The sequence below is a fragment of the Roseovarius sp. MMSF_3350 genome (genome assembly GCF_030733425.1).
Lineage (GTDB): Bacteria > Pseudomonadota > Alphaproteobacteria > Rhodobacterales > Rhodobacteraceae > Roseovarius.
The window spans coordinates 1-95666 of the sequence record NZ_JASHIZ010000018.1 but is presented as its reverse complement, the minus strand read 5'-3'; the positions used below and the strand labels follow the sequence as shown (position 1 = coordinate 95666).

Annotated in this window: 89 protein-coding genes and 3 tRNA genes; 42 read left to right on the top strand and 50 right to left on the bottom strand. The window is 65.2% G+C overall.

Annotated elements, in window-relative coordinates; translation table 11 throughout:
• Positions 1-20: 20 nt before the first annotated feature.
• The gene (locus RBB31_RS16210) at positions 21-158 is read left to right on the top strand and encodes an ATP-binding protein (RefSeq protein WP_306130346.1); all 138 of its coding nucleotides are present in this window, start codon (positions 21-23) and stop codon (positions 156-158) included.
• Positions 159-198: 40 nt separating this feature from the next.
• Here RBB31_RS16210 and RBB31_RS16205 read toward each other — a convergent pair.
• Positions 199-284: transfer RNA gene (locus tag RBB31_RS16205), tRNA-Leu, on the bottom strand.
• A gap of 128 nt (positions 285-412) precedes the next feature.
• Here RBB31_RS16205 and RBB31_RS16200 point away from each other — a divergent pair.
• The gene (locus RBB31_RS16200) at positions 413-1027 is read left to right on the top strand and encodes an exopolysaccharide biosynthesis protein (RefSeq protein ID WP_306130341.1); all 615 of its coding nucleotides are present in this window, start codon (positions 413-415) and stop codon (positions 1025-1027) included.
• A gap of 76 nt (positions 1028-1103) precedes the next feature.
• Positions 1104-1580 (top strand): disulfide bond formation protein B, encoded by a 477-nt coding sequence (locus RBB31_RS16195; protein WP_306130340.1) that lies wholly within the window; start codon positions 1104-1106, stop codon positions 1578-1580.
• Here the strand turns inward: RBB31_RS16195 and RBB31_RS16190 are convergent.
• Positions 1577-2005, bottom strand: coding sequence for an Lrp/AsnC family transcriptional regulator (locus tag RBB31_RS16190; RefSeq protein WP_306130339.1), 429 nt, complete (start codon positions 2003-2005; stop codon positions 1577-1579). The genes RBB31_RS16195 and RBB31_RS16190 overlap by 4 nt on opposite strands.
• Positions 2006-2121: 116 nt before the next feature.
• On the opposite strand from RBB31_RS16190, the gene rocF reads away from it, so the two are divergent.
• The 3 genes from rocF to RBB31_RS16175 all read left to right on the top strand — a co-directional run bounded on the left by rocF (position 2122) and on the right by RBB31_RS16175 (position 4859).
• Positions 2122-3051 carry an arginase gene (gene rocF, locus RBB31_RS16185; RefSeq protein ID WP_306130338.1) on the top strand — a complete coding sequence of 310 codons (930 nt, stop codon included), beginning with the start codon at positions 2122-2124 and terminating at the stop codon, positions 3049-3051.
• A gap of 17 nt (positions 3052-3068) precedes the next feature.
• Positions 3069-4121, top strand: coding sequence for an ornithine cyclodeaminase (locus tag RBB31_RS16180; RefSeq protein WP_371931339.1), 1053 nt, complete (start codon positions 3069-3071; stop codon positions 4119-4121).
• Positions 4122-4202: 81 nt separating this feature from the next.
• Positions 4203-4859 carry an FkbM family methyltransferase gene (locus tag RBB31_RS16175; protein ID WP_306130337.1) on the top strand — a complete coding sequence of 219 codons (657 nt, stop codon included), beginning with the start codon at positions 4203-4205 and terminating at the stop codon, positions 4857-4859.
• A 245-nt stretch (positions 4860-5104) separates the two neighbouring features.
• On the opposite strand, the gene RBB31_RS16170 is transcribed toward RBB31_RS16175, so the two are convergent.
• From RBB31_RS16170 to pdxH, 6 genes are all read right to left on the bottom strand, one after another.
• Positions 5105-5395 (bottom strand): hypothetical protein, encoded by a 291-nt coding sequence (locus RBB31_RS16170; RefSeq protein ID WP_306130336.1) that lies wholly within the window; start codon positions 5393-5395, stop codon positions 5105-5107.
• Between the two features lie 163 nt (positions 5396-5558).
• On the bottom strand, positions 5559-9224 hold the full coding sequence (locus tag RBB31_RS16165; protein ID WP_306130335.1) for a vitamin B12-dependent ribonucleotide reductase: 3666 nt from the start codon (positions 9222-9224) through the stop codon (positions 5559-5561).
• 571 nt (positions 9225-9795) lie between these two features.
• Positions 9796-9872 (bottom strand) — tRNA-Pro (locus tag RBB31_RS16160).
• 148 nt (positions 9873-10020) lie between these two features.
• Positions 10021-10515 carry a DUF192 domain-containing protein gene (locus tag RBB31_RS16155; protein ID WP_306130334.1) on the bottom strand — a complete coding sequence of 165 codons (495 nt, stop codon included), beginning with the start codon at positions 10513-10515 and terminating at the stop codon, positions 10021-10023.
• On the bottom strand, positions 10479-11024 hold the full coding sequence (locus tag RBB31_RS16150) for a cold-shock protein (RefSeq protein ID WP_371931338.1): 546 nt from the start codon (positions 11022-11024) through the stop codon (positions 10479-10481). Before RBB31_RS16150 ends, RBB31_RS16155 begins: the two co-directional genes overlap by 37 nt.
• Positions 11025-11136: 112 nt before the next feature.
• Positions 11137-11742 (bottom strand): pyridoxamine 5'-phosphate oxidase, encoded by a 606-nt coding sequence (pdxH, locus tag RBB31_RS16145; protein WP_306130333.1) that lies wholly within the window; start codon positions 11740-11742, stop codon positions 11137-11139.
• Between the two features lie 179 nt (positions 11743-11921).
• Here pdxH and fabI point away from each other — a divergent pair, with 179 nt between their 5' ends.
• The 6 genes from fabI to RBB31_RS16115 are packed head-to-tail and all read left to right on the top strand — an operon-like array spanning position 11922 to position 18440.
• Entirely contained in the window at positions 11922-12728 is an 807-nt protein-coding gene (gene fabI, locus RBB31_RS16140; protein ID WP_306130332.1) for an enoyl-ACP reductase FabI, read from the top strand.
• A 5-nt stretch (positions 12729-12733) separates the two neighbouring features.
• The gene (gene gpt, locus RBB31_RS16135; protein ID WP_306130331.1) at positions 12734-13234 is read left to right on the top strand and encodes a xanthine phosphoribosyltransferase; all 501 of its coding nucleotides are present in this window, start codon (positions 12734-12736) and stop codon (positions 13232-13234) included.
• 9 nt (positions 13235-13243) lie between these two features.
• Positions 13244-14431 carry an aminotransferase gene (locus RBB31_RS16130; protein WP_306130330.1) on the top strand — a complete coding sequence of 396 codons (1188 nt, stop codon included), beginning with the start codon at positions 13244-13246 and terminating at the stop codon, positions 14429-14431.
• A 50-nt stretch (positions 14432-14481) separates the two neighbouring features.
• On the top strand, positions 14482-16323 hold the full coding sequence (locus RBB31_RS16125) for a peptidyl-prolyl cis-trans isomerase (RefSeq protein WP_306130329.1): 1842 nt from the start codon (positions 14482-14484) through the stop codon (positions 16321-16323).
• Between the two features lie 11 nt (positions 16324-16334).
• Positions 16335-17846, top strand: coding sequence for an anthranilate synthase component I (trpE, locus tag RBB31_RS16120; RefSeq protein WP_306130328.1), 1512 nt, complete (start codon positions 16335-16337; stop codon positions 17844-17846).
• Between the two features lie 54 nt (positions 17847-17900).
• Positions 17901-18440, top strand: coding sequence for a pseudouridine synthase (locus tag RBB31_RS16115; RefSeq protein WP_306130327.1), 540 nt, complete (start codon positions 17901-17903; stop codon positions 18438-18440).
• A 51-nt stretch (positions 18441-18491) separates the two neighbouring features.
• Here the strand turns inward: RBB31_RS16115 and RBB31_RS16110 are convergent, their stop codons facing one another.
• The 3 genes from RBB31_RS16110 to RBB31_RS16100 all read right to left on the bottom strand — a co-directional run bounded on the left by RBB31_RS16110 (position 18492) and on the right by RBB31_RS16100 (position 21794).
• Complete coding sequence (locus RBB31_RS16110; protein WP_306130326.1) at positions 18492-19586, bottom strand: histidine kinase dimerization/phosphoacceptor domain -containing protein; 1095 nt, start codon at positions 19584-19586, stop codon at positions 18492-18494.
• A gap of 290 nt (positions 19587-19876) precedes the next feature.
• On the bottom strand, positions 19877-20053 hold the full coding sequence (locus RBB31_RS16105) for a nicotinate phosphoribosyltransferase (protein WP_306130325.1): 177 nt from the start codon (positions 20051-20053) through the stop codon (positions 19877-19879).
• Between the two features lie 148 nt (positions 20054-20201).
• The gene (locus tag RBB31_RS16100; protein ID WP_306130324.1) at positions 20202-21794 is read right to left on the bottom strand and encodes a divergent polysaccharide deacetylase family protein; all 1593 of its coding nucleotides are present in this window, start codon (positions 21792-21794) and stop codon (positions 20202-20204) included.
• 137 nt (positions 21795-21931) lie between these two features.
• Between RBB31_RS16100 and RBB31_RS16095 the strand changes: the two genes are divergently transcribed.
• The 6 genes from RBB31_RS16095 to lexA all read left to right on the top strand — a co-directional run bounded on the left by RBB31_RS16095 (position 21932) and on the right by lexA (position 26789).
• Complete coding sequence (locus RBB31_RS16095) at positions 21932-22513, top strand: aminodeoxychorismate/anthranilate synthase component II (RefSeq protein ID WP_306130323.1); 582 nt, start codon at positions 21932-21934, stop codon at positions 22511-22513.
• Positions 22510-23532, top strand: coding sequence for an anthranilate phosphoribosyltransferase (gene trpD, locus RBB31_RS16090; protein ID WP_306130322.1), 1023 nt, complete (start codon positions 22510-22512; stop codon positions 23530-23532). Before RBB31_RS16095 ends, trpD begins: the two co-directional genes overlap by 4 nt.
• Positions 23529-24344: an indole-3-glycerol phosphate synthase TrpC gene (gene trpC / locus RBB31_RS16085; protein WP_306130321.1), complete on the top strand. Its 816-nt coding sequence runs from the start codon at positions 23529-23531 to the stop codon at positions 24342-24344. Before trpD ends, trpC begins: the two co-directional genes overlap by 4 nt.
• Positions 24344-24820 carry a cyclic pyranopterin monophosphate synthase MoaC gene (moaC, locus tag RBB31_RS16080; RefSeq protein WP_306130320.1) on the top strand — a complete coding sequence of 159 codons (477 nt, stop codon included), beginning with the start codon at positions 24344-24346 and terminating at the stop codon, positions 24818-24820. Before trpC ends, moaC begins: the two co-directional genes overlap by 1 nt.
• Positions 24817-25989 (top strand): gephyrin-like molybdotransferase Glp, encoded by a 1173-nt coding sequence (gene glp / locus RBB31_RS16075; protein ID WP_306130319.1) that lies wholly within the window; start codon positions 24817-24819, stop codon positions 25987-25989. The genes moaC and glp overlap by 4 nt, the downstream gene beginning before the upstream one ends.
• A gap of 83 nt (positions 25990-26072) precedes the next feature.
• Positions 26073-26789 (top strand): transcriptional repressor LexA, encoded by a 717-nt coding sequence (gene lexA, locus RBB31_RS16070; RefSeq protein WP_306130318.1) that lies wholly within the window; start codon positions 26073-26075, stop codon positions 26787-26789.
• Here the strand turns inward: lexA and RBB31_RS16065 are convergent.
• Positions 26783-28816 (bottom strand): ComEC/Rec2 family competence protein, encoded by a 2034-nt coding sequence (locus RBB31_RS16065; protein WP_371931340.1) that lies wholly within the window; start codon positions 28814-28816, stop codon positions 26783-26785. The two genes, lexA and RBB31_RS16065, sit on opposite strands and share 7 nt — an antisense overlap.
• A gap of 86 nt (positions 28817-28902) precedes the next feature.
• Between RBB31_RS16065 and gltX the strand changes: the two genes are divergently transcribed.
• The 3 genes from gltX to RBB31_RS16050 all read left to right on the top strand — a co-directional run bounded on the left by gltX (position 28903) and on the right by RBB31_RS16050 (position 32634).
• Positions 28903-30312 (top strand): glutamate--tRNA ligase, encoded by a 1410-nt coding sequence (gene gltX / locus RBB31_RS16060; protein WP_306130317.1) that lies wholly within the window; start codon positions 28903-28905, stop codon positions 30310-30312.
• Positions 30313-30384: 72 nt separating this feature from the next.
• Entirely contained in the window at positions 30385-31680 is a 1296-nt protein-coding gene (gene gltA / locus RBB31_RS16055) for a citrate synthase (RefSeq protein WP_306130316.1), read from the top strand.
• Between the two features lie 189 nt (positions 31681-31869).
• The gene (locus RBB31_RS16050) at positions 31870-32634 is read left to right on the top strand and encodes a hypothetical protein (protein ID WP_306130315.1); all 765 of its coding nucleotides are present in this window, start codon (positions 31870-31872) and stop codon (positions 32632-32634) included.
• Positions 32635-32811: 177 nt separating this feature from the next.
• Here RBB31_RS16050 and RBB31_RS16045 read toward each other — a convergent pair whose 3' ends face one another.
• From RBB31_RS16045 to RBB31_RS16000, 10 genes are all read right to left on the bottom strand, one after another.
• On the bottom strand, positions 32812-33591 hold the full coding sequence (locus tag RBB31_RS16045) for an enoyl-CoA hydratase-related protein (protein WP_306130314.1): 780 nt from the start codon (positions 33589-33591) through the stop codon (positions 32812-32814).
• A gap of 73 nt (positions 33592-33664) precedes the next feature.
• On the bottom strand, positions 33665-34117 hold the full coding sequence (locus RBB31_RS16040) for a cytochrome c-type biogenesis protein (protein WP_306130313.1): 453 nt from the start codon (positions 34115-34117) through the stop codon (positions 33665-33667).
• The gene (locus tag RBB31_RS16035) at positions 34114-36081 is read right to left on the bottom strand and encodes a heme lyase CcmF/NrfE family subunit (RefSeq protein ID WP_306130312.1); all 1968 of its coding nucleotides are present in this window, start codon (positions 36079-36081) and stop codon (positions 34114-34116) included. The genes RBB31_RS16040 and RBB31_RS16035 overlap by 4 nt, the downstream gene beginning before the upstream one ends.
• A gap of 402 nt (positions 36082-36483) precedes the next feature.
• Positions 36484-37071, bottom strand: a complete 588-nt coding sequence (locus RBB31_RS16030) for a holin family protein (RefSeq protein ID WP_306130311.1) — start codon at positions 37069-37071, stop codon at positions 36484-36486.
• Positions 37062-37673 (bottom strand): holin-associated N-acetylmuramidase, encoded by a 612-nt coding sequence (locus tag RBB31_RS16025; protein ID WP_306130310.1) that lies wholly within the window; start codon positions 37671-37673, stop codon positions 37062-37064. Before RBB31_RS16025 ends, RBB31_RS16030 begins: the two co-directional genes overlap by 10 nt.
• Before the next feature lie 67 nt (positions 37674-37740).
• On the bottom strand, positions 37741-38187 hold the full coding sequence (gene ccmE, locus RBB31_RS16020) for a cytochrome c maturation protein CcmE (protein WP_306130309.1): 447 nt from the start codon (positions 38185-38187) through the stop codon (positions 37741-37743).
• Between the two features lie 27 nt (positions 38188-38214).
• Entirely contained in the window at positions 38215-39243 is a 1029-nt protein-coding gene (argC, locus tag RBB31_RS16015) for an N-acetyl-gamma-glutamyl-phosphate reductase (protein WP_306130308.1), read from the bottom strand.
• 71 nt (positions 39244-39314) lie between these two features.
• Positions 39315-40130 carry a glutamate racemase gene (locus tag RBB31_RS16010; protein WP_306130307.1) on the bottom strand — a complete coding sequence of 272 codons (816 nt, stop codon included), beginning with the start codon at positions 40128-40130 and terminating at the stop codon, positions 39315-39317.
• Positions 40131-40152: 22 nt separating this feature from the next.
• Complete coding sequence (locus tag RBB31_RS16005) at positions 40153-41016, bottom strand: lysophospholipid acyltransferase family protein (protein WP_306130306.1); 864 nt, start codon at positions 41014-41016, stop codon at positions 40153-40155.
• A gap of 91 nt (positions 41017-41107) precedes the next feature.
• A complete protein-coding gene (locus tag RBB31_RS16000) occupies positions 41108-44527 on the bottom strand; it encodes an indolepyruvate ferredoxin oxidoreductase family protein (protein ID WP_306130305.1) in 3420 nt (1139 codons plus the stop codon).
• Between the two features lie 179 nt (positions 44528-44706).
• Here RBB31_RS16000 and RBB31_RS15995 point away from each other — a divergent pair, with 179 nt between their 5' ends.
• Positions 44707-45600 (top strand): LysR family transcriptional regulator, encoded by an 894-nt coding sequence (locus RBB31_RS15995; protein WP_306130304.1) that lies wholly within the window; start codon positions 44707-44709, stop codon positions 45598-45600.
• Between the two features lie 197 nt (positions 45601-45797).
• Here the strand turns inward: RBB31_RS15995 and RBB31_RS15990 are convergent, their stop codons facing one another.
• Complete coding sequence (locus RBB31_RS15990) at positions 45798-46928, bottom strand: Xaa-Pro peptidase family protein (RefSeq protein ID WP_306130303.1); 1131 nt, start codon at positions 46926-46928, stop codon at positions 45798-45800.
• On the bottom strand, positions 46925-47956 hold the full coding sequence (locus RBB31_RS15985; protein ID WP_306130302.1) for a pyridoxal-phosphate dependent enzyme: 1032 nt from the start codon (positions 47954-47956) through the stop codon (positions 46925-46927). Before RBB31_RS15985 ends, RBB31_RS15990 begins: the two co-directional genes overlap by 4 nt.
• A gap of 146 nt (positions 47957-48102) precedes the next feature.
• Between RBB31_RS15985 and purL the strand changes: the two genes are divergently transcribed.
• From purL to grxD, 4 genes are all read left to right on the top strand, one after another.
• Positions 48103-50268, top strand: coding sequence for a phosphoribosylformylglycinamidine synthase subunit PurL (gene purL / locus RBB31_RS15980; RefSeq protein ID WP_306130301.1), 2166 nt, complete (start codon positions 48103-48105; stop codon positions 50266-50268).
• Positions 50269-50545: 277 nt separating this feature from the next.
• On the top strand, positions 50546-50788 hold the full coding sequence (locus RBB31_RS15975) for a BolA/IbaG family iron-sulfur metabolism protein (protein WP_057793905.1): 243 nt from the start codon (positions 50546-50548) through the stop codon (positions 50786-50788).
• A 4-nt stretch (positions 50789-50792) separates the two neighbouring features.
• The gene (locus RBB31_RS15970) at positions 50793-51029 is read left to right on the top strand and encodes a hypothetical protein (protein WP_306130300.1); all 237 of its coding nucleotides are present in this window, start codon (positions 50793-50795) and stop codon (positions 51027-51029) included.
• Positions 51026-51388, top strand: coding sequence for a Grx4 family monothiol glutaredoxin (gene grxD, locus RBB31_RS15965; protein WP_306130299.1), 363 nt, complete (start codon positions 51026-51028; stop codon positions 51386-51388). The genes RBB31_RS15970 and grxD overlap by 4 nt, the downstream gene beginning before the upstream one ends.
• A 178-nt stretch (positions 51389-51566) precedes the next feature.
• Here the strand turns inward: grxD and RBB31_RS15960 are convergent, their stop codons facing one another.
• From RBB31_RS15960 to RBB31_RS15930, 7 genes are all read right to left on the bottom strand, one after another.
• Positions 51567-53360 (bottom strand): TRAP transporter fused permease subunit, encoded by a 1794-nt coding sequence (locus tag RBB31_RS15960; protein ID WP_306130298.1) that lies wholly within the window; start codon positions 53358-53360, stop codon positions 51567-51569.
• Positions 53361-53364: 4 nt separating this feature from the next.
• A complete protein-coding gene (locus tag RBB31_RS15955) occupies positions 53365-54318 on the bottom strand; it encodes a TAXI family TRAP transporter solute-binding subunit (protein WP_306130297.1) in 954 nt (317 codons plus the stop codon).
• Positions 54319-54376: 58 nt separating this feature from the next.
• The gene (gene glnT, locus RBB31_RS15950) at positions 54377-55711 is read right to left on the bottom strand and encodes a type III glutamate--ammonia ligase (protein WP_306130296.1); all 1335 of its coding nucleotides are present in this window, start codon (positions 55709-55711) and stop codon (positions 54377-54379) included.
• 41 nt (positions 55712-55752) lie between these two features.
• Entirely contained in the window at positions 55753-57090 is a 1338-nt protein-coding gene (locus RBB31_RS15945) for an FMN-binding glutamate synthase family protein (RefSeq protein ID WP_306130295.1), read from the bottom strand.
• A gap of 12 nt (positions 57091-57102) precedes the next feature.
• Positions 57103-57774: a GXGXG domain-containing protein gene (locus tag RBB31_RS15940; protein ID WP_306130294.1), complete on the bottom strand. Its 672-nt coding sequence runs from the start codon at positions 57772-57774 to the stop codon at positions 57103-57105.
• A gap of 1 nt (position 57775) precedes the next feature.
• Positions 57776-58669 (bottom strand): glutamine amidotransferase family protein, encoded by an 894-nt coding sequence (locus RBB31_RS15935; protein ID WP_306130293.1) that lies wholly within the window; start codon positions 58667-58669, stop codon positions 57776-57778.
• An 87-nt stretch (positions 58670-58756) separates the two neighbouring features.
• Positions 58757-59389 (bottom strand): XRE family transcriptional regulator, encoded by a 633-nt coding sequence (locus RBB31_RS15930; protein WP_306130292.1) that lies wholly within the window; start codon positions 59387-59389, stop codon positions 58757-58759.
• A 198-nt stretch (positions 59390-59587) separates the two neighbouring features.
• Between RBB31_RS15930 and RBB31_RS15925 the strand changes: the two genes are divergently transcribed.
• Entirely contained in the window at positions 59588-59713 is a 126-nt protein-coding gene (locus RBB31_RS15925) for a hypothetical protein (protein ID WP_306130291.1), read from the top strand.
• 70 nt (positions 59714-59783) lie between these two features.
• On the opposite strand, the gene ndk is transcribed toward RBB31_RS15925, so the two are convergent.
• On the bottom strand, positions 59784-60206 hold the full coding sequence (ndk, locus tag RBB31_RS15920) for a nucleoside-diphosphate kinase (RefSeq protein ID WP_057793921.1): 423 nt from the start codon (positions 60204-60206) through the stop codon (positions 59784-59786).
• A gap of 133 nt (positions 60207-60339) precedes the next feature.
• Here ndk and RBB31_RS15915 point away from each other — a divergent pair, with 133 nt between their 5' ends.
• From RBB31_RS15915 to RBB31_RS15905, 3 genes are read left to right on the top strand one after another with little or no spacing between them, the layout of a single operon-like run.
• The gene (locus RBB31_RS15915; RefSeq protein ID WP_306130290.1) at positions 60340-62196 is read left to right on the top strand and encodes an ABC-F family ATP-binding cassette domain-containing protein; all 1857 of its coding nucleotides are present in this window, start codon (positions 60340-60342) and stop codon (positions 62194-62196) included.
• A gap of 46 nt (positions 62197-62242) precedes the next feature.
• Complete coding sequence (locus tag RBB31_RS15910; RefSeq protein ID WP_306130289.1) at positions 62243-62863, top strand: MarC family protein; 621 nt, start codon at positions 62243-62245, stop codon at positions 62861-62863.
• 25 nt (positions 62864-62888) lie between these two features.
• Entirely contained in the window at positions 62889-63470 is a 582-nt protein-coding gene (locus tag RBB31_RS15905; RefSeq protein ID WP_306130288.1) for a TIGR02281 family clan AA aspartic protease, read from the top strand.
• A gap of 14 nt (positions 63471-63484) precedes the next feature.
• Here RBB31_RS15905 and RBB31_RS15900 read toward each other — a convergent pair whose 3' ends face one another.
• A complete protein-coding gene (locus RBB31_RS15900; RefSeq protein WP_306130287.1) occupies positions 63485-63940 on the bottom strand; it encodes a DNA polymerase III subunit chi in 456 nt (151 codons plus the stop codon).
• The gene (locus RBB31_RS15895; RefSeq protein WP_306130286.1) at positions 63940-65412 is read right to left on the bottom strand and encodes a leucyl aminopeptidase; all 1473 of its coding nucleotides are present in this window, start codon (positions 65410-65412) and stop codon (positions 63940-63942) included. The genes RBB31_RS15900 and RBB31_RS15895 overlap by 1 nt, the downstream gene beginning before the upstream one ends.
• Positions 65413-65605: 193 nt before the next feature.
• On the opposite strand from RBB31_RS15895, the gene lptF reads away from it, so the two are divergent.
• From lptF to rsmA, 6 genes are read left to right on the top strand one after another with little or no spacing between them, the layout of a single operon-like run.
• The gene (lptF, locus tag RBB31_RS15890) at positions 65606-66745 is read left to right on the top strand and encodes an LPS export ABC transporter permease LptF (protein WP_306130342.1); all 1140 of its coding nucleotides are present in this window, start codon (positions 65606-65608) and stop codon (positions 66743-66745) included.
• On the top strand, positions 66742-67833 hold the full coding sequence (gene lptG, locus RBB31_RS15885) for an LPS export ABC transporter permease LptG (RefSeq protein ID WP_306130285.1): 1092 nt from the start codon (positions 66742-66744) through the stop codon (positions 67831-67833). Before lptF ends, lptG begins: the two co-directional genes overlap by 4 nt.
• Positions 67830-70055, top strand: a complete 2226-nt coding sequence (locus RBB31_RS15880; protein ID WP_306130284.1) for an LPS-assembly protein LptD — start codon at positions 67830-67832, stop codon at positions 70053-70055. Before lptG ends, RBB31_RS15880 begins: the two co-directional genes overlap by 4 nt.
• Complete coding sequence (locus RBB31_RS15875) at positions 70055-71299, top strand: peptidylprolyl isomerase (RefSeq protein ID WP_306130283.1); 1245 nt, start codon at positions 70055-70057, stop codon at positions 71297-71299. Before RBB31_RS15880 ends, RBB31_RS15875 begins: the two co-directional genes overlap by 1 nt.
• Positions 71296-72276, top strand: coding sequence for a 4-hydroxythreonine-4-phosphate dehydrogenase PdxA (gene pdxA, locus RBB31_RS15870; protein WP_306130282.1), 981 nt, complete (start codon positions 71296-71298; stop codon positions 72274-72276). The genes RBB31_RS15875 and pdxA overlap by 4 nt, the downstream gene beginning before the upstream one ends.
• Positions 72273-73109 carry a 16S rRNA (adenine(1518)-N(6)/adenine(1519)-N(6))-dimethyltransferase RsmA gene (gene rsmA, locus RBB31_RS15865; RefSeq protein ID WP_306130281.1) on the top strand — a complete coding sequence of 279 codons (837 nt, stop codon included), beginning with the start codon at positions 72273-72275 and terminating at the stop codon, positions 73107-73109. The genes pdxA and rsmA overlap by 4 nt, the downstream gene beginning before the upstream one ends.
• A 36-nt stretch (positions 73110-73145) precedes the next feature.
• On the opposite strand, the gene RBB31_RS15860 is transcribed toward rsmA, so the two are convergent.
• From RBB31_RS15860 to prfA, 3 genes are all read right to left on the bottom strand, one after another.
• On the bottom strand, positions 73146-73724 hold the full coding sequence (locus RBB31_RS15860; protein ID WP_306130280.1) for a DUF4167 domain-containing protein: 579 nt from the start codon (positions 73722-73724) through the stop codon (positions 73146-73148).
• Positions 73725-73944: 220 nt separating this feature from the next.
• Positions 73945-74784, bottom strand: a complete 840-nt coding sequence (gene prmC, locus RBB31_RS15855; RefSeq protein ID WP_306130279.1) for a peptide chain release factor N(5)-glutamine methyltransferase — start codon at positions 74782-74784, stop codon at positions 73945-73947.
• Positions 74781-75830 (bottom strand): peptide chain release factor 1, encoded by a 1050-nt coding sequence (gene prfA, locus RBB31_RS15850; RefSeq protein WP_306130278.1) that lies wholly within the window; start codon positions 75828-75830, stop codon positions 74781-74783. Before prfA ends, prmC begins: the two co-directional genes overlap by 4 nt.
• A gap of 62 nt (positions 75831-75892) precedes the next feature.
• On the opposite strand from prfA, the gene RBB31_RS15845 reads away from it, so the two are divergent.
• Positions 75893-76114 carry a hypothetical protein gene (locus RBB31_RS15845; protein ID WP_306130277.1) on the top strand — a complete coding sequence of 74 codons (222 nt, stop codon included), beginning with the start codon at positions 75893-75895 and terminating at the stop codon, positions 76112-76114.
• Here RBB31_RS15845 and RBB31_RS15840 read toward each other — a convergent pair.
• From RBB31_RS15840 to RBB31_RS15830, 3 genes are read right to left on the bottom strand one after another with little or no spacing between them, the layout of a single operon-like run.
• Positions 76109-76516, bottom strand: coding sequence for a DUF1499 domain-containing protein (locus RBB31_RS15840; RefSeq protein WP_306130276.1), 408 nt, complete (start codon positions 76514-76516; stop codon positions 76109-76111). The two genes, RBB31_RS15845 and RBB31_RS15840, sit on opposite strands and share 6 nt — an antisense overlap.
• A gap of 14 nt (positions 76517-76530) precedes the next feature.
• Positions 76531-77493, bottom strand: coding sequence for an agmatinase (gene speB / locus RBB31_RS15835; protein ID WP_306130275.1), 963 nt, complete (start codon positions 77491-77493; stop codon positions 76531-76533).
• A gap of 17 nt (positions 77494-77510) precedes the next feature.
• Positions 77511-78680 carry a M20 aminoacylase family protein gene (locus RBB31_RS15830; RefSeq protein ID WP_306130274.1) on the bottom strand — a complete coding sequence of 390 codons (1170 nt, stop codon included), beginning with the start codon at positions 78678-78680 and terminating at the stop codon, positions 77511-77513.
• A 64-nt stretch (positions 78681-78744) separates the two neighbouring features.
• On the opposite strand from RBB31_RS15830, the gene mazG reads away from it, so the two are divergent.
• Entirely contained in the window at positions 78745-79557 is an 813-nt protein-coding gene (gene mazG, locus RBB31_RS15825; protein WP_306130273.1) for a nucleoside triphosphate pyrophosphohydrolase, read from the top strand.
• A gap of 2 nt (positions 79558-79559) precedes the next feature.
• Here the strand turns inward: mazG and RBB31_RS15820 are convergent, their stop codons facing one another.
• From RBB31_RS15820 to RBB31_RS15810, 3 genes are all read right to left on the bottom strand, one after another.
• Positions 79560-80399 (bottom strand): DUF2189 domain-containing protein, encoded by an 840-nt coding sequence (locus tag RBB31_RS15820; protein ID WP_306130272.1) that lies wholly within the window; start codon positions 80397-80399, stop codon positions 79560-79562.
• A gap of 71 nt (positions 80400-80470) precedes the next feature.
• On the bottom strand, positions 80471-81883 hold the full coding sequence (locus RBB31_RS15815) for an amidase (RefSeq protein ID WP_306130271.1): 1413 nt from the start codon (positions 81881-81883) through the stop codon (positions 80471-80473).
• The gene (locus tag RBB31_RS15810) at positions 81873-82727 is read right to left on the bottom strand and encodes a hypothetical protein (RefSeq protein ID WP_306130270.1); all 855 of its coding nucleotides are present in this window, start codon (positions 82725-82727) and stop codon (positions 81873-81875) included. Before RBB31_RS15810 ends, RBB31_RS15815 begins: the two co-directional genes overlap by 11 nt.
• 75 nt (positions 82728-82802) lie before the next feature.
• Here RBB31_RS15810 and RBB31_RS15805 point away from each other — a divergent pair, with 75 nt between their 5' ends.
• Entirely contained in the window at positions 82803-83138 is a 336-nt protein-coding gene (locus RBB31_RS15805; protein WP_306130269.1) for a DUF3140 domain-containing protein, read from the top strand.
• A gap of 23 nt (positions 83139-83161) precedes the next feature.
• Here the strand turns inward: RBB31_RS15805 and prfB are convergent, their stop codons facing one another.
• The 3 genes from prfB to RBB31_RS15790 form a co-directional block, all read right to left on the bottom strand.
• Complete coding sequence (gene prfB / locus RBB31_RS15800) at positions 83162-84286, bottom strand: peptide chain release factor 2 (protein WP_306130268.1); 1125 nt, start codon at positions 84284-84286, stop codon at positions 83162-83164.
• Positions 84287-84373: 87 nt separating this feature from the next.
• Positions 84374-86896 carry a penicillin-binding protein 1A gene (locus RBB31_RS15795; protein WP_306130267.1) on the bottom strand — a complete coding sequence of 841 codons (2523 nt, stop codon included), beginning with the start codon at positions 86894-86896 and terminating at the stop codon, positions 84374-84376.
• Between the two features lie 88 nt (positions 86897-86984).
• Positions 86985-88196, bottom strand: a complete 1212-nt coding sequence (locus tag RBB31_RS15790) for an N-acetylmuramoyl-L-alanine amidase (protein WP_306130266.1) — start codon at positions 88194-88196, stop codon at positions 86985-86987.
• Between the two features lie 214 nt (positions 88197-88410).
• Between RBB31_RS15790 and RBB31_RS15785 the strand changes: the two genes are divergently transcribed.
• The gene (locus RBB31_RS15785; protein WP_306130265.1) at positions 88411-89163 is read left to right on the top strand and encodes a DsbA family protein; all 753 of its coding nucleotides are present in this window, start codon (positions 88411-88413) and stop codon (positions 89161-89163) included.
• 38 nt (positions 89164-89201) lie between these two features.
• Here RBB31_RS15785 and ispG read toward each other — a convergent pair whose 3' ends face one another.
• The 3 genes from ispG to hemA form a co-directional block, all read right to left on the bottom strand.
• Complete coding sequence (gene ispG / locus RBB31_RS15780; RefSeq protein WP_306130264.1) at positions 89202-90335, bottom strand: flavodoxin-dependent (E)-4-hydroxy-3-methylbut-2-enyl-diphosphate synthase; 1134 nt, start codon at positions 90333-90335, stop codon at positions 89202-89204.
• Positions 90336-90432: 97 nt separating this feature from the next.
• Positions 90433-91710: a helix-turn-helix domain-containing protein gene (locus RBB31_RS15775; protein WP_306130263.1), complete on the bottom strand. Its 1278-nt coding sequence runs from the start codon at positions 91708-91710 to the stop codon at positions 90433-90435.
• A gap of 138 nt (positions 91711-91848) precedes the next feature.
• Positions 91849-93072: a 5-aminolevulinate synthase gene (gene hemA / locus RBB31_RS15770; RefSeq protein ID WP_306130262.1), complete on the bottom strand. Its 1224-nt coding sequence runs from the start codon at positions 93070-93072 to the stop codon at positions 91849-91851.
• Between the two features lie 245 nt (positions 93073-93317).
• On the opposite strand from hemA, the gene RBB31_RS15765 reads away from it, so the two are divergent.
• Both RBB31_RS15765 and RBB31_RS15760 read left to right on the top strand, forming a co-directional pair.
• Positions 93318-94706, top strand: a complete 1389-nt coding sequence (locus RBB31_RS15765) for a dipeptidase (protein WP_306130261.1) — start codon at positions 93318-93320, stop codon at positions 94704-94706.
• A 3-nt stretch (positions 94707-94709) separates the two neighbouring features.
• Positions 94710-95576: an alpha/beta fold hydrolase gene (locus tag RBB31_RS15760; RefSeq protein WP_306130260.1), complete on the top strand. Its 867-nt coding sequence runs from the start codon at positions 94710-94712 to the stop codon at positions 95574-95576.
• A gap of 13 nt (positions 95577-95589) precedes the next feature.
• On the opposite strand, the gene RBB31_RS15755 is transcribed toward RBB31_RS15760, so the two are convergent.
• Positions 95590-95666, bottom strand: a tRNA-Asp gene (locus RBB31_RS15755).

Genomic DNA, 95666 nt, shown 5'->3' with positions numbered 1-95666 from the left:
GAAGCGTCGAGGGAACCGGGCTGGGCCTGGCGGTTGTGAAGGAACTCACCGAACTCGAAGGCGGAACCATCGAAGTGCGCAGCGAGGTCGGTGTCGGAAGTACCTTCACCCTATCCTTGCCGAAAGAGACGTCTGCAAGGTTGGAAATGGCGGTTTGATGTCAAATGCCATGACCTATCCTGACTTCGGCTAAGTCGTTGGTACCCAAGGCCGGACTCGAACCGGCACGGTATCACTACCGGGGGATTTTGAATCCCCTGCGTCTACCATTCCGCCACTTGGGCACGGACCCAACCTCTACCCAACTCAGAGGCCAAGGACAATAGGTGAACTGAAGCTGGTGTCGGTCGTTTCGATTTGCTACCGGAGATCCGTCGGACCTTTCGCGACACATTTACCAGGGACCCAGAGCATGACCAAGACCGCCCCGGAAGATCTTGCGATTTCGGACCGGCTGGACCAGTTGGCGGTCCGCGCCGAAGGCAGCGGTGTCACGCTGGGCTGGATCCTGGAACAGCTGCACGAACGCGCCTTCGGGCTGTTCCTGCTGATCCTCGCCCTGCCCTGCTGCATCCCGTTCCTTTACGGCGTGCCACAGATCGTGGCCTTGCCGCTGATGTTCGTCTCGGTCCAGATCATGATCGGACGGCGGGTGCCGTGGCTACCGGGCAAGCTGGCCGCGCGCCAGGTCACGACCGCGAGCCTGCGCCGGCTTGCCGAGCGCGCGGGCCCCTGGCTGCGGCGGATCGAGGCAGTGAGCAAGCCGCGCCTGGCGTTTCTGACCCGCAAGCCTCTGGATCAGATCGTCGGCGTGGCGCTGGTCGTGTTCAGCGCCTCGATCCTGGTGCCCCTGCCCGCCACCAACACCGTGCCGGGCTTTGCCGTGGTGGTGGTGGCGATGGGCCTGTTGCAGCGCGACGGCATTCTGGTGCTGATCGGCGCGGTGCTGGGGACCGCGTGGATCGCGACGCTGATTTTCGCCGGCGCCACGCTGGTCAGCCTGATCCGTGGATGGCTGGGCCTTTGACGCGGCACTATGATCCCTTGCAACCACCGGAGCGGACCGATCCATTCTTTCCCACACCTGACTGTCAGAGGCAGACATGACCCGTAATTCCCTCGTGATCCTAGCCGCCGGCGGCTCGCTGGCCCTGCTGCTGGGGGCCTGGGCCTTTCAGCATCTGGGCGGGCTGGCCCCCTGCAAGATGTGCATCTGGCAACGCTGGCCACATGGCGTGGCGATCGTGGTCGGGGCGCTGGTGTTGCTGATGCCGCTGGGTATCGGGACACTGCGGCTGCTGCTGGGGGCGGGCCTCTTGGCCGCGCTGACCACTGCCGCGATCGGCGGCTACCATACCGGCGTCGAGCGCGGCTGGTGGGACGGCCCCTCGTCCTGTTCCGCGGGCAGCACCGCGGGGATGAGCACCGACGAGTTGATGGACCAGATCATGTCGGCGCCGCTGGTGCGTTGTGACGAGGTGGCGTGGCAGATGCTGGGCCTTTCCATGGCCAGCTGGAACATGCTGGCCTCGCTGCTGCTGGCGGTGTTCTGGCTGCTGGCACTGCGCCGAACAGCTTAACCCGCCTGTTTCTTGGTGCTCAACAGCAGGCTCGTCTCGGACGTCGCCACGCCCTCGAACCGCCGGATCTCGGCCAGCACGGCATCCAGATCTTCCAGCGTCTCGGCCCCGATCTCGACGATGAGGTCCCAGCGGCCATTGGTGCTGTGCAGCGCGCGCACGGACGACAATCCGCGCAGCCTCCGTTCCACCCGCTCGGTCCCGCGCCCTTCGATGCCCAGCATCATCAGGCCCCGCACCGGATCGCGGATCGTGTCCTCCTTCAGCACGACGGTGAAGCCCACGATCTGGCCCGACGCCTTCAGCCGGTCGATCCGGGACCGCACCGTGGTGCGCGACACGCCAAGCGTCATCGCCAGTTCCGACAGCGACGCGCGGGCGTCGTGACGCAGAGCCGACAGCAGCTTCTGATCCACCGCATCCATTTCGAAGCTTTCTGCCTCCGCTTTGCCGATTTTGGTTTCGTTCCGGTCAAAATACCTGCTTCATTCCGATCAATTTCGCAACAACATTCTGGCCAACAGGACAAGGAGCCCCCGACATGACCCAGACCAACTGCATCCTGATCGGCGCCCCCGTGGACAGCGGCAAGGCCCGGCGCGGCTGCCTGATGGGCGCGGACGCGCTGCGCGTGGCCGGGATCGGGGCCTCGCTCACCTCGCTGGGCCACACTGTCGAGGATTGGGGCAACCTGGCCCCTGCCCCGGCCACCGCACCGGCCTCCCTGCCCGACCACCTTGTGCAGCCGGCCGAGACGATCGGCTGGACCGAGACTATCGCCGCCGCCGCCGAGAAGGCGATGAACACCGGCCTGCCGATCTTTCTCGGCGGCGACCATGCTCTGTCACTGGGCAGCGTGATCGGCGTGGCGAACCATGCCGCCCGCGTGGACCGCCCGCAATTCGTGCTGTGGCTGGACGCGCATACAGATTTCCACACGCCGCAAACCACCGAATCCGGCAACCTGCACGGCACGCCGCTCGGCTATGCCACCGGCCGCGACGGGTTCCACGGCTTCCCCGAGGTCGCCAACCCGGTCCCGTATGAGAACATCTGCTTTCTCGGCCTGCGCTCGGTCGACCCGGATGAGCGGGAATTTCTGCAATCTACCCCCGCCCATCGCCACGATATGCGCAGCATCGACGAGCAGGGCATCGCGCGCCCCCTCGCCGCCTTCCTCGACACGGTCGCCGCGGCGAACGGCCTTCTGCACGTCTCCTTCGACGTCGATTTCCTGGACCCCGGCATCGCGCCCGCCGTCGGCACCACCGTGCCGGGCGGCGCAACCATCCGCGAGGCGCATCTGGTAATGGAGATGATCTGCGACAGCGGCCTCATGACCTCGCTCGACCTGGTCGAACTCAACCCTTTCCTCGACGAGCGCGGCCGCACGGCGCAGGTGATGGTGGAGCTGACCGCCTCGGCGCTTGGCCGCCGCATCTTCGATCGCCCGACCCGCGCCTTCGCCTGATTTCAAAGGAGACCCCCATGCCCATCCTCGCCCCCTCCGACAAGGCGCTCGTGCCCTTCGTCTCCGTCGAGAACATGATGCGCCTCGTGCACCGCATCGGCATCGAAAAGATGCTGACCGGGCTGGCCGAGTATATCGCCGCCGACTTCGCCCGGTGGGAACTTTTCGACAAGACGCCGCGCGTGGCCAGCCACTCGGATGTGGGCGTGATCGAACTGATGCCCACCTCGGACGGCGAGGCCTATGGCTTCAAATACGTGAACGGCCACCCCAAGAACACCAAGGACGGGTTACAGACCGTGACCGCCTTCGGCCTTCTGGCGGATGTGGATACGGGTTATCCCGTGCTGCTGACCGAGATGACGGTGCTGACAGCCCTGCGCACCGCCGCCACCTCGGCGCTGGTGGCCAAGCATCTGGCCCCCAAGGGCGCGGACACCATGGCGATGATCGGCAACGGCGCGCAATCGGAATTCCAGAGCCTTGCGATGAAGGCGATCCTGGGCCTGAAAACGGTGCGCCTGTGGGACACCGACAAGGCCGCGACGCGGAAGGCCGCGCGCAACCTCAAGGGGCTGGGCCTGAACGTGGTGGAATGCGACAGCGCCGAGCAGAGCATGGAAGGCGCGCAGATCATCACCACCTGCACGGCGGACAAGCAATATGCCACGATCCTGACCGACAACATGATCGGCGAAGGTGTGCATATCAATGCCATCGGCGGCGACTGCCCCGGCAAGACGGAACTGGCCCCGGCGATCCTGACGCGCTCGGATATCTTCGTGGAATACCCCGAGCAGACACGGATCGAGGGCGAGATCCAGCAGATGGACCCCGACCACCCCGTCACCGAGTTCTGGCAGGTCCTGACCGGCGCCGCGCCAGGGCGCACCAGCGACCGGCAGATCACGCTTTTCGACAGCGTCGGCTTCGCCATCGAGGATTTCAGCGCCCTGCGCTACATCCGCGACCATATCCCTGGCACGGATTGTTTCCTGGATCTCGACCTTCTGGCCGACCCGGACGACCCGCGCGACCTCTTCGGCATGGTGCAGCGCGCGACGCCCTGAGCGCCGCTGTCGATACGCTCTCGCCTTGGGCCGCGATCTTGGCTAAGACGCCGCCCTGAACCCAAGTGAAAGAGCGTGACAATGGCTTCACTGAAACGATGGCTCGACCGGCGGCGCAACCCGTGGAAAGGCGTGTTCTACGACGCTTTCCGGACGTGGCGGCGCCAGAACGGCCAGGCGCGGCTGGTGCAGTATGGCAACCTTGGCCCCGGCGACGTGGTGTTCGACGTGGGCGCCTACAAGGGGGAATGGACCGAGACGGTCCTGCGCCAGCAGCCGGGCGCGCAGATGCATCTCTTCGAGCCGCATCCCGGTTTCGCCGACGCATTGCGCGACAGGTTCGCGGGCCGCGACCAGGTCCATATCCACGAACTTGCCATCGGCTCCGCGACCGGCACGATGAAATTGTCGGACGCGGGCGACGCGTCTTCCTCGATCGCCGATCACGGACGCGCGTTCGAGGCCCAGACACTGTCGGTGCAGGATTTCTTTGCCGCCACACCCGTGGACCGTATCGCGCTGATGAAAGTGAATATCGAGGGCGGCGAATACGACCTGCTGCCCGCGCTTATCGACTCGGGCGACATCCGCAAGGTCGACCGCCTTCAGGTCCAGTTCCACCTCTTCGAGCCCGACATGCAGGCGATGCGCGACGATATCCGTGCCCGGCTGGAGAAGACGCATCACTGCGTCTGGTCCTATCCCTTCGTCTGGGAAGAGTGGCAGTCGCGGCCCTGAGGACAAAAGAAAAACGGGGGGCACGAAGCCCCCCGGTTCAAGTTTCGCCGCTCAGGCTCACTCTTTATGTACCGCCCGGTTTCTGCCTGCGGCCTGAGCTGCGTCAGGGGCGAGCGCACCCGCCCCGGATGAGGATGGGCCAGAGCGATAGTCTGCCCCCACCCTATTCGCCGTGTCGTCCGAAGCCGCGCATGTATCCAGCGTTCCGGCCCCGTCGCCCCCGCATACGGGTGGCTTAGTGTGTATCAGGCCCCGCTTTCCGGCACCGGTCCCGAGGTCTGAAATTCGATCCGGCGCGTGTCCTTGAACGCCTTGCGGATCATGATCGTGAAGGTTTCGCCCGACGCGGTGTGTACGGTGGCCTGGCCCTCGACGCCCTCGATCTCGTCGAAAACATTCTGAGAGACATGCGCCTCGCCGGAGCCCGACCGCTTGCCGTCCTTGGTCTCGACAGCAACTGTCACGGTCATCGGCTCGGTTTTCGCACCTGCAACCTCGATTGTCGCGTTCTTGAATTCTCGAATGTCGTCGGCCATTTTGCTCTTCCTTGACCACAGCGCAGTTCGGCGCCGCAGGTGGTTACTTTGTGTTCGGGCCGGTCCGGCGGCTGGTGCCGCCTCTGGCCTTGTCTCGTCGGGGCGGCCGGCCTAACGCCAAGCCGGGACCGCCCCTGCACATCCCCCAGGGGACGTGTGTCTCTCAGCTACACCCTGACGTCGCACCGCAGGTGTTGCACTTCATGCAGGTGCCGTTGCGCACCAGCGTGTAGTTGCCGCATTCGCCGCAGGCCTCGCCCTCGTAGCCCTGCATCTTGGCCTTCGTCGCCGCACTCATGCTCATCGAGCCCGAGGGGGCCGACGTTGTCGTGCTGGTGCTGACCGACTTGGTTTCCGGCACCAGCGTCTGCAGGGCCGTTTCGGGGTCCGCGCCGTTCAGCGCGGTGGCCAGCGAGGCGCCGCCGTTCAGCACCACCAGTTCCTGGGGCAGACGCTTGCGCAGGTAGCCGGTCGAGCTGATCTGCTTGAGCACTTCGAGCGATTTCGAGGCAGCTTCGCCCGACATCTCCTTGATATTGCTCACGCCTTCCTCTTCGCCGCGGCCGAGATCGTCGAACGACGCGCCTTCGGGTTTGACATGCGCCAGGTCCGTGCGGTCGAGGTAGCTGACCGCCAGTTCGCGGAAGATATAGTCCAGGATCGACGTGGCGTTCTTGATGCTGTCATTGCCCTGAACCATGCCCGCCGGTTCGAACTTGGTGAAGGTGAAGGCGTCCACGAACTCCTCCAGCGGCACGCCGTATTGCAGACCGACCGAGACCGCGATGGCGAAGTTGTTCATCATCGCCCGGAATCCCGCACCTTCCTTGTGCATGTCGATGAAGATCTCGCCCAGCGAGCCGTCGCCGTATTCGCCCGTCCGCAAGTACACCTTGTGCCCGCCGACGACCGCCTTCTGGGTGTAGCCCTTGCGGCGCTCCGGCATCTTTTCGCGGTGCGAGCGGACCATTTCCTTGACGATCACCTTCTCGACGATCTTCTCGGCCAGAACGGCGGCCTTTTCCTGCGCCGATCCGGTCTCGAGCACCTCGGCGGCCTCGTCGTCATCCTCGACCAGCGCGGCGGCCAGAGGTTGGCTGAGTTTCGAGCCGTCGCGGTAGAGCGCGTTTGCCTTCACCCCCATCTGCCAGCTGCGTTCATACGCGGCCTGGCAATCCTCGATGGTGGCGTCGTTGGGCATGTTGATCGTCTTCGAGATCGCGCCCGAAATAAACGACTGCGCCGCCGCCATCATGTCGATGTGGGAGTTCACCGACAAAAAGCGCTTGCCCTTCTTGCCGCAGGGGTTGGCGCAGTCGAAGACCACGTAGTGTTCTTCGCGCAGGTGCGGTGCGCCTTCCAGCGTCATCGTCCCGCATACGTGGTCGTTGGCCGCCTCGATGTCCTTTTTGGAATAGCCCAGCGAGGCCAGCAGGTCGAAGGTCGGGTCGTTCAGCTTTTCGGCCGGGATGCCCAGCACGTTGCGGCAGAACTCCTCGCCCAGGGTCCACTGGTTGAAGACGAAGCGGATGTCGAAGGCGCTGCCAAGCGCCGCGTCGATCTTGGCCAGCTCGTTGGCGCCAAAGCCGTGGCCCGCGAGCGTCGTGTGGTTGACGCCCGGCGCGTTGCCGATGGTGCCGTGACCCACGGCATAGGCGACGATCTCCTCGATCTCGGCGCTGCCATAGCCCAGCTTTTCAAGCGCGGCGGGCACCGACTGGTTGATGATCTTGAAATAACCACCCCCGGCCAGCTTCTTGAACTTGACCAGCGCGAAGTCTGGCTCGATGCCGGTGGTGTCGCAGTCCATAACCAGGCCGATCGTGCCGGTGGGCGCGATCACGGTGGACTGCGCGTTTCGGTAGCCGTGCTTTTCGCCCAGCTTCAGCGCCTCGTCCCAGCTGGCCATTGCCAGTTCGGCCAGGCGGCTGTCCGGCACGTTGGCCAAGTCCAGCGGCACGGGTTTCACGGCCAGCTTCTCATATCCTTCGGTCGCACCATAGGCGGCGTTGCGGTGGTTGCGCATGACCCGCAGCATATGCACCTTGTTGCGCTTGTAGCCGGCGAACGGTCCCAATTCCTTGGCCATCTCGGCCGAGGTGGCATAGGCCACGCCGGTCATGATCGCGGTCAGCGCACCGCAGAGCGCGCGGCCCTCGTCGCTGTCATAGCCAAAGCCCATGTTCATCAGAAGGCCGCCGATATTGGCGTAACCCAGCCCCAGCGTGCGGAACTCGTAGCTCAGCTGCGCGATCTCCTGGCTGGGAAACTGCGCCATGGTGACCGAGATTTCCAGCGTCACGGTCCAAAGGCGCGTGGCGTGCACATAGGCTTCCGCATCGAAATTGGTGCCGTCGAAGAATTGCAGCAGGTTCATCGACGCCAGGTTGCAGGCCGTATCATCCAGAAACATGTATTCCGAGCACGGGTTCGAGCCGCGGATCGCGCCGTCTTCCGGGCAGGTGTGCCAGGCGTTGACGGTGTCGTGGTACTGGATGCCCGGATCGGCGCAGGCCCAGGCGGCATGGCCCACCTTCTCCCACAGGTCGCGGGCGCGGATTTCCTTGACCACCTTGCCGTCGGTCCGGTTGGTCAGCTGCCACATCGCGTCGTCCTTGACCGCCTTCAGGAAGGCATCGGTCACGCGGATCGAGTTGTTGGAGTTCTGCCCGGAAACGCTGGCGTATGCTTCACTGTCCCAGTCGGTGTCATAGGTCGGAAACTCGATGCTCTCGTAGCCTTGGCGAGCATAATCCAGCACGCGCTTGACATAGGTTTCCGGAATGGCCGACTTTTTCGCGCCGCGAATGGCGTCTTTTAATTGTGCGTTCTTCGACGGGTCGACCGCATCCTCTGTGCTGCCGTCCCAGGCGCGGATCGCGCCGAAGATGTCATTGAGCTTCGCCTCGTGCATCTTGGAGCCGGCGACGATCGACGCCACCTTCTGTTCCTCGATGACCTTCCAGTTGATGAAATCCTCGATATCGGGGTGGTCGACGTCGCAAATCACCATCTTGGCGGCGCGGCGCGTGGTGCCGCCCGACTTGATGGCGCCCGCCGCGCGGTCGCCGATCTTCAGGAACCCCATCAGGCCGCTGGACTTGCCGCCGCCCGACAGCGGCTCGTTGGCCGCCCGCAGCGAGGAAAAGTTGGTGCCGGTGCCCGAGCCGTACTTGAACAGGCGGGCCTCGCGCACCCACAGATCCATGATGCCACCGTCGCCGACAAGGTCGTCCTTGACCGACTGGATGAAACACGCATGGGGCTGCGGGTGCTCATAGGCGCTGCTCGATTTGGTCAGTTCGCCCGTCTTGAAATCCACGTAGTAGTGGCCCTGGCCGGGGCCGTCGATGCCGTAAGCCCAGTGCAGGCCGGTGTTGAACCATTGCGGGCTGTTGGGCGCCGCCATCTGCCGCGCCAGCATGTAGCGCATCTCGTCGAAATAGGCGCGGGCGTCTTCCTCGGTGGAGAAATAGCCACCTTTCCAGCCCCAATAGGCCCAGGCGCCCGCCAGGCGGTCGAACACCTGCTTGGCGCTGGTCTCGCCGGTCTTGGGGGTGTCGTCAGAGGCGGGAACCGAGCGCCACAGGAACTCGGGCACGTCCTTTTCCTCGACCTTCTTCAACGCGGTGGGCACGCCGGCCTTGCGAAAGTATTTCTGGGCGATCACGTCGCTGGCGACTTGGCTCCACTTCGCGGGGACCTCGACCTCGTCCAGCTTGAACACGGTGGTGCCATCGGGGTTGCGGATTTCCGAACTCGTCGTGACGAAGTCCAGCTCCGCGTATGCGTCCTGACCTGCCTTGGTAAACTTTCTTTCGATCTTCATCTTGGCTGCCCCATGATCCAGCGTTATTCGACCAGCACGACCTTTGGCCGCGAACCCTGCGGGTCAGTGAACCGGGCGACAAAACCCATCCTTGCCGATACGCCGCATCCGGCTGCACCTGGCTTGACCCGGCCAACGCCGGTGGAATTCTTGAGGTCTGTCCCTACCCGGATCCGCTCCACTATATCTTGTGGCTTGCTGACCCGCTCACACAAACTGGCGTATTGGGACATACACGGTCAACGAATTTTTTACCTTGTTTGCCGAAAAATTTCAGTTGACCGGCTTATCCACAACGAGGGGTTCGGGCCTGTTGCGATTCATTCCATCACCTTGCGCCGACGCTGCCGGAATTGGGGGCAGGAAAAGCGCTTTTATCCTTGCGGCTTAGCCGGTTCTGAACGGAGCAGTTCGGGCGTTCGGCCAGGTGTTGCTGAAAAACCCACCACATATAGTATCCACAGACGGATACTAGCCCCATATAGAGCGCCTCCACCGGCGCGCACGGGTGCGCACCGGCGAATCCGCAGAATCACCGTCAGGGGAAGTGGTGTGAGTTGTCATCGAATGGTGGTCGGGGCGGCAGGATTCGAACCTACGACCCCCTGTACCCAAAACAGGTGCGCTACCAGACTGCGCCACGCCCCGGACCGTGGCGCCCCGTGTAGCCAGCTTTGGGGAGAATGGAAAGCCCCTTTGCGACGCGCCCAAGAACTGCGCGACATGTCATCCCGGACTAGATCCGGGATCTCCCGGCACGAGGTCCCGGGTCAGGCCCGGGACGCCGCTCGTGTCCCTACTCGGCGTCGCAGGGCCAGGCCGCCGCCTCGGGCCCGATCGCCGGGTGGCGCAATTCGGTGCCTTCGGAAATGCCCATCGGTCGTGCCATGCCGCCGTTGATCTCCAGCACGTACTGGATGGCGTCGCCACCGAAGATCAGCGTCTCGTCCAGGGGCTGGGCCTCGTGATGCACCTTCTGCACCGTGCCGGTTGCGTCGAGAAAGATGATGTCGAGCGGTATGAGCGTATTGCGCATCCAGAACCGCACCGGGCGCGGCGCGGGATAGGCAAAGAGCATTCCCGCCGAGCGGGCCATGCTTTCGCGGTTCATCAGCCCCTGCGCCCGCTCGGCATTGTCGTCGGCCAGTTCCACCGTGAAGCTGGCCGTGCCCCAGTCGCCGCGCAGGTCGACCTTGTCTTCGCGGCAGGCGCCCATCGCCGCCCCGGCCATCAGCACCAGCGCGACCGTCCCCGTCAGGAGCCTTTGGATTCCTTGACCGCCATTTCCCATCCACACACCTCCGTGGCCATGCGGCCGCGTTTACCTTCTATCACACGAATGGCAAGCGCCTCGCCCGGCTGCAAGTCCGCAAGGCCCGAGCGACGCAACACTTCTATGTGAACGAACACGTCCTCGTCGCGCCCGAAGGTGTTGGCAAAGCCGAAACCCTTGCCCTTGTCGAACCATTTCACCCGCGCCGGTTCCAGCGGGGCGGCGCGGATCACCTCGGGGTCGATGCCTTCCAGGTCGGCAAGCCCGGTCGCGTCGGCATCCTCGGGCGGTTCAATCTCCAGCACCTCCACGGCCTGCACGCCGCGGTCCGTCTCCTGGACTGTCAGCAGGATACCCGCGCGGTCGGCAACGGAGCTTTGCCCGAAGTTGCGCAGCACGTTGGCATGCAGCAGTATGTCCGGGCCACCCTCGTCGGCCACGACAAAGCCGAACCCCTTGACGGGATCGAACCACTTCACGTGGCCATGCAGTCGCCTGGTGTCGTTGTCCGAGTTGTCCACGTTCACTGTCTGGTTTGGCCGTTTTGACCGGCTGTTGCGGAATATTGCGCCGAAGTCGCCCAGTGTTTCAAGAGAATCCCATAGCGTTCAAAGGTTTGCACGCGTCACGGCAGCGGATTCAAGGGCTCAGCCGTGTGATTTCCCAAGCATTATCATGTGCTTCCCGCCGCCAGACGAAGCGATCATGCAGACGAAATGCCCCATCTGCCCAGAATTCAATTTCAACCGGAGCGATACGGAACCCACCCCAAAACGCGGGACGCGGTGGATTCGGGCCCTTCGCGGCCGTCACGCGCGCCACTTCGGCCATCAGATCGGTGCGCGATTCCAAAGGCTGCGACTGTTTCGATGCCCAGGCTCCCAGCCGGCTCTTGAGCGAGCGGGAGGCGAAATAGGTATCGGCCTCGGGCCCCTCCTCGCGGGTGACGGTGCCGCGCACCCGGATCTGGCGGCGCAGCGATTTCCAGTGCAGCACCAGGGCGGCCTTGCCGGTGGCGCCGATTTCGCGGCCCTTGGCGCTGTCGTAATTCGTGTAAAAGACGAAACTGTCCGCGCCGATGCTTTTCAGCAGCACCATGCGCACATTGGGCATCCCGTCCGCGTCCACCGTGGCCAGAGCCATTGCGTTGGGGTCGTTGATCTCCGTCTCCTCGGCCTCGGCCAGCCAGGTGCGCGCGATCTCGAACGGATCGTCGCCCGCGAATTTGCCGCTTCTGTCGGTCATGCCGTCCTTCCCGTCCTGTCGTTTCCTGCGCTAGACCGCGCGGCGCGATTGCGCAAGCGCAACCTGTCCCGCCCGCTACGTCCCGGCGCCTGTATGCGGTCGCATCCGGTCTTTGGCTTGATGCACCTTGGCCAATCGCCTAAAGCAGTCAGACAATCGAAGTGGGCCGAGGGCACTGAATGTCAAATCAACTGATGGCGGGCAAGCGTGGGCTGATCATGGGATTGGCCAATGACAAATCCATTGCATGGGGAATCGCCAAGGCCTGCGCCGACGCCGGTGCCGAACTGGCCTTTTCCTACCAGGGCGAGGCGCTGCTGAAACGCGTCAAACCATTGGCCGAGGAGCTGGGCAGCGATACCATCCTGCCCTGCGACGTGGCGGACATGGCCTCGATCGGCGCGCTCTTCGACGCGCTGGAGGAGAAGTGGGGCAAGATCGACTTCCTTGTTCACGCCATCGGCTTTTCCGACAAGAACGAGCTGCGCGGCCGCTACGTCGACACCAGCCGCGAGAATTTCATCAAGACGATGGACATCTCGGTCTATTCCTTCACTGCCGTGGCCCACCGCGCGGAGAAGATGATGCCCGACGGCGGCTCGATGCTGACGTTGACCTATTATGGCGCCGAGCAGGTGATGCCGCATTACAACGTGATGGGCGTGGCCAAGGCCGCGCTCGAGGCGTCGGTGAAGTACCTGGCCGAGGATCTGGGCCGTGACGGCATCCGCGTGAACGCCATTTCCGCCGGGCCGATCCGCACGCTGGCCGCCAGCGGCATCGGCGATTTCCGCTATATCCTGAAGTGGAACGAGCTGAACTCGCCCCTGCGCCGCAACATCACGATCGAGGACGTCGGCAAATCCGCGCTTTATCTTCTCAGCGATCTGGGCAGCGGCACCACGGGCGAGAACCTGCACGTGGACGCAGGCTATCACATCGTGGGCATGAAGGCCGTGGACGCCCCCGACATCGACAAGAGCTGACACCCATGACCGACCGCCTTCCCCACGAAAAAGGTTTTCACGTCAGCTGGGACCAGTTGCACCGCGACGCGCGGGCGCTGGCCTGGCGGTTGCAGGACGAGGCGCCCGCCGATGCCGACTGGAAGGCCGTTGTCGCCATCACACGCGGCGGCATGGCTCCGGCGATGATCGTCGCGCGCGAACTGGACATTCGCGCGGTGGATACGATCAGCGTGAAATCCTATGACCACCAGACGCAGGGAAAACCGAAGATCCTGAAATCGCCCGACCCCGATCTCGTCGGCGATGGCGAGGGGGTACTGATCGTCGATGACCTGGTCGATACCGGCAAGACGCTGGAAGTGGTCCGCGCCGCCCTGCCCAAGGCGCATGTGGCCACGGTCTATGCCAAGCCGCAGGGGCGCGAACTGGTCCATACCTTCGTGACCGAGGTCAGCCAGGACACGTGGATATTCTTCCCGTGGGACATGGCCCTGCAATATGTAGAGCCCTATCGCGGGGTTTGAGGGTACAGCATGCCAAGCCGCACCGAGACCACTTTTTCGCCCCCCGTGATGGAGGCGCGGCGCTGGCTCGACGGCGTCACCTTCCCGCCCGAGCGCCCGCTGATCAACGTCAGCCAGGCCGCCCCGGTGGACCCGCCGCCCGACCAGTTGCGCCAGGTGATCGCAGAGGCTGCGCTCAATGAGCCACAGGCGCATCTTTACGGCCCCGTTCTGGGCCGCCCCGACCTGCGCGAGGAAGTCGCCCGTCAGTGGTGCGGCGCCTATGGCGGCGCCATCGCGGCCGACCAGGTCGCCATCACCTCGGGCTGCAACCAGGCCTTCGCCGCCACCATTGCCGGGCTCTGCAACGAGGGCGACGAGATCATCCTGCCCACCCCGTGGTACTTCAATCACAAGATGTGGCTCGACATGCAGGGCGTCACCTCCGTGCCCCTGCCCACCGACGATGCCCTCCTGCCCGACCCCGCGCGGGCCGAGACCCTGATGACCCCTCGCACGCGGGCCATCTCATTGGTCACACCGAACAACCCCGGCGGCGTGGAATATCCCGCCCAGCTGGTGCGCGCCTTCTTCGACCTCGCCCGCCGTCACGGCCTCGCCCTGATCGTGGACGAGACCTACCGCGATTTCGACGCCCGCAGCGGCGCGCCGCATGACCTCTTCACCGATCCCGACTGGGACGAGACTCTTGTGCAGCTTTACTCCTTCTCCAAGGCCTACCGCCTGACCGGCCACCGCGTGGGCGCCATGGTCGCCAGTCGCGCGCGCCTGGCCGAGGCCGAGAAGTTCCTTGATACCGTCACCATCTGCCCCAACCAGCTTGGCCAGATCGCCGCCCTCTGGGGGATGCAGAACCTTTCCCAATGGCTGGCCGGCGAACGCGACGAGATCCTCGACCGCCGCGCCGCCATTTCCGACAACATGGACAAGATCGACGGCAAAGGCTGGAAACTGATGGGCTGTGGGGCGTATTTCGCCTATCTCCGCCACCCGTTTGCCATACCGTCCGATGAACTGGCCCGAAAACTGGTGGCCGAGGCCGGCATCCTGCTCTTGCCCGGCACCATGTTCCAGCCCGCCGATGCGCCCCAGGGACAGCGCGAGCTGCGCCTGGCCTTCGCCAACGTGAACCGCGCCGAGATCGGCACGCTCTTCGACCGGCTGGCCGGTCTCGACTGGCCCCTTGCTCCTCGCTGAAACCGGCCTTAGACAGGCCTGAACGCAAGAGCAGCCCCGGGGGAGGCCAAATGGCAGCCAAAAGCATCACGAAACCGCTTGTCTGGATACTGATGGGTCTTCTGATCCTCGGTCTCGGCGGCTTCGGCGTCACCAGCCTGTCGGGCACCCTGCGCACCGTCGGCACCGTGGGCGAGGCCGAGATCTCGGTCCAGGACTATTTCCAGGGGCTTCAGAACGAGATCCGCGCCGCCGAGGCCGACCGCGGCGAAAGCATCAGCTTTGCCCAGGCCCAGCAGATGAACATCCCCCAGCGGGTCATGGGCCAGCTGACCGTGCAGGGCGCGCTGGATCATGAAACCATCGTCAACAACATCTCGGTGGGCGACGCGAACCTGGCCGACCAGATCACCTCGATGCAGCAATTCACCGGCCCCGGCGGCGAGTTCGACCGCGAAGCGTACCGTTTCACGCTCGACCGCATGGGCATGAACGAGGCCGAGTTCGAGGAGGACATCCGCCGCGAGATCGCCCGCAGCTTCGTGCAGGCCGGCGTGCTGTCGGGCGTCACCATGCCCGAGGTCTATACCGAGACCATGCTGAACTATCTCGGTGAGCGGCGCGGCATCGAATGGGCCGTTCTGGAACGCGGCGATCTGGAGGTCGGCCTGCCAGACCCCACCGACGAAGAGCTGGCCGCCTACCATGCCGAGAACGAGGCGCTGTTCACCCGCCCCGAGGTCAAGCGCATCACCTATGCATGGCTGACGCCCGAAATGATCCTCGACACCGTCGAGGTGGACGAGCAGGCCCTGCGCGACGCCTACGAGGCACGGCGCGACGAATTCGTACAGCCCGAGCGCCGCCTTGTCGAACGGCTGGTCTTTTCCGACACCGAAGCGGCCCAAGCGGCGATGGCGCGGCTGGACGAGGGCGAGGTCAGCTTCGAGGATCTGGTGGCCGAACGCGGGCTCGAGCTTGCCGACACCGACATGGGCACCGTCGAGGCCGCCGACCTGGGCGAGGCCGCCGAAACGGTGTTCGAGGCCGCGCCCTCCGAAGTGGTGGGCCCCCTGCCCAGCAGCATCGGCCCCGCGCTGTTTCGTGTGAACGCGGTGCTTCAGGCACAGGAAACCACCTTTGAAGAGGCCGAGCCGGAACTGCGCGACATCATCGCGGCCGACCGCGCCCGCCGCGTGGTCGAGGGCCGGGTCGACGCCGTCGACGACCTCCTGGCCGGCGGCGCCACCATCGAGGATCTGGGCGCCGAGACCGCGATGCGCGTGGCCAGCATCGACTGGCACCCCGGCATGTCCGAGGATATCGCCGCCTATGAAGGCTTCCGCGACGCAGCCGCGAACCTGAGCCAGGACGACTACCCCGAGGTGATCGAGCTGGAGGATGGCGGCATCTTCGCCATGCGCCTTGACGAGGTTGTTCCCCCAACCCTGCAACCGCTCGACGAGGTGCGCGACGCCGTTACCGAGGCCTGGACCGAGACCAAGATCAACGAGCTTTTGCGCGAACAGGTGGCCAGCAAGGTCGGCCGCCTCGCCACCGGCGAAAGCTTCGAGGAGGTCGAGCTGACCGTCGATGGCAGTGAGGAGGTCACCCGCCGCGGCTTCATCGAGGAGGCGCCGCCGGAATTCATCGAGACCGTCTTCGGCATGGAGGCCGGCGAGGTCGAGGTGATCAATGGCAACGGACGCATCTTCGTGCTGAAGCTGAACACGATCCAGGAGCCGGATGCCGAGGATGGCGACCTGCAACAGATCGAGCAGTTCGTGCGCAACGAGACAGCGGGCAGCCTGTCGCAGGACCTCTTTCAGGTGCTGGCCAACGACATCCGCACCCGCGCCGGTGTCAATTTCGACCAGGGCGCGCTCAACGCCGTGCACAACAACTTCCAGTAAGGGTACCCGCGTTGGACCTGACCCCGTCATTCGAGGATTTCGCCAAGGGCTACGAGGCCGGACAGAACCAGGTCGTCTACGCCCGGCTGGCCGCCGATCTGGACACGCCCGTGTCGCTGATGCTGAAGCTGACGGGCGCGGCCCGCGACGCGTTTTTGCTGGAATCGGTGACCGGCGGCGAGGTACGCGGACGCTACTCGATGATCGGGATGAAACCGGATCTCGTCTGGCAGTGCCACGGCGAGAGCAGCCGCATCAACCGACAGGCGCGTTTTGACAGCGACGCGTTCGAGCCGCTGGAGGGCTCCCCGCTCGACACCCTGCGCGCGCTTCTCGCCGAAAGCCGCATCGACCTGCCGGGCGATCTGCCTGCCGCCAGCGCCGGCCTCTTCGGCTACCTGGGCTATGACATGATCCGGCTGGTGGAATACCTGCCCGACGTGAACCCCGACCCGCTGGGCCTGCCCGACGCCGTGATGATCCGCCCCTCGGTGGTGGCCGTGCTGGACGGGGTCAAGGGCGAGGTGATCGTCGTGGCCCCCGCCTGGGTCAGCGACGGGCAAAGCCCCCGCGCCGCCTATGCCCAGGCCGCCGAGCGGGTGATGGACGCGGTGCGCGATCTCGAACGCGCCCTGCCCCAGCAGGCCCGCGACCTGCGCGACGCGGTCGAGGCGGGCGAGCCGGTCAGCAACTTCACCCGCGAAGGCTACAAGGCCGCGGTGGAGCAGGCCAAGGAATACATCCGCGCGGGCGACATCTTTCAGGTCGTGCCCAGCCAGCGCTGGACGCAGGATTTCCCGCAGCCGCCCTTCGCGCTGTATCGCAGCCTGCGGCGCACCAACCCGTCGCCCTTCATGTTCTATTTCAACTTCGGCGACTTCCAGGTGGTGGGCGCCAGCCCCGAAATCCTTGTCCGCGTCATGGAGGGCGAGGTCACGATCCGCCCCATCGCCGGCACCCGCCCCCGCGGCGCCACTCCCGAAGAGGACCGCGCCAACGAGGCCGACCTGCTGGGCGATCAAAAGGAGCTGGCCGAGCACCTGATGCTGCTGGATCTGGGCCGCAACGACGTGGGCCGCGTGGCGAAGATCGGCACGGTGCGCCCCACCGAAGAGTTCATCATCGAGCGCTATTCCCACGTCATGCACATCGTGTCGAACGTGGTGGGCGAGCTTTCCGAGGATCACGACGCGCTCTCGGCCCTTCTGGCCGGTCTGCCAGCGGGCACGGTATCCGGCGCACCCAAGGTCCGCGCGATGGAGATCATTGACGAGCTGGAGCCCGAAAAGCGCGGCGTCTATGGCGGCGGCGTGGGCTATTTCAGCTGCACCGGCGACATGGACGTGTGCATTGCCCTGCGCACGGCGGTGGTGAAGGACGGCAAACTCTATATACAGGCGGGCGGCGGCGTGGTCTATGACAGCGACGCCGAGGCCGAGTACATGGAGACCGTGCACAAATCCAACGCCATCCGCCGCGCCGCCGCCGACGCCACCCGCTTCACCGGCAACGGCAACGCGTAGGGTGGGGTTTCACCCCACCATCACGGCGCCTTATGCGTACCCCCGCCGCATCCCATGCTGATCCTCTTCAACAAACCCATGGGCGTCCTGTCGCAATTCACCGACAAGGGCACCGAGGGCAGCACGCGCCCCACGCTCTCGACCTATATCGACATCCCCGGCGTCTATCCCGCCGGGCGGCTCGACCGCGACAGCGAGGGGCTCTTGCTGCTGACCGATGACGGCAAGCTTCAGGCGCGCCTGTCGAACCCGAAATTCAAGACCGAGAAAACCTATCTGGTGCAGGTCGAGGGCGACCCCGACGCCACCGCGCTCGATGCGCTGACCAGCGGCGTCACGCTGAAGGACGGCCCCACCCGGCCCGCCAAGGTCCGCCGCATCGGCCCGCCCGACCTTTGGCCGCGTGACCCGCCGGTGCGGTTCCGCAAATCCGTCCCCGATTGCTGGCTCGAGATCACCATCCCCGAAGGCCGCAACCGGCAGGTCCGCCGTATGACCGCGCATGTCGGCCACCCCACCCTGCGGCTGGTGCGCTGGCGGGTGGGCGATTACAGCCTGGACGGGATCGACCCGGGAACATGGCGCGAGGCCTGAGCCGGGCGGCGCTGCTTTCCCGGACCGAGCGTAGCATCGAGCCGAACCGGCCTATGGTGCCTCGGGTGTGAATGTCAGCGTCGCAACCACACCTTGGGCGCCGTTCCGCAGGTCCAGCTCAGTGCCAAGCTCGATGCAGACCACTTCCGCGACCTTCATGCCCAGGCCAGTCGCCTTTGCCCCGTGATCGGGCGGAAGACCGACACCGGTATCGGAACAGGTCAGCCGCAGGCGCCCATCCGGTTCGAACCCGAGATTGATCATCACCGCACCCGCCTGCCCATCGGGAAACCCGTGCTTGAAGGAATTCGCGGCAAATTCGTTCACGAAAGTGCCCAGGGCGACCGCCTGCTGCGCCACGACCGACACCGGCACTGTCGCGACCTCGACCGTGACGCCGGCAGGCGCCAGACCCTCAAGGCGCGCGCAGACCCCGGCAAGATACTGACCCAATTCAACCACGCTGTGTTCGTCGGAATGATACAGCATCTCGTGCAGTTGCGTCAGCGCGTCGATCCGGGTCTTGACCATCGACAGGGCCTGCTTCGCCTCCTCCGCCGCAAACGCCCTGGTTTGCAGATTGGTGAAGGACGACAACGATTGCAGCGAATTCTTGACCCTGTGATCCACCTCGCGGCGCAGGATGTCTGCCGACCGCAGCGCCTTGCGCATCTCCAGCATGGTCATGACCTGCCGCGCCAGAACCCGCAGCGTGTCGCGTTGCAAGGGGGTCAGTTCGCGGGGCTCATAGTCCAGAACGCACAGCGTGCCCAGCGGCAGCCCCTCCTGCGTGGTCAGCAGCGCGCCGGCATAAAAGCGCAGGCCCGGCTCGCCACAGCACAGCGGGTTGTCCTGCATCCGGGGATCTGCAAGCGTATCCTGGATCTCGGCAAACTCCTCTTCCAGGATCACATGGGCACAGATCGAGGTGGCCAGCGGCGTCTCACGCACGCCAAGCCCGGTTTCGGCCTTGAACCATTGCCGTTCCGCATCGATGAAATTGACCACCGAGATCGCCGTGCCACAGGCTGCGGCGGCCAGCTTTACGATCTCGTCGAATTCCTGCTCCGGATCCGTGTCGAGGATCTCGAAGTCGCGAAGCGCAGAAAGCCTGTCCTGCTGCAGTGGATGACGAAGCGCTTCCATGAAGATATCAGTCCTGAGTTCTGACCTGTCGGTCAAGGTCGATTCCGGGTTCACTGCGGAATTCGCCGGGACACGCGATTGCGTACCAAACGCCTTTACGACATTTTTTGCGCACGGCGCAACCGGCGTTGCGCAGACCGCAATGTCAGCCGGGACCGGAGTGCGCATCGCGAAACATCAGCCGAGAACCGCGTCGCCGCGCACTCGGGTCTATCACGATCTTGCAATTATCGGTTCCAGCATGCCGGGGACGGCCAAGCGCACCCGCTTACGCCAAAGGTTTTTACAGCCTACTGGTCGAGCGGCGCAGGCGGCTCCTCGACCACCTCGTTCGGCTCTTCCGTGGCTTCATTGGTCCAGAAGCCCCCCAACACCATGATCCCCACCAGCAGGACAAAGCCGATCGGGATCATCGCGTAAAGCAGGCTGCGGGGCATACCGCGGCTCGGTTTCTCGTCGTGGTCCATGGTGTCCTCTTTTCGGTATCGAGGAGTCAACACGGGAAGGGCACAGCCTGTTCCCTCCGATGCGCGGCCGGCCTGAACGATCGGCGCAGAAAGAGCGGATATCCGCGCCCGCCGGGATTCCACCAAGGGACCGCAGGACCGAAAATCCCTACTCGGCCGTCAGCACCGCCGAGACCGGCGCCAGCGCCACGCTGGCCGCGCGGTCCTGCAGGCCCCAGAGCAGAAGCGCGCTGATCGTGTCGGGGCGCAGGCGGCCCACCATGATCACGCCGCCCTCTTCCTGCCCTGCGCGGAACGCGGCCTGGTCGAGGAACCGGCGCACCGCCGCCGCACTCTGCCCGTTGGAATCGAAGTCGCGGAACACCGTGGCCGAGGGCACGCCCTCGCGCGCGATGAGCTTCTGCGCGGTGTTCAGCCCGTTGGGGAACATCACCAGGCCATGACCGCTGTCCTTCAGGATCGGCGCCAGCTGCTCGGCTGCTTCACGGCTCGATTGAAGGCCCGTTCCGGTGCCTTCGAACACCGCCACAGCCTCGGGCACGGCCTCGAGGAATACGCTCATCGAGGTTTCCGCATCGCTGGCAGCGGCGTTCTGCGGCAGGTTGACCAAGGCCAGCACCTCCATCCCCGCATCGCGATAACGGGCGGCAGTTTCGGCCGCGTCCGGGCGCGAGGCGTCGACGGCAAAGCTCAACGGATAGGGAAAATCCCCCAGCGCGGCGGGACCGATCGGGCTGGTGCCGTCGTCAATCAGGATGATCGACATCAGCGGTTTGTTCTCGGGGTTCTCGAACTCCGCGGCGAAACGTTCGACGGGCGGCAGGGTTTCTGCCGCGGTCTCCTCGGCCGCGTCGTCGGCCCCCACCTCACCGGTCTCCGGCTCGGGTTGGGGTTCGGGGTCGATGGCGGTGGGCAGACGGTCGGTGGTCACGCCTTCGGCGATGTCGCCAATCGTGCCGGTTTCCGCCGCTTCGGTCGTGGCCTCGGCGGCATCCTCGCCCGCCTCTGCCGAAGGCGTGGCGGGCTCTGCCGCGTTCTGCGGTGCATCGACGACAGGATCCTCCTGCGGCTCCGGCGTCGCCACGTCGCTGGCGGGGGACTCCGGCGTGCTTTCCGGCGTGGTGTCCGGGGTTGTCTCTTCACCAACCTCGGTCTCCGCCTCAGCCTGCGTTTCGCTGTCCGCCTCCGGGGTCGCGTCGCTCTCGGCCTCCCGCGCGTCCGCGCCTTCAGGCTCGGCCTGCGGCTCGGGGAACGCGGCACTTTCCTCTTCCGCCTCGGGCAGCACCGGCTGCGCCGGCTCGGTCGAGATCGACAGGTCGTCCTCGCCCGCCGGCGCCTCGGGTGCCTGAGCCTGCGGGTTGGGCAGCACCGGCTCCTCGGTGCCGACACTCAGGGCGCCGTCACCCTGCGGTGCCTCCGGCGCGCTCAGGCCCACCTCGGGCTGACCGGTTTCGGGCAGCCCCGACGAGGTGGTGTCAGCGCCGTCCAACGAACTCAGGTCGTCAGGCTCGGGCGCGGTCACCTGCGGCACGGCATCGGGCGTGGGCGTGTCCTGCAACTGCGGCAGCGAGGCCGCGTCATCGTCGCGCGACTGGTCGAACTCCGACCCCGCCGGCACTTCTACCGGTGTCGCCTCGGGCGGGGTATCCCCCGGCATTCCGCTCAGCACCGAGGCCCCGGCCAGAAGCACTCCCGACAAGGCCGTTCCCGACACCACTCCGGCAAGAAATCCGCGTAACACTGCTTTTGCCCCCCTTATTTCTTTCTTAACAGTTTTGCGCCTCTTGACCCTGCCGCGCAACCCTGAGCATCTATACCCCGATTGAAGCCCCGGGTCATAGGTCCGAAATGACACGGCACGGACGGGAAATTGGCGACATGCTGCTGCTCATCGATAACTACGACAGTTTCACCTACAACCTCGTGCAATACGTGGGCGAGCTGGGCGCAAACGTGCAGGTGCACCGCAACGACGCGCTGGACGTGCAGGAGGCGATGGCGATGAAGCCCGCGGGCATCCTGTTGTCCCCCGGCCCCGGCACGCCGTCGCAAGCGGGCATCTGCAAGGCCCTGATCGAGGCGGCGGCGGACACGCGCACGCCGCTCTTGGGCGTCTGCCTCGGACATCAGGCCATCGGCGAGGTCTTCGGCGGCACCGTCACGCGCCATTCCGACATCGTGCACGGCAAGATGGGCACCATGCACCACACCGCCGCGGGCGTTTTCTCGGGGCTACCCACGCCCTTCGAGGCGACGCGCTATCACAGCCTTGTCGTGGCGCGCGACACCTGCCCGGATGTGCTTGATATCACGGCGGAACTCGACGACGGCACGATCATGGGACTGCAACACAAATCGCTGCCCATCCACGGCGTGCAGTTCCATCCCGAATCGATCCGCTCGGAACACGGGCACGCCCTTTTGCGGAATTTCCTCGACGTGATGAAGGTGCCCGCGTGAGTGACAGCCTGAAGCCCCTCATCGCCGCCGCCGCAGACCGCGCGCTCAGCCGCGAAGAGGCGGAGGCCGCGTTCACCACCCTTTTCGAGGGCGAGGCGACGCCGGCGCAGATGGGCGGCTTCCTGATGGCCCTGCGCACGCGCGGCGAGACGGTGGACGAATACGCCGCTGCCGCCGCCGTGATGCGCGCCAAGTGCAACAAGGTTCGCGCGCCCGAGGGCGCGATGGACATCGTCGGCACCGGGGGCGACGGCAAGGGCACGCTCAACATCTCGACCGCTACCGCCTTTGTCGTGGCGGGCGCGGGCGTGCCGGTGGCCAAGCACGGCAACCGCAACCTCAGCTCCAAATCCGGCGCGGCCGATGCCCTGACGCAGATGGGCGTCAACGTGATGGTCGGCCCGAAAGTCGTTGAAAAGGCTTTGGAAAAGGCCGGTATCGCCTTCATGATGGCGCCGATGCATCACCCCGCGATGGCCCATGTCGGCCCCGTCCGGGCGGAACTTGGCACGCGCACGATCTTCAACATCCTTGGCCCCCTGACCAACCCCGCAGGCGTCAAGCGCCAGCTGACGGGTGCTTTCAGTCCCGACCTCATCCGCCCCATGGCGGAAACCCTTGGGAAACTCGGGTCCGAACGCGCCTGGCTGGTCCACGGTGGCGACGGCACGGACGAGTTAAGCATTTCCGCCCCCAGCCAGGTGGCGGCGCTGGAAGAGGACGGCACGATCCGCGAAACTGAAATCCACCCCGAGGATGCGGGCCTGCCCGTCCACCCGTTCGAGGATATCCTGGGCGGCACGCCCGAGGAGAACGGCCGCGCCTTCCGTGCCCTGCTGGACGGGGCGCCGGGGGCCTATCGCGATGCCGTGCTGCTCAATGCCGCCGCAGCGCTGGTGGTGGCGGGCCACGCGGACGACCTCAGACAAGGCGTCGAACAGGCCCGCGACAGTATCGACAGCGGCGCCGCGAAATCGCGCATCGAAGCGCTTGCCAGAATAACATCGGAGGCCGCATGAGCACGCCGTCCATCCTTGAAAAGATCAAGGCCTACAAGCTTGAGGAAGTCGCCTCAGCCAAGGCCAACAAGCCTTTGGAAACGTTGGAAAACGAGGCCGCGAACGCTCCGCCCGTGCGCCCCTTTGGCGATGCACTCCTGCAGGCCAGCAAGACCGGCTTCGGCCTGATTGCCGAGATCAAGAAGGCCAGCCCGTCCAAGGGCCTCATCCGCGAGGATTTCGACCCCGCCGCGCTCGCCGCCGCCTATGCCGAGGGCGGCGCCACATGCCTGTCGGTCCTGACCGACACGCCCAGCTTCCAGGGCGCGCCCGAGTACCTGGTCCAGGCCCGCGAGGCGTGCGAGTTGCCGGTGCTGCGCAAGGATTTCCTCTATGACCCCTACCAGGTGGTCGAGGCCCGCGCCTGGGGCGCCGACTGCATCCTGATCATCATGGCCTCGGTCAGCGACGCTCAGGCGATCGAGCTTGAAGAGGCCGCCATCGCGCAAGGCATGGACTCGCTGATCGAGGTGCATAACGAGGAAGAGCTGGAGCGCACCGGCGTGCTGAAATCCAACCTTCTGGGCATCAACAACCGGGATCTGAACACGTTCGAGACCTCGCTCGACGTGACCAAGCGACTGGCCCGGCTGGCCCCCATCGAGCACCTGCTGATCTCGGAAAGCGGTCTTTACACCAATGCTGACCTGACCGAGATGGCACGCTACGGCACCCGCTGCTTTCTCATCGGCGAAAGCCTGATGCGGCAGGAGAACGTCACCGCCGCCACCCGCGATATCCTGTCGGGCTCCACCTCGGCGGCGCACGTCTGATGGCCGGGCTGACGCATTTCGACGGCAAGGGCGACGCGCACATGGTCGACGTCTCGGACAAGGACGTGACGAACCGCGTGGCGGTGGCCGAGGCGCACATCAAGATGGCGCCGGAAACGTATGATATCATTACAGAAGGCCGCGCCAAGAAGGGCGACGTCCTGTCCGTCGCCCGCCTCGCCGGCATCATGGGCGCCAAGCGCACGTCCGAGCTGATCCCGCTCTGCCACCCCCTGCCCATCGCCAAGGTCGCGGTGGAACTCACTCCCGACCCCGACCTGCCCGGCATCCGTATCGAGGCGACCGTCAAGACCACCGGCCAGACCGGGGTCGAGATGGAGGCTCTGACCGCGGCCAGCACCGCCGCCCTTACGGTCTATGACATGGCCAAGGCCGTGGACCGCGCGATGGAAATCGGCGGGCTGCGCGTTGTGCTGAAAGACGGCGGAAAATCAGGTCGTTACGAGGCGAAATGATCACCGTCGACGAGGCCCTTGACCATCTCTTCTCGCTCGTCTCACCTCTGGAGCCGGAAACCGTTCCCCTGCGCGAGGCGCATGGCCGGGTCCTCGCGCAATATGCCGAGGCGCGGCGCGATCAGCCGCCCTTCGATGCTTCCTCAATGGACGGCTACGCGCTGAAGGCATCCGAGGCCAAACCGGGCGCCAGTTTCGACGTCATCGGCGAATCCGCCGCCGGGCATGGGTTTGCGGGCTCCGTCGGCGCGGCCCAGGCCGTGCGCATCTTCACCGGCGCGCCGGTGCCCGAGGGCGCCGACAAGGTCGTGATCCAGGAGGACGTCACCCGCGACGGCGACCGCATCACCCTGGGCGACAGGCTGGAGGAGAAGCCGAACATCCGCCCCCGCGGCGACGACTTCCGCATCGGCGACCGGATCGAGGCGCCCCGCCTGCTCTCCCCCGAGGATGTGGCGCTTCTGGCGTCGATGAACGTGGCCGAGGTCACCGTCACCCGCAAACCCAAGGTGGCCCTCATCGCCACCGGCGACGAACTGGTCATGCCCGGCGAGGACCCCGGCCCGGACCAGATCATCGCGTCCAACTCCTTCGGCCTCTGCGCCCTTCTGGACATTCTGGGGGCCGAGCCCCGGATGCTGCCCATCGCCGGCGACACCCGCGAAGCGTTGGAGACCGCTTTCGACCTGGCGAAAGGCGCCGACCTCGTCATCACCATCGGCGGCGCGTCGGTAGGCGATCATGACCTCGTCGGCGCGGTGGCGGGCGATCTTGGCATGGAACGCTCCTTCTACAAGGTAAAAATGCGCCCCGGCAAACCCCTCATGGCGGGCCGGATGGGGAACGCGGCCATGCTGGGCCTGCCCGGCAACCCGGTCTCGGCCATGGTCTGCGGGCACATCTTCATGGCCCCGATGATCCGCGCCATGCAGGGGCTCGGCGCACACCCTGCCCCGCGTCTCTCTGCCAGGCTTGCTGCCGCCATGGGCCCCGGCGGCCCGCGCGAGCATTACATGCGCGCACAAGTGGAGGACGGCACCATCCTGCCCGAACGCAGCCAGGACAGCGGCATGCTGTCGGTGCTGGCCCGCGCCAATGCTCTGCTGATCCGGCCCGCCGACGATGCTCCCCGGGCGCAGGGCGACTGGATCGAATACGTTCCGATCTGACCGCTTATCCACAGACCCGTTGACACAAAACAAGAACATGCGTAGAACAAATGTAAACGCATGGATCGTGGAGACGTGGGAAAATGCTGACCAAGAAACAGCTCGATCTGCTGGAATTCATTCACAAGCGGGTGCAGCGCGACGGCGTGCCGCCAAGCTTTGACGAGATGAAGGATGCGCTGGACCTGCGCTCGAAATCCGGCATTCACCGCCTGATCACGGCGCTCGAGGAACGCGGCTTCATCCGCCGCCTTGCCCACCGTGCGCGGGCGCTGGAAATCATCAAGCTGCCCGAAAGCATGGGGGGCGACATGATCGGCGGCGGCGCGAGCGGCGGCTTCACCCCCCGCGTGATCGACGGCGACCGCTCTGAGGCCAGCCAACCCGCCAATGCCCAGCCGGTCGCACCGGTGCACGCGCTGGAACTGCCCGTCATGGGTCGCATCGCCGCCGGTGTCCCGATCGAGGCCATCGCCCATGCCAGCCACAACGTCGCCGTCCCCAGCGACATGATCGCCGGCCCGGGCCAGCATTACGCGCTCGAGGTCAAGGGCGACTCGATGATCGAGGCGGGCATCAACGACGGCGACGTGGTGGTGATCCGCGAGACGTCGACAGCGGATAACGGCGATATCGTCGTGGCGCTGGTGGACGACCAGGAAGCGACGCTGAAGAAATTCTATCGCCGTGGCAATGCCATCGCCCTTGAGGCCGCGAACCCGGCCTACGAGACCCGCGTCCTGCCCGAGGACCAGGTCAAGGTGCAGGGCCGCCTCGTGGGCCTTATCCGCACCTACTGACGTCTGTCGGACGGCCGCCGGCGGTCCGTGTTCCAAAGCCGCGCGCCGGTCATGTCGCGGGCGGTGACGACGCGCAGCCCGCCCGTCTCGCGCCAGATTGCCAGTGCCCCCGTTTCCTTCAGAGTACCAGGATGGATCGCGCGGCATGGCAATTCGGCCTGCGGCACGTTGTTGAACACCACCCATTCCTTCGCGGCGCACTCGGTGAACTCTTCCGCCGCCCGCTTGCCCCTGACGGCGGTGATAGGCCAGCCGTCGCCGCCCGCCACCTTGGTCCAGCGGGCAAAGGCCCCCTCCTGATCCACCGGATCGCCGTCATTCTCCAGCCAGTTCATCGCGACGAAGCCAGAGGCACGGCCCGTGGACAGCGCCCGCCCCTCGGGCGTCATCACTCCCACCAGCCCGCCGGTGTCGGAGACAAGGATATCGGGCCGCTCCGCCTGCGCCCACAGCACGAAGGCCGCCGCCACAGGAAGCACGCCGGCAAACCGCGCCCGCCCCTGCCACAGCACCACGAAAAGCGCCCCCAGCGACAGAAGCGGCAGCACCCAGGGCCCCGGCCGCACCACCGTGCCCCGCGCGCCCTCCAGTCCCGAGACCCAATGCGCCACGCCCAGGATCCACTCCAGCGCGGGCTGCATCACGCCCAGTGCCAGCCCTTCCAGCCCCAAGGGCATCAAAAGGCCCGCCAGCACCGCCATCGGCATCACCAGCGCGCCCATCAACGGCACGCTCATCAGGTTCGCCACCAGCCCGAAATGCGCAATCTGGTTGAAATGCGCCGCCGCGATGGGCGCCGTGGCCAGCCCCGCCACGAAGGACGACATCACCACCGCCCAGACCGGCCGCATCCACTTGGGTCCCACACGCCAGTCAAGGTCGCGCAAGGCGCCGAAGACCGCCACCAGCGCCGTCGTGGCGGCAAAAGACATCTGGAAACCGGGGCCCATCAACGCCTCGGGCCGCAGCACCAGGATGATGCAGGCCGCCAGCGCCACCGCCCGCAAGCTGAGCGCCCGCCGGTCGGCCAGCACCGCCAGCAGCATCACCGCCACCATGACGAAGGCCCGCTCCGTCGCCACGTTGCCGCCCGACAGCGCAAGGTATCCCGCCGCCGCCACCAACGCGCCCACCGCCGCGATCTTCTTCGTCGGCAGGCGCAGCCCCCAGCCCGGCACGGCAGCCATCCCCAATCTCAGCGCTGCAAAGACGAACCCGGCCAACAGCCCCATATGCAGACCGGAAATCGCCAGCAGGTGCGCCAGGTTCGACACGCGCAGCGCCGTCAGCGTCTCCTGTCCCATGTCAGAGCGGTCCCCGGTCATGATCGCGGCGGCAAAGGCCCCGGCCTCGCCCGGCATCTGCGCCTGAATGCGCCCCGACAGCGCCATGCGCGTCTTGAACAGCACCTGCCCGCCCTGCGCCGGTTCCAGCAGCAGGACAGGCGTGCGCGTGTAGCCTACCGCGCCCAGCCCCTTGAACCACGCGTGCCGCTGGAAATCGAAGCCGCCCGGCTCCACCGGGCCCGCGGGCGGCGACAGGTGCGCGGTCAGGATCAGCGTCTCGCCAGGTTGCGGATCGGCCCCCTCTGCCGCGCCGTGAAACGACACCCGCACGCGTCCCGGCGTGATATCGGGACCCATGTTGCGCAGCACCACCCGGTCCAGCGTCACCCGCAGCGCGTCCGAGTTCGAGCGATCGATATCCACCACGCGTCCCTCGACAGGCCCGTAATAGCGCCAGCCCAGCTTGGCATCCGCCACCCCATGCGCCCGGGCGGCGGCGATGCACAGCCCAAGCGCCACCAGCGCCCCGGCCCAGATCACCGGCGCCAGTCCCGCGCCGATCAGGCGCAGTACCACAAGCGCCACGCAAACGCCTCCACCAAGCGCTGCATAGACCCACAGCGGCGGCTCGGACTTCAACCCGAAATAGAGCGCGATGCCACATGCCAGCATCACCGGCACCCAATGAAACAGGTGCCCGCGCTGATCCATCCACGCGGCGACCGCACGCTGCCAAAGCACCAAGGCTTGTCTCCCTTTTCATGGGCCGATAGACAGGCACCGTTAACGATACGTCTCCCCTCCTTACCGAAAGGTTAACCGGCCCCATGTCGCAGCCAGTCGTCACCCGTTTTGCCCCCTCGCCGACCGGATACCTGCATATCGGCGGCGCGCGCACGGCGCTGTTCAACTGGCTTTTCGCGAGGCGTCACGGCGGGTCTTTCCTCCTCAGGATCGAGGATACCGACCGCGCCCGCTCGACCCCCGAGGCGACGCAGGCCATCCTCGACGGGCTGGCATGGCTGGGCCTCGACCATGATGGCGAGGCGGTCAGCCAGGCCGCCCGCGCCGACCGTCACGCCGAGGTGGCGAACGAATTGCTGGCCAGGGGCCAGGCCTACAAGTGCTTCGCCACGCAGGAGGAAATCCAGGCGTTCCGCGACGCGGCCAAGGCCGAGGGCCGCTCCACCCTCTACCGCAGCCCGTGGCGCGACGCCGAGCCCGCGACGCATCCCGACGCGCCCTACGTCATCCGCATCAAGGCCCCGCTGGACGGCACGACCACCATTGCCGACAAGGTGCAGGGCGACGTCACCATCCGCAACGATCAGCTTGACGACATGGTCCTGCTGCGCTCGGACGGCACGCCCGTCTACATGCTGGCCGTGGCGGTGGACGATCACGACATGGGCGTCACGCACGTCATCCGCGGCGACGACCACCTCAACAACGCCGCCCGCCAGATGCTGATTTATTCGGCGATGGGCTGGCCGCTGCCGGTCTACGCCCACATCCCGCTGATCCACGGCCCCGATGGCAAGAAAATGAGCAAGCGGCACGGCGCGCTCGGCGTCGACGAGTACCAGAAACAGGGCTACCCGGCGGCGGGCATGCGCAACTACCTCGCCCGGCTGGGCTGGAGCCACGGGGACGACGAATTTTTCACGGATGACCAGGCGAAAGAGTGGTTCGACCTCGACGGAATCGGCAAATCTCCCGCCCGCTTCGACTTCAAGAAGCTGGAAAACCTATGCGGCCAGCACATTGCCGCCGGCGACGATGCTGCGCTGCTGCATGAACTGAACGACTATCTTGACGCGACGGCATCCGATCCGCTGCCCGAACCGAAGCAGGCGTTGATGCGCGACGGCATGTATTGCCTCAAAGAACGCGCGAAGACCTTCCCGGAACTTCTTGATAAGGCGCAGTTTATCCTGGCGGACCGGCCTGTCGAGCCGGACGAGAAAGCCGCGGCGCAGCTTGACACTGTATCCCGTGGTATACTGAGAGAATTGACGCCGCACTTGCAAAATGCTAACTGGTCGCGCAACGATCTGGAAGAGGCCGCGAACGCGTTCGCGGCGTCCAAGGATATCAAGTTCGGCAAGCTGGCCGGCCCGATGCGGGCCGCGTTGGCCGGTCGGGCGGCAACACCGAGCGTGTTTGACATGATGCTGGTCCTGGGCCGGGAGGAATCCCTCGCCCGACTGAATGATGCTGCCTCAAAGAGTGGGTAACACTCTTGAAAGGTGTGCTGTATTAAGCAGCCAAGACGCGCCGCGCGTCACGGCTTGACGAGGGAGACCCTGATGGCAGACAGTACCAAATCCGCAAAACTGACGATCGGCGACAAGGAATACGAACTTCCGGTCTATTCCCCCACCGCCGGCCCGGACGTGATCGACATCCGCAAGCTCTATGCCGAGGCGGGCGTGTTCACCTATGACCCCGGCTTCACCTCGACCGCCAGCTGCGACAGCACGATCACCTATATCGACGGCGGCAAGGGCGAGCTTTTGCACCGCGGCTACCCGATCGACCAGCTGGCCGAGAAATCTCACTATCTCGAGGTCTGCTACCTGCTGCTCTATGGCGAGCTGCCCTCTGCCGCGCAGCTGGAGGATTTCGAGAATCGTGTGACCAACCACACCATGCTGCACGAACAGATGCACTTCCTGTTCCGCGGCTACCGTCGGGATGCGCACCCGATGGCGATCATGGTGGGCGTGGTGGGCGCGCTTTCCGCCTTCTACCACGACAGCACCGACATCTCCGACCCGTGGCAGCGCGAGGTCGCGACGATCCGCCTGATCGCCAAGATGCCGACCATCGCCTCGATGGCCTACAAGTACACGCTGGGCCAGCCCTTCGTCTATCCGCGCAACGACGTGGACTACGCGTCGAACTTCCTGCGCATGTGCTTTGCCGTCCCGGCCGAGGATTACGAGGTCAACCCGATCCTTTCCCGCGCCATGGACCGCATCTTCACGCTGCACGCCGACCACGAGCAGAACGCCTCGACCTCCACGGTCCGGCTGGCCTCGTCGTCGGGCGCCAACCCCTTCGCCTGTGTCGCCGCGGGCATCGCCTGCCTCTGGGGTCCGGCCCATGGCGGCGCCAACCAGGCCTGCCTGGAGATGCTTCAGGAGATCGGCACGCCGGACCGCATCCCGGAATTCATCAAGCGCGCCAAGGACAAGGACGATCCGTTCCGCCTGATGGGCTTCGGCCACCGCGTCTACAAGAACTTCGATCCCCGCGCCAAGGTGATGAAGCAATCCGCAGACGAGGTGCTTGACCTTCTTGGCATCGAGAACAACCCGACGCTGCAAGTGGCCAAGGAGCTTGAGAAACAGGCGCTGGAAGATTCCTACTTCACCGAGAAGAAGCTCTTCCCGAACGTCGATTTCTACTCGGGCATCATCCTCGAGGCGATGGGCTTCCCCACCTCGATGTTCACGCCCATCTTCGCGCTCAGCCGCACGGTCGGCTGGATTTCCCAGTGGAAGGAAATGATCGGCGATCCGCAACTGAAAATCGGCCGCCCGCGCCAGCTCTACAAGGGCGAGACGTTGCGCGATTACGTGGACATGGAAAACCGCTGAGCGCAGAGACAATCAATGCGACAACGCGACAACGCCCCGCCCATGCGGGGCGTTTTGCGTTGCGGCAGCGATATATACTGCAAATCGTCAGATTTTTATCGGAAAGCGCGACCATTTTCGGCGTGGATTTACCGGCTGTTCAGCCCTCTGCTCCATGATGGCCCAAGCTTGGGAAAGCGAGGGCTCTACATGGTCACAATCGGCACTCTGTTAGTTATCGGCGCCGCGATGGCGGGGCTCGTAGGCGTTGGCGGCCTCGGCGTGCCAGAGCTTGAACAGGACGACCTCGACCGCACGTCCGCCGATACCGATCCCGATGCAGATTCACATGCCAAGCCGGACGCCGCCCTGCTGCTGGGCAGCGACAGCGCCGAAGCGCTGACCGGCGGGCGCGGCGGCGACTGGCTCTTGGGCCTGGGTGGCGACGACACGCTGTCGGGCGGCGCGGGCGGCGATGTGATCATCCCCGGCGATGGCGCCGACGCGGTGTCGTCAGGCGACGGCTCCGATTTCGTCGAGGCGGCGAATATCGTCGAAGAGCAGGCCCTTCGCGCATCAGCCGTCAAGGCCACGGACATCTTCGGCGTCACTTTCGATTATGACCTGCCTGCCAGATCCGACGCGGGCGACAATATCGACCTTGGCGAAGGGGACGACACGGTTGTGGCCGGCTCCGACGACACGGTCGCCGGTGGGCCGGGAAAGGACGAGTTTGCCCTGGGCGACTGGATCGAGGGCGGCACCCCGGTCAAGATCGCCGATTTCGACGCGGCAGAGGATATCATCACCTTCGTTTACGACCGCGCCGGCGACACCCCCGACCTGTCTGTCGAACGCAACGAGGCCACGGGCGTCACCACGATCCTGGCCGACGGCCGCTCGGTCGCCGTGCTGCGCGACGCCAGCCCGGAGTTTTCTCTGCGCAACATCGCCGTCGGGCGCTACACGGCCTGAAAGGTTACCCCGCTCCGGCCCCGGCGGCTCGTCAAGCGTTCGATTTTCGCGGCATCGTTCCACGCATGGCGAAAATGCTCGGCGATCTGCCTGTAATATGTCAACAGCCTCGCCATGCTCAGCCCCGGCGACAGCATCCAGCTCAGCGACGTGGAACCGGTCGGCCTCTCGGCCTGATCAGCGCCCCTCGTATTCCGGCTTGCGCTTGTCCAGAAAGGCGGTCACGCCTTCCTGGAAATCCCGTGTCCGGCCGCATTCGCCCTGCAACTGCGCCTCGAGGTCTAGCTGCTTGTCGAACCCGTTTTCCCAACTGCCGCGCACCGCGCGCTTGATCCCGCCATAGGCCGCCGTCGGCCCCTTGGCCAGCTGCGCCGCCCGCGCCTGCCAGTGCATCTCGAACGCGTCATCCTCGACCGCTTCCCAGATCAGGCCCCAGGCATCCGCCTGCCGCGCCGAAATCGGCTCGGCGAACAGCGCCGCACCCATCGCCTTGGCCGCGCCCACCTGCCGCGGCATCCAATAGGTGCCACCCGCATCTGGGATCAGCCCGATCCGCGCGAAGGCCTGCAGGAAATAGGCGCTCTCGGTCGCGATCACCACGTCAAAGGCCAGCGCCAGGTTCGCCCCCGCCCCCGCCGCCGGTCCGTTCACCGCCGCGATGGTGGGAACCGGGCAGTCGGAAATCATCCGCAGCATCGGCTCGTACTCGTCGCGCAGCACGCGCTCCACGTCCAGCGCCGCCGCCGTTCCGTTGTCCGACAGATCCTGCCCCGAACAGAACGCCTTGCCGTTGCCGGTCAGCGCCACCACCCGCGCCTCGCGACTTGCGCGCTGCATCGCGTCGGTGATCTCGGCCCGCATCTGGGTGTTGAGCGCGTTCATCTTGTCGGCGCGGTTCATCCGCAGCACGGCGATGTCGTCACTCAGGTCGTATGTCAGGGTCTGATAGGTCGTCATCGGCCGGGCCTCCATCTGGCGTGTGTCGCCAATCAACCCCGCCTTGCCGCCAATTGCAACGCGCGACGGCGCGTCAGTCCTTCATGATTTCGCGCAGCCGCGCCTCTTCGGCGGCACTCAGCCCCGCCTCGTCCTCCGGTTTCGCGCCCGCGCGCCCCCGGATATAGACCGCCGCCAGCAGCCCGCCCAAAAGCAGCATCACCGGCCCGGCCAGCCATAGCACCAGGTTGCTGCCGCTCGCCACCGGGTTCAGCAGGACGTATTCGCCATAGCGATCCACCACGAACTCCACGACCTCCTCGTCGCTGTCGCCCGCCACCAGCCGCTCGCGCACCAGCAGGCGCAGGTCGCGGGCCAGGTCGGCGTTGGAGTCGTCGATGCTCTCGTTGCGGCACACCAGACAGCGCAGGCCCGAGGAAATCTCCCGCGCGCGCTTCTCCAGCGCCGGATCGTCAAGAATCTCGTCCGGCTGCACCGCCCAGAGCGGCGAGGCCAGAAGGCAGAGGATCAGGACCAGCCGTTTCATTCCGCCGGCACCCCCACGGCCCGGGTCTTGCGCGCCCCCGCCGCCACGCGATAGCGCCGGTCCGAGAGCGACAGCGCGCCCCCGATGGCCATCAGGATCGCACCGCCCCAGATCCAGTTCGCCAGCGGCTTGTAATAGGTCCGCACGGCCCAGCCGCCCGCCGCCTGCTCGTCGCCGATCACCACATACACGTCCCGCAGGAAACCGTTGTCGATGGCCGCCTCGGTCGTCGGCATCCCCGCCACCGGGTAGACCCGCTTTTCCGGGGTCAGCCGGCTCACCACGGATCCGCCCTTCGACAGTGTCACATCCGCCATGGTCGAGAGGTAATTCGGCCCCTCCACCTCGCGCACATCGTCGAGCGTGATGGTCAGCCCCGACACCTCGAAACTGTCGCCCACCTGCGCCACGCGGATATCCTCGGCCTCCCAGGCCAGCATCCCCGCGATGCCCGCAATTGTGACGCCAAAGCCCGCATGCGCAACGGCCTTGCCCCAGTCGGCCCGCGGCAGGCGTCTCAACCGTGCCACACGGCCCCCGCCCCGGCCCGTGCGGCTCCACAAATCGACCGCCGCGCCCGACACCAGCCAGGCTGCAAGGAACAGGCCCACGGGTCCAAGCGCGCTGCGCTCCGTCTGCAGCGCGAAGGCCAGCGCCCCCACCGCCACGGCCAGCGCAAAGGCGCCCGCCAGCGGCCGCAGCACCCGGCCCAGATTGCCCCGCTTCCACGGCAGCATCGCGCCCACCGGCAGGATCAGCCCCAACACCACCATGAATGGGGTGAACGCCATGTTGAAGAACGGCTCGCCCACGCTCAGCTTTCGGTCGAACATCAGCTCCGAGATCAGCGGCCAGATCGTGCCCACGAAGATGACAAAGGCCGACACGCCCAAAAGCACGTTGTTGGCCACCAGCATGGTTTCCCGGCTCAGCAGGCCGAACACCCCCTTGGCCTGCATCGCCCCCGCCCGCAAAGAGAACAGTGTCAGACCCAGCATCATGAAGAACCCGGTGATCATCAGCAGGAACACGCCCCGCTCCGGGTCCGTCGCAAAGGCATGGACCGAGGTCAGCACGCCCGAGCGGGTGATGAACGCGCCGATCATGGAAAACCCGAAGGCGATGATGGCCAGCAATATGGTCCAGCTTTTCAGCGACTCGCGCTTTTCCACCACGATGGCCGAATGCAGCAGCGCGGCGGCGATCAGCCACGGCATGAAGCTGGCGTTTTCCACCGGGTCCCAGAACCAGAACCCGCCCCAGCCCAGCTCGTAATAGGCCCACCAGGACCCAAGCGCGATGCCGATGGTCAAAAAGATCCACGCCGCCAGCGTATAGGGCCGCACCCACCGCCCCCAGGCCGCATCGACCCGGCCCTCGATCAGGGCCGCCAGCGCGAAGGAATAGGTCATCGAGAGGCCCACATAGCCGAGGTAGAGGAACGGCGGGTGGAAAGCCAATCCCGGGTCCTGCAACAGCGGGTTCAGATCGCGCCCGTCGAAAGGCGGCACCGGCATCCGCAGAAACGGGTTCGACGTGAACAGGATGAAGGCGAAGAAGGCCACACCGATCAGGCCCTGGATCGACAGCACCCGCGCCTTCAGCGTCGGCGGCAGGTTGCCCCCGAACCACGCCGCAAAGGCCCCGAACAGCGTCACGATCAGCACCCACAACAGCATCGAGCCTTCGTGGTTGCCCCAGACACCGGTGATCTTGTAAATCATCGGCTTGGCCGAGTGGCTGTTGGCCACCACCAGCTCCAGCGAGAAATCCGAGGTCACGAAGGCCCAGGTCAGCGCCGCGAACGCCCCCAGCGTCAGCACGAATTGCAACGTCGCGGCGGGCTCGGCCACGGCCATCCACCCCGCCCATCGCTTGTGCGCGCCGATCAGCGGCACGACCGACTGAAAGCACGCCACGAAGAAGGCGAGGATGAGGGCGAAATGTCCAAGCTCGGTAATCATGGCCCGGTTATAATCGCCCCGGGCGCCGCCTCCAACGTCTTTCGGGTGCGACGGGTGATCACATTGCCGCGGGGATACGCGGCCGGCCATGAGCCGCGCCATCGATGCCCCCCGGGGTGGCGATCCAACTTTCGGGCTAGAGCACTTTATCCCCGCCAAATCCGAAAAACGTTCAGGCGCAGTGCCCGCATCGGCCAAATCGCCGCCCCCTGGGTGGGGGGGCAGCGATGGCGCGGCGGCGCAGCAAGCTGCACCTTGATTCCGCGCGGGTGGCTGGATGCGCAACGCCGTCCCGGACTTGATCCGGGACCTCGCCTGCCAAAAGATCCCCGGATCAAGTCCGGGGATGACGGACAGCACACGCGGCCGGAGTCGTGCTTCGCGCCACCAGCCCGCGCGACCCTACCGTCCGTGGCTCGCCTCCTGCCACTCCCGAAGGGCCGGGTTCGGCTCGCCGCCGACCTCCTGCACCTGCAACGCTAGCCCCGCATCATGCCCGGTATCGGCCACCCCCACGCTCCCCGCCTCCAAGGCGCGCAAGGATCTCAGGTTGCCCACCACCTGCGGTGTACGGGCCATGGTGGCGGCGATGGAGCGCTGGAACTCCTGCCCCTTCGCCTGATGCCGCGCGCCGAAATAGAAGCTGACGATCGCCCCCAGCAGCCACCATAGCGGCTCGGGCACCAGCGCAATCCCCTGCATGCGCTCGGAAAACCAGATCGGATCGACCATTGCCGCCACGAACAGCCCCAGCGTGCCAAGCGCCATGGCCGGGCGCGGCACCCGGTTCAGCCCGTCGATGAACCGGTCGTACCAGCCCTTGCGCCCGGCCTCGAACTCGGCGGCCAACTGCGCCAGCGCCGCGCCTTGCAACCCGGCGGCACGGGCGTCGGATCTCTCGGCATTCACCCGGAACACCTCCGCCGTTTCCGCCACCGCATTGCGCCCGCCGCCGAAGATCAGGCTCAGGACCGTCTCGATCAATCCCATTTCGCCACCCGGTCCCGAAACTCCGCAGGGGTCATGTGATAGCGCGACGAGATGAACGCCTCGGCCCGCCGGATCCAGCCGCCCTTGCCGCCGGCCCGGTTGCGCGCGAACTTGCGCGACGCGGGGCGCTGATCGGCCAGCCGGAAATAGTAATTCCGCCGCGCGATCCCGTAGGCATCGGCGATATGCAGCGGCGCGACACCATGCGCAAGCTCCGCCGCCTCGATGGTCTGCGGCCCGATGATGCCGTCGACGGCCACATCGTGCCCCATCTGCCGCAACAGCCGTTGCAGGATCTTCACCGCGTTGGCCCCGGCATTCACGTACATGTCGAACACGCTGGCCTGCAAAACCTGCGGCAGCCGCGCGATGCCGGGCCGGTGGTAATAGTGGTCAATGAAAATGTCCTGCGCCTGCGCCCGGCTCAGACGGCGCACATCGGCCACGTCCACATCCCCGTCCCGGTCCAGGTCCAGCCCGAGCCGTCGCATCGTATGGATGGTCACACCATGATTGGTGGCCCCGCCCGGGTCGTCGGGGTCGTTCACGAACCCGCCTTCCCGCGCCAGGATATCCTTTGCGATCTCCGAGACAGTCTGCATTCCGCGCTCCCTTGGCCAGCGATGTGAACTCGCCGGCAAGGGTCGTCAGGATTGGTTAACGCGGGGTCTAGCTACCGTCCGGTTCCTGGTAGACGCCCTGTTCCTTCAGCGCATCGACCACTTCCTTGGGCATGTATTCCTCGTCATGCTTGGCAAGGATCTCGGTCGCGGTGAACACCCCGTCCTCGTAGCGGCCCAAGCCGACCATGCCCTCGTTCTCGCCAAAAAGATCGGGCAGAACGCCGGTATAGCGCACCGGCACCGACGCCCCGCCATCGGTCACACTGAAACTCACGGTCTCGCCCTCGCCACGCACCAGCGTGCCTTCCTCGACCAGCCCGCCGATACGGAACGTTTCCGAGGGGCTGGGTGGCTCGGCCATCACCTGGCTGGGCGAGCGGAAGAAGTTGATGCCGTCGCGCATCGCATACCCAATCAGGCCCGTGGCCAGAACCAGCGCAATCGCCGTCACGGCAATGATCTGCACGCGCCTTTGTTTCTTCAGTGATTTCATCGCGCTACCCCGTTCTCCTCAGGGAAACTACGGAAACACCGGGGCCAGCATCAGCCCCGTCGTCTCGTCGATACCTAGCATCAGGTTGGCGTTCTGCAACGCCTGCCCGCTCGACCCCTTGGTAAGGTTGTCGAGCGCGCCGACCACGATGGCCCGCCCGTCGATCCGGTCCGCGACCACACCGATATGACAAAAATTGCTGCCCCGCACATGCCGCGTGCTGGGTCCTTCGCCATAGGGCAGCACCTCGATGAAAGGCTCGTCGGCATAGGCTTTGTAAAGCGTCTCGTAAACGGCCTTCGCCTCGCCCTTCACATATCCCGTCGCAAGGATGCCCCGGTTCGCCGGCACCAGATGCGGCGTGAACTGGATGCGCACGTCCCGGCCCGCGATGGCGGAAAACTCCTGGTCGAATTCGCCCAGGTGCCGGTGCGTGCCCCCCAGGGCATAGGCGTGATACCCCTCGGACAATTCGGCGTGCAGCAGGTTTTCCTTCAGGCTCCGTCCGGCCCCCGACACCCCGCATTTGAGATCGAGGATGATGTTGTCGAGGTCGATCACCCCCGCCTCGATCAAGGGCCGCAGCACGTACTGCCCCGTCGCGGCGTTGCACCCCGTCCCGGCCACCAGCCGCGCGCCCCGGATGGCATCGCGGTAAAACTCGGTCAGGCCATAGACGGCCTCTTTCTGCATCTCCACCGCCGAATGGGGGTTGCCGTACCATGTCTCATAGGCGTCCGGGTCGCGCAGCCGGAAATCCGCGCTCAGATCCACGATCTTCAGATCGCGTGGCAGGCCTGCGATAACCTCCTGGCTGGTCTTGTGCGGCAGGGCGCAGAAACACAGGTCGATCCCGGAAAAGTCGATCTCGTCGATCGTCACCAGCGACGGCAGGTCGAGGTGCCGCAGATGCGGAAACGCCTGGCTCATGGTCTGCCCGGCCTTGGAATTGGCCGACAGCGCGGCAATCTCCAGGCCCGGATGGGTGGCGATCAGACGGACAAGTTCGGCGCCGGTATAGCCCGAGGCGCCCAGAATGGCGATTTTATGGGTCATATCAGACCTCTTTCATCAGTTGTTGGTCATGTAAGGAAGAATGCGCGCCCCCGCAATGCGACGCGCTGGCCTCAGGCGGCCTGAAACGTGATCCCTCGTCGCAGGAACTGCGTCGCCCGGTCCGAGGTGCGCTTGGGGTCGCCCGTGGTCAGGAACCGCACGCCGGTCCCCCCTTCGACCATCTCGGGGTGCCGCTTGAGGTAATCGGCCAGGCTCGCCGCCACCAGGTTGGGCTGCGAATAGACCTGGACATCCGGTCCCAAAGCGGCCTGGAACACGTCCTCGACCAGCGGGTAATGCGTGCAGCCCAGAACAGCGGCCTGCGGATTGGGCATCTTTCGCTTCAGCGCATCCACATGGCTGCGCACCAGCGCCTCGGCCAGGATCATGTCCCCGTCCTCGATGGCGTCGACCACCCCCCCGCAGGCCTGCGCCTCGACATCCACGCCTATGGCGCGGAACGCCAGTTCCCGCTGGAAGGCCCGGCTGCTGACTGTCGTGGGCGTGGCGAACAGCGCGGCATGCTTCACTGCCACCTCGCGCGGGGGCGAGTTGTCGCCCCATTGCCGCTCGGTCAGCGCCTCGATCAGCGGCACGAACACCCCCAGCACGCGTTTGCCCTTCGGCACGCCTTCCTCCTGCATCCGCCGCAGCGCAGCCGCGGACGCCGTGTTGCACGCCAGAATCACCAGGTTGCAGTCCTCGTCATGCCACAGCCGCTGCACATGGGCCTTGGTGCGGACAAAGATATCCTGCGCGTCGCGCACGCCATAAGGCGCGTTGGCGTTGTCGCCCAGATACACCAGCGCCACCTCCGGCAGCCGCGCCTCCACGGCGCTCAGAACCGTCAGGCCGCCAAGCCCGCTGTCGAAAATCCCAACTGCCATCTGTCCTGCGCTGCCCGCGCCCCTAGTCGTATTCAAAGCCAATCTCGTCCGGGTTCACCGGACGTGTGCTAAGCTCATACGTCTTGTGCCGCAGAAACGCCATCAAGGATTTCGTGTCCCCGGTGCGTGCGCGCAATTCGTCCTGCGGAATGGGCTGGCCCACCACGACCTGAACGCTGGTGTCCACGCGCTTGGTGAATTCCTTGATCAAAAGGCCCATGCGCAGGGTGGTATGCAGGTGACTGGCCAACTGGAACAATCGGCTGGTATGCCCCTCGAAGAAAACCGGCACTACAGTGGCGTCGGACTTGGCGATCATCCGCGCCGTGAACCCACGCCAGCCGGGGTCTAGCGGTTGGGCAAAGGGTTTCGCGGCCGTACTGACCGTACCGCCGGGAAAAATCCCGATGGCGCCCCCGCCCTTCAGGTAGTCCAGCGCCGTCTTCCGCGTCTCGATATTCAGCGCGACGGCCTCTTTCGTCTCGTCGAAACTGATCGGCAGGATGATCCGGTTCAGATCTTCGGCCTTGCGAAAAACCTGATGCGCCAGGATGCGGAAATCGCCCCGCGTCTGACTCAGGATGTGGCCCATCATCAGCCCGTCCAGAATGCCATAGGGGTGGTTCGCGATCAGGATCAGCGGCCCGGTGCGCGGAATGTTGTCCAGGCTCCCGCCCACCACGTCCAGCGTCAGGCCATAGCGCTCCACCATCACCTGCCAGAAATCGCGCCCCGCCGCGACCTCCTGCTCATAGCCTGCCGCCCGTTTGATCAACCGGATGCGGCCCGTCAGGTTCTCCATCGTGCGGATCATGGCGCGCCCCCCACGGGTCTGCGCCGAATAGGCGTAACTTATGTCACGGGCCACGTGGCGTTCCTGGCGCATCTCACCTTCCGTCTCGATTCGCGTGCATCCATTTACATCGCCCCGCCACGTAACAGGGCGATGAAAGTTCGATGACCAAAGCCGGCGCGGTCTACTGTGCCGCCCGCGCCACGTCCTGCCCGCCGTCGCGGATCACCTGCAAAAGATGCTCGCGCTGCTTGGCGGCCTTGCGGGCATTCTCCATCTTCACCGGCCCGAATCCGCGGATCTGCAGCGGCAGTTCCGCCAGCGCCACGATGGCGTCCTGGGTCCTGCCGTCCAGCTTGGGCAGAACCTCGGCCATGTCGGCCTCGTATTCGCGGATCAGCGCACGCTCCATCCGCCGCTCCTCGCTGTAACCGAAGATGTCCAGCGGCGTGCCACGCAGGCCCTTGAACTTCGCCATCAGGCGCATCGGCTTTTCCATCCATGCGCCGAACTGGCGTTTCTTCGGCCGCCCGTCCGGGCCTGTCTTGCTCAGGATCGGCGGCGCCAGGTGAAAGGTCATGTCGAAGTCGCCCGCAAACTCTTCCTCGGCCTTTTTCCGGCTCTGGATCAGCAGGCGCGCGACTTCGTATTCGTCCTTGTAGCTCAAGAGCTTGTGATAGCCCAAGGCCACCGCCTCGCGCACCTGTTCGTTCTCGATTTCATCGACCAGCTTGCGATACCGCCGGGCCAGCCGCTTGCCCTGGTAGTCGACCAGGTGGGTCTCGCGAAAGGCGATCTTCTCCTCCAACGACTTCGGCTTTTCCACCACGTTCGGCGTGACCATACGGTCTGCCTCCTCGGGATGCTCGGCGGCCCAACGCCCAATCTCGAAGGCCCGCAGGTTGCGCTCCACGGCGGCCCCGTTCAACTCGATCGCCGCATCGATCGACGCTTTGGACAGGGGCACAAGCCCCCGCTGCCACGCCGCGCCAAAGATGATCATGTTGGAAAAGATCGCGTCTCCCATCGCCACCCGCGCCAATTCGCTGGCGTCGAACAGAACCACATCGTCGCGCAGCCGCGATTGCAGCGACAGCGCAAGCTGGTCGGTCGGGATGGTGAACTCGGTGTCACGGGTGAAATCGCCGGTCATGATCTCGTGGCTGTTGACCACCGCGCCGGTGCGTCCGGCCCGCGTCAGGCCCAGCGTCTTGGCCCCGGCACTGACCACCAGATCGCCGCCGATCAATGCATCCGCCTCGCCCGTGGCGACACGTATGGCGCTGATATCGCTCGGCTTCTCGGCAAGGCGACAGTGGATATGCACCGCACCGCCCTTCTGGGCAAGGCCGGCCATCTCCATCATGCCAGCGCCCTTGCCGTCGATCTGCGCCGCCTGCGCCATCACCGCGCCGATGGTCACGACGCCGGTGCCGCCCACGCCGGTGATCACCACGTTATAGGTGCCATCGATCTTTGGCAGCGCAGGGTCCGGCAGATCCGGAAGGTCCAGATCGGCCGAGGCTTCTTTTCGAATCTTCGCCCCTTCCAGCGTCACGAAGGACGGGCAGAAGCCCTTGAGGCAGGAAAAGTCCTTGTTGCAGCTCGACTGGTCGATCGCGCGCTTCCGGCCCAGTTCCGTCTCCTTCGGCACGATGGCGACACAGTTCGACTGCACCCCGCAATCGCCGCAGCCTTCGCAGATATCGGTGTTGATGAAGACCCTCTTGTCGGGGTCCGGAAATTTGCCCCGCTTGCGGCGGCGGCGTTTCTCGGCGGCGCAGGTCTGTACGTAAATAATGGCCGATACGCCCTTGATTTCCTGAAATTTCTCCTGCACCTGCATCATCTCTGCCCGCTCGTGCCAACCGATGCCCGACGGAAAGTGCGACTTCTCCGGCTCTTCCTTCTCGTCGTAGACCACCGCGATGTGCTCCACGCCCATCGACTGCAACTCGCGCGCAATCCGGTCCGGCCCCAGCCCGCCTTCGTTGGTCTGCCCGCCGGTCATGGCGACCGCGTCATTGTAAAGGATCTTGTAGGTGATGTTCACACCCGCCGCGAGCGCGGCGCGAATGGCCAGAACGCCCGAATGGTTGTACGTGCCATCCCCAAGGTTCTGGAACACATGCTCGCGGTTCGAAAACGGCGCCTCGCCGATCCAGTTCGCGCCTTCCGCGCCCATATGCGTGAACCCGCTGGTCTCGCGGTCCATCCACAGCGACATGATGTGACACCCGATCCCGGCATAGGCCCGCCCGCCCTCCGGCACCTTGGTCGAGGTGTTGTGCGGACAGCCCGCGCAGAAATAGGGCAGCCGCGCCGCCAGCTCCTGTGCATTGTCCGATTTCTTAGCCTCTTCAATCAGTTGCAGCCCGGCTCTAACGCGGTCCGTGCCGCGACCTTCCTCCACCAGGATGGTCCCGATCTTCTCGGCCACCATCACCGGATCCAGCGCCATGCGCGTCGGGAACAGCTCTTCGGAATGCAGGCCGCCGGCGCCGCCCTTGTACCAGCCATAGACGCGCCGCCCCTGCCGGTCGTCGAAAATCGCCTCCTTGATCTGGATCTCGATCAGCTTGCGCTTTTCCTCGACCACCACGATCAGGTCCAGCTCCTCGGCCCAATCGTGAAAGCCCTTCATGTCCATCGGAAAGGTCTGGCCGACCTTGTAGGTCGTCAGCCCCAGCCGCTCGGCCTCGGCGGCGTCGATCCCCAGCATGTCCAGCGCGTGCGTCAGGTCCAGCCAGTTCTTGCCTGCGGCCACGAAGCCGATCTTCGCGCCGGGTTTGCCCCACATCCGCTTGTCGATTTTGTTCGCGTGGGCAAAGGCTTCGGCGGCGTACCTCTTGTGGTCGATCATCCGCGCTTCCTGCGCGATCCAGTGATCGCCCAGCCGGATGCTCAGCCCGCCCTCGGGCATGTCGAACTCCGGCAGAACGAAATTCATCCGGTCCAGACTGCCATCGACGACGCTGGTCACCTCCACCGTGTCCTTCATCGTCTTCAGCCCGGCCCAGACGCCCGCAAAGCGCGACAGCGCGAAACCATACAGACCGAAATCCAGGATCTCCTGCACCCCGGCAGGCGACAGCACCGGCATGTAGGCATCGACCAGCGCCCAGTCCGACTGGTGACAGACCGTGGAACTCTCGCCCGTATGGTCGTCCCCCATCGCCATCAGCACGCCACCCAGCGGGGCCGTCCCGGCCATATTGGCGTGCCGCATCACGTCGCCCGAGCGGTCCACCCCCGGCCCCTTGCCGTACCACAGGCCAAAGACGCCATCGTGCTTGCCCTCGCCGCGCAGCTGCGCCTGTTGCGTCCCCCACAGGGCCGTCGCCGCCAGATCCTCGTTCAGACCCGGCTGGAAGGTCACGTTCGCCTCCGCCAGCACCTTTTCCGCCCGCGCCATCTGCATGTCGACCGCGCCCAACGGCGAGCCGCGATACCCCGTCACGTAGCCGGCGGTGTTGTGCCCCTCGGCGCGGTCCCGCGCGGCCTGCATCAGCATCAGCCGCACCAGAGCCTGCGTGCCGTTCAGCAATATCTGAGATTTGGACAGGTCCAACCGGTCATTGAGGGAAATCTTCTGATCGCTCATCTCGTCCTCCCGTGGCGATTGCGCAATTCCGCGCAACTGCTAAGTATATAGGCGTGTATTAGGTCAATATACGTGACCTAACGCAAAGTTTCACGTGTTTTCCACGCTATCGGCTGTGATCCGCGAATGTTTTTCTGCTATTGCGCGTGCGGGGATTGGATCGAATTGAAAGTTGCGAAATGGATTGGGACAAACTGAGAATATTTCACGCGGTGGCCGATGCCGGCAGCCTCACCCATGCCGGTGACCAGCTTCACCTGTCGCAATCGGCGGTCTCGCGCCAGATTCGCGCGCTGGAAGAATCACTCAACGCCACACTCTTCCACCGCCACGCCCGCGGCCTGATCCTGACCGAACAGGGCGAGCTTCTGTTCGACGCCACCCGCGCGATGGTCAAGCGGCTGGATGCCGCCACCGCCCGCATCCGCGACAGCGAGGAGGAAGTGTTCGGCGAGTTGCGCGTGACCACCACCATCGGCTTCGGCACACTCTGGCTCGCCCCGCGCCTGCCCAAACTGTTCGAGACCTATCCCGAGCTCAACATCGACCTGATGCTCGAGGAACGCGTCCTCGATCTGCCCATGCGCGAGGCCGACGTCGCCATCCGCATGAAGGAGCCCAGCCAGGCCGATCTCATCCGCAAGCGGCTGATGATGATCAACATGTGCCTCTTCGCCACGCAGAAATACCTCGACGAGCGCGGCACGCCCGAAAAGATGGAAGACCTCAGCCAGCACCGCATCCTGTGCCAGAATCCCCGCTCGGCCCAGGTCGGCGCGGGTGCCACGCTGGTCAGCGAACTGATGACCTACGACATCCCCTCGCTGCTGACGGTGAACAACTATTACGGCGTGCTGCAAGGCGTGCTCAACAATCTCGGAATCGGCGTGCTACCCGACTACCTGGGCCAGGATTTCCCGCAGATCGTGCGCGTTCTGCCCGAGGTACAATCCTCCGACGTGCCGGTGTTCCTCGCCTACCCCGAAGAGCTGCGCCACTCGCAGCGCATCAAGGCGTTCCGCGACTTCGTCCAGGAAGAGATCATAGCCTATCGCAAAAACGTCGCGAAATAAGGCATTTCGCGCCGTTCGCTGCCGCCGAAATAGCAGCCATGCGGCAACAGCATAGCAGGTTTTCACCTGGTGCGGCCTGTTTGCCCTTGATCGCTCGAAAATCGGGCACTAATTGCACGGCATGACGGTGATCAACCCGATCACTTCATACCTCCCTGTTGGACTATGGCCGAGCTTATTGCTCGGCCTTTTTTTGCTCAGACCACCGGGATCTCGCCCCCCGCCAGCGGCGACAGCGCCCGCGGCTGGCCGTCGGTGATCGCGATCACCTCCTCGTGCACCATGCACAGGCCCCCGGGCCGGTCGATCCCCGGCTCCAGCGTGATCACCATGCCGGGTTCCAGCACCGTCTCGTCGTGCGCGGTCAACGACAGCCCCTCGGTCAGCTGCATCCCCAGCCCGTGGCCCAGCCGCCCTGCCGTCTCGCCCGCGCCCACGGTACCCGCCATGGCCCGCCACAGGTCGCAGGCGCGTGCGCCGGGCCGGGCAATCTCCATCGCCGCCGCCGTGGCCTCAAGCAGTCGCGCATGGGCCTCTGCCACTCCGTCTCCCACGTGACCCACAGCAAAATTGCGGTCGAAATCGCAGAAATACCCGTCCCACACCGCGCCGGTGTCCAACATCAGCACGTCGCCTGGGCAAAGCGGCGTCTCCGGCGCCGGCGAAATCACATCCGCGTAGCCACCCTGCGCCGCGCCCCCGGCAAGATAAGGCACCCAATCCGCGCCTTCCTCCAGCAACAGGCGCTGGAAGTCCCGGAACACCTCTGCCAGGGGGCGGCCTTCCCCCGCAATCTCGGGCACGCGCGCAAACGCCCGCCCCGCGACCCTGCAGGCGGTCTCGATCTTAGCGATCTCGGCGGGAGACTTGACTGCCCGCAGCCGCGCCACGATCCCGGCATCGCCGGTAAACGCCAGACCGGCCAGGTCCTTCACCCGCGTGAAATCCATCAGCGGCATCCGCAGATGCGTCTCGTAACCCATCGGCACGCCAACGGGGCCACCCACCTCGCGCAGCGTTGCAGCCAGCAGGCTCACCCCGTCATCCTCGGGCGCAGGCGCGGGCCAGGTGCGGATGTCCTCGACCCATGTGCGCCCCATCAGCGCCGCCCCGATCGACGGGATCACCGCCTTGGGCGGGCCCTCCCGCGGCACCACCACGAACCACGGGCGGCTGGGGCTCTCCCAGAACCGCGTCAGAAAGCCGGTGAAATAGCGCACATCCGCCTCGGTCGTCAGCAGCAGCGCGCCCAGCCCCGCGCGGTCCATCAGCATCTGCGCCCGCGCGGTGCGGGTCTCGTATTCCGCGCGGTCGAAACCCCGCTTCATCCGTCTGACTGCTCGCTCAGGATGCACAGCGCCCGCGCCTCCGCGCCAAGGCCCATCAATCGCGCGGCCGCCAACCCCGCCGCCCCTGATTCCGTGCTCTCCAGCCCCATCAGATTCAACTCCGGCAGCACTGCCGCCGCCTCCTCTTCGGTGATGGTCGCAAAGTCGTCCGCATCGCGCGACAAGCCCCGCAGCGCGATCAGCGACGGCTCCTTGCAGTCCAGCCGCCCCATGGCCGAGACCGGGCCTTCCGTGGCGACGGGCCGCCCCGCTTCGATGCTGGCCTGCAACGCCGGGGCCGCTTCGGGCTCCACCACGATGATCCGTGGCGCGGCGCCCCAATGCGCGCGGAAATAAGCCGCGCAAGCCCCCGCCAGCCCGCCGACCCCGGCTTGCAGGAAGATATGCGTCGGCACCTCCGGCATCTGCCGCACGGCCTCCTCGGCCATCACCAGGTAGCCTTCCATCAGCCGCCAGGGCAGGTCCACGTAGCCGGGCCAGGAACTGTCCGACAAGAGGGTCCAGCCGTTCGCCTCCGCAGCCTGTTCGGCGGCCTCCATGCTGGCCTCGTAGTCTGCCCCGGCCCGCACCACCTCGGCGCCCATGTCGCGCAGCCGTGCTGCAAAGCTTTCAGGCACCGTCTCGGCGATATAGACCACCGCCTTCGCCCCAAACACCTTGGCCCCGGCTGCCACCGACATCCCGTGATTTCCGGCACTCGCGGTCACGTAAGTGCGCCCCGCCAGCGCGTTCGCCCAATCCTCCGCCCCCGCCGCCGCGGCCTCGTGCGCGATCACATAGGCCGCCCCAAGCGCCTTGAAGCTGCCCAGCCCCATGCGCCCGCGCTCGTCCTTCACGAAAAGCGTCGTGCCGAAGGCCTCCCGCCGCTCCAGCGGCGTCACCCCATGCGCCGGACACTCCCCCAACAGCCGCAACGGCGCGGCGGCGTCCACGCTTGCGCCGGGGATCTCGGTCAGCACCCCGTCCACCAGCCCCTGCCCGCGCCACGGGTTCTCGATGATCTTCATGGCAACTCCCTTTCGCCCAACCCGACGGCATCGCGCGGCATCCGTCAAGGCCCATGGCACGCACCGCGCCGCACCCCCTTCCCCCCGCCGCGCGCATGGCCTAATAGGGGCGCCATCTGCACCGCACCTTGGGGGACATGTTTCACATGCAGGAACCGGCCATCACGTCCGAACTGATCGCGGCCCACGGGCTGAAGCCCGACGAGTACGACCGCATCCTCGAAATCATCGGCCGCGAGCCGACGTTTACCGAACTCGGCATCTTCTCGGCCATGTGGAACGAGCATTGCTCCTACAAGTCCTCCAAGAAATGGCTGCGCACCCTGCCCACGAGTGGCCCGCAAGTGATCTGCGGCCCGGGCGAGAATGCGGGCGTCGTCGATATCGGCGACGGTCAGGCCGTGATCTTCAAGATGGAAAGCCACAACCACCCCTCGTACATCGAGCCCTACCAGGGTGCCGCCACCGGCGTGGGCGGCATCTTGCGCGACGTCTTCACCATGGGCGCGCGCCCCATCGCCTCGATGAACTCGCTTTCCTTCGGCGAGGTTGCCCACCCCAAGACCCGCCAGCTGGTGCATGGCGTGGTCGAGGGCATCGGCGGCTACGGCAACTGCTTCGGCGTCCCCTGCGCGGGCGGCGAAGTGCGGTTCGATCCGGCCTATAACGGCAACTGCCTCGTCAACGCCTTCGCGGCGGGCCTCGCGGACGCCGACAAGATCTTCTACTCCGCCGCCTCCGGCATCGGCATGCCCGTCGTGTACCTCGGCGCGAAAACCGGCCGCGACGGCGTCGGCGGCGCCACCATGGCCTCGGCCGAATTCGACGAGACCATCGAGGAAAAGCGCCCCACCGTGCAGGTCGGCGACCCCTTCACCGAGAAACGCCTGATGGAGGCCACGCTGGAGCTGATGGCCACCGGCGCCGTCATCTCGATCCAGGACATGGGCGCGGCGGGCCTCACCTGTTCCGCCGTCGAGATGGGCGACAAGGGCGGGCTTGGTGTGAAACTCAACCTCGACGCCGTGCCGCAGCGCGAGGCGAACATGACCGCCTACGAGATGATGCTGTCGGAATCCCAGGAACGCATGCTCATGGTCCTGCGCCCCGAGAAAGAGGCGGAAGCCCGCGCCGTGTTCGAAAAATGGGACCTCGACTTCGCCATCGTCGGCGAGACCATTCCCGAGGACCGCTTCCTGATCATGCACAAGGGCGAGGTCATGGCCGACCTGCCCCTCGCCACCCTGTCGGGCAGCGCCCCGGAATACGACCGCCCGTGGGAAGAGCCTGAAACGCCCGAGGCGCTCGATGATGCGAACGTGCCGAATGTCGACCCGATCGACGGGCTGAAGGCGCTGATCGGCTCGGTCAACTATTGCGGCAAGCAGTGGGTGTACGAGCAATACGACACCATGGTCATGGCCGACAGCGCCCGCACCCCCGGACAAGGCGCCGGCCTCATTCGCGTGCACGGCACCGACAAGCACCTCGCCTTCACCTCCGACGTGACCCCCCGCTACGTCAAGGCGAACCCTTTCGAGGGCGGCAAACAGGCCGTGGCCGAGGCCTATCGCAACCTCACGGCACTTGGCGCCGTGCCGCTTGCCACCACCGACAACCTCAACTTCGGCAACCCGGAAAAGCCCGCGATCATGGGCCAGTTCGTAATGGCGATCAAAGGCATCGGCGAGGCCGTCGCGGCGCTCGACATGCCGATCGTGTCGGGCAACGTCTCGCTCTATAACGAGACCGACGGCAGCGCCATCCTGCCCACCCCAACCATCGGCGCGGTCGGCTTGATCCGCGACCCCGAGTCCGCCATCACCGGCCAGGCCCGCGACGGCCACGTGGCCCTGCTGGTGGGCGAAACCAACGGCCACCTGGGCCAATCCGCCTTGCTGGCAGAGGTCTACAACCGCGTCGAAGGCGACGCGCCACCCGTCGATCTGGCCGCCGAGAAACGCAACGGCGACTTCATCCGCGCCAACCACGCCCTCATCAAGGCCTGCACCGACCTCTCCGACGGCGGCCTCGCACTGGCGGCCTTCGAGATGGCCGAAGCGGCCGGCGTCGGCGTCTGCCTCGACAGCGACGACACGGCGACCCTCTTCGGCGAGGATCAGGCCCGCTATCTCATCGCCTGCAATTTCGACCAGGCCGAGGCGCTGATGATCGCCGCAGGCCAGGCCGGCGTGCCGATCCAAAGCGTGGGCCGCTTCACCGGCACCGACGTGCAGATGGGCCGCTCCAGCGCCCCGATGGACGAGCTCGCCGCGATCTACCGCGGCACTTTCGGCGACACCTTCGCCTGACACCAGTCGTCGGGCGTGGCTTCACCCCGCCTCCGCGCCCCGGTGCCGGGATGAAATCCCGGCCTACCCTGCTCCACGCACCAGACGACCCCGCCTGTCCGTCGAAAACCTCCGCCCCACATCGTAGGGCGGGGTTTCACCCCGCCTCCGCACCCCGATGCCCGGACGAAATCCCGGCCTACCCCGCCACGGACGACATCGCCGGAAACCACGCCCGTCGCTTGCATCCCGGCCCTGCCCTCTCTACATCAGGGACAGACACCAAGGAGACGCGCACATGCCCATGCAAGTCCAGGAAATCGAGGATCTGATCCGCGAGACCTTCCCAGACGCCAAGATCACCATCACCGATCTGGCCGGCGACGGGAATCACTACGCGGCCGAGGTCATCGACGAAAGCTTCCGGGGCAAGAACCGTGTCCAGCAGCAGCGCGCCGTCTATGCCGCGCTCAAGGGCAAGATGGACGGTCCTTCCGGCGACCTGCACGCCCTGGCCCTGACCACCAAGGCCCCGGACTGAAACGATGAGCTGGACGCTGATCATCCTCCTGGTCCTCGTTGCCGCCGCCATCGCCGCGGTCGCAATCGTGGGCCAGCGCAAATCCCCCGGCAAGCGCGGCAGCGAACCGGGGACCGGGATGCACGTCCTTGAATCCGACTACCAATCCGGCATGGGCGGCGGCAACGTCCGGCGGTGGGAAATCCCCCGCGATCCGCAAGCCTACGCCAAACTCTTTGCTCCGAAGGACACCGACAAATGAGCGACCCGAAGACGCAGATCGAAGAAACCGTGAAAGCCAATGACGTGGTGCTCTACATGAAAGGCACCAAGACCATGCCGCAATGCGGGTTCTCGTCCCGCGTGGCCGGCGTGCTGAACTACATGGGCGTCGAGTATACGGATGTGAACGTGCTTTCCGATGACGGCATCCGGCAGGGCATCAAGGATTATTCCGACTGGCCGACCATCCCGCAGCTCTACGTGAAGGGCGAATTCGTCGGCGGCTGCGACATCATCACCGAGATGACCCTCTCGGGCGAGCTCGACACCCTGTTCGAGCAGAACGGCGTCTCCTACGACAAGGACGCCGCCGACAAGATCCGCGAAGCCAACGGCTGAGCCGGGTCTTTCACTCCGGTTAATCCAAGGCGCGGTCCCGATCTCGGGGCCGCATTTTTCTTTGTAAATGCTTAACGGCGCACGGTCCGTTCACACAGGCCTGCGGACAATGGCACCGTCGCGAAACCACCCAAATACCGACGCAATACCGACGTGGGTTTTTGACCCCGATTCGCCGTTAAGACATTGGCCACAGGATCAGAAACAGCCCCGCCGCGAACGCCGCCACCCGCAGCGGCCAGCCTTTCTTCAACACCAGCGACAGGCTGACCAGCGCCAGCCCCGCCCCCACCTTGACCATCGACAATACCGCCCATCCCGGCGCCTCGGCCAACGCCGTGATGCCGGGGTTCGCCACCATGCCCAAGGGGATCAGGTACAGCCCTACACCCAGCGTCATCGCCGTCAGTGCGATCCGCAGCCAGTTCTCCCCGATCATGCCAGCGGCAATGAATACCGCCCCGCAGACGGGCGGCGTGATGGTCGACAAAAGCGCGTACCAGAAGACGAAAAGATGTGCCTGAAGCGGCTCCATCCCCAACTCGATCAGCGCCGGCCCGGCGACGGAAACGCAGATCACATAGGCCGCCGTTGTCGGCACCTCCATTCCCAAAATCAAACAGGCAAAGGCGGTCAGCAGCAGCGATGGCCACAGCATCCCGCCCGAGGCCGACAGGATCAGCGAGGTGATCTTGACCCCCAGCCCGGTGACGCCCAGCACCCCGATCACCAATGAGGCACAAAAGATGATCGCCCCGATCAGCGCCACCTGCCGCGCCGCCGTCATCAACGCCGTCTCAGCCCGCGCCAGCGCCCGCGACAGGTTCACCCGCAGGTCCGACCCCAACAAGAGCAGCGCCGCCCCGGCAAAGATCGACAGGCACGCGGCGTATTGCGGCGTCACCCGCATCACGAACATGCCCAACAGCAGGATCGCGAAAGGCACAAGGAAAAACCCTGATGTCACAAGCACATCGCGCCGCGCGGGCCGGTCCGCATCCGCCAGCCCCCGCAGATCAAACCGCGCCGCGTAGCCGTCGATGCCCACCCAGACGGCCCAGAAATACAAGAGCGCCGGCAGCGCCGCAGCGGCCATGATGCCGGTATACGGCACCCCCGTCAGCTCGACCATGACGAAGGCTCCTGCCCCCATCAGCGGCGGCATGATCTGCCCGCCCGAGGACGCCACCGCCTCCACCGCGCCGGCGATCCGCTTGGGATATCCCAGCTTCTCCATCGCTGGCAGCGTCACCGCCCCGGTCGAGGCCACGTTGGCCGATGCCGAGCCCGAGATCGAGCCGAAGAGCGCCGAACTCAGCACCGACACTTTCGCCGCCCCGCCCCGCAAACGCCCGGCGGCCGCGGCGGCCACGTTCATGAACCCCTGTCCCGCCTCGCCCGCGTTCAGCACCGCGCCGAAGATGACGAAGATCGCCACCACGTTCACCGACACCTGCGTCAGCGACCCCCAAAGCGCGCCTTCGGCAATGGTCAGCGTTCCGAAAAAGCTCTCGATCGGCGTGCCGGAATGGCCGAAACGCCCCGGGATGTGTTGCCCGAAAAGGCCGTAGAGCAGCGCGATGGCGGCCACCAGCGGCAGGGGCCAACCAATCGCCCGCCTCGCCGCTTCCAGCACCACGAGGATCAGCACGGCGGCGATGGCCACCTGCCCCTGGCCTTCCAGAAACCCGTACTGGTCGCCCAGCATGTCGCGGTTAAAAACGACCCAAAGCGCCGCGCCCACGCCAAGTGCGGCCAGCACGTATCCGCTATGGCGCATCAGCCCCGCCTGCCCCCAGACCAGTACCCAGGGCAGCACGAAAACCAGGTGCATCGGGCGGCTCACGAGGTTCGGCACCAGCCCCCAGAACACCAGCCCGATATGAAACACCACCGAGGCCAGCGCCAGGCCAAGCCAGAAAAGCCGCGCAGGACCGGCCTGCGCGGCGGGATCGGGGGTCGTCAGGCTCACGTGGTCACTTCTGGGCGTCGGTCAGGGCGATGCCTGCCTCTTCGTAATAGCGCACGGCGCCGGGATGGATCTGGCCGGTGATGTTCTCCATCAGGCCCTCGTCCACGCCGTTCCACCAGGCCGAAGACTCGCCCAACTTGGCCTTGCTTTCCCAATAGGTCTTGGTCAGCTGATAGGCGGTCTCGTCATCCATCTTGGTGGTCGTATAGGCCGCCACCGGCAGCGAGGTCGTCACGATATCCTCGTCCTGCCCGGCATAAGTGCCCGCAGGGATCACCAGCTTGGTGCGCCCGGTCTCGGCAATCTGCTCGTCACTCATCGACAGCACCGTCACCCCGGTCGAGGCCGCGGCCTCCACCACGTTGGGTGCCGGCCACGAACCCGCCGTCACGAACCCGTCGATCTGCCCGTTCTGCATGGCCGGCACCGCGTTCGACAGTTCAACATCGGCGATCTCGACCTTGTCGGCCAGTCCGAAGAGGTCGAGATACTTCTCGCCCTCCGTCGCACCGAAACTGCCCTTGCCCAGCAGGATCGTCTTGCCTTCGAGGTCCGCCAGCGTCGTGGCGCCGCTCTCCTCGGACATGACGAAATGCATGGTCAGCGACGGGATCGGGAACAGTGCGCGGATATCGTCGAAGGCCGGGTCGCCCTTGCCCTCGAACATCGCCTTGCCACCCTGCGCCAGGCTGACCAGAACGGGTGGCGTGGTGAACACGTAATCACCGCCGCGCGCCCGCACCTCCATCACGTTCTGAACCGATCCCTGGCTTTCCTCGACGGTCACGCTGATCTCGCCGTCCGAGGCCTCCTGCATGGCCTCGGCGATCTGCACGCCCATCTGGTAATAGGACGAGGCCGACTTGGCCGATTTGTATGTGACGCGCGTCTCGGCGGCGGCCGGCAGCGCCAGCATGGAACCGGCCAGAACGGCGGCGGTCAGGCGATGAAACTTCATGGTAATCCTCCCATTGTCATGGGCGCATTTATGCCTGCGCCCGTGAAAGGGTCAATGGTCAGATATCCAGCGTATGGTCCTTTTCCCATTGGCTGAAATGCGCCATGTAGGAATCCCATTCCTGCCGCTTCATCTTCAGGAAGGCCGACGAGAACGCCTCGCCCAGCATCGCCTTCAACTCGCGGTCCTTGTCGTAAAGACGCAAGGCATCCAGCATGTTCAACGGCAGTTTCGGCGCGCCCCGCACCTTGTAGCCTTCGGCATACATGTCGATGTCGTAACGCTTGCCCGGATCGGCCTTGGACCGGACGCCGCTGAGGCCAGCGGCGATGATCACGGCCTGCAACAGGTAGGGGTTCGCCGCCCCGTCCGCCAACCGCAGCTCGAACCGCCCCGGCCCCGGCACCCGCACCATGTGTGTGCGATTGTTGCCGGTCCACGTCACCGTGTTGGGCGCCCATGTGGCCCCCGACGTGGTGCGCGGCGCGTTGATCCGCTTGTAACTGTTCACGGTCGGGTTGGTGATCGCCGCCATGGCGCTGGCGTGCTTCATGATCCCGCCCAGGAAATGCGCGCCGCGCTCGGACAGGCCCAACTCTGCGGTCGGGCTGCCCTCGGCGGTGTCGGTGGCGAATACGTTGGTCTTGGCCTTCGTGCCCGGTGCGTCCCAGACCGAGATATGCACATGCGCGCCGTTGCCCGTCAGCCCCTCGACGGGCTTGGGCATGAAGGTCGCGCGAAAGCCGTGTCTTTCCGCCACGGACTTGGTCATGAACTTGAAGAAAGAATGCCGGTCGGCGGTCACCAGCGCGTCGTCGAACTCCCAGTTCATCTCGAACTGGCCGTTGGCGTCCTCGTGGTCGTTCTGGTACGGGCCCCAGCCCAGATCCAGCATGTAGTCGCAGATCTCGCGCACCACGTCATAGCGCCGCATCACCGCCTGCTGGTCATAACACGGCTTCTCGGCGGTATCGAACTCATCCGACAGCGCATTGCCATCCGGCGTGAGCAGGAAATACTCCGCCTCCACACCCGTCTTGACGTGCAGACCTTCCTCGGCGGCCTCGTCGATCAGGCGGCGCAGCACGTTGCGGGGTGCTTGCGCCACGTCCTCGTCTTCCATCACCGGGTTGGCCGCCACCCACGCCACTTCAGGCTTCCACGGCAGTTGAATGACCGACTCCGGGTCCGGTACGGCCAGCATGTCGGGATGCGCCGGCGTCATGTCCAGCCACGTGGCAAAGCCCGCGAACCCCGCGCCATCCTCCTGCATGTCGGCGATCGCCTGCGCCGGCACCAGCTTGGCGCGTTGCCCGCCGAAAAGGTCCGTGAAGGAAATCATGAAGTATTTGACGCCGTTCTTGTCGGCAAATTTTGCCAGGTCCGTGGCCATGGTCGTCTCCCCGTTTCTTGTCATTATGATTGTTGTCGTGATTACATACCGCCCTGTCCGGGAATCCAAGAGGTTCCCGCCAGAGGCACCCGCGCCATCGCGGCGGCCTCCACGGTAAGAGCTTGTAAATCTTCTGGCTCCAGGTTGTGCACGTGGTTCTTGCCGCAGGCACGGGCCAGCGTCTGTGCCTCCAGCGTCAGAACCTTGAGGTAGTTGTTCAGCCGCCGCCCGGCCTCGACCGGATCAAGGCGTTTCGAGAGTTCCGGGTCCTGGGTGGAAATGCCCGCCGGGTCGCGGCCCTCGTGCCAGTCGTCATAGGCCCCGGCGGTGGAGCCAAGCGCGTTGTACTCGGCCTCCCACTTGGGGTCGTTGTCGCCGATCGCCACCATGGCGGCCGTGCCGATGCTGACCGCGTCGGCCCCAAGCGCCAGCGCCTTGGCGACATCGGCGCCGGTGCGGATGCCGCCCGAGACGATCAGCTGCACCTTGCGGTGCATGCCCAGCTCCTGAAGCGCGGCTACTGCCTCGCGGATACACGCCAATGTCGGGATGCCGACATGTTCGATAAAGACGTCCTGCGTGGCCGCCGTGCCGCCCTGCATGCCGTCGATCACCACCACGTCCGCCCCGGCCTTCACGGCTAGCGTCGTGTCGAAGAACGGGCGCGCTGCGCCGACCTTGACGTAGATCGGTTTTTCCCAGCCGGTGATCTCGCGCAGCTCGAGGATCTTGATCTCCAGGTCATCGGGCCCCGTCCAGTCCGGGTGACGACAGGCCGAGCGCTGGTCGATCCCCTTGGGCAGGGTGCGCATCTCGGCCACACGGTCCGAGATTTTCTGGCCCAAAAGCATCCCGCCGCCGCCAGGCTTGGCACCCTGACCGACAACGACTTCGATGGCATCCGCCTTGCGCAGGTCGACCGGGTTCATCCCGTAACGGCTTGGAAGATATTGATACACAAGCGTTTTCGACTGCCCCCGCTCTTCGGGCGTCATCCCGCCATCGCCCGTGGTGGTCGAGGTCCCGGCCATCGACGCTCCCCGCCCAAGTGCCTCTTTCGCTTGCGCCGACAGCGCGCCGAAACTCATGCCTGCGATAGTGATCGGGATCTTCAGCTCGATCGGCTTCTTAGCATAGCGCGTGCCCAGCACCACGTTCGTGTCGCAGCGTTCGCGGTAGCCCTCCAGCGGATAGCGCGACATGGACGCGCCCAGGAACACCAGGTCATCGAAATGTGGCACCTTCCGCTTGGCCCCGCCGCCTCGGATATCGTAGATGCCGGTGGCTGCCGCCCGGCGGATTTCCGCATTAACGTCCGGCGTGAACGTATTGGAATATCTTGGCAAAGTCCGCGGAGCGGATTTTTGATTGTCGCTCATGGGTCCGTCTCCTCAATAGGCGTTGTCGACTTTGAAATTGTAGAGCTTGCGAGCCGAGCCATAGCGCTTGAACTCGGACGGATCGGCGTCGATCCCGGCCTTTTCCAGCAATTCGGTCAGCTTCTCGACATGCTCCGGCCGCATCTCCTTCTCGATGCAGTCCGCGCCCAGGCTTTTGACGCTACCGCGCACGAACAGCTTCGCCTCGTAGATCGAGTCGCCAAGCGCGTCGCCCGCATCCCCGCAGACCACCAGGTGCCCCTTCTGACCCATGAAGGCCGACATATGCCCCACGTTGCCGCCCACGACGATGTCGATCCCCTTCATCGAGATCCCGCAGCGCGACGAGGCATTACCCTTGATCACAAGCAGCCCACCATGCCCGGTCGCCCCGGCATACTGGCTGGCATCGCCCTCGACGATCACCGTGCCGCTCATCATGTTCTCGGCCACGCCGGGGCCGACATTGCCGGCCACCCGCACTGTCGCCTGCTGGTTCATGCCCGCACAGTAATAGCCGGTCGAGCCCTTCACGGTCACGTCCAGCGGTGCATCCAGCCCCACGGCGATGGCGTGGCTGCCACGCGGATTGACGACTTCCCAGCCGGTCTCGTTGCCGCTGGCCCCTTGCAGCGTGGCATTCAGCCCGCGCAGCCCGTCCGCTTCCAAATCGTAAGTCTGCATGTCAGTGGCTCCAGAAATAAACGGTGGCGGGTTCGGGTTCCCACACGCGGGCATCCTCGATGCCCGGAAGGTTCACCAACGCGCGATACTCGCTGCCGAAGGCCACGTATTGGTCGGTTTCAGCCATCACGGCCGGCTTGCAGGCGATGGGGTCGCGCACGACACCAAAGCCGTCCTTGGTGCCCACGACGAACGTGTAGAAGCCGTCGAGATCCGCCAGCCCCGCCTCCAGCGCTTCACCAAGTGTATGACCCTGCTGCATTTTCCAGGTTAGATAGGCCGCGGCCACCTCGGTGTCGTTCTGCGTCTCGACCTCGATGCCCTCGCGCGCCAGTTGCCGGCGCAGCGCGTTGTGATTGCTGAGCGAGCCGTTATGCACAAGACACTGATCCGCGCCCGTGGAAAACGGGTGCGCCCCCAGCGTTGTGACCGCGCTTTCCGTGGCCATGCGGGTGTGCCCGATGCCGTGGCTGCCGGTCAGCTTGGGAATGTCGAACCGTTTCGCCACGTCCCCCGGCAGGCCGACTTCCTTGTAGATCTCGATGATGTCGCCTGCGCTCATCACCCGTATATCCGGGCGCAGCCGCTTGATCGCCTGCCGCGCCGCCGACAGCTTGTCCTGCGGCAATCCCAGCACGGCATGAGTGTCGATCACCCTTTGCTCGATGGTCGCGCCAACCTCGTTGCCGATCTCCTCGGCCAGTCCTTCGAACTGGCTCGGCTCGGCGGCCTGAAGCGTCAGCTTCGCCTGCCCGTCCCGATCCGTGCCGTAAACCGCGATGCCGGCGCTATCGGGCCCGCGGTCGGACATCGTGATCAGCATTTCAGTCAGCATTTCACCCAAGCGAGGCTCGAGCGTCTTGTCCTTAAGGAACAGTCCAACGATTCCACACATTCCGATGTCTCCTAATGCTCAGGAGACGCTATTACGACCTACGGCAATATGCAATAGAGGGAATTAAATATTCTTGATAGGAATATTCTACCGGTCGCCCTGCGGGTACGAGATCACTGACAGATATCGGATCGGCAGGCGCAAGAGCTGGTCCGGACCATGCGGCGCGTCGGCGTCGAAGAACAGGCTGTCTCCGGGCCGCAAATGAAAGCTCTGCTCGCCGTGGCGGTATCCCACCTCGCCCTCCAGTATATAAAGAAGCTCGATCCCCTCATGCTGAAACGTGGGAAAGACGTCCGATTCCTCGTTCAGCGTGATCAGATAGGGCTCCACCACGACGCCACTGTTGTTGGCGCCGATATGGCCCAGAAGGTTGTATTGGTGCCCGGCTCGCGTTCCGGCACGCTCCATCTCCACTGCCTCTCCCGCCTTGACGTGCACGACCTCGCGCCGTTCCTCGAACCGGCGAAAGAACGCGGTGATCGGCACACTGAGCGCCGCCGAAAGCGCCTGCAACGTGGTCAGGGACGACGACGTGACCCCGTTCTCGATCTTGGACAGCATCCCGACCGAAAGGCCGGTCACGTCCGACAGGTCCGAGACGGTCATGCCGCGGGTCTTGCGGAACTCGCGCACCGCCCGCCCGATGGCGGTTTCCAGGTTCATGTCCTGGTGTTCACGAACCTTGTGCGGGTCCTGGTTGAGCTTGCCTTGGGCCATGATATGCGCGCTTTTCTCGTTTCGAAACTTACCCTTGCACGGTGTCAGCCCGGATTGCGATATAAAAATCCGAGCAGCACGCCACATTCCCGCCACATTTCGGCCCAATTCCTGACAGCCTTTGCCGACACCCTGACCGGATAACTTGGCGCCGGTCGGCGCTGTTCGGCCGGCCTGACCTCAAAAAGGAGCAGGCACATGGCAACGACCCCCGACCTTCCCCGCAAGTCGCAGACACCCGCCCCGACGCCGCGCAGCACGGCAACGCAAGAAGCGAAGGTGATCGTGTCCAGGCAGGTCTTCAACGACTTCGCCGCGATCTGAAACGTCTCGCGCAAACGAAAACGGCGCGCCCCGAAGACCGCGCCGTTCCGAAAATTCTGTCTCGGCGCAATCAGCCGACCAGTTCCAGGCCCGAGAAGAAATAGGCGATTTCCACCGCCGCCGTCTCCGGCGCGTCGGACCCGTGGACCGAGTTCTCGCCGACCGATTCCGCGAATTCCGCGCGGATCGTGCCCGGCGCCGCATCGGCGGGGTTCGTGGCGCCCATCACTTCGCGGTTCTTGGCAATCGCGCCTTCGCCTTCCAGCACCTGCACGACGACCGGCTCGGACGCCATGAATTCGCACAGTTCGTCGTAGAACGGACGCTCGGAATGCACGGCGTAGAACACGCCGGCTTGCGCCTTGGAAAGGTGAATCCGCTTCTGCGCGATGATGCGCAGGCCGGCATCCTCGAACTTGGCGTTGATCTTGCCGGTCAGGTTGCGTTTGGTGGCATCGGGTTTGATGATGCTGAGCGTGCGTTCGACAGCCATTGGAGCCTCTTTTCGTAAATAGTCATGGCGCAAACCCCATGCCTGCGCCGTCATTCGGCGCCCCGATAGCATGGGGGTGCGTGATTGAAAAGCTGCGATTGACGGCGCCGGCGCGATACGGCATGCGGTGCGCATGTTGCGTCTTGATAACATAAGTTTCTCGGTCGCTGGCCGCCCCCTGATCGAGGGCGCGTCGGCCGTTATCCCTGCCGGCCACAAGGTCGGGCTGGTGGGCCGCAACGGCACCGGCAAGACCACGCTCTTTCGCATGATCCGGGGCGAGTTGCCGCTGGACACGGGCACGATCTCCATGCCCGAGCGCGCCCGTATCGGCGGCGTCGACCAGGAGGTGCCGGGCAACGACGTGTCGCTGATCGACACGGTCCTGGCCGCCGACACCGAACGCAGCGCGCTGATGGCAGAGGCCGAAACCTCGGAGGACGGCACCCGCATCGCCGAGATCCAGACGCGGCTGGCCGATATCGACGCCTGGAGCGCCGAGGCCCGCGCCGCCACCATCCTCAAGGGCCTGGGGTTCACCGACGAGGAACAGGCCCAGCCCTGTTCGGCCTTCTCGGGCGGCTGGCGGATGCGCGTGGCGCTGGCCGCGGTGCTTTTCACCGCCCCCGACCTGCTGCTGCTCGACGAGCCCACCAACTATCTGGATCTCGAAGGCGCGCTCTGGCTGGAAAGCTACCTTGCCCGCTATCCCCATACCGTTCTGGTCATTAGCCACGACCGCGGACTGCTGAATCGTGCCGTGGGTTCCATCCTGCATCTGGAGGACCGGAAACTGACGCTCTATCAGGGCGGCTACGACACCTTCGCCGAGACCCGCGCCGCGAGACTCGCCAATGCCGAGGCCGAGGCGAAAAAGCAGGAGGCCCGTCGCGCCCACCTGCAATCCTATGTCGACCGCTTCCGCTACAAGGCGGACAAGGCGAAACAGGCCCAGTCCCGCATCAAGGCGCTGGAAAAGATGAAGCCGATCTCGCGCCCGCAAGAGGCCGCGCTGCGCCGCTTTACCTTTCCCGAGCCCGACCAGCTGTCGCCACCGATCCTGCGGCTGGACAATGTGGCCACGGGCTATGACGGTGTGCCGGTATTGCAGCGCCTTTCGCTGCGCATCGACCAGGACGACCGGATCGCGCTTCTGGGGCGCAACGGAGAAGGGAAATCCACGCTTTCCAAGCTGTTATCGGGCAAACTTGAGGTGCTGGACGGAAAGAAGCACGCCGCCTCGAAGCTGCGCGTGGGTTACTTCGCGCAGCACCAGGTCGACGAGTTGCACCTCGACGAGAGCCCGCTCGATCACATCCGCCGCCTCTATCCCGATGACGGCCAGGCCAAGCTGCGCGCTCGGCTGGGCGGCTTCGGGATCGGCGCGGAACAGGCCGACACGAAGGTGGCCAAACTGTCTGGCGGACAAAAGGCGCGGCTGTCGCTGATGCTGGCCACCACCGACGCGCCGCACATGCTGATCCTCGACGAGCCGACCAACCACCTCGATATCGAAAGCCGCGAGGCCTTGGTCGAGGCGCTCACGGATTACACCGGCGCGATCATCCTGGTCAGCCACGACATGCACCTGCTGCAATTGGTGGCCGACCGGCTGTGGCTGGTCAAGGACGGCACGGTCAAACCATACGAGGGCGACCTGCAGACCTATCGCGCTGCCCTGCTGGACCAGAAGCCTGCGAAAAAGGACGCGGCGGCGGAGAAACCTGCGCCGAAGCCCAAGCGCCCATCCCGCGATGCCATCCTTGGACTGCGGCACGAGGTAAAAACCTGCGAGCAGCGCGTGGAAAAGCTGAACGTGATGCGCGACAAGATCGCGGCCAAGCTCGCCGATCCCACAATTTATGACGACGCCAAGGCAGACGACATGGAAGCGTGGCAGCGCAAGTATGCCGAGGTGATGGACGGGCTCGACCGGGCCGAGGCGCTTTGGCTGGCCGCGCTGGAACGGCTGGACGCGGCCGAAAACTGAAACGGGACGGTTTACAACGTCCGCATCCCGGCGCAAACCATGGCGCATGGACCCGAGTTTCCTCATCACCGCCTGGGTGGCGCTTTTCGTCATCATCGACCCGATCGGGATGACCCCGCTCTTCGTGGCGCTGACCCAGGGCGACAGCCCATCGCGCCGCCGCGCCATTGCCCTGCGCGCCTGTATCGCCGGTGCACTGATCCTGATCATCTTCGCCAGTTTCGGCGAATCCGTGCTGGAGTTCGTCGGCATCTCGATGCCCGCCTTCCGCATCGCGGGCGGTCTCTTGTTGTTCCTCACCGCGCTCGACATGCTGTTCGAGCGGCGCACCAAGCGGCGCAAGGATCAGGCGGACGAGGAAGACGACCGCGACGATCCGTCGATTTATCCGCTGGCGATTCCGCTGATCGGCGGGCCGGGCGCCATCACCACCGTGATCCTGCTGGCCGGCCAGCAGCCCGGGATCGAAGGGTTGGTTTGGGTCATCGGCGTGATGCTGAGCGTGGTCCTCCTGGTCTTCCTGTTGTTCCTGACCGCGGGCCTGCTGGAACGCGCCCTGGGGCGGACCGGCATCAACGTGATCACACGCCTGCTGGGGATGCTTCTGGCCGCGCTGGCGGTTCAGTTCGTGCTTGACGGATTGAAAGGGTTTGGGCTGGCGGGCTGAGGGTGCGCTGTTTATATATTGCGCCATGACCGGAGATGATACAGCCCGCCTGCTCTACCTCGCGCTGCTCGGCGCCGCCGTCGTGGCGTGGTTCTTTGCCCAGAACCGCAATTCTCTGGGCAAGACCATGCAATATGCGGTGGTCTGGGGCCTCATCTTCGTGGGCGGCATCGCGGCGGTCGGGCTGTGGGGCGACATCCGCAACACCGTAGCCCCTGCAGCACATCGAACCCTGGGCGAGGACCGGATCGAGCTGCGTCGGGCGATGGACGGCCACTACTACGTCACGGCGCAGGTAAACGGCGCGCCGGTGGACTTCGTCGTGGATACAGGTGCCACGCTGATCGTTCTGACCCGCGCCGACGCCGAACGTGCGGGGCTGAACACCGACGAGTTGGCCTTTGTGGGGCGCGCGGGCACGGCCAACGGCACGGTCAGCACGGCGCCGGTGCGGCTTGACAGTCTGACCATCGGCCCGCTGGAGGATCGCGGCATCGCGGCCTCCGTCAATGGCGGAGAACTGGACCGGTCCCTCCTGGGTATGAGCTATCTCGAACGGTTCTCGAACGTGCAGATTTCCGACGGACGGATGATCCTTACCCGCTAGACGGCGCGCCGCCCCTACGCCTCGGCCTTCTTCTCCCAGCGGCCAGAGTCCTCGGACCAGTATTGCGCCGAACACCCCGCGCCGGTCAGCGCCTTCCACTGCCCGCGGGCGTGGTTCAGCGCCCGGTCATCATTGCCGTCGAACAGGATGCAGGTCCGTTCCAGAGCCTGCACCTCTTGGGAAGAGACCTCGGCACCGTCGATGCTCATGATGCAGGAGGCCCCGTTGGTGGCCTCCCCCGTGCCCAGCAGGATGGGCTGGCGGGCGTCATGCGGTCCGCCTTCGCGCCCATGCGGCAGAAACCCGTCCTCGGGGCCCAGCCAGAGCTTTTCGTCCAGCCAGTCCAGCCGCGCCGCCTGGGTGCCGCGCACCAGCACACGCCATCCGGCGCCCCGCGCCTTGTCCAGCAGCATGGGCAATGTCGCCTCCAGCGGTCGGCGGGTCAGGTGATAGAAATAGACCGCGCCCATCATTCCCCTTCGTATTGATCGGCCACCAGCCGGTTAAGGCTCATCACGCCCCAGCCCGTCGAACCCTTGGGGGCGAAATCGGTGTCCTTGGTCACCCGCGCAACGCCCGCGATATCAAGGTGGATCCACGGTGTGCCCTCCTCGACGAAGCGTTGCAGGAACTGCGCCGCGGTGATCGAGCCGGCGGGCCGTCCGCCCACGTTCTTCATGTCGGCGATGTCGGACTTGAGTTGCTTGTCGTAGTTCTTGCCAAGCGGCAGTCGCCAGGCGCCCTCGCCCTCGTTCTTGGCCGCGCGCAGGAACTTGTCGCAGAAATTGTCATCGTTGGAAAAGACGCCTGCATTCTCGTGACCGAGCGCGATGATCATAGCACCCGTCAGAGTGGCAAGGTCGATGATGGCGGCGGGCTTGTAGGTCTTCTGCGCGTACCACAGCACATCGGCCAGCAACAGCCGCCCTTCGGCATCGGTGTTGATGATCTCCACCGTGTCGCCCTTCATCGAGGTGAAGACGTCACCGGGGCGGTAAGCCTCGCCCGAGGGCATGTTCTCGACCAGCCCGACAAGGCCAACAACGTTGGCCTTGGCCTGACGCAGCGCAAGCGCGCGCATGGTACCCGTCACAACCCCGGCACCGCCCATGTCCATCGTCATGTCTTCCATGCCCGTGGGCACCTTCAGCGAAATGCCCCCCGTGTCGAACACCACGCCCTTGCCCACCAGCGCCAGCGGCGCGTCACCGTCACGCCCGCCGGACCATTCCATGACCGCGACCTTTGTGGGCGAGGCCGAGCCTTGACCCACGGCGAGCAAAAGCCCCATCCCCTGCTTTTCAAGCTCGTCTTCCTCCAGGATGGTGATCTTGAGCCCGAGGCTCTCCATCTCCTTGATGCGCTTGGCGAATTCAGTGGTGGTCAGGTGGTTGGCCGGTTCCGACACAAGGTCGCGCGTCATCAACACGCCCTCGGCCACCGCGAGCGCCGCTTTCGCAGCTTCGGTGGCCTCGTCAGGTTTGGCGACCATGATCGACACCGGACCTGCCTCGTCGGATTGTTCCGACTTGCGCGCATCGAAGGAATAGGCGCGCAGGGCGATCCCCTGCGCCAGCTCGCTCAACCGCCGGGCGGTCCCCGCCAGCACCAGCAGAGGTTCCGACCCTTTGAGCTTGCCCAGGGCCGCGCCGGCCTGGCGCGTCTCGACCGGGTCTGCCCCGCGTTCCAGGCACAGGACATCCAGCGCCTTGGCCGCAAGGCCCGTCGGCCATGCCAGAGTAATCACCTGACCCGGCTTGGTCTTTTCCCACGCCTCGCTTTCCAGCAGGCGCTTCACCGCTCCCTTGGTCAGGCGGTTCACCCGGCGCGCACCCGGGCCCATCTTGCCAGTCGGCGTGACCACCACGGCGACGCGCCCTTCCGCTTCGGCGATGGCGTCGAGGTCCAGATCGGTGAAGGTAACGGAAACGGGGGTGCTCATGTGATGCTCCTTGCGCGGAAAATGTCTGTCTGTCGCCACCAGACCTAGCGCCTTGCGCGGGCAATGGCCAGTGCCGGCCGCAAACCGCCGGCGCGCGTCGCTTTACCGGTTTTCCCCCGCAGTCAAATCGCATAACTTGGCGTGCAATGCTGTTAAGGTCCTGGGGGGATGCGTGACCAGATTCGACAGGTATATGCTGTCGCAATTCATGGTGCTGTTCGGGTTCTTCGCGCTTGTGCTGGTGTCGATCTTCTGGATCAACAAGGCGGTGCGGATGTTCGATCGGCTGATCGGCGATGGCCAGCCGGCCTGGATCTTCCTTGAGTTCACCGCACTGACCCTGCCCGGCGTGATCGGCGTCGTGCTGCCCATCGCGACCTTTGCAAGCGCGGTCTACGTCACCAACCGCATGACCACCGAATCCGAAATGACGGTGATACAGGCGACCGGGTATTCCCCGTGGCGCCTGATCAGGCCGGTGTTGATCTATGGCATCCTCATTGCGGTCATGATGTCCGTGCTGAGCCACTACCTGATCCCCAAGAGCCTGAGCCAACTGCGCCTGCGCCAGGCCGAGGTCAGCCAGAACATCACGGCCAAGCTGTTGACGGAGGGAGAGTTCCTGCACCCTGCCCCCGGTATCACCTTCTACATCCGCGACATCACGCCAGAGGGCGAGCTTCGGGACGTCTTCCTGTCGGACAGGCGCAATTCCGAGGTTCCCGTGACCTACACCTCGACCCAGGCCTACCTCGTGCAGGAAGGCGGCGGCACCAAGCTGGTGATGGTAGAGGGGCTGGCGCAAAACCTGCGGGCCGAGGGCAATCGCCTGTTTACCACGCATTTCGACGACTTTTCTTATGATATCAGCAGCCTTATCTCGCGCGATCCGACCAACCTCAACCGCGTCGATTTCGCCCTGACCGGCGACCTTCTGTTCCGGCCGGCCGAGATGGCCGAGATGACCGGCAGCACCGTTCCCGAAGTGCTGTACGAGGCGCATGGCAGGTTCGCACAGGCGCTGATGTGCATCGTCGCGGCGCTGATCGGGTTCGCCACGTTGCTGGTCGGCACCTACAGCCGTTTCGGGGTCTGGTGGCAGATCGTCGGGGCGTTCACCCTGCTGGTGCTGATAAAGATGGTCGAGGGCGGCGTTTCCGGTACCGTTCTGGGAAGTGCGGGCTACTGGCCGCTGATGTACCTGCCCACCGGCATCGGCGCGCTGGTCACTGTCATTCTTCTCTATCTTGCCGCCCACCCCGGTATCTGGCGTCGTTTGTGGCCGTTCGGGCCGCGCAGCGGTCCCCCCGGGCCGGTGGAGGGCACCACGTGATCCTGCATTATTATTTTGCCCGCAAGTTCCTGTGGACCTTCGTTGCCATCGCCTCGGTCTTCGTGATCCTGTTGGCGCTGATCGACCTGGTCGATGAATTGCAGGATTTCCCGAACCTGCCCTTCATGGACGTTCTCGGCGTGGTGCTGCTCAACGTCCCGCACGCGAACTACGAGATCCTGCCTCTGGTCGTGATCCTGTCGGCGGTGGCGCTGTTCCTGCGGCTGGCACGGTCGTCGGAACTGGTCGTGACGCGGGCGGCAGGGCGGTCGGCCCTGCGCAGCCTTGCCGCCCCCATCACCGTCGCCGCGCTGATCGGCATCCTGTCGATCACCATGCTGAACCCGCTCGTGGCGGCGTCCTCGAAACGGTACAACGACGTGGTCAACACCTACATGGGTGGCGGCACCAGCGTGCTGGCCATCGCCTCCGAAGGGCTGTGGTTGCGCCAGGGCAGCGCCGAGGGGCAGACGGTCATTCACGCGGCAAGGGCCAGTTCCGACGTCGCCACCCTTTACGAGGCGACATTCATCAATTTCTCGCCCGAGGGCGAACCGCAACAGCGGATCGTGGCGGACACCGCCAGCCTTGCCGCCGGCCAGTGGGAGCTGAAGAACGCCAAGATCTGGGAACTGACGCTCGGGCAGAACCCCGAGGCGTCGGCCCGCGAGGTGGCGCAACTGGAATTGCCTTCGGCGCTGACGCAGGACCGCATCATCGACAGTTTCGGCAAGCCGGAATACATCTCGCTGTGGGACCTGCCGGCGTTCATCAACCAGCTGGAAGAAGCCGGGTTCTCGGCGCGGCGTTATGCGGTCTGGTTTCAGATGGAACTGTCGCGGCCCTTGTTCCTGGTGGCGCTTGTCATGGTGGCCGCAGCCTTTACCATGCGACACGCGCGGCTCAGCAATACAGGGATCTCGGTCCTGATTGCCGTAATGCTGGGCTTTACGCTGCACTACATCCGGAATTTCGCGCAGATCCTCGGGGAGAACGGACAAATCCCGATCTACCTCGCGGCATGGGCGCCGCCGGTGGCCTCTTTCATGCTGGCCGCAGGGATCCTGCTGCACATGGAGGACGGATGAGCCGCAGGTCCGGAATACGCGCCCGGCTTGCGGGGCTTGCCGCAGCGCTGATCTGGGCGGGTGGCGCGGTGGCGCAAGGCGGTGTCGATGCATCTTTGCCCGCCGCCACGGATGCGCCGCAGCCAGCCATCCTGGTGGCCGACGACGTTTTTCTGTCCGGTAACGAACAGCTTGTCGCCACCGGCAATGTCGAGGCGCTTTACGACGGGCGGCGGCTGAAGGCGTCTGAAATCGTTTACGACCGCACAACCGAAACCCTGCGGGTGACCGGACCGATATCGCTGGAGGACGCGGACGGCACGATGCTGGTGCTGGCCGACAGTGCCGAGCTCGACCGCGAGATGAGGAACGGCCTGCTCAGGGGCGCGCGTATCGTGATGGATGACCAGGTGCAGCTGGCCGCGAACGAGTTGGCCCGGGTCAACGGGCGATACAACCAGCTCTACAAGGCTGCCGTCACCTCGTGCCGCGTGTGCAATTCGCAAAGCCCTCCGCTCTGGCAACTGCGTGCACGCCGTGTCGTTCACGACCAGCAGGAAAAGCAGCTTTATTTCGACGGTGCGCAGTTCAGAGTGCTGAACACACCGGTTTTCTACCTGCCCCGCCTGCGCCTGCCCGATCCCACGCTGGAACGCGCCACCGGATTTCTGGTCCCGTCGCTGAACAACTCCTCGCTTCTGGGGTTCGGCGCCCGGGTGCCCTATTTCATCCGGCTCGGTGATCACAAGGACCTGACCGTCACGCCGTATCTTTCCACCGAAACCCGGACGCTGGAGCTGCGCTATCGACAAGCGTTCCGCACCGGCGCGATCGAGGTGGAGGGTGCTCTGAGCGATGACGACATCGGCGGGCGCAGCTTCAAATCCTACGTCTTTGCCAACGGGACGTTCGCCCTGCCCCGCGACTTTACTCTGCGGTTCGATATCGAGGCGGTGAACGACGACACCTACCTGCTGGATTACGGCTATTCCGAGAAAGACCGGCTGGACAGCGAGATCTCGATCGAGCGTGCCCGGCGCGACGAGTACATCCGGTTTGCCCTGACCGGCTTCCATTCGCTTCGTGCCGGGGAAAGCAATGCGACCTTGCCGACGGTGGTCTCGAACGGCGAGTATGAAAGCCGGTTTCAGCTGGGCAACGCGCCCGGCGGCGAAATCCGGCTTGGGGTTCTCAGCCACGCGCATTACCGGTCTTCGGATCTTGCGGTCGACGGCCCGGATTTCGACCCGTTCGCGGATGGCCGCGACGTCGCACGCTTCACCGTCAGTGCGGACTGGCACCGGTCATGGACACTTGGCGCGGGCGTGCTGACCAGCGCGCAGGTCGGGCTCGCCATCGACAGCTTTCACGTGTCGCAGGCTGGCATCACCAGCCGGTCGGATGCGGTCGAGGTCACGCCCTCGGCCTCTGTCGAGCTGCGCTGGCCGCTTCTGAAGACCACGTCGGCGGGGGCGACCCATGTGATCGAGCCTGTCATGCAGCTTTCATGGGTCGGAGGCAGCAACCCGCTTGTGCCCAACGACGAAAGCACCCGGATCGAGTTCGACGAGGGCAACCTCTTCGCCACCTCCCGCTTCACTGCGCCGGACCGGCGCGAGCGCGGCTTCAACTCGGCATACGGCATCAGCTGGACACGCTATGGCACTAGGGGCTGGCAAAGCTCTTTCGCCCTTGGTCAGGTGGTGCGCGAGGAGGTCGAGGTCGACCCCGCCGGCGGGCCCGCCTTTACCAATTCCTCGGGGCTCCAGGACCGCTACTCCGACCTGCTGATCGCGGGGCAGTTCAAGAACGATGACGGGCTTACCATCACCGGGCGGGGCCTCTTCGACGACGATTTCGTCACCACCAAGGCAGAGGCGCGGGCCAGTTGGCGCAATGACCGCGCAGCCGTCGGCGGCACCTATATCTGGCTGCGCAACGATCTGGCCGAGGCGCGGCCGAACAACATCTCGGAATGGGCCTTCGACGCCTCCTATCGGCTGTCACGCCATTGGACCGGAAGCGCCAACTGGCGCTACGACGTGGCCAGCGACGAATCCGTGCGGGCGGGACTCGGGATCACATACACCAATGAGTGCGTGGACATTTCGCTTTCGGCCTCGCGTCGCTTCACCTCTTCCACTATCCTCGTGCCATCGACCGATATCAGTTTCACGGTTGGCCTTCGCGGCTTTACCACCAAGACACGCGACAAAAGCTACGTCCGGACATGCGAGCAATGATGCCAAGACTTACATACCTCACTTCCGCGCTTCTGGCGCTTACCCTCTTTGCGACTGCCGCGCTGACCGGCACGGGGCCCGCGCAGGCTCAGCAAAGTCCGTTCGACGCGGTCATCAAGGTCAACAATCTGGCCATCACCCGATACGAGATTTCGCAGAGGGCCCGGATGCTGCAACTGTTCCAGGTGCCGGGCGACCCCGAAGAGCTCGCCCGCGAACAGCTGATCGAGGACCGGCTGAAACTGGACGCGGCCAGCGCCGCGGGCTTCGAGCTGACCGAGGACGCGATCATGGCCGGGATGGAGGAATTCGCAGGCCGCGCCAACATGGATGCAGAGCAGATGATCGGTGCATTGGAGCAGGCCGGCGTCGACCCTTCTACCTACCGCGAATTTGTCCGGGCCGGTCTGACATGGCGTGAATATTCGCGCGCCCGCTTCGGGCCTCGGGTCAATGTGACCGAAGACGACGTGGACCGTGCCCGCCTCTCCTTTGGGCAAGAGACCAGCGTGCGCGTGCTCTTGTCCGAGATCATCATGCCGCTGGCGAACGCCAATCCGCAGACGATCCAGGAGCGCGCAAACCGCATCAGCCAATATACGACCGAGGCTGAATTTGCCGCCGCCGCGCGGCGGTACTCGGCCACGGAAAGTGCCGGGCGCGGGGGGCGTATGGACTGGGTTGCCGTCAACGACCTTCCCGAAGGGCTGCGCTCGGTGGTGCTGGCGCTCGCGCCCGGTGAAGTGAGCAACCCGCTGCCGCTGCAGGGCGCCATCGCCCTGTTCCAGCTGCGCGACATCGAGGAGATCGACCAGCCCGAGCAGGAATACGAGGAAATCGAGTACGCCGCCTATTACATCAGCGGTGGCCGCACCGAGCAGAACCTCGCCCGCGCCGCGCAGATAGATGCGGACACCGATACCTGCAACGACCTTTACGGCATTGCCCAGGGTCAGCCGGAACAGGTGCTGGAACGCGGCAGCAAATCGCCGTCCGAAATTCCCGATGACATACGGTTCGAACTTGCCAAGCTCGATCCGGGCGAGATTTCCACCGGCGTCACACGCTCCGGAGGTCAAACGCTCGTGGTGCTGATGCTGTGCAGCCGGACGCCGAAGACCGAAGGCGAAGCACCCTCGGCCCAGCAGATCACCAACTTCATCCAGAGCCGGCGGCTGGACAGCTTTGCCAATGCCTATCTCGCCGAATTGCGGGCTGCGGCGCGGATCGTCGAACTGGAATGACCTCATCTTCCGCGTTGCCCGTCGCCATAAGCTGCGGCGAACCCGCGGGCATCGGTCCGGAAATCGCGGCCCGGGCCTGGCACGCCTTGAAAGACGAGGTGCCGGTGCTGTTCCTGGGCGACCCGGACCACCTGCCGGCGGATGTGCCGGTCGCCCGTATCGACAACCCTAAGGACGCGGCCGAAGCCGGCAAAAGCGCCCTGCCCGTGCTGGCGCATCCGTTCGAGGGGCCTCTGACGCACGGCCAGCCCAACCCTAACCACGCCCAGTCTGTCATCGACATGATCGCCAAGGGCGTCTCGCTTGTGAACGACGGTGCTGCCAGCGCCCTGTGCACGGCGCCGATCCACAAGAAAGCCTTGCAGGATGGGGCGGGCTTCGCGTTTCCCGGCCATACGGAATTCCTCGCGGAAATCTCGGATACTCGGCATGTCGTGATGATGCTGGCCAGTGACCAGTTGCGCGTCGTACCCGCGACGATCCACATCCCGTTGTCGGAGGTGCCCGCCGCCCTGTCGCCCGAGGTTCTTGAACAGGCGATCCGCATCACCCACGACGGCCTTATCCGCAATTTCGGCATCGTCGTGCCCCGCATCGCCGTGGCAGGGCTCAACCCCCATGCCGGCGAAGGCGGCAAGATGGGGCGCGAAGAGATCGAGGTGATAACGCCCGTGCTGGACAAGCTACGGAGCGAGGGTATGGACCTGCGCGGTCCCCTCAGCGCAGACACCATGTTCCACGCCGCCGCCCGCGTCACGTATGACGCGGCGGTCTGCATGTACCACGATCAGGCGCTGATCCCCATAAAGACGCTGGATTTCGACCGCGGTGTGAACGTGACCCTGGGCCTGCCTTTCGTGCGCACCTCGCCGGATCACGGCACCGCGCTCGATATCGCGGGCAAGGGCGTGGCCAACGCCTCGTCCATGATCGAGGCCGTGCGCCTTGCCGCCCGCCTGGGCCGGGCACGCGCATGAGCGCGATCGACACGCTTCCGCCCTTGCGCGACGTGATAACCGCCCATGGGCTAAGCGCGCGCAAATCCCTGGGGCAGAACTTTCTTCTCGACCTCAACCTGACGGCCAAGATCGCCCGCATGGCCGGCAATATCGAAACCGCGGACGTGCTCGAGATTGGCCCCGGCCCCGGCGGCCTGACGCGCGGACTGCTTGCCGAGGGGGCACGGCGGGTGCTTGCGGTGGAAAAGGACGCACGCTGCATCCCGGCCCTGGAAGAAATCGCGCAGGCCTATCCCGGCCGGCTGGAGATCATCAATGGCGACGCGCTGGAAATCGACCCGGCGGCGCAACTCACTCAGCCGATCAAGGTTGCGGCCAACCTGCCCTACAACGTCGGCACCGAGCTTTTGGTGCGTTGGCTGACCCCCGACACCTGGCCTCCGTTCTGGCAAAGCCTGACCCTGATGTTCCAGCGCGAAGTGGCCGAGCGTATCGTCGCGCAGCCCGGATCAAAGGCGTACGGTCGTCTGGCGGTCCTGGCGCAATGGCGGGCGTCGGCGCAGATCGTGCTGCATTTGCCGCCCGGTGCGTTCACCCCGCCGCCGAAAGTGTCAAGCGCAGTGGTGCATCTCGAGGCGCTCGCGGCCCCGCGTTTCCCGGCAGAGCCGAAGGTACTGGAACGCGTGGTGGCACGGGCCTTCAATCAGCGACGCAAGATGCTGCGCGCGGCCTTGAAAGGCATGGCGCCGGACATCGAAGACAGGCTTGTCGCGTCGGGGATTAAGCCCACGGACCGCGCCGAAACCGTCGGGCTGGAGCAGTTCTGCGCGCTCGCCAGAACGCTTGCCTGACCCGTCAGCGAAGAAAATCACGAAAAAGGTGTAGACTTATTCTGCCGCCGCCGAGGATTCCGGGCCGCCGCCCTGTCCCTGGTCGCCACCGCCGTCGTTGCCGCCATCGGGCTTCTTGCGCGGCTTGCGACTGCGCTTGGGCTTTTGCGGTTTCTCGCTGGATTGGCTCTCGGGCGTTTCCACCAGCCCGCTGTCACTCTCGGAATCGCTTTGGATCACGTCGGGTTGCGCATCGTCGCGATCATCTTGGCCGCCCTCGTCGCCGCCACCGTTGGACTCGCGTTCCTGGCGCTGGGCGCGCTCGCGGTCACGTTCGGCCTGCCGCTCGCGGTTCTGGCGCTCCTGCTCTTCGCGCTTCTGGTCCTGCTCCTTCTGAGCCGCTCCCAGCAGGCGCAGGTAATGCTCCGCATGTTGCTGGAAGTTCTCGGTCAGAACCCGGTCGCCCGCCAATTGCGTATCGCGGGCAAGCTGGTTGTACTTGTCAATGATCTGCTGCGGCGTGCCGCGCACCTTGCCTTCGGGCCCGGAACTGTCGAACACGCGGTTGACGACATTGCCCAGGGGCGAGCGGTTGCGGTTGGACTTGTTCCGCGAACGTGACTTCGATGATCTCATATGTGGTTGTCAGCCCTATTGCTTGAAGCGCTGTTTGTTCCGGGTGACGCCCCTTGCGTCGACGATGACCGGATCAATGTGCTGGCTTGAACTCACGTACGGGTGTCGCAAGGACCCTCTTCGTCGTGATGGTCCTCAGTAAACACGCCTCGGCGCATTGCACAAGGGGTAAGCTGGATAATTTGGCAAAAAACCGGCAAAACCGCTTATTTTCCACAGATCAGAGGGGTATTTCGCCTGCGATAACCCGGTCGCGGCCTTCGATGTCGCGCAAAACCGCGACACGCACAAAGCCCGCCTCGCTGAACAGGCGACTGACCTCGGCGGCCTGCGTCCAGCCGATTTCGACCAGCAATCGCCCCCCCGGCCGCAAGTGGGACACAGCACCCGGCACGATCCGGCGATAGGCAGACAGCCCATCCGCCTCGTCGGTCAGCGCGCCGCGCGGTTCGTGCATCAGCTCCGGCCCAAGGTCCTGCATTTCATCGGCCGCAATATAGGGCGGGTTCGAGACCACGAGGTCGAAACGCCCCTCGACGGCCTCGAACCAGTCGGACTGCAGCAGAAGGCAGCGGTCGGCGACGCCAAGGCGCCTGGCATTGCGGTCGGCCAGGGTAAGCGCGGCGGGCGAGATATCGGTCCCGATACCGGCGGCCTCCACGCGCTCCGCGAGCAGCGACAGAAGGATGCACCCCGAGCCGGTGCCGAGATCCAGCACATGACCGAATGGATGCGACAGCGCCGCCTCCACCAACGTTTCGGTATCCGGCCGCGGGTCGAGCACGTCGCCACTGACCTCGAAGCGATGCCGGTAGAAGTCGCGCCACCCGGTCAGATGAGACATCGGCACACGTTGTGTTGCGCGGCGCTCCAGCAGGTCTTGCAGTTGCGCGATGGCATCGGGCGTAACTTCGTCATGCGCCAGCAGGGATACCCGGTCGGGCGCCACGCCAAGCGCCAGCGCCACGAGGCTGCGCGCCTCGCGCTGCGCGTCTTCGATGCCCGCCGCCCTGAGCGTGACCCCGGCATGACGCACGAGGTCCGCGACCCGCTGGCTCACCCTTCCATCTCCGCCAGAAGCGCCGCCTGCGCATCGGCGGTCAGCGCATCGATCACCTCGTCCAGGTCGCCCTGCATCACCTGGTCCAGCTTGTAGAGCGTGAGGTTAATGCGGTGATCGGTCATGCGCCCCTGCGGGAAATTGTAGGTCCGGATCCGCTCGGACCTGTCGCCCGAGCCCACCTGCGCCGCCCGACTGGCCGAGCGTTCGTCATGCATCTTCTGCCGTTCCATGTCGAACAGCCGCGTCTTCAGTACCTGCATGGCGATCTCGCGGTTGCGGTGCTGCGACTTCTCGGAACTGGTGACGACGATCCCGGTGGGGATGTGCGTGATCCGCACGGCAGAGTCAGTAGTGTTCACGTGCTGGCCGCCCGCGCCGGAGCTGCGCATCGTGTCGATCCGCAGATCGTTCGCGTCGATCTGGATATCCACGTCCTCGGCCTCGGGCAGCACGGCCACCGTCGCGGCAGAGGTATGAATCCGCCCGCCCGATTCCGTCTCGGGCACGCGCTGCACCCGGTGCACGCCGGATTCGAACTTCAGCCGTGCAAAGACGCCCTCGCCCTTGATATTGGCCACGACCTCCTTCACCCCGCCCAGCTCGGTCTCGCTGAACTCGATGATCTCAAGCGTCCAGCCCCGCGCTTCGGCATAGCGCTGGTACATGCGCAATAGGTCGCCCGCAAAGAGCGCCGCCTCCTCGCCCCCCGTGCCTGGCCGGATCTCGATGATGGCAGGCCGTGCATCGGCCTTGTCGCGCGGCAGCAGCGCCAGTTGCAGCCGCTCCTCAAGCGCCGGGCGCTGCGCCTCCAGCGTATCCAGCTCGTCGGCGGCCAATTCCTTCATCTCGGGATCGGCCAGCATCGCGCGGGCACTCTCGATCCCGTCCAGCACGGCGTTATAGGCGCGGATTTCCTCGACCACCGGGCGCAGTTCCGCATATTCCCGGCCGAGCTTGGCGATGTCGCCCGTCCCGGCCGACATCTGCGCCTCGATATACTCGAACCGCTGCGTGATCTCGCGAAGTTTGTCCAATGGCACCATTTGCGCGGTGTTGCCTATTCCTCGCGCTTGGTCAAGTCGCCAAGCCGTGCTAAAATCACTCCATGAAACGGATCTGCATCCTCCTCTTCGCCCTCGCACCTGTGCTGGCCTCGGCGCAGGGAAAAACCGTCGAATGCTACTGCACCGACAAATCCGGGACACGGGTCGAAATGGGCGAGACGATCTGCATGCAGGTCGACGGGCGCAGCTTCATGGCGCAATGCCAGATGTCGCTGAACGTGCCGATGTGGCGCAAGGTGTCCGACGGCTGCCTCAGCTCATAGCTGCGACAGCCATCCGTCCAGCCGCTTGGCATTGACGCCCAAGTCCGCCTTGCCGAACCGCGCCCTGCCGTAAAGAACGATCCGGCCGTCCCGCCGCGCGACCGTCGTGTAGTCGGGAAACCCCCACAGCGCCGACCGGGTGACATAGGTGATCATCCCCTCTTCGACCGAGCCCGCCAGTACCTCCGTGCGCGGCGTGTCGCGGATGATCGCGTCCAGCCGGGTCAGCGTCTCGCCCGCGTCCGGCACCACCCGCACGGCGCTGCTCCGACCGTCGCCCGGCTCAGGCCCGTCCGGCAGCACATGCCAGTCCTCCGCATTAGACGGCGCAAGCCGCACGTAGACGGCAAACGTGATCAGCGCCAGCACCACAACGACAAAGATCCGCGTGAGATAATACATGTCCGTTACCTTTCCTATCGCCGTGTCCAACCCCACAGGCACAGCATCTCCATCACCACATGCGCGCCGGCGATGGCCGTGGCCCCGGTGGTGTCAAAGGGCGGCGACACTTCCACCATGTCCCCGCCCACAAGGTTGATCCCCGCGATATCCCGCAGGATCGCGGCAGCCTGCCAGCTGGCCAGCCCGCCCCAGACCGGCGTGCCCGTCCCCGGCGCGAAGGCCGGGTCCAGACAGTCGATATCGAAGGTCATGTAGGTCGGCGCATTACCCAGAACCTCGCGGATACGCGCGGCCACGGCGGCAGGTCCCATCTCGTGCACCTCGCGCGCGGTCAGGGTCGGCACGCCCAGGTTATCCTCGTTCACCGTGCGGATCCCCACCTGGATCGAGCGCGCAGGGTCCACAAGCCCTTCCTTGACGGCCTTGTAGAACATGGTGCCGTGGTCGATCCGCTCCATGTCGTCATCCGCCCAGGTGTCGGAATGCGCATCGAAATGCAGCAGCGACAGCGCCCCGTATTTCTCGGCATAGGCGCGCAGGATCGGGAACGAGATATAGTGATCGCCGCCGATCGCGATGCTGGCCGCGCCGCCCTTCAGGATGCCGCGGATATGCTCGGTCAGGGCGGCGGGAAACTCCGACACCTTGGCATAATCGAACGCCATGTCGCCGTAATCCACGATCGCCAGCGCCTCCAGCGGGCTGTAGCCGTCCCAATAGATGGGCGGATCGAAAGGCTGCAGGCTCGACGCCTCGCGCACCGCCCGCGGACCCAGCCGTGTGCCCGTGCGGTTGGTCACCGCCTGATCGAACGGGATGCCGGTGATGGCCACGTCCACGCCCTCCAGGTCCTTGCTGTACTTCCGCCGCAGAAAGGACGGCGCGCCGCCAAAGGCATTCTCGAACGTGAGGCCACGCAACTCGTCCCGCGTGACCGCCTGGTCCACCTGTTTCTTCGCATCCTCCAGCGCCATCCTTGCGCCCTCCTTCGTTATCCGTTCAGCGGCTGCGCCCGCTCCACCAGCCGGGCAAAGAACGACGCGCCGACCGGCGCCACCGCGTCGTTGAAATCGAAACCTGGATGATGCAGCGCCGGCCCCTCGCCCTGTCCCAGGAACAGATAGGCCCCCGGCCGCGCGTTCAGCATGAACGCGAAATCCTCCGCCCCCATCTCGCGCTGCCGGTCGGTCTGCACCATGTCCGTGCCCGACACCTCGCCCGCCACCTCGGCGGCAAAGGCCGTCTGGTCGGCATGGTTCACCGTCGCCGGATAACCCACCTCAATCCGCAGGGCCGCCTCGACACCGTAAGAGGCCGCCTGCCCCGCGATGATCTCTTGCAACCGCGTATGCACCATCCGCTGCACGTCCGGGGCAAAGGTCCGGATCGTGCCATTCACATAGGCCGTCTCGGGCACGATATTTTCGGCGCTGCCGGTGTGGATCTGCGTTACCGACACGACCAGATCCTGCAGCGCATGATGGTTGCGGCTGACGATTGTCTGGATCGCCTGCACCATCCCCGCCGCCGCCACGACCGGGTCGCGCGTGTGGTGTGGAAAGGCCCCGTGCCCGCCCTGCCCGGTGATGTCGATGTGAAACGTGTCGACCGCCGCCATGATCGGCCCCGGCGTGGTTGCGAACCGCCCTTCGGCATCGCCCGGCATGGTGTGCAGCGCATAGACCTGTTCGATCCCGAACCGCTCCATGATCCCTTCCTCGACCATGATGCGCCCGCCGCCCGGCCCCGCTTCCTCGCTGGGCTGAAAGATTAGCGCGACACGGCCTATGAAATTCCTTGTCTCGGCCAGGTACCGCGCCGCGCCCAGCAGCATCGTAGTATGCCCGTCATGTCCGCAGGCATGCATCGCCCCAGGCGTCTGCGAGGCGTAGGGCACGCCGGTCGCCTCCTCGATGGGCAGCGCATCCATGTCCGCACGCAGGCCTATGGTCGGCCCCGGCCCCTGCCCGTCGATCACCGCGACAACGCCACTTTGCGCAATGCCGGTCTCGATCTCGCTGATCCCAAACTCCCGCAACCGCTCCACCACGAAAGCCGCGGTCTGATGACAGTCGAACCCAAGCTCGGGCCGCTGGTGCAGGTGCCTGCGCCACGCCGTCATGTCCTCGGCAAACCCCGCGATCCGGTTGATGATGGCCAAGCGTCTGGACTCCTCTCTGCTCTGCGGTCAGGGTCCACTCAACGCCAGAAAGAAGGACGGTGCAATGCCCGATGACCTGATCCATGACCCCAAGGGCGGGTTGCCCCGGCTGCGTGCGATCATGCGCGCGCTGCGCGATCCCGACACCGGCTGCCCGTGGGACATCGAACAGGATTTCGGCACCATCGCGCCCTACACCATCGAGGAAGCCTTTGAGGTCGCCGACGCGATCGAGCGCGGCCAGTGGTTCGAACTGCGCGACGAGCTTGGGGACCTGCTGTTGCAGGCCGTGTTCCACGCCCAGATCGCCGACGACAAGGGATTGTTCGACTTCGACGACGTGGCCAACGGCATCGCCGACAAGATGGTCGCCCGCCACCCGCATGTCTTCGGCGACGAGAGCCGCGACAAGTCCGCCGAACAGCAGACCCGCGACTGGGAAACCGTCAAGGCGGCCGAGCGCGCCGCCAAGTCCCAGACCGGCGTTCTGGATGGCGTCGCGGTCGGACTGCCCGCCCTCATGCGCGCGGTCAAGCTTCAGAAACGCGCGGCGCGGGTGGGCTTCGACTGGCCCGATGCCTCGCACGTGCTCGACAAGATCACCGAGGAAGCCCACGAACTGCAAGAGGCTGCCGACACGCTCGGCCCCGACGAGGTCGAGGAGGAATTCGGCGATCTGCTGTTCGTCATGGCCAACCTCGCCCGGCATATGAAGGTCGATCCCGAACAGGCCCTGCGCCGCGCCAACGCCAAGTTCACCCGCCGGTTCGAGCGGATCGAGGCGTTGCTGGCCGACAGGGGCAAGACACCGCACCAGTCCGACCTGACGGAAATGGACGCGCTCTGGAACCAGGCCAAGACCGAGGAAAAAGCCTGAGGTCAGGTCGCGGTCGCACCGTCCCGATCCTTGCCGAAATCGGCATCCGCGGTTTCCGCTCCGGCGGCCACGATCTGCCGGTAAAGGTGCCACGTCCCGTGCCCCAAGAGCGGCAATACCACGAACAGCCCCAGAAACGCCGGCACCAGCGCGGCAAAGGTCAGGGTCGCGACCAGTGCGGCCCATCCCAGCATCGGGCCGGGGTGGCCTGCCACCGTCTGGATACTGGTGATCATCGCGGTCACGAAATCGATCTCCCGGTCCAGCAGCAGCGGCAGGGCAATCACCGTCATGGAATAGAGCAATAGCGCAAAGCAGGCCCCCACCGCGCCCCCGACGGCCAGCATCGTCAGCCCCTCGCGCGTGAGATAGATGTCATAGGACGTGGACACGTTGGTCATGGTCGAAAAGCCAAGGAACAGGGCAAAGATCATGTGCGCCAGAAAGAACCAGAACAGGAAAACCACGATCACGACCGCGCAGATCGATGGCAGTTGCCGGTGTCTTTGGTCAAAGATCACCCCCAAGACCGCCGAGGCGTTCAGCGGATCGCCCTCTTCCAGCCGGCGGCTGACCTCGTAGAGCCCGACCGCGGCGAAGGGACCGATCAAGGGAAAACCGACCGCCGCGAAGACCAGCCAGTAGGTCTGTCCCGTCGCCCAGGTGACCCAGATCATGAACCACCCGACCACGACATAGACACCCGCGAACAATACCGCGAAGCCCGGCGCGCGCCGCATGTCCTGCCAACCCCGGCCAAGTGCCGTGCTCAGCATGTCCCAGGTGACATCTCCCAACGGCGGTACGCCGAGGGGTTGCGCCGACCTCTCGCGTTCTGCCATCGCGTCCTCCCTTGGCTGATCAGCTTACCGCCCCGACGGCCCCCGACAAAGCCCTATCTTGCCCTGCCCCGTCACGGCACCGGCGGGCGCGCCCCGGGCCAGCGGGTTTCGCGGTGATACGCCTCGGCCAGGTTCAGCAGCATCGCGTCATCGCCATGCCGCCCGATCAACTGCAAGCCCATCGGCAGTCCCTGCGCCCCGAAGCCCGCAGGTACGGCCACGGCGGGCAGGCCCAGAAGGCTGGCGGGAATCACCACCTCCATCCACCGGTGATAGGTGTCCATCGACGTACCGGCGATGCTCTTCGGCCAGTCCAGGGTCTTGTCGAAGGGCCAGACCTGCGCGGTGGGAAGCGCCAGCACGTCGAAGTTCCCGAAAAACGCATCAGCCGCCCGCAGCCAGTCCGAGCGCACGCAGCTGGCGGCGTGGACGTCAAGCGCCGACAGGGCCCGGCCCCGCTCGACCTCCCAGATCGCCTCGGGCTTTAGATGGCCGCGCAGGGCGTCATCCTCGTACATCTCCGACAGGTCCGCGGCGATGCTCCAACTGCGCAACGCGGTCCAGGCGTACCAGAGCGCATCGCGGCTGAACGGCGCTCCGGGGCGATCCACGGCGCACCCGATCCGGCCAAATACGTCCAGCGCCGCCTCGCACACGCTCAATATGCCATCTTCCATCGGCAAGGCCGCATCCCAGTCGGCCAGCCACGCCACACGCAGTCCCGCGGCGTCGCCATCCAACGCACCGACAGGTGCGAATGCCGGCCCCGGCAGCCCCCCCGTCCGCGGCGGGCTCATCACGTCGAGCAACAGCGCCAGATCGACAGGACACCGGGCCATCGGGCCATTCGTGGACAACCGGTGCAGGAACACGTCACCGTCCGCCCCGCCCGGCACCCTGCCCCAGCTCGGGCGCATCCCGTAGACGTTGTTCCACCCCGCCGGGTTGCGCAGGCTGCCCATCATGTCCGAGCCGTCGGCAATCGACAGCATCCCGGCCGCCAGCGCGACGGCGGCCCCACCCGACGAGCCACCGCAACTGCGCGACAGATCATACGGGTTCGCGGTGACCCCGTGAACGGGGTTGTAGGTATGACTGCCCAAGCCGAATTCGGGCGTGTTGGTCTTGCCGATGACGATCGCCCCGGCTTGGCGCAGCGCCGCCACATGCGGGCTGTCCGCAGCCGCGATACGGCCCGCAAAGGCCGGCGAGCCCTGACTGGTCGGCAGACCCTTCGCGTCGGCAAGGTCCTTGATCGCGATCGGCACTCCGTGCAGTGGGCCCGCAGGCTCCGACCTGTCCGCTTCCCGCGCCTCGGCCAGCAGCTCTTGCGCATCGCGCATCGACACCACCGCATTCAGCGCCCCGTTGACCGCCGCGGTCCTGTCCAGCATCGCCTCCATCAGCGCTTCGCAGCTCAGGCGCCCGTCGCGCATGAGACGCGCCTGTTCGGCGGCACCCACTGAAACCGCGTCACTCGACATGGGAGCATATCGGCGGTCGAGGTGTACCGCGCTGCGTGGCCGTGACCCCCTCGATCCAGCCCGCCCCGATGGAAAGCAGCAGGACCTCCATCATCGTCCACTGGTTCACCGATTCCCCGTCGGTGGCATCCGACAGGACCTGCGCGACTTCTATCGTGACCGGATTGGCGTTCGCTGCGCAGGTCACCCGTTTCGCGTTCTCTCGCACGATCGTATCGAAATGCTCCAGCATCAGGGTCTGGCTACGCCGGATCGCCTCGATCTGGGGAACCTCCGCGCAGGCGCCTGTCAGCGCCTGAAACCCGGACGGTGTGCGCAGCGGATCATCGGAAAAGAACGTCACCCGTCCGCTGCGTACGCCCTGCGCGATCATCTCGAGATAGGCGACGGCCGCCGCATCGGGGCTCAACCCCTCCAGCGCGACCAGATCGTTCTGAATGCCTTCGCTGGCGATGAAGCACCCGTGTTCCCCGACCTCCGCGTTCGCATCGACGGCGCTGACATGACGCTGAACGAGCGAGCTTTCGATGTCGTAGCTGCTTTCGATTTCCGGCGGAAGGATGGTGCAGATCTCCGCCTCCAGAACGATCCAATCGCCCTGCCGCTCGGCCTCACCTGCATCCAGCGCGGCTTCGGCATAGGCGCTCAGTTCATCAAGCCGGTTCTGCGGCACACCGTCAGCGGCCATGACGTCCTTCGGGCCAACCACGCAGCCATGGTTCGCCAGAAGCTCACCGGGCGCGTCTTCCTGCGCGCGCAAGCCACTTGCGGCCAGCGTCACCACGACGCCCGTTGCGATGCCCCTCGCCAGCGCGCGCGTGGTCCGGTCCGGAACATCCCGCATTGCGCCTCCTTTCCGGCATGAAACCATTTCACGACCGGACGGTTATGACTGAAACCACATCGAGGAGACAACCCCTTGACCACATCGAAATCCCGCGAAGAGGTCTGGGACGAATGGCGCGACCTCGTCAACATGGCCCCCAAGGAGCTCGAGGATTGGCTGGAAACGGAAGAATCCCGCGAGGTCGGAGACAGCGACTCCGGTGAAAGCACCGGCCACCAGTCCGGTCGCCGCATCAAGACCATCCTGCGTACCAACAAGGATGATCTCTCGGATGCGGACTGGTCGCACATGGCCAAGGTGACCGGCTACATCAAGCGCCACCTGGCACAGGGCGGTCCCGACAGTGACGTCGAAAGCTCGAAATGGCGCTACTCGCTGATGAACTGGGGCCACGACCCGCTGAAGTGACACCTCGCGCCGCAGGGCAGGATCTAATCTTCCTGCGCTTCGGCCCGCGACTTGCCCGACACGTCCAGCGCTAGGGTGGCGGCCATGAACGGATCAAGATCACCGTCGAGAACACCCTTGGTGTCGCTGGTCTCGTGCCCGGTGCGCAGATCCTTCACCATCTGGTAGGGTTGCAGCACGTAGGATCGGATCTGATTGCCCCAACCCGCGTCGCCCTTGGCCTCGTGCGCGGCGTTGATATCGGCGTTCCGCTTGTCCAACTCCAGTTGGTACAGCCGCGATTTCAGCGCCTTCATGGCGATATCGCGGTTCTGGTGCTGCGACTTTTCCGAGCTGGTCACGACGATCCCCGTGGGATGGTGCGTGATCCGCACCGCCGAGTCGGTCTTGTTCACGTGCTGCCCACCCGCGCCGGAACTGCGGTAGGTGTCGATGCGGATGTCGTTCGGGTTCACCTCGATCTCGATATTGTCGTCGACAACCGGATAGACCCAGACCGAGCTGAACGACGTGTGCCGCTTGGCCGCCGAATCGTAGGGCGAAATCCGCACCAGCCGATGCACGCCGGATTCCGACTTCAGCCAGCCATAGGCGTTGTGCCCGCTGATCTTGTAGGCCGCCGACTTGATCCCGGCCTCGTCGCCCGGCGTCTCGGATTGCAGTTCGACGCTATAGCCATGCTGCTCGGCCCACCGCACATACATCCGCGCCAGCATGTTGGCCCAGTCACAGCTTTCGGTACCGCCCGCCCCGGCGTTGATCTCCAGAAAGGTGTCGTTGCTGTCAGCCTCGCCGTTCAAGAGCGCCTCCAGCTCCTTCGCGGCGGCCTTCTTGCCCAGCCGCCTGAGGCTCTCCTCGGCCTCTGCCACGACATCCTTGTCGTCCTCCATTTCGCCCAGCTCGATCAGGCCGGTGTTGTCCTCCAGCTCCGCCTTGATGGAATCGTGCGTCTCGATGGAGTCCACCAGCGCCTGGCGCTCGCGCATCAGCGCCTGCGCCTTGGCCGGGTCGTCCCACAGGTTGGGGTCCTCGACGCGGGCGTTGAACTCCTCCAGCCGGTGCTGCGCGGTCTCCCACCCCATCCGCTGGCGCAAAAGCTCCAGCGAGGTTTCGATCTCTGAAACAAGTGTCTGTATCTCGGCGCGCATTTTGGCGATGTCCTTGGGTCTGCTCAGGGCTTGGTGATATCAAGGCCCTTCGCCGCGGACAAGATCACGCGCGCGCTGGCCGGCCCGTCAGTACAGGCCGCCCGAGCTCATGTTGCCGAAGCTGGATTTCTGCCCGACCTGCGCCTTGTCCCCGGTCGAGGTCGTGACCTCGCGCACCTGTTCGGTCTCGCCGGCCTGGAACAGGTCGAAATCCCCGCCCATCGCATAGCCGCCGTCGAACATGATACCAAAGAGCGGGTCTTCGCCCTCGCGGAAACATTCCGAAACCACGTTGGACCCCGATGCCCCGTCGGGCAGGCGCGACCCGGAGTAACGGTCGATATTGATGAAATCGCAGCCCTCGGGCACCTTGAAATCCGTGCCACCGTATTTCTCGATCGCCTTTTCCATGAACGCCTGGAAGACCGGGCCGCACATGGACGAGCCATAGGCGCTCCGGCCCATGCCGCGCGGCTGGTCGTAGCCGATATAGCACCCCGCCGCGATGGTCGATGAGAAACCCACGAACCAGACGTCGCGCGCATCGTTGGTTGTGCCGGTCTTGCCCGCGATCGGCACCGGCAGGTTGATCGCTCCACGCGCCGTACCACGGTCGACCACACCCTGCATCATCGACGTCAGCTGATAGGCCGTGACCGGGTCCATCACCCGTTCGCGGTTCGATACGATCCGCGGGCTGCGCGACCGCGGAATACCGGGATCGTTGCAATCGGTGCAGTCGCGCGCATCGTGGCGATAGACGGTCCGGCCATACCGGTCCTGCACCCTGTCAACCAGGGTGGGGCGAACCCGTTCGCCGCCATTGGCGAACATCGAATAGGCCGCGACCATATTGTAGAGCGTCGTCTCCTCGGACCCGAGCGAGTTCGCAAGAAAGGGTTTCATGTCGTCGTAGACGCCGAACTTCTCGGCATAGTTGGCGACGGTTTCCATACCGACCTCTTCGGCCAGTCGGATCGTCATCAGGTTCCGGGATTGCTCGATACCTGTCCGCAGCGGCGTGGGTCCGTAAAACTTGTTCGACGAGTTCTTGGGCCGCCACAGACCCTGCGGCGTGTTGATCTCGATCGGCGCGTCCACCACGATCGTCGCTGGTGTATACCCGCTGTCCAGCGCCGCCGCATAAACGAACGGCTTGAAGCTCGAGCCCGGCTGCCGTTTGGCCTGCGTGGCGCGGTTGAACACCGAATGCTGATAGGAAAACCCGCCCTGCATCGCTAGCACGCGGCCGGTATTCACGTCCATCGCCACAAAGCCGCCTTGCACTTGCGGAACCTGCCGCAGCGTCCAGCGGATAAAGCTGCCATCGCTGTCGGCGGTCATGCGCCGCACATGCACGATCTCGCCGCGCTCGAACGTCTCCTGGAAGTTGCCGGGCAGCCATGCGATGTCCTCGCGCGGCACCACATGCGGCTCGGCTTCGGTTTCCTCGACGCCCTCGATACCAAGGCGCATCTGCTGGTCCCCGATCTCAAGGATCACGGCGGGGTACCACGTGCCGTCCAGCTTGATATCGCGAGCCACTTTCGTATCGGCCAGCGCCGCGCGCCACGTCTCTTCGCTTTCCAAAGCCTCGGCCGGCAGCGTCTTGCCCGTACCACGCCAGCGGCCAGTGCCGCGGTCATAAACCTCCAGCTGTTCCCGCAGCGCTTCGGCGGCGATGTCCTGCAACTCGCGGTCGATTGTGGCCCGAACGGCCAGCCCGCCCGAGAAAAATTCCCCTTCGCCGAAATCCTGGCTCAGCTGACGACGAATCTCGTCGGTGAAATAGTCGCGGGGCGGCAATTGCGCCGAAAACGGCTCGAAATCGCCGTTCTGCACCGATCTCAGCGGCTGCTCCACCTCGCTCTCATAGCGCGCCTCGTCGATGTAGCCGTTCTCGTACATTTCCTTGAGCACGAAATTGCGACGGGTCAGCAGCCGCTCGCTTTCGCGCACCGGATGATAATCGGAAGGTGCCTTCGGCATGGAGGCAAGAAACGCCGCCTCGTGCGGCGCCAACTCGCGCAGGGGCTTGTTGAAATAGGTCTGCGCCGCCGCGGTCACGCCATAGGAGTTCTGGCCCAGGAAGATCTCGTTCATGTAAAGTTCGAGGATATCTTCCTTGCTCAGCGTCTCCTCGATGCGCGTGGCAAGGATGATCTCCTTGATCTTGCGCTCGATCCGCCGGTCGCCGGACAGCAGGAAGTTCTTCATGACCTGCTGGGTGATGGTCGACGCGCCGCGCACGTTGCGCCCACGCGACCGCACCGCCTCGACGACCGCCGCCGCGATGCCGCGCGCGTCATAGCCCGCGTGGCTGTAGAAATTCTTGTCCTCGGCCGAGATGAACGCCTGCTTCACCAGGTCGGGAATATCCTCGGCCGGGGTGAACAGCCGCCGCTCGCGGCTGAACTCGTCGATGATGCGCCCCTCGCCCGAATAGATCCGGCTGATCGTCGGGGGCGTGTAGTTCGCCAGGCTCTCGTGGCTCGGAAGGTCCTTGCCATAGATGTGAAACACCGCACCGATAGACAGCGCGATCACCACGACGACAAGCGTCACGAGGCTGAAGATGGTGCCAAGGAAGGTGGTGATGGGTCTCAGCAATGGAAAGGTCCTTTTACAGTCGCCCTCATATATGCGTGGCCGCAAAGCACGTCAAAACACATTCCCGCGCGGGGCGGCCGTAGGCGTCTCATTGCCGCACCAGTTCGGCATTGGCCGCGTCGGCCAGCCGCCAGGCGACGACCGCATCGCTGACCGCCTGCGCCATCCGGTCCCGCCAGGCCTTGTCGGCGATGTTCGCGCGGTCGCGGTCGGAACTGAGAAAGCCCACCTCCAGCAGCACCGACGGGATATCCGGCGACTTCAGCACCGAGAACCCGGCCATCCGCATGGGCCGCGAATTCAGCGGCAGGCCGTTTTCCCGAATTCCCAACTGGATCGCCTTGGCAAGCTGGCTTGCGCGGGGCTGCGTTTCCAGCCGCGCCAGGTCCATCAGCACGTCGGCAACCACGTCATCCGAGCCGGTCAGGTCGATCCCGGCCAGCAGGTCGGCCCGGTCGTGCCGCTCGGCCAGCGCCTCGGACGCCTTGTCGGAGGCGCTGTCGGACAGGGTATAGACGGTCGCCCCATGCGCCCGCCCCTCGCTCAGCGCATCGGCGTGCAGCGACAAAAACAGGTCCGCATCGACCTGGTGCGCGATGGCCACCCGCCGCTCAAGCGAGACGAAAATGTCATCCTCGCGCGTCAGAACCACCCGGATATCGGCGTCGCGCAAAAGGACATCCTTCATCTCCCGCGCCAGCGCCAGCATCAGATCCTTCTCGGCCAGCCCGTCCTTCTCGGCGCCTGGGTCGATCCCGCCATGGCCCGGGTCGATCACCACGGTAAAGACCTTGTCCGCATCCTTCTCGGGCCGCTCCAGACCAGAGGCCTTGCGCAGGTCCCACCCCGGCAGGTCCGGCGCGCCCGAGGCCGCCGCAAACGCCTCTGCCGACACGCCCTCCATCTCGATCACCAGCCGTGCGGTGCCGGTTTCCGCGTTCAGCGCCATGTCCGCACCCTCGACGGCATAGGGCCCCGCAAGCGCCACGACCATGCGCGACCAGCCGGGCTGAAACGAGCCCACGCGCACCTCCTGCGCCCGTTCCGCCATGTCCAGAAGCGCGCCATCCACGCCGCGCCAGTCCACTTCGCGGAAATCCACCACCAGCCGCTCCGGCGCATCCAGCGTGAACACCCGCCACGGCACGCCCTGGCTCAGCGCAAGTTCCAGCACCAGCCCCTGACGCGTATCCGCCAGGCGCGATCCCTCCATGTCGACACGCGCCAGCCCGCCAAAGGACTGCGCGGTCGCCCCCATTGCCCAAAGGCACATCATCAAAGCCAGAAATACCCGGATCATACTGCTCTGCCGCTTTCATCGGTCTTGTTGCAGATCACCTTACACCAGCCACGGCGATTCCCACAGCCCGGTTTTTGCTGCTCTTACGGTACGTCCGGAACCCCAAGGGCCTCCGCGCCCGTTCATCACGATCCGGGGATCGGGCCTCTATCGCCTTGACGTCGCCTCCGCGAAACCCGACACAGGCCACGTCTTACGTACAGGAGAGCCCCGGATGATCCGCCCCCTTGTCTCAGCAACCGCCCTGACCCTGGCGTGCGCCCTGCCCCTCAACGCGCTCGACCTCGAGTCCATGTCCGACGCGGAACGCGCCGCCTTTCGCGAAGAGGTTCGCGCCTATCTTCTGGAAAATCCCGAAGTGATCATGGAGGCCGTCTCGGTCCTGGAACAGCGCGAGGCCGAGGCGCAGGCGCAGAACGACCAGGATCTTGTCGCGGCCAATTCCGAGGCGCTCTTCAACGACGAAACCTCGTGGGTCGGCGGCAATCCCGAGGGCGATATCACTTTGGTAGAGTTCATCGACTACCGCTGCGGCTACTGCAAACGCGCCCACCCCGAGGTGACGAACCTGCTGGAAGAGGACGGCAACATCCGCTTCATTCTCAAGGAATTTCCGATCCTTGGCGAACAATCGGTGACGGCCTCGCGCTTTGCCATCGCCACGCGGCAGGTCGCCGGGGACGAGGCCTATCACTCCGTCAGCGAGGCACTCATCGCCTATTCCGGTGACATCACCGAACCGGCGCTGCGCCGGATCGCCGAACCGCTGGACCTCCGGGTCGACGAGATCATCGCGGAAATGGGCAGCGCCGAGGTGACCGCAGTGATCGAGGAAAACCACGCCCTTGGCCGTGCCCTTCAGATTTCCGGCACGCCGTCCTTCGTGATGGAGAACCAGATGCTGCGCGGCTATGTCCCGCAGGAAGAAATGGAACTGATCGCCGAGGATATCCGCAACGGCGGGTAACCGCGCGAAGTCCCACGCGCAAGCCGCTGAAACAAAGCTTATTCCGCGGCTTGCGTGTCTTTCGCCTCGGCGGCTTCCAGTTCGGCGGCCTTCTTCTCGACCTCCTCGACGATATGCTCGATCATCTGGTCGTTCGACATCTTGTGGCTCGCCTTGCCAGCCAGATAGACCATGCCGCTGCCCGCACCGCCGCCGGTGAAACCGACATCGGTCATTAGCGCCTCGCCCGGCCCGTTGACCACGCATCCGATGATGCTCAGGCTCATCGGCGTCTTGATGTGTTCCAGCCGCTCTTCCAGCGTTTCCACCGTCTTGATCACGTCAAAGCCCTGCCGCGCGCAGCTGGGGCATGAAATGATATTGACCCCGCGATGCCGCAGGCCCAGCGACTTCAGGATCTCGTAGCCGACCTTGACCTCCTCGACCGGATCGGCAGACAGGCTGACGCGGATCGTGTCGCCGATGCCCATCCACAGAAGGTTGCCAAGACCGATGGCGCTCTTGATCGTGCCCGAGGTCAGCCCCCCCGCCTCTGTAATGCCAAGGTGGATGGGCGCGTCCGTCGCCTCCGCCAAGGCCTGATAGGCGGCGGCGGCCATGAAGACGTCCGACGCTTTGCAGCTGATCTTGAACTCGTGAAAGTCGTTGTCTTCCAGAACCTTGATATGGTCCAGCCCGGATTCCACCATCGCCTCGGGCGTCGGTTCCCCGTATTTCTCCAGCAGGTGCTTTTCCAGCGAGCCGGCATTCACGCCGATACGCATCGAACAGTTGTGGTCCCGCGCCGCGCGAATGACCTCGCGCACGCGGTCCTGACTGCCGATATTGCCGGGGTTGATGCGCAGGCAGGCCGCGCCCGCCTCGGCCGCCTCAATGCCGCGGCGATAGTGGAAATGAATGTCCGCCACGATCGGCACCGGGCTTTCGCGCACGATCTCTTTCAACGCGCGGGCCGAATCCTCGTCCGGCACGGACACGCGCACGATATCGGCCCCCGCATCCGCGGCGGCCTGCACCTGCGCGATCGTGCCGGGGATGTCCGTCGTCGCCGTGTTGGTCATGGTCTGCACGCTGATCGGCGCGTCGCCCCCGACGGGCACGTCGCCCACCATGATCCGGCGGCTTGTTCGACGGTAGATGTTGCGCCAGGGACGAATATGGTTCAGTGACATCCGTTCGCTTTCAGCCAGTGTCGCGGGTCACCCCGAACGTAGGGAGACACAAGGTCAATGACAATGCGGTCGTGGTGATTTGCCGAAACGACCCCGGTCAATCCTGGATCGGTATCTCGGCGCCAGCCTCAAGCTCGGCGACATAACGCGACAGGTCCTGGTCCGCCTCGAGATTCGCCACCGGAAGGGCATCGGCCAGCATCTGCGAATCCAGCGGCAGGCCCGATGTCACCTGGCCGCGCTGCCCCGCGGGGCCGTGATGCACACCGTTCACCGCGAAATAGATCGCGCCGCTTTCGCCAATCCGGATCGTCGGCGCCCCTTCCATCACGGGCACGTCCCAGGTGTCGCCCGCATTCATGATCGTCTCGTAGATCACGCTGCCGTCCGGCGCCTGCACGCGCACCCATGCCGGGCGCACCGCGACCATTTTCACGCCGGCAGGTTGCTCGGCCAGAACCTGCGGGCTCTGACGCGGCTGCTGGCTCTGCGCCGGCTCGGTTTCAGCGACCTGGGTCGCGCCCGCCGTTGCCGAGGCATAGTCGGGCGACGTGCGGTCCGCCTCCGGCAGATCGCCGCTGAACGCCCCCATCTCCGCCGGGTTCAAGGTCGAGATCGGCGCATCCCGCGCAATCATGACCGGAACCTCCAGCGCCTCGGGACGGTACAGCCGGTCCAACCGCTCGTCCCGCGGTGCGTTGAAGACCGAGGCGGTCGTCGCGGGATCGTTCTCCCGCGTGGCGCCGTCGGCGCCCGATGCCGGCACGGCCCCCTCGAGAGGATCGAGGTCGCTCAGCACGGCAGGCGTGTTCTCGACCGGTGCGAACTGCACACGCTGCACTTCTTTCAGAACGCTCCATCCGCCATAGCCAAGCCCGCCGATCAGCAAGCACAGCACCATGACGGATCCGACAGCGCCCGGTTCGATCCGCGCCAGGAACGACTCCGTCGCCGGCACGAAAGGCGTCTTCGGAAGGGCGATGGGGTCTTCCTTGCGCGGCTGACGGCGCAGCGGGCCGGCATCCGCGCGGCGAATGCTGCTGGCCTCGGCCGACATGCCGTGGGCGATGGAAAAACCGCTTTCGGCGCAGAACCCCGCAAAGGCGCGGTCCGGGTCCATGTTCAGGTAACGTGCATAGGACCGCACGTAGCCGGGAATGAAACCGGGCGTGTCGAATGCATCCGGATCACAATTCTCGATGGCGGCGATGTAGGACGCCTTGATGCGCAGCTCGCGTTCGACATCCAAAAGGGATTTGCCGATGGTGGCGCGTTCCCCGCGCATCAGGTCACCAAGGCGCAACTCAAACGCGTCAAAGCCGCGCGGCTCGACCTCATGCTCTTCCGTAGTCCGCTTGGATCGGAACCCTATCATCAGGTTCTGCCCTCTAACTTCGTGCCTGCGCTTTCCCTGCGCGCGATCCCCGCTTGTGCGAGCTGTCCGATTCGCGCGCTGCCCTTTTTCTTTACGCTGTTTTACCACAGCGCAAGAAACAATGCACCTTCGGTTAGGTCAGGCAGTCAATTCGGCACGATTCAGCGCGCAATGGCTCCAAAGTTCATCCATTGCGTTAACGAGGTGATCCATCTCGCGCGGCCCATGCACCGGCGATGGCGTGAACCGCAAACGCTCGGTGCCGCGCGGCACGGTCGGGAAGTTGATCGGCTGCACGTAAATGCCATACCCGTCCAGCAGCATGTCCGACAGTTGCTTGGTATGGACAGGGTCACCGACGATCACCGGCACGATATGCGTGCCATGGTCGATGATCGGCAGGCCCAGCCCCTTCAGCCGCAGTTTCAGGATACCGGCCTGGGTCTGGTGCTGCTCGCGCAGCGCCTGGTCGCGCTTGAGATGCGCCACGGATGCCGCGGCGCCTGCGGCAACCGCCGGCGGAAGCGAGGTCGTGAAGATGAAGCCCGGCGCATAAGACCTTATGGCATCACACATTTTGTCGCTGGCGGCAATATAGCCCCCCATCACGCCAAAGGCCTTGGCCAGGGTGCCGTTGACGATGTCGATCCGGTGCAGCAGACGGTCCCTTTCGGCCACGCCGCCGCCACGCGGACCGTACATGCCCACTGCATGCACCTCGTCCAGGTAGGTCAGCGCGCCGAACTCATCGGCAATGTCGCAGATCGCCTCGATCGGCCCGAAATCCCCGTCCATCGAATAGATCGACTCGAAGGCGATCAGCTTCGGTGCCGCCGGGTCGTCCGCCGTCATCATCTCGCGCAGGTGGTCCAGATCGTTGTGTCGAAAGATCCGCTTGGCCCCACCATTGCGGCGGATGCCCTCGATCATCGAGGCGTGGTTCAGCGAATCCGAATAGATGATCAGCCCCGGAAACAGTTTGGGCAGCGTCGACAGCGTCGCGTCGTTCGCGATATATGCCGACGTAAACAGCAGGGCTGCCTCTTTTCCGTGCAGATCTGCAAGCTCCGCTTCCAGTCGCTTGTGATAGATCGTCGTCCCCGAGATGTTGCGTGTGCCGCCCGATCCCGCGCCGGTGGCGTCCAGCGCCTCGTGCATCGCTTCCAGCACGACGGGATGCTGACCCATCCCCAGGTAGTCATTGCCGCACCAGACGGTGATCGGCTGCTCCGTCCCGTCGGGCCGTTTCCAGATCGCGTGCGGGTACTGGCCATTCGTCCGCTCGATGTCGATGAAGGTACGATAGCGCCCTTCCTCGTGAAGTCGGTTCAAAGCAGCATCGAGCTGGGCAGTATAATCCACGCGGATTCCCTCCTGGCAGTCTGACGAGGCACGGCACGGAGGCATCCAGCTTCGCCCTTGGTGCGCCGGATATAGTTTTAAGGCTTCCCGCGCAACAGGTTACAAATTGCCACGCCCCCGCGCCCGTGGCAACCGCGCCACGCCCCTCCTTTGGTCGCAACCGCGCCCGCCCGCCCGATCCCGCTGGACAGTGCGGCGGGCGATGCTAGGGTCCGCGCAACACATTCCCATACCGGAGTTCGCGCATGTCCCTCGACGCCATTCTCACCCGCATCGACGCCCAGCTTCCCGATGCGATGGACCGCCTGATGGAGCTTCTGCGCATTCCCTCCATTTCCACCGACCCGGCGTTCAAGCAGCCCACCGAAGATGCCGCCGACTGGCTGGTCTCCGACCTGCAAAGCCTTGGCGTCAAGGCCGAGAAGCGCCCGACCACCGGCCATCCCATGGTTGTCGGACATGTCGACGGGCCCAAGGACGGCACCGGCCCGCATCTTTTGTTCTACGGTCACTATGACGTTCAGCCCGTCGATCCGCTCGATCTGTGGAAGACCGATCCCTTCGAGCCGGAACTACAGGACACGCCTGCAGGCAAGGTGATCCGCGGCCGCGGCGCCTCGGACGACAAGGGCCAACTCATGACCTTCGTCGAGGCCTGCCGCGCCTACAGGCACGTCACCGGCGAGATGCCCTGCCGCATCACCTTCTTCTTCGAGGGCGAAGAGGAATCGGGTTCGCCCTCCCTCATCCCCTTCATGAAGGAAAACGCCCAGGAACTTCAGGCCGACCTCGCGCTGATCTGCGACACCTCCATGGTGGCCCCGGGCGTGCCTTCCATCGCCTCGCAACTGCGCGGCATGATGAAGGACGAGTTCACCATTCACGGCCCCCGCATCGACCTGCATTCGGGCCATTACGGCGGCCCGGCCCTGAACCCGCTGCGGGAAATCTCGCGCCTCATCGCCTCGTTCCACGACGACACCGGCCGCGTCGCCATCGACGGCTTCTATGACGGCGTGCGAGAGGTCCCGGCAGAGCTGCTGCGCCAATGGGAAGGCTGCGGCTTCGATGAAAAGGAATACCTGTCCTCGGTCGGCTTCACCCGTCCCCATGGCGAGGAAGGCTACAGCGCCCTCGTCCAGCAATGGGCGCGGCCCACGCTGGAAATCAACGGCCTCTGGGGCGGCTACCAGGGCGCGGGCACCAAGACGGTCATCCCCGCCGAGGCGCATTGCAAGCTGACCTGCCGGCTGGTCGACGACATGGATCCCGACGCGCTGCGGATGAAGATCCGCAAACATGTCGAGGATCGCCTGTCGCCCGACGCACGCGTCACCTGGAACGACGATCTCGACGGCTCTCCGGCGGCGGTGATGAACACCTCCCGCCCCGAATTCGAGGCCGCCCGCCAGGCGCTCTCCGATGAATGGAACCGCGAGGCGGTGTTCGTCGGCATGGGCGGCTCAATCCCCATCGCGGGTTTCTTCAAGGAAATCCTGTCGCTCGATTCCATGCTGATCGGTTTCGCGCAGGAAGACGACGCCATCCACTCGCCCAACGAGAAATACAACGTCGAGAGCTTTCACAAGGGCATCCGCAGCTGGGCACGCGTGCTCGACCGGCTCGCCCGCTAGGCCGTGCCCATTCCGGGCTTTCGCCACGCGACCGCTCAGGTCAACGGCATCCACGTCGCCTACAGCACCGGCGGCTCCGGTCCGCCGCTGCTGCTCCTGCACGGATTTCCCCAGACCCGCGCGCTCTGGGCCCGCGTGGCCCCGGCGCTGGCCGAAACCCACACCGTCATTTGCCCCGATCTGCGCGGCTATGGCGACAGCGCGAAACCGCAGGATGTCTCCGCCTGCAGCTTCCGGGAAATGGCGCGCGATCAGACGGCGCTGATGTCCGGTCTCGGACATACGCAGTTCGCGGTGGCCGGGCACGACCGTGGCGGTCGCGTGGCGCACCGGCTTAGCCTCGACGCACCCGACGCCGTGACCTCCCTGTGCCTGATGGACATCGTCCCCACCCACACGCTCTTGACCGAATTGCGGATGGACGTGGCGCAGGCCTATTACCACTGGTTCTTCCTCGCCCAGCCCGGAGCGCTGATCGAGGACATGATCGCCGCCGATCCGGACGCATATTTCCACTCCTGCCTCACCGGCTGGGGCGCCGCCGACCTGTCGGACTTCGATCCCGATCAGCTGGCCGCCTATCGCGACAGCTGGCGCCGGCGCGACACGATCCGGGGCATGTGCAACGATTACCGCGCCGCCATCGCCCATGACGTGCACCACGATGCAGACGACCTGAAATCGCGCATCGCCTGCCCCACCCTGATTCTCTACGGTCGCGATGGCGCGATGGCCCGCGCCTACGACGTCCCCGCGACCTGGGCCCCGAAATGCATCGACATGCGGGCCGATACCGTTCCGGGCGGACATTTCTTCATCGACACCAGCCCGGACGCGACCATTTCGCGGCTTCGGCAATTCTTCTGCTGAGTTCTGGGGGAACTGGCGCGGTTGACGGGGCTCGAACCCGCGACCCCCGGCGTGACAGGCCGGTACTCTAACCAACTGAGCTACAACCGC

Excerpts from the sequence above, each read along its gene's own strand:
- RBB31_RS15880 (WP_306130284.1), top strand. The coding sequence starts at position 67,830 with ATGAGCCGCAGGTCCGGAATACGCGCCCGGCTTGCGGGGCTTGCCGCA.
- prfA (WP_306130278.1), bottom strand. The coding sequence starts at position 75,830 with ATGGTGCCATTGGACAAACTTCGCGAGATCACGCAGCGGTTCGAGTAT.
- RBB31_RS15915 (WP_306130290.1), top strand. The coding sequence starts at position 60,340 with ATGTTGCGTCTTGATAACATAAGTTTCTCGGTCGCTGGCCGCCCCCTG.
- lexA (WP_306130318.1), top strand. The coding sequence starts at position 26,073 with ATGCTGACCAAGAAACAGCTCGATCTGCTGGAATTCATTCACAAGCGG.
- RBB31_RS16165 (WP_306130335.1), bottom strand. The coding sequence starts at position 9,224 with ATGAAGATCGAAAGAAAGTTTACCAAGGCAGGTCAGGACGCATACGCG.
- RBB31_RS15905 (WP_306130288.1), top strand. The coding sequence starts at position 62,889 with ATGACCGGAGATGATACAGCCCGCCTGCTCTACCTCGCGCTGCTCGGC.
- glp (WP_306130319.1), top strand. The coding sequence starts at position 24,817 with ATGATCACCGTCGACGAGGCCCTTGACCATCTCTTCTCGCTCGTCTCA.
- RBB31_RS15790 (WP_306130266.1), bottom strand. The coding sequence starts at position 88,196 with ATGATCCGGGTATTTCTGGCTTTGATGATGTGCCTTTGGGCAATGGGG.
- RBB31_RS15875 (WP_306130283.1), top strand. The coding sequence starts at position 70,055 with ATGCCAAGACTTACATACCTCACTTCCGCGCTTCTGGCGCTTACCCTC.
- RBB31_RS16155 (WP_306130334.1), bottom strand. The coding sequence starts at position 10,515 with ATGGGAAATGGCGGTCAAGGAATCCAAAGGCTCCTGACGGGGACGGTC.
- RBB31_RS16170 (WP_306130336.1), bottom strand. The coding sequence starts at position 5,395 with ATGGCCGACGACATTCGAGAATTCAAGAACGCGACAATCGAGGTTGCA.
- RBB31_RS16095 (WP_306130323.1), top strand. The coding sequence starts at position 21,932 with ATGCTGCTGCTCATCGATAACTACGACAGTTTCACCTACAACCTCGTG.
- RBB31_RS16105 (WP_306130325.1), bottom strand. The coding sequence starts at position 20,053 with ATGGACCACGACGAGAAACCGAGCCGCGGTATGCCCCGCAGCCTGCTT.
- RBB31_RS16195 (WP_306130340.1), top strand. The coding sequence starts at position 1,104 with ATGACCCGTAATTCCCTCGTGATCCTAGCCGCCGGCGGCTCGCTGGCC.
- argC (WP_306130308.1), bottom strand. The coding sequence starts at position 39,243 with ATGACCCATAAAATCGCCATTCTGGGCGCCTCGGGCTATACCGGCGCC.
- prfB (WP_306130268.1), bottom strand. The coding sequence starts at position 84,286 with ATGCGCGCCGAGATACAGACACTTGTTTCAGAGATCGAAACCTCGCTG.
- RBB31_RS15815 (WP_306130271.1), bottom strand. The coding sequence starts at position 81,883 with ATGTCGAGTGACGCGGTTTCAGTGGGTGCCGCCGAACAGGCGCGTCTC.
- RBB31_RS16190 (WP_306130339.1), bottom strand. The coding sequence starts at position 2,005 with ATGGATGCGGTGGATCAGAAGCTGCTGTCGGCTCTGCGTCACGACGCC.
- RBB31_RS15820 (WP_306130272.1), bottom strand. The coding sequence starts at position 80,399 with ATGGCAGAACGCGAGAGGTCGGCGCAACCCCTCGGCGTACCGCCGTTG.
- RBB31_RS16025 (WP_306130310.1), bottom strand. The coding sequence starts at position 37,673 with ATGCAGACTGTCTCGGAGATCGCAAAGGATATCCTGGCGCGGGAAGGC.
- RBB31_RS15765 (WP_306130261.1), top strand. The coding sequence starts at position 93,318 with ATGTCCCTCGACGCCATTCTCACCCGCATCGACGCCCAGCTTCCCGAT.
- RBB31_RS15930 (WP_306130292.1), bottom strand. The coding sequence starts at position 59,389 with ATGGCCCAAGGCAAGCTCAACCAGGACCCGCACAAGGTTCGTGAACAC.
- RBB31_RS16010 (WP_306130307.1), bottom strand. The coding sequence starts at position 40,130 with ATGGCAGTTGGGATTTTCGACAGCGGGCTTGGCGGCCTGACGGTTCTG.
- RBB31_RS16045 (WP_306130314.1), bottom strand. The coding sequence starts at position 33,591 with ATGACGACCTATCAGACCCTGACATACGACCTGAGTGACGACATCGCC.
- RBB31_RS16115 (WP_306130327.1), top strand. The coding sequence starts at position 17,901 with ATGCTGATCCTCTTCAACAAACCCATGGGCGTCCTGTCGCAATTCACC.
- RBB31_RS15985 (WP_306130302.1), bottom strand. The coding sequence starts at position 47,956 with ATGAAGATCATCGAGAACCCGTGGCGCGGGCAGGGGCTGGTGGACGGG.
- RBB31_RS15995 (WP_306130304.1), top strand. The coding sequence starts at position 44,707 with ATGGATTGGGACAAACTGAGAATATTTCACGCGGTGGCCGATGCCGGC.
- RBB31_RS16040 (WP_306130313.1), bottom strand. The coding sequence starts at position 34,117 with ATGAAACGGCTGGTCCTGATCCTCTGCCTTCTGGCCTCGCCGCTCTGG.
- glnT (WP_306130296.1), bottom strand. The coding sequence starts at position 55,711 with ATGGCCACGGACCTGGCAAAATTTGCCGACAAGAACGGCGTCAAATAC.
- ndk (WP_057793921.1), bottom strand. The coding sequence starts at position 60,206 with ATGGCTGTCGAACGCACGCTCAGCATCATCAAACCCGATGCCACCAAA.
- RBB31_RS15990 (WP_306130303.1), bottom strand. The coding sequence starts at position 46,928 with ATGAAGCGGGGTTTCGACCGCGCGGAATACGAGACCCGCACCGCGCGG.
- RBB31_RS15910 (WP_306130289.1), top strand. The coding sequence starts at position 62,243 with ATGGACCCGAGTTTCCTCATCACCGCCTGGGTGGCGCTTTTCGTCATC.
- lptF (WP_306130342.1), top strand. The coding sequence starts at position 65,606 with ATGCTGTCGCAATTCATGGTGCTGTTCGGGTTCTTCGCGCTTGTGCTG.
- ispG (WP_306130264.1), bottom strand. The coding sequence starts at position 90,335 with ATGTCACTGAACCATATTCGTCCCTGGCGCAACATCTACCGTCGAACA.
- fabI (WP_306130332.1), top strand. The coding sequence starts at position 11,922 with ATGTCAAATCAACTGATGGCGGGCAAGCGTGGGCTGATCATGGGATTG.
- RBB31_RS16035 (WP_306130312.1), bottom strand. The coding sequence starts at position 36,081 with ATGATTACCGAGCTTGGACATTTCGCCCTCATCCTCGCCTTCTTCGTG.
- RBB31_RS16005 (WP_306130306.1), bottom strand. The coding sequence starts at position 41,016 with ATGCGCCAGGAACGCCACGTGGCCCGTGACATAAGTTACGCCTATTCG.
- gpt (WP_306130331.1), top strand. The coding sequence starts at position 12,734 with ATGACCGACCGCCTTCCCCACGAAAAAGGTTTTCACGTCAGCTGGGAC.
- RBB31_RS16180 (WP_371931339.1), top strand. The coding sequence starts at position 3,069 with ATGCCCATCCTCGCCCCCTCCGACAAGGCGCTCGTGCCCTTCGTCTCC.
- speB (WP_306130275.1), bottom strand. The coding sequence starts at position 77,493 with ATGGCGCTGGAGGATGCGAAGAAACAGGTGGACCAGGCGGTCACGCGG.
- RBB31_RS15940 (WP_306130294.1), bottom strand. The coding sequence starts at position 57,774 with ATGCAGACTTACGATTTGGAAGCGGACGGGCTGCGCGGGCTGAATGCC.
- ccmE (WP_306130309.1), bottom strand. The coding sequence starts at position 38,187 with ATGAAATCACTGAAGAAACAAAGGCGCGTGCAGATCATTGCCGTGACG.
- RBB31_RS16000 (WP_306130305.1), bottom strand. The coding sequence starts at position 44,527 with ATGAGCGATCAGAAGATTTCCCTCAATGACCGGTTGGACCTGTCCAAA.
- rocF (WP_306130338.1), top strand. The coding sequence starts at position 2,122 with ATGACCCAGACCAACTGCATCCTGATCGGCGCCCCCGTGGACAGCGGC.
- RBB31_RS15935 (WP_306130293.1), bottom strand. The coding sequence starts at position 58,669 with ATGTGTGGAATCGTTGGACTGTTCCTTAAGGACAAGACGCTCGAGCCT.
- RBB31_RS15860 (WP_306130280.1), bottom strand. The coding sequence starts at position 73,724 with ATGAGATCATCGAAGTCACGTTCGCGGAACAAGTCCAACCGCAACCGC.
- RBB31_RS16130 (WP_306130330.1), top strand. The coding sequence starts at position 13,244 with ATGCCAAGCCGCACCGAGACCACTTTTTCGCCCCCCGTGATGGAGGCG.
- RBB31_RS16110 (WP_306130326.1), bottom strand. The coding sequence starts at position 19,586 with ATGGAAGCGCTTCGTCATCCACTGCAGCAGGACAGGCTTTCTGCGCTT.
- trpC (WP_306130321.1), top strand. The coding sequence starts at position 23,529 with ATGAGCACGCCGTCCATCCTTGAAAAGATCAAGGCCTACAAGCTTGAG.
- RBB31_RS16125 (WP_306130329.1), top strand. The coding sequence starts at position 14,482 with ATGGCAGCCAAAAGCATCACGAAACCGCTTGTCTGGATACTGATGGGT.
- moaC (WP_306130320.1), top strand. The coding sequence starts at position 24,344 with ATGGCCGGGCTGACGCATTTCGACGGCAAGGGCGACGCGCACATGGTC.
- gltA (WP_306130316.1), top strand. The coding sequence starts at position 30,385 with ATGGCAGACAGTACCAAATCCGCAAAACTGACGATCGGCGACAAGGAA.
- RBB31_RS16200 (WP_306130341.1), top strand. The coding sequence starts at position 413 with ATGACCAAGACCGCCCCGGAAGATCTTGCGATTTCGGACCGGCTGGAC.
- RBB31_RS16175 (WP_306130337.1), top strand. The coding sequence starts at position 4,203 with ATGGCTTCACTGAAACGATGGCTCGACCGGCGGCGCAACCCGTGGAAA.
- grxD (WP_306130299.1), top strand. The coding sequence starts at position 51,026 with ATGAGCGACCCGAAGACGCAGATCGAAGAAACCGTGAAAGCCAATGAC.
- gltX (WP_306130317.1), top strand. The coding sequence starts at position 28,903 with ATGTCGCAGCCAGTCGTCACCCGTTTTGCCCCCTCGCCGACCGGATAC.
- RBB31_RS15840 (WP_306130276.1), bottom strand. The coding sequence starts at position 76,516 with ATGTATTATCTCACGCGGATCTTTGTCGTTGTGGTGCTGGCGCTGATC.
- rsmA (WP_306130281.1), top strand. The coding sequence starts at position 72,273 with ATGAGCGCGATCGACACGCTTCCGCCCTTGCGCGACGTGATAACCGCC.
- RBB31_RS16050 (WP_306130315.1), top strand. The coding sequence starts at position 31,870 with ATGGTCACAATCGGCACTCTGTTAGTTATCGGCGCCGCGATGGCGGGG.
- RBB31_RS15775 (WP_306130263.1), bottom strand. The coding sequence starts at position 91,710 with ATGATAGGGTTCCGATCCAAGCGGACTACGGAAGAGCATGAGGTCGAG.
- RBB31_RS15900 (WP_306130287.1), bottom strand. The coding sequence starts at position 63,940 with ATGGGCGCGGTCTATTTCTATCACCTGACCCGCCGACCGCTGGAGGCG.
- RBB31_RS15955 (WP_306130297.1), bottom strand. The coding sequence starts at position 54,318 with ATGAAGTTTCATCGCCTGACCGCCGCCGTTCTGGCCGGTTCCATGCTG.
- RBB31_RS15925 (WP_306130291.1), top strand. The coding sequence starts at position 59,588 with ATGGCAACGACCCCCGACCTTCCCCGCAAGTCGCAGACACCCGCCCCG.
- pdxA (WP_306130282.1), top strand. The coding sequence starts at position 71,296 with ATGACCTCATCTTCCGCGTTGCCCGTCGCCATAAGCTGCGGCGAACCC.
- RBB31_RS15810 (WP_306130270.1), bottom strand. The coding sequence starts at position 82,727 with ATGCGGGATGTTCCGGACCGGACCACGCGCGCGCTGGCGAGGGGCATC.
- purL (WP_306130301.1), top strand. The coding sequence starts at position 48,103 with ATGCAGGAACCGGCCATCACGTCCGAACTGATCGCGGCCCACGGGCTG.
- RBB31_RS16030 (WP_306130311.1), bottom strand. The coding sequence starts at position 37,071 with ATGGGATTGATCGAGACGGTCCTGAGCCTGATCTTCGGCGGCGGGCGC.
- mazG (WP_306130273.1), top strand. The coding sequence starts at position 78,745 with ATGCCCGATGACCTGATCCATGACCCCAAGGGCGGGTTGCCCCGGCTG.
- pdxH (WP_306130333.1), bottom strand. The coding sequence starts at position 11,742 with ATGACCGACAGAAGCGGCAAATTCGCGGGCGACGATCCGTTCGAGATC.
- RBB31_RS15970 (WP_306130300.1), top strand. The coding sequence starts at position 50,793 with ATGAGCTGGACGCTGATCATCCTCCTGGTCCTCGTTGCCGCCGCCATC.
- RBB31_RS15785 (WP_306130265.1), top strand. The coding sequence starts at position 88,411 with ATGATCCGCCCCCTTGTCTCAGCAACCGCCCTGACCCTGGCGTGCGCC.
- RBB31_RS15975 (WP_057793905.1), top strand. The coding sequence starts at position 50,546 with ATGCCCATGCAAGTCCAGGAAATCGAGGATCTGATCCGCGAGACCTTC.
- RBB31_RS15845 (WP_306130277.1), top strand. The coding sequence starts at position 75,893 with ATGAAACGGATCTGCATCCTCCTCTTCGCCCTCGCACCTGTGCTGGCC.
- RBB31_RS15895 (WP_306130286.1), bottom strand. The coding sequence starts at position 65,412 with ATGAGCACCCCCGTTTCCGTTACCTTCACCGATCTGGACCTCGACGCC.
- RBB31_RS15945 (WP_306130295.1), bottom strand. The coding sequence starts at position 57,090 with ATGAGCGACAATCAAAAATCCGCTCCGCGGACTTTGCCAAGATATTCC.